Here is a 109,988-nt window from a genome sequence, read left to right as displayed (position 1 = left end):
TTGCCGCTGAGAGTCGCGAACCGGCGCAACACTTCTTCCGCCTGGCTGCGCATACCGCCGGGCAGCAGGTTGGCTGCTTCGGCCAGATCCAGCATGATCGGCCAGTTGTCGGCCTGAATGCTGACGGTGCCCGCGGGGATGCCTGCTGCGTCCACTTCAAGATCGGCGGCAAGGCGCAGGCGCAGATCACCCCAAGCAGCTTCGGCCAGATGCAGGGCGATCCAGCGCGGTTGCGGGCGGCGGTCTTCGAGCGCCCGAATGTCCCACGGACGGTCAAATGTGACGGTTGCCTCAAGCGCCAGTTGGTCAAAGGTCAGCGGCCATTCATCCGGTAGTCGCAAAGTGCGGCGTGGCACTGCTCCGGGCGCAAAGGCGGGGGCGCTGGCGGTGATGTCATAGGTGGCCCCGGTGGTGCGGATCGCCGCAAGGCTGAGGCCCTTTGCGCCAATCAGCGAACCCTCAGGCCCGTCCAGCTGCCAGCTCTGCGCGGCCCATTGCAACCGGTCGAGACCCAGCGCGCGTTCGCGACGCAGGTCGAGCGTCATCACGCTGTCTTGCATGGTCAAATCAGCGGCGCCTTCGGGTGTGGCGAATGTCATCGGGGTATCCGGCAAGCGCAGGGTTATGTTGCCGGGCCACAGCGCAGAAGCGGTGAACGTGATCTGCGGCGCACGGAACGCGACGCCGGTGTCAGGATCGGCCAATGCCAGATCCGCAATTCGGGTGCGCAGGTTCAACGGAAAGCCGCCCGGTTGCGGTCCATCCATATCGGCCTGCCAGCCTTCGGCGCGTCGGGCGTCGAACCACGACACCACGGCACTGTGCAGCGCATAGCTGGCAACCCCCCACCACACACACCACAGCGTGGCCAGCACCACGCACACCCGCAACAATCGCCGCATCTCGGCCCTTTCAAAATCAGCCCAAATCAGATTTACCCCGTGGGACAGGAATAAGGAACCGCGTGCAATGACGATGTGGGTTTTCGGCTATGGCAGCTTGCTTTGGAACCCCGGATTTCCGGTGGCAGACCGTGTTGTGGCACGGCTGAACGGGTATCAGCGGTCGTTTTGCATGCGCTCGATCCACCACCGTGGCACCGAAGAAGAACCGGGGCTGGTGCTGGCGCTGGACGCGGTCCCTCCGGCCTCTTGCGAAGGCATCGCAATGGCGGTGGCCCAAGGCGAGGAGGACGCGACGCTGCATTATCTGCGTGCCCGCGAGTTGATTTCGTCGGCCTATTACGAGGCCACTGTGCCCCTGCAACTTGTCGACGGGCGCGTGGTCGATGCGGTGGCCTATATCATCGACGCCAACCACACCCAGTATTGTGGCGGTCTGCCCTTGGAAGAACAGGCGCAGATTATCGCCAAGGCGGTGGGCGGGCGTGGCCCCAACACCGAGTATTTGTTCAATACTGCCGATCATTTGAACCAGATTGGCCTGCAAGACGCCGATTTGGACTGGCTGGCGGCACGCGTGCGGGCAATTTGTGGATAATCTCTTGGCCTTGATTGCAATTGTTCGTTATCGTTGCTGCAGAGCAGTATTTTAGGGCAAGGACCCGGGCGCATGTCGCAGATGGACCGCGAAGCGCGGCCACAATTTTCCCAACCGGTGCGGCAGATCGCGCTGATGCTAATGGTGATCGCCCTTAGCGCGGCGATGGTGTTTGTTGCAGCACCCAGCGTGTTGCCGGTGTTCGAAGCGAACCCCTATCTGAACGGGTTCATCTTTTTCGTTTTTCTGATCGGTGTGGTGGCGTGCTTCTGGCAGGTCTTGCAGCTGATCGGATCGGTGCGCTGGATCGAAAGTTTTGCCGCCGATACGCTGGAAAGTGACAACAATGCGCCGCAGCTTTTGGCGCCGCTCGCGTCGCTGTTGCGCACGCGGGGCGCGCGGATGCAGGTTTCGGCCACTTCGACGCGGTCTATTCTGGATTCGGTGGCTACACGGATAGACGAAGCGCGGGAAATCACACGATACATCGTTAACCTGCTGATTTTTCTTGGGCTTTTGGGCACGTTTTATGGTCTGGCAACCACTGTACCCGCGCTGGTCGACACGATCCGCAGTCTTGCGCCACAAGACGGCGACGCGGGTGTGGATGTGTTTGGCCGCCTGATGGACGGGCTGGATTCGCAGCTGAGCGGCATGGGTGTGGCGTTTGGGTCGTCCCTGCTGGGGCTGGCGGGATCGCTGATTGTGGGATTGTTGGAACTGTTCGCAGGCCACGGGCAGAACCGGTTTTACCGCGAGCTGGAAGAATGGCTGAGTTCGATCACACGGGTCAGCTTTGCTTCGGCTGACGATGGAACGGGCGATGCGCCGGCACTGGCCAGTGTGATGGACCATCTGGCCGAGCAGATGGAAGCGCTGCAACAGATGGTCACGCAATCGGACGTTTCGCGGACGATGGTGGATGAAAAGTTGGGCACGCTCGCTGATGCAATCCACGGCATGACGCGGCAGATGCAGCATGGCGACCCTGAAAATTCGGCGCTGGAACGTGTCGCGGCAGGGCAGGAACGGCTGATAGCGCATTTCGAATCCCAAGGTTCGGGGGACGGAATTGATGCAGAAAGCCGGATGCGGTTGCGGTCGATCGACGTGCAGATGCTGCGCATCCTCGAAGAGATTTCCGCAGGCCGTCAGGAAAGCATGGCCGAGTTACGCAGTGATCTTGCCGGACTGACCCAGGCGCTGTCACAACCGCGCGGGCCAAACCGGGGCAATCGCGGGCGTGGCCCCCAAGGTGGGACAGGAAACGTCAAGGGTGACGGCTGATGGCCCTGTCGCGTCGCACGGGGTCACGGTTTCAGGGGTCGATCTGGCCCGGCTTTGTCGATGCGATGACCGGTCTGCTGCTGGTGCTGATGTTTGTGCTGACCATTTTTATGGTGGTGCAATATGTGTTGCGCGAAACCATTTCGGGGCAGGAAAGCGAACTGGACCAACTGGCCGGGGAAGTTGCCGCTCTGGCGCAGGCTTTGGGGATGGAAGAGCAGCGTGGCAACCGGCTTGATGCACGGCTGTCGGCGCTGTCGGCGACGCTCAGCGATGCGCAGCAACAGGTGTCGGATCAGGCGGCATTAATCACCTCGCTGACGGAACAGCGCGACGCGCAGGCCAGCGAACTGGCAGCTGCGCAAACACGGATCACAAGTTTCGAAGCACAGGTTGCAGCGCTGTTGGCCGACCGCGATCAGGCGCAGGCCGCGGTTGCGGATTTACAGGCCGAGCAGGTCCGATTGCTGTCCGAGCAAGAGGCGCTGAATCTGGCACTGGCGCAGGCCCGCGAAGAAATTGATGCAGGCACCGAAGCGGCCCGTTTGGCGGCGGCGCGTCGCGAGGCGCTGGACGCGCTGGTGGCCGATTTGCGGGCAAGGAATGCCGAGGCCGAAGGGCAGTTGACGGCCTTGGATACGCAATTGAACGAGGCCCAAGACGCGCTGAGTGAGGAAGAAGCAGCAAGGCTGGCCGAAGCAGAGGCGGCAAAGCTGTTGCGCGAACGGCTTGAAGCGGCAGATGCCGAACTGACCTCGATGACGCTGGCACTGGAAGCGCAGCGTAAGGAAGCCGAGGAAACATTGACCTTGCTCGCAGCCGCGCGCGCCGCCGAAGCCGATCTGGACACGCAACTGGTCGCTGCCTTGTTGCAGGTCGAAACCCTGAAAGGGCAGGCCGAAGGCACCGACAGCACCGTGCAAGAACTGGCTGGCCAGACACAGGCGCTGACCGCGCAAAAAGACGCGCTGGAAGGACAGCTTGCTGCGTTGCAGGGGCAGCTGGACGTGGCCACAGCGACAATTGAAGCAGGCAGCGCCGAAACACAGGATCTGCGTGCGCGTCTTACGGCGGCACTGGCCGATGTCACGGCGCAAAAGGCGGCGGCGGAAACCGCAAAATCGCAAAACGCCGATTTGCGGACGCAATTGCAGGCCGCCTTGGCAGCGAAACTGGCCGCTGAAACAGATGCCGAAACCCTGACCGCAGACGCCGCCGAAGTGCGCGCGCAACTGGCCGCTGCACTGGCGGCGAAACTGGCCGCTGAAAATGCTATCGACGAGACGATGACCGACGCAGAACGCCGTGCCGCGCTGTTGCAGACCGAGCGCGACAAGCTGGCAGAGGAACAGGAAAAATCCACCGCCGCCCAACGCCAGACCGAGGTGCTGAACCAGCAGGTCGCGGCGTTGCGTTCGCAATTGGGACAGCTTCAGGCGCTGCTGGACGATGCCAAATCGCGCGACGAGGCTGCGCAAGTTGAACTGCTGTCGCTGGGGCAGGATCTGAACACTGCTCTGGCGCGGGTGGCAGCCGAAGAGCGCCGCCGCCGTGTGCTGGAAGAGCAAGAGCGCAAGCGACTGGAAGCAGCAGCACAGGATCTGGAAAAGTACCGTTCAGAATTCTTTGGCCGTTTGCGCGACGTTTTGGGCAACCAAGAGGGCGTGCGGATCGAGGGTGACCGGTTCGTGTTCTCTTCCGAAGTTCTGTTTCCGCCCGGTGCTGCGGAAATTTCGGCTGACGGGAAGCGCGAGATTGCCAAGATCGCAGCGATCCTGCGCAGCGTGGTCGCCGACATTCCGCCCGAGATCGACTGGGTGATCCGCGTCGACGGTCACACCGACAATGTGCCCCTGTCCGGTCTGGGAGAGTTTGCCGATAACTGGGAACTGAGTCAGGCGCGGGCGCTGTCGGTCGTGAAATATATGGTGAACTTCCTTGGCATTCCGCCGGACCGGCTGTCGGCCAACGGGTTCGGGCAGTACCAGCCAGTAGACATTGCAGACACGGACGAAGCCCGCGCGCAAAACCGTCGTATCGAGTTGAAATTTACCGAGAAATAGGGGCTCTGCCCCCGGCGCTGCGCGCCTCCCCCGGAGTTTACTGGCAAGATGAAGGGGCGCGTTAGCGCAGGGTGATGTTGGCGCTGCGGGTGTCGATCTGGCGGCCCTTGCGGGACAAAGTGGCAATGCCCGTGTAAGTGCCCGTGGGCCAGACGGCGCGCTTCAGACGCTTGCCGACGGCGCGAAAGAACTGCGCTTGGGTTTTTTCCAGCGCGATTGTCTGATCGACCACCGTGCCGTCAGGACCGGTCAGGACCAGGCGTAGTTTGTCGTCCTTCTGGCCACCGAAGGCGTAACCGTAAACCACCAGAGCGGGTGCATCCACAGGCAGGGACGGTTTGGCAGCGCTGCCTGATTTGACGTCGGCATAGTCGGGAATACCGTCGGAAAAGCCGACGTCAAGGAAGCCGCCCGCTCGGTATGGCGGCGGGTTTTGCCATAGGGTGTCTGGGTCGGGTGTGCCGCAGGTGATTTTGCCATCGGGATCAAACGGGTCGATGGTGGTGCCGTTGTGGCGCACGTTGAGGTGGATGTGAGGGAACTGGGCGAGGCCACTGACCCCCACCTGACCCAGCACGCTGCCGCGGCTGACCTGATCGCCCGAGTGGACTGCCAGGCTGTCTTTTTTCATGTGGCAATATTGCGTTTCCCAGCCATCTCCGTGGTCGATCACCAGCCCGTTGCCACATTCGCGGCCCTTAATTTCCTCGGCGTTCGAGGTCGTATAGATGCGGTCCTCCATGCCGTCGCGCACGCCCTTGACTGTACCGGGGGCGCTGGCCAGAACGTTCACACCCGCCTGCATCTGTTGCAAGGTACGCAGGCTAAAATCGGTGCCCTTGTGCGCATCATAGCTGAGCGGCGCGCACAAGTAATCGGACGCGCCCGCGCTGCTGTCGTGGTCAACATATTGCTGGATAAAGCAGTCGCGCCCCAGATCACAATCAATTGGTGGCGTCAAAACAGGATCGCCCGCCGCAGGCATCCCTGCGACGAGCGTAAGTGTCAGTGCGGTGCAAACCGCGCGGATCATTCAGCCGTCAGAAGCGGCGGCTTGTTGCCTGAAATCCTTGGTTTGTCCGGTCCTTCGATCTTCAGGTCCAGCACACCGTTTTTCATACCGACTTTGACAACTCCACCTTTGGCCAGCTTGCCAAAGAGCAACTCTTCGGCCAGCGGCTTTTTGATGTATTCCTGAATAACACGGCCCAAGGGACGCGCTCCCATCTTGCTGTCATAGCCTTTGTCGGCCAGCCATTCGGCGGCAGGTCGGGTCAGTTCGATCGTCACGCCACGGTCCATCAGCTGTGCTTCGAGTTGCAGCACGAACTTTTCGACCACTTGCATGATCACCGTTTTCGGCAGCGGCGCAAAGCTGATCACCGCGTCCAGACGGTTGCGGAATTCCGGCGTGAACGTCCGTTCGATGGCGGCTGTATCCTCGCCCTCGCGACGGTCGCGGCCAAAGCCGATTGCCTCTTTGGCCTGTTCAGCCGCACCGGCGTTCGAGGTCATGATCAGCACCACATTGCGGAAATCCACCGTGCGGCCGTTGTGGTCGGTCAGGCGGCCATGATCCATGACCTGCAACAGGATGTTGTAGACATCCGGGTGCGCCTTTTCCATCTCGTCCAGCAGCAGAACGCAGTGTGGGTGCTGATCGATTCCGTCGGTCAGCAAGCCGCCCTGATCAAAGCCGACATAGCCCGGAGGGGCACCGATCAATCGGCTGACCGCGTGTTTCTCCATGTATTCGGACATATCGAAACGCAGCAGTTGCACACCCAGCGTATCTGCCAGTTGTTTTGCCACTTCGGTTTTGCCCACGCCGGTCGGCCCTGCGAACAGGTAGTTGCCGATGGGTTTTTCCGGCTCGCGCAGGCCCGCACGCGACAGTTTGATGGCCGAGGCAAGTGCCTCGATTGCGTTATCCTGACCAAAGACGACGCGTTTCAGCGACCCTTCAAGATCCTTGAGCACCTCGGCGTCATCTTTCGACACGTTTTTCGGCGGGATGCGGGCGATCTTGGCCACGACGGCCTCGATCTCCTTGGTGCCGATGGTTTTGCGCCGCTTGTTGGCAACCACCAGATGCTGTGCGGCACCCGCCTCGTCGATGACGTCGATGGCGCTGTCGGGCAGCTTGCGGTCGTTGATGTACCGGCTGGCCAGTTCTACCGATGTCTTGATCGCATCCGAGGTGTATTTCACCGAATGGTGTTCCTCGAAATACGGCTTAAGACCGCGCAGGATTTTCACCGCATCTTCGACCGACGGTTCGCTGACGTCGATTTTCTGGAACCGGCGCGACAGGGCGCGGTCTTTTTCGAAGTGCTGGCGGAACTCTTTATACGTAGTCGAGCCCATGGTGCGCAGTTTGCCCCCCTGAAGCGCAGGCTTCAGCAGGTTCGATGCGTCCATTGCCCCACCCGAGGTGGCACCGGCACCGATCACGGTGTGAATCTCGTCGATGAACAGAACCGCATCCTTGTGCGCTTCCAGCTCGGTCACGACGGCTTTCAGGCGCTCTTCAAAGTCGCCACGATAGCGGGTGCCTGCCAGCAACGCGCCCATGTCCAGCGAATAGATCGTGGTGTTGGCCAGAACCTCGGGGGTTTCGCCCGATACGATCTTGCGCGCCAGACCTTCGGCGATGGCAGTTTTGCCCACACCGGGATCCCCCACCAGCAGCGGGTTGTTCTTGCGCCGGCGGCAGAGAACCTGAATGCAACGTTCCACTTCGCTGTCACGACCGATCAGCGGATCAATGTCGCCTTCGCGCGATTTTGCGTTCAGATCGACGCAGTATTTCTCAAGCGCCGAATCCTTTTTCTCGCCTTCGGTCACGCCTTGCGGCTCGTCTTCGTGCTCGGGCGCGCCGGAAACGGGGCGCGGATCGCCGAAAGCAGGGTCTTTGGCGACGCCGTGGGCGATAAAGTTGACCGCATCATAGCGGGTCATGTCCTGCTCCTGCAGGAAATAGGCCGCGTTGCTTTCGCGTTCGGCAAAGATCGCGACCAGAACGTTGGCACCGGTCACTTCGGTGCGGCCCGAAGACTGCACATGGATCGCCGCACGCTGGATTACGCGTTGGAAGGCCGCTGTTGGCACTGCTTCGCTGCCGTCGATATCTGTCACAAGGTTCGACAGATCCTCGTCGACAAATTCGTTCAGCGTGGTGCGCAGTTCGTCAACATCGACGCTGCATGCCTGCATGACACGTTTGGCGTCGGGTTCTTCGACCAACGCCAACAGCAAATGCTCCAGCGTTGCGAATTCGTGGCGACGCTCGTTTGCCAGCGCCAGCGCGGAATGGATTGCTTTTTCCAATGTCGTCGAGAATGAAGGCACGCTCGTGCTCCTTCTGATCTGGGTCGGTGGGGACATTTTGGCGTCCCTCCGCCAACCATGGCCTCATACTGTTAGAGTTTGGTTGATCGACGGCTGGCTTCAAGGGTTTTCTTTCATAAACCAGTCACAAAAGTGACAATACCCGATGAAACGCTATCGATTGTTGCGAATGGCGGGCGTCAGAACCGGTCGCGGCGGGCGCGGATTTCGGTAAAAACGTCCAGTGGCGTTGCGCCTGCCATGTCCAGATGGGCGGCAATGGCAGGGTCTGAGGCGCGCAGAAAAGGATTGGTGTCCAGTTCAAGCTGAAGCTTGGAAGGTACAGTGGGCATCCCGGCGGCGCGTTTCTCCGCGATGTCCTGTGTACGAGATATAAGTGCAGCGTTTTGCGGGTCAACCGTCGCGGCGAAATTTGCGTTTGTGGTGGTGTATTCATGTCCCGAACAAACCGTTGTGTCGCCGGGCAGGGCGGCCAGCTTGGTCATGCTGTCCAGCATCTGCGCGGGCGTGCCCTCGAACAGGCGGCCACAGCCCAGTGCCATCAGGCTGTCGGCGGTAAACACCAGTTTCGACGCGGGTGCGTAAAAGGCGATATGGCCGACGGTGTGGCCGCTCACGTCCAGAACCTCGAAGGAATCACTGCCCACGGTAAAGCTGTCACCTTCGGCCACAGCCAGATCCAGCGGCGGCAGACGGTGCGCATCTGCCGAAGCGCCCACAACCTTGGCTGGATGATCGGCCAGCAACTCGGGCAGACCATCGACATGGTCCCAGTGGTGGTGTGTAAGCAGCACATGGCTCAGCGTCCAGTCGCGCGCGGCCAGCGCTGCCTTGATCGGTCCGGCTTCGGGCACATCAATCACCGCGGTTTCGCCGCTGTCGGCGTCGTGGACCAAAAAGGCATAATTGTCTTCAAGGCAGGGCACAGTGACGAGTTCAAGAGGCATGGTCATTTCCTTCACGGTTGATAGGATCGGCGCAAGGGCCAGCTTGGCCGATCCGATGAAGGGCTGCAATGCACCTCGACGTACAGGACTTGCGCAATTTCTATTATCGCAGCGCGCTGGGGCGTGCCGCGCAGAAATCGCTGCGCGGGCGTATGCTGCAACTGTGGCCCGAGGCCAAGGGGCAAACTGTTGCGGGCTATGGCTTTGCGGTGCCGCTGTTGCGCCCCTATATGCCCGACGCGCGCCGGGTGATGGCATTGATGCCGGGGCCGCAGGGCGTGATGCCCTGGCCCGCAGGTCAGCCCAATGTGTCGGCGCTGATAGAAGAGACGATGTGGCCCGTCGAAACCGGCCATGTGGACAAGCTGGTGGTGTTGCACGGGTTGGAAACCTCGGACCGTCCGCAGGAGCTGCTGGAAGAATGCTGGCGGGTGCTGGGGCCGGGGGGCAAAGCGCTGTTCATCGTTCCCAACCGCGCAGGTCTGTGGTCGCGGCGCGACCGCACGCCGTTCGGATACGGGCGGCCCTATTCGGCGTCCCAACTGGAAACCCAGCTGCGCAAACACCAGTTTTTGCCTGAACGCCATGTGGGCGCGCTCTACCAGTTTCCGTCGGGCAAGCGGCTGTGGATGAAATCCGCAGGCATGTTCGAAGGCGTGGGCCGCTCGATGCCCGGCATGTTCGCAGGGGGCGCGTTCATGGTCGAGGCGTCCAAGCTGGTCTATCCACCCAAGGGCACGACCAGCCGGGTGCGTAAGCGGGTCGGCGTGCTGGACGGGTTGACCGAACCCAGCGCAAAACCGATCTGAGCGCGCAATCCACCTGCCGCGCGGCACCCTTGGCGCATCCAGACACAGCCGTTTCAACGTCTCGGCCCGATCACGCCGAAAAGCCGTTGCGTGGAACGCTGCGTCATTTCCTTTTGCGCGTGCGTTGGTCTAGGCTCGGGCCAACAAATTGCTCGTCTGGGAGGAGAGACCGATGAAAGATGCAGCCACCGCCATGCCCACGGCCATGGACATCAAGGACATGCCCGATCCGATGGAGATGCCCTCGCTCAAGGGCAAAGTTCCGGAACAGGAATGGGCCCTGCGCTGCCAACTGGCCGCCACCTACCGGCTGTGCGCGATGCATGGCTGGACCGATCTGGTCTTTACCCACATCTCGGCGCGTTTACCGGATGAGGACGGGTCCGAGCGGTTCTTGATCAATCCTTACGGCGTGATGTTCGACGAAATGACAGCGTCTTCGCTGGTCAAGATCGATCTCGAGGGCAATATTTGTCAGGACACGCCCTACAATATCAATCCTGCGGGCTTTACCATTCATTCGGCCATTCACGCCGCACGCCACGATGCGGGCTGTGTAATTCATGTACACACGCCCTATGGCGTGGCGGTGTCAGTGCAGAATGGCGGGCTGCGCCGCTATACCCAGTTCTCGATGATCGTGAACAACGATCTGGCCTATCACGACTATGAAGGCATCGCGCTGGAACTGGACGAGCGCGAGCGGATCGTGAACGATCTGGGTGACAAGTCGCTGCTGATGCTGCGCAACCACGGCACGCTGACGGTGGGGCCGAACTGTGCGATTGCCTTCCTGCGGATGTATTTCCTCGAGAACGCCTGCAAGACGCAAATCTTTGCGCAGGCCGCGGGCACCGAAAACCTGCACGAGGAAGACCAGGCAATGGCCGACACCGTGCAGGCACAGGCCAAGGGGGCGTTCACGCCGGGCTATGGTGACAACCTGATCTGGCCGGGGCTGATGCGCAAGCTGAAGCGGACCAATCCGGGTTACGATCACTAGTATTCGGCGCATGGGCAGGGGGCCAGCCCCCCGGCCTGCGGCCGTCCCCCGGAGTTTTTCCGGCAAGATGAAGGGCGGGTCTGTGCGATGAAGCAGCGGTGGTAAATTTGTGGTGAATGCCTCGGAATCGCTCAGTTGGGGCCCTCGATCGATACAGTTTTTTAACATTTTCGTCTGCGCAAAGCGTCGCACTTGGGGTAAGGGTTTGAAATTAAATAAAAACAGCCTTTTGCATCCGGTGCTCTCCACAGTTGCGGGGTGCGCGGGGGTCTGATACATCCCCCCTGATTTCAGCGGATTGATGCCCATCAGCCCGCGCCAACACCCTCGTTCTATCGGCGCTGATGCGGCGAAGACGAGGCCAGATATTGGAAGGGTGGACGTGTCCGAACCTGCTTCGATCTCCACAGGCATCGCCAAACGCTATGCGACTGCCGTCTACGACTTGGCTAAAGAGACCAACTCCGTAAAAGCCATTGAGACCGATATTGCTGTCCTGCAAGATGCCATGGCGCAGTCGGACGATTTCAATGCCATGATCCATTCGCCGATCTATACCCGCGACCAGCAAGGTGCAGCGGTGTCGGCGCTGGCGAAAAACATGGAATTGTCGGGTGTGATGTCCAACACGCTGGCACTGATGGCGCAAAAGCGCCGTCTGTTCGTGCTGCCGCAACTGGTACAGACCCTGCGCGACGTGATCGCCCAAGACAAAGGCGAAGTGACCGCCGATGTCACATCGGCCAAGGCGCTGACCAAGACGCAGTCTGACAAATTGGCCAAGACGCTGACGGCGTCGATGGGCAAAACCGTGACTATTAATGCGACCGTTGATGAAAGCCTCATCGGCGGTCTTGTCGTCAAAGTGGGCTCGAAGATGATCGATACGTCGATCCGCTCCAAGCTCAATTCCCTCCAGAACGTAATGAAAGAGGTCGGATAAATGGGTATCCAAGCAGCAGAAATTTCTGCGATCCTGAAAGACCAGATCAAGAACTTTGGTCAAGAAGCAGAAGTCGCCGAAGTCGGTCGCGTTCTGAGCGTCGGTGACGGTATCGCTCGTGTCTATGGTCTGGACAATGTTCAGGCAGGCGAGATGGTCGAATTCCCCGGTGGCATTCAGGGCATGGCCCTGAACCTCGAAAGCGACAACGTCGGCGTCGTGATCTTCGGGTCCGACCGCGACATCAAGGAAGGTGACGTTGTCAAACGCACCAACTCGATCGTGGACGTGCCCGTCGGTGACGAACTGCTGGGCCGCGTTCTGGACGGTCTGGGCAACCCGCTGGACGGCAAAGGCCCGCTGAACGCCAAAGAGCGTCGTGTTGCAGACGTCAAAGCGCCGGGCATCATCCCGCGTAAATCGGTTCACGAACCGATGGCAACCGGCCTGAAATCGGTCGACGCGATGATCCCGATTGGCCGTGGCCAGCGCGAACTGATCATTGGTGACCGTCAGACCGGCAAAACCGCCGTGGCTCTCGATGCGATCCTGAACCAGAAATCCTATAACGACGCTGCAGGCGACGATGAAAGCAAGAAGCTCTATTGCGTCTATGTTGCCATCGGTCAAAAGCGTTCGACCGTCGCCCAGCTGGTGAAAAAGCTCGAAGAGAGCGGTGCCATAGAATACACCACAGTGGTTGCCGCCACCGCGTCGGACCCCGCGCCGATGCAGTATCTGGCACCCTACACCGCGACAGCCATGGCGGAATTCTACCGCGACAACGGTCGTCACGCGCTGATCATCTATGATGATCTTTCCAAACAAGCGGTTTCCTATCGCCAGATGTCGCTGCTGCTCCGCCGTCCGCCCGGCCGTGAAGCTTACCCCGGCGACGTTTTCTATCTGCACTCGCGGCTGCTGGAGCGTTCGGCCAAGCTGAACGAAGACAACGGTTCGGGCTCGCTGACAGCGCTGCCGATCATCGAAACCCAAGGTGGTGACGTTTCCGCGTTTATTCCGACCAACGTGATTTCGATCACCGACGGCCAGATCTTTTTGGAAACCGAACTGTTCTACCAAGGTATCCGTCCTGCTGTGAACACCGGTCTGTCGGTGTCGCGGGTTGGCTCTTCGGCTCAAACCAGCGCAATGTCGAGCGTCGCGGGCCCTGTGAAACTGTCGCTGGCTCAGTACCGCGAAATGGCGGCCTTTGCCCAGTTCGGTTCGGACCTTGATGCCTCGACCCAGCAGTTGCTGAACCGTGGTGCGCGCCTGACCGAGCTGATGAAACAGCCCCAGTACTCGCCCCTGACCAATGCCGAAATCGTCTGCGTTATCTTCGCAGGCACCAACGGCTATCTGGACAAGGTCGCAGTCAAGGAAGTTGGCCGCTGGGAAGCGGGCATGCTGGCGCACATGCGTTCCAAGCATCAGGATGTTCTGGATTGGATCACAAACGAAGATCCCAAGATCAAGGGCGATGCCGCAGACAAGCTGCGTGCAGCTCTGGATACCTTCGCAACTGACTTCGCTTAAGGAGAGATAAGGCAATGCCAAGTCTCAAGGACCTTAAAAACCGGATCCAGAGTGTGAAGAACACTCGGAAGATCACAAAAGCCATGCAAATGGTGGCCGCGGCGAAACTTCGCCGCGCCCAGGAAGCTGCCGAACAGTCGCGGCCCTATACAGAGCGCTTCAATGCCGTGATGGCAGGGCTGGCGGGTTCTGTTGGCGGGTCTGACAGTGCACCCAAGCTGCTGAGCGGCACGGGCAACGACCAGACCCACCTGTTGGTCGTCATGACCGCAGAACGCGGTCTGTGCGGTGGTTTCAACTCGAACATCTCGAAAAAGGCCAAAGCAAAAGCGGCGGAACTGGAAGCGGCGGGCAAGACCGTCAAAATCCTGACCGTTGGCAAAAAAGGCCGTGACGCCCTGAAGCGGGATCTGGGATCGCGCTTTGTCGGTCATGTCGACCTGACAGAAGTCAAACGCGTGAGCTATGCCGACGCACAAGGCATTGCCAAGGACGTTCTTGGCCGCTTTGACGCAGGCGAATTTGATGTGGCCACGATCTTCTATGCGAAGTTCGTGAACGTCGTCAGCCAGACGCCGACGGCACAGCAGATCATCCCGTTCGAGGTGCCAAAAGAGGCGGTTGCCGATGTCGATGGCTCGACCGTCTATGATTACGAGCCCAGCGAAGAGGCCGTTCTGGCCGACTTGCTGCCACGTGCGATTGCAACGGCGATCTTCTCGGCTCTGCTGGAAAACGGGGCGTCCGAACAGGGCGCGCGGATGTCCGCTATGGACAACGCCACCCGAAACGCAGGCGACATGATCGAAAAGCTGACCATTCAGTACAACCGTTCGCGTCAGGCCGTGATCACCAACGAGCTGATTGAAATCATTTCGGGCGCCGAGGCGCTCTAAGATAAAACCGGAGTTATACGACATGGCAAAAGCAGTCGGAAAAATCACCCAAGTCATCGGGGCCGTCGTCGACGTGCACTTCGAAGACAATCTACCAGAGATTCTGAACGCTCTGACAACTGAAAACAACGGTCGCCCGCTGGTGCTGGAAGTTGCCCAGCACCTTGGCGAAAACACCGTGCGCGCCATTGCGATGGACGCCACCGAAGGTCTGGTCCGCGGCGCGCCCGTCACAGACACCGGTGCGCCCATTCAGGTGCCCGTCGGTCCCGGCACATTGGGCCGCATCCTGAACGTCACCGGCGACCCCGTTGATGAAAAAGGCCCCGTTGACGCGACAGAAACACGTTCGATCCACGGCGAAGCACCTGCGTTCGACCAACAATCGACAGCAACCGAGATCCTGACAACAGGCATCAAGGTGATCGACCTGCTGGCCCCCTACACCAAAGGTGGTAAAATTGGTCTGTTCGGCGGTGCCGGCGTTGGCAAAACCGTTCTGATCATGGAACTGATCAACAACATCGCCAAGGTGCACTCGGGTGTGTCCGTGTTCGCCGGTGTTGGCGAACGGACCCGTGAAGGCAACGACCTTTACTACGAAATGATCGAATCCGGCGTTATCGTTCCCGACAACCTGCCGGATTCGAAAATTGCGCTGGTCTACGGCCAGATGAACGAACCTCCCGGTGCGCGTATGCGGATCGCTCTGACCGGCCTGTCGCTGGCGGAACAGTTCCGTGATGACACAGGCTCTGACGTTCTGTTCTTCGTCGACAACATTTTCCGCTTTACCCAAGCGGGTTCGGAAGTGTCGGCTCTGCTGGGTCGTATTCCTTCGGCTGTGGGCTATCAGCCAACGCTGGCCACAGACATGGGCACGATGCAGGAACGCATCTCGTCGACCAAAAACGGTTCGATCACATCGGTTCAGGCCGTGTACGTTCCTGCGGATGACTTGACCGACCCTGCGCCTGCGACATCCTTTGCCCACCTCGACGCGACCACAGTTCTGGACCGCTCGATCTCGGAAAAGGGTATCTATCCTGCGGTTGACCCGCTGGGCTCGACCTCGCGTCTGCTTGATCCGCTGATCATTGGTGACGAACACTACAAAGTCGCCACCGACGTGCAGCAGGTTCTGCAACGCTACAAGTCGCTGCAAGACATCATTGCCATTCTGGGCATGGACGAACTGTCGGAAGAAGACAAACTTGCCGTTGCACGTGCACGCAAGATCGAACGCTTCCTGTCGCAGCCTTTCGACGTTGCGAAAGTGTTCACCGGCTCCGATGGTGTACAGGTTCCGCTGGAAGACACCATTTCGTCGTTCAAGGCGGTTGTGGCTGGTGAATACGACCACCTGCCCGAAGGTGCCTTCTACATGGTTGGCGGCATCGACGATGTGATCGCCAAAGCCGAAAAAATGGCAGCTGACGCGGCCTAAATCCCAATCACAAAGCCCGGACGGCAAATGCTGTTGTCCGGGCGATGTGCCTGATCCAAGGGGAACACAATGGCAGATATGCAATTCGATCTGGTTTCGCCCGCGCGCAGCCTTGCTTCGCACGCCGCGACCTCGGTTTCGATCCCCGGCGCCGATGGGGATCTGACCGTGATGGCAGGCCATGCGCCGACCATCACAACGCTGCGTCCCGGCCTGTTGCGGGTCGACGCAGATGGCAAGACAGCCGAATACGTTGTCACCGGCGGCTTTGCCGAGATCAACGCAGATGGCGTGACCGTTTTGGCCGAACGCGCGATGGCGCGGGGGGACATGACTCAGGAACATCTCGACGAGATGTACGAAGAAGCTGAGAATATGTACAAAACGGCCAAGGAAAACTTCCAGAACGAGCCGGGCCCTGTCGACGACGCGGCCAAGCTGCTGGGCGACATGGTCGCTATGGGCAGTGAAATCGGTCTGAGCACCAAACAGCCCAGCCTGTAAAGGTTAACGGCAAATCGTTGAAAAGGCCCCGAAACTTTCGGGGCCTTCTTGCATTCTCGCCCCATTGTTGCGCATTCTGCGTATCTGGCATGATGCTGACACATTTCAGCCATGATCCACGCAGACAAGGCGGACAATGAAGAAGCTACGCAACTACATGATCGGCATCGCGCAGGGAGACCCTGTGATGTTTTCGGATTTCGAAGACGGTGGCGAAATGTGGACAGGCCGTGGGCAACGCGAGCGGCGGCGGCGGATTTCATTCGAAGAACCCTTTCGCAGCCCGCCTGCTGTTCAGGCGTCGATCAGCCTGTGGGATATGGATGCAACAACAGTCATCCGCGCCGATATTTCGACCGAGACAATCACCCAGGACGGGTTCGATCTGGTGTTTCGCACATGGGGCGACACACGCGTGGCACGGGTACGGGTCAGCTGGACAGCCATCGGAGAGCTTGCGGACTCCGATGACTGGGAGCTTTACTGAAGCCGGGCAGGGGCTCTGCCCCCGCGCCTTTGGCGCGTCCCCGGAGTTTATCTGGCAAGATGAAGTGTCAGACGCGGACCTATTCGGCGGCGTACATCCCGTCATAGATCGGGCCCAGCGTGTCCTGCTCGAACAGCGAGCTGACCGAAGTGCCGTTCCAGATGTTCAGAATCGCCTGTGCAAAGATGGGTGCAGTGGGCACGACGCGGATGTTTGGCGCATCCAGAATGGCTTTGGTCGGGGCGATCGTGTCGGTGATCACCAATGATTTCATCACCGATTTGGTCACACGCTCCACCGCAGGCCCGCTCATCACGCCGTGGCTGATATAGCTGTGAACCTCTTTCGCCCCGTTTTCCATCAGGACTTCGGCGGCTTTGCACAGGGTGCCGGCGGTGTCGCACATGTCGTCGACGATCAGGGCAACCTTGCCTTTTACGTTGCCGATCACGGTCATTTCCGCAATCTCGCCGGGTTTTTCGCGGCGCTTGTCAACGATGGACAGCGGTGCGTTCAGACGCTTGGCCAGTTCGCGGGCACGGGCCACGCCCCCCACGTCGGGCGAGACGATCATCAGATCATCCAGACGGTCGCGAAACTGGTTGGCGATATCCAGTGCAAAGATCGGAGACGCATAGAGGTTGTCGACGGGGATGTCGAAGAACCCCTGAATTTGCGCTGCGTGCAGATCCATCGTCAGCACACGTTCGACACCGGCACTGACCAGCATGTTGGCAACAAGTTTGGCGCTGATGGGCGTGCGGGCCTTTGTCCGGCGATCCTGACGGGCATAGCCGAAGTAGGGAATCACAGCAGTGATGCGGGCCGCCGAGGAACGGCGCAGCGCGTCGCACATGATCAGCAATTCCATCAGGTTGTCATTGGCGGGGTTTGACGTGGGCTGGATGATATACATATCCTCGCCGCGGACGTTTTCGTAGACTTCGACGAAAATTTCGCCATCGTTGAACCGCTCTACACGGGCTTCTACCAGCCCCATCTTTTTCCCGCGGTGCATCGACATCCGGCGCGCGATGGCCTGTGCCAATGGCTGGTTGGCGTTTCCGGCGATCAGCTTGGGTTCCTGAACGTGTGGCATGTCTTGTGGCCCCCCAAGGCGCTTGTGACAGAATCGTGACGTTGACACCGCTTAGCATGGCCTTACGGTCCGGCAAAGCGGGACACCCCCCTATCGGAGAATAACATGCACCAGATCGACTATTTTTTTTCAGTGCTGTCGCCATACACCTATCTGGCGGGCACTCGGCTGGAAGAAATCGCGGCAAAACACGACGCCACCATCAATTACAAGCCCACGGATATCACGGCGTTGTTCGGGCGCACCGGTGGCACACCGCCCAAGGACCGTCACCCCAGCCGGCAGGAATACCGCGCGCAGGAATTGGTGCGGCAGGCGAAAAAGCTGGGCATGCCGTTTAACCTGCAACCGGCCCACTGGCCGACCAATGGCGCGCCTGCGTCTTATGCGATCATAGCGGCGATCCACGCAGGCGGCGGTGATGTGGGCAAGCTGGTCCATGCGTTCTTGCGCTCGGTTTGGGCGGACGAGAAAGACATTGCGGATGACGCTGTTGTGCGCGCCTGTCTGGAAGAGGCGGGGTTTTCACCGTCGCTGGCCGATAGCGGGCTGTTGCAGGGGGCAGAAACATACGCGACTAATCTGGAGGAAGCCGCCAACCGAGGCGTCTTTGGCGCGCCGTTTTATATTGCACAAGGCGACAACCGGTTCTGGGGTCAGGACCGTTTGGATGATCTGGATCTGCATCTGGCGGGCAAGCTCTGAATATGGATTACCATTCTCGACGTTATGGAACTGGCCCCAGACAGGTTCTGGCGGTTCACTGCACGCTTGCGCATTCCGGCGCGTGGCGCGGCATGGCCGACGCACTGGGGGACGGGCTGACGATCAACGCCTATGACATGCCCAGCCACGGCAAATCACCCGACTGGAACGGCAAGGGCGATCTGCACGATCTGGTGACGGCATGGGGCCATGACATGCTGTCCGAACCGATGGACCTGATCGGCCACAGCTTTGGCGCGATGGTGGCCCTGCGATTGGCGGCCGAGGCACCCGAACGGGTGCGCAGCCTGACGCTGATCGAACCGGTGGCCTTTGCCTTTGTCGCGGCGGATGATCCGGCCAAGGTCGAGGAATACCGTTTGCGCAATCTGGATTTTGATGCAGCGATGAAAGCTGGCGACAAGATGCAGGCGGCGCGGTCGTTCAATCGCGGTTGGGGCAACGGCACGCCGTGGGACGAGATTCCGCAACAGACGCGGCAGTATATGGCCGACCGCATCGACTTTGTCGCGGGATCAGCCCCCGCAGTGCAGCGCGACAGCATCGGCCTGCTGAAACCTGGGGCACTGGACGTGATCAAATGTCCGGTGCTGCTGATGGAAGGGGGCGATTCCGATGGCACCATCGCTGCGGCCAACACGGCGCTGATGCGCCGTATTCCACAGGCGCAGCGCGTTGTGTTGAAGGGGGCAGGGCACATGGCCCCGATCACCCACCCCAAGCGCGTCGCCGACGAAGTGCGGCGGTTTCTGGACGCGGCTTAGAGGTAACTTAGAAACTGGTCGATTTGCGCATCCGAGATCGACCAGTCACAAACCAGACGCGCGGCGATCATTTCGTCAGGATCGTCGCCTTCCATCTCGCCTTCCCAGATGTAATATTTTGCGCCCGCCGCGTGCAGCCGTTTGTGCGCGGCGCGGGGGAAGGCGGCAAAAATCATGTTGGCATCGGGCTGGTGTAAAAATTCGGCACCGTTGTCACGTAGGCCCGCGGCCAGACGCTGGGCATTGGCGTTCGCTGCGGCGGCCGTTTCCATCCACAATTCGCCGTCCAGATACGCCGCCATCTGTGACGACAAAAAGCGGTGTTTGGAAAACAGATGCGCCCCACGTTTGCGGCGCAATTCGAATTCCCATGCTTTTTCAGCGTCGAACATCACCACAGCTTCGACGCCCATGCAGCCGTTCTTGGTGCCACCAAAGCTGACGATATCCACGCCCGATTTCCACGTCATCTCTGCGGCGGTACAGTCCAATGTGTTGATTGCATTGGCGAAACGTGCGCCGTCCAGATGCACAGGCAGGTCAAAGTCCTTGGCGACTGCCGTCAGGGCGCGCAATTCGTCCAGCGTATAGACCTCGCCACGTTCGGTCACTTGGGTGATGCTGACAGGCCCGCGTTGCGGTCCGTGTACGCCGCGCACCTCTTCGCCTGCGATGGTGGCGTGCAGCGACTTGGGCGTCATCTTGTCCCCGCCTTGTACCAGCGTCAGTTTCGCTCCGCCTGCGTAGAACTCGGGGGCGTTGCATTCGTCCTCGTGGATGTGGGCGACGTTGCTGCAAAAGATGGTGTCGAATGGTTGGGTGTAGCAGGCCAGCGCAAGCGAGTTGGCGGCAGTGCCGGTGGCGACCAGGTACACTTCGGCTTCTGGTGCCTCGAAGGTGCGGCGGATCGCCTGTCGGACCTCGTCCATCACGGGATCGTTGCCATAGGGCATGGCATGGCCCGTGTTGTCCTGAAGGATACGATTCATGATTTGCGGGTGGACAGGGCCGGCGTTGTCAGAGGCGAAAAACATCTAGGTGGGTTCCTCGATTATGTAGTCTTCCCAGTCTTCTTCGGGAATGTCGAATTCGCTGAGCGTCCTGTTTTGTACGCTTACGCCCGCATCATGTACAGATTGTGCGGTGCCGGTCAGCAACGGGTGCCAGTCGGGCAGGGGCTTTCCCTCCCACAGCAGACGGTAGGCGCAGGTTTGCGGCATCCAATAGGCGTGGGTGTCAAGGTTTGACGGCTTCAGCACGATGCAGTCGGGTACGAACTGGTGGCGGTTTTCATAGTGCGCACAGCGGCAGGTGGCATCGTCCAGCAGACGGCAGGCAACGCGGGTCAGGGCGACGTCGCCGGTGTCTTCGTCTTCCAGTTTGTTCAGGCAGCATTTGCCGCAGCCGTCGCAAAGCGCCTCCCATTCGGGGGCGGTCATCTGGTCCAGCGCTTTGCGTTCCCAGAATTTGTGCCCCAGCTTTGCGCCGCTCATAATGCCGCCAGAATGTCGCGGGCGCGGGTGCAGTCGGCGTCCATCTGGGCAATCAGCGCATCAAGGCTGTCGAATTTTTCCTCGCCGCGGAGGAATTCGACCAGCGCGACCGAGACGTGGGTGCCATAGAGATCGCCGGAAAAATCGAAGATAAATGTTTCGAGGTTCGCGCGGTTTTCACCGAACATCGGGCGCACGCCAAGCGAGGCAGCACCCTGATAACGACCCTTGTGCAGCCCTTCCAGTACGTCGACCAGCACGGCATAGACGCCAAAGGCGGGCGGGTGCAGGCCGTCGATGGACATATTTGCAGTGGGAAAACCCAACTCGCGGCCACGTTGTTCGCCACTGATCACCGGTCCCTCGATCCGGTGCCAGTGGCCCAGCATTTCAGCGGCATCGCGCGGGCGGGCGTCAGTCAGAGCCTGACGGATCGCGGTGGACGACACTGTGGCGGCGTCGGTTTCCAGCAGCGGTGCGATTGTCACGCCAAAGCCCATCTCGGCTCCGAAAGCCTGCAAGGTGTCTACCGTGCCTGCGCGCCCTTTGCCAAAGCGGAAATCGGACCCCACAACCACATGACGCAGGCCCAGACCGTTGGCGATCACCGAGCGGGCAAAAGCTTCGGGTGTCAGACCGGCCAATTGGGCGTTGAAGTTCAGCTGATAAAGACGCTCGACCCCCAGCTTGGCCAGTTGCGAGGCTCGTGCCTCGGCGCCCATCAACCGGAAAGGCGGGGCGTCGGGGGCGAAAAATTCACGCGGGTGCGGCTCGAACGTCAACACGCCCAAGGGCGCACCGGGGGCAGCAGCGCGTGCCAGATCAATCACCGACTGGTGGCCCAGATGAACACCGTCAAAGTTTCCGATGGCGACAGAGGCTCCGCGATCCGCTGCCTCGACAAATTGGTAATCTCGAATGATCCGCATGGCCAATGCCTAGCCGCGCCCATTGCCAGAGGCAAGACACGTCCCGCCCTTTCGCACCGCAAATGCCGTGCAGCGCGATCCCGTCAGTCGAATTTGCGCGACGGGGCCAGAACCGATGCTTCGCCGATCAACACTTTTTTTCCCTCGACGCTGCAATGGCAATCCAGTTTGACGCGCCGTTTGGCCACATCGATGTCGATCACTTTGACCTCGGCATAGACCATATCGCCGGGGCGGACAGGGGCCAGAAACTTCAGGCTTTGGCCCATATAGACCGTGCCGTGTCCGGGAAGTTGTTCACCGATCACGGCGGAAATCAGACCGGCGGTCAGCATCCCGTGGGCGATGCGCCCCTCAAAGATGGTGTCGCGGGCATAGTCGTCGTCCAGATGGACAGGATTGCGGTCGGTGCTGACTTGGGCGAACATCTCGATGTCCTCGTCCGTCACCACTTTGCGCAGGTGACGGGTCATGCCCATTTCGATGTCTTCGATGCAGATCGTGCCGCGTGGCAGGTTGTCCAACATTCCCAGCTCCGGTTATTTTCTGACGCAATATGGCGGTTGTTGGTAATATTATTACTTTGCACGCGCAGAAAAGCCAAGGAGAAAGTTGCTATCGCAAAAAGCCGATTGTGTACGTGGGGTTGACCATTTCCCTGTCCAGATAGGCCTGGAGTGCATCAGAATCCGGTTGGGTGTCGGTTTTTGTCTCTTCCGCTGCCAGCCCGCCCGAAATGAACAGAGAATCGATATCCTCGCCCTGTGCGCCCTGAATATCGGTCAGAACACCGTCACCGATTGCCAGAATCGATGCGCTGTCAGCCTTGCGACCAATCTCGGCCAAACGCAAACGGGCCAGATCGTAGATCGGCGGATGCGGTTTGCCAGTGTACAGGCTTTCGCCGCCCATTTCGGTATAAAGCTTGGCCACTGCGCCCGCGCACCATTCGCGCACGTCGCCACGGTCCACGACAATGTCGGGGTTGGCGCAGAGCAGTTTCAGGCCCTTTTGTTTGGCGTACAGCAGTTGCGGGCGCAGCGTATCGACGTCGGCCATCGGGTCGAATGGACCGGTGCAGACGATGCCTTCGGCGTCTTCCAGCGGCACAATACTGATGTCGACCGGATCATCGACCACGCCAATGGGGTCGAAAAAGTTGGTGTCGCGGTTTTCACCGATGAAGAACACCTTTTGCCCGACCGCGCCGCGATACATCGCCGTGCGTGCGCTGTCGCCTGATGTGGCGATGGTGTCCCATGCGTCGTCGGGGATGCCAAAGCCCGCGATTTGCTTGGTCACGTTGGCGCGGGGGCGTGGCGCGTTGGTGACCAGAACCACCGTGCCGCCACGGGTGCGGTAGGCCTGCAATGCGGCCACTGCGTCGGGGAAGGCGTCGATGCCGTTGTGAACGCAACCCCACAGATCGACGAACAGGGCATCATAGCGATCGGAGACATCGGAAAGGGAGGAAATGATCTGGGTCATGGGGCAATCCTTTGGTCTGTGGTTGCTTAAGCTTCGAGCATGAAACGCAGGCAGGGCGCAAGGGCAGGGGCGTGCGGTGGCGTCAAGAAAAAAGCGGGCACTTGGCCCGCCTTTTTCGGGGTGCTGCCCCATATGTATGTCGCGCGAGAGAAATGTCGCGCTGTGACGCCGTCTCAGACCTTGAGGTTGGGGATAATCTGCTTTTTGCGGCTCATCACGCCGGGCAGCACCACGGTGTCGCCGGTCACGGTGACGCCAAAGCTGTTTTCGGCCACGGTTTTCACCAGATCGTTGGGCACCAGCAGAGTGGCCTCTTCGTTCAGGATGTCCACAACGAACAGCAAAACCTGATCGGCACCGTCTTCGGCAGCCACGGTCACCATCGAGGCCATCAGGCTGTCTTTGCGGTCCAGCACAATCTTGGGCGCTGTGGTTTCCAGAACGCTGACGCGGAAATCCTTGCCGTCGACGGTGTATTCCTTGCTGTCCATGCGCAGCAGTTCCGCATCGGAAAACGACGAAACGTCGGATTTCGCTTCGAACATTTCCGAGGCATAGGCGGGAATGCCGATGCCCAGCTGTTTGGCCAGATCATGTGCAATTGCGGTGTCTTCTTGCGTTGTGGTCGGGCTGCGGAATTCCAGCGTGTCGGACAGAATGCATGACAGCATGGCACCTTTGATGTTGTCGGGCATCTGCGCCATGTGCTTGCCGATGGATTTGAACATGATGGTTGCAGTGCAGGCCAGCGGTTCCATCACGATATGGATCGGACCGGCTGTTTCCAGGCCGCCTACCAGTTTGTGGTGGTCGATGATTGCCTTGATGTCGCAGTTGTTGATGTTCGCGGGCAGTTCGGCAGGGTTGTTGGTGTCGACGATCACAACGGGCGTGCCGTCGGCCACTTCGGTGACGATCTCGGGTTTGTCGAGGTTCCAGCGTTCCAGCATAAACGCCGCTTCGGTGTTTGGCTCGCCCAGCAACACGGGTTTGGCGTCTATGCCGTGGACGGTTTTCAGGTACCACGCCCAGATGATCGGGCTGCCAGTGCTGTCGGTGTCGGGGGATTTGTGGCCAAATACGAGCGTTGTCATGAGACGTCCTGAGGTTATGTGTGGTTTTGCGGCCTTATAGGGGGGCATCTGTGCCTTGTCACCTGCGGTATTTTGGCCGTTCGGGATATGGGAACGTGGCCCGCTGGCGCGGGGGATGACCGCTTTATTCAGGGGCTTTGCCCTGCCAGTACCACGGAATTTCTACACCAGAGCAAGGGGGGACTATTCCAACCCCAGAGCGGTGCGCGTCTTGCTGGGCAGTTTGGCGACGATCATGTCATATGAGGCGTCGATATGCTGCGTCAGTTCGGTGTCGTTCAGGCCGGGGGTGCCGTAATGCTGGATCCATTTCAGTCCCCGCGAGGCAAGGTAGGGCGCAGGGCGCAAGCCGGGCATATCGCCGAGGATTTCAAAGGCCATTTCGGTGACCTTGAAGGTAAAGGCCGGAGCGTCGTCAGCCCACCCGCAAATGGCAAAAACCTTGCCGCCAACTTTCCACACGTCCGCATTGCCCCACTGCACAACATGGGTGGCGGCTGCTTTGGCGGCGCAATAGGCGTTGAATTCTTCGCGGGTCATTCGGGCACTTTAGCGTCTTGGGGCGCGCCTGAAAATGGTGTTAGCTGCGGGGTATGAATGTGCCCCGCGAAACCGATCTTTATCCGCCCGTCAAAACCTTTCTCGAGGCGCAGGGCTATGTGGTGAAGGCCGAAGTTGGCGCTGCCGATGTGGTGGCAGTGCGCGGAGGCGAACCGCCGGTGATTGTCGAACTGAAACTGGGGTTCTCGTTGGCGTTGGTGCATCAGTGCGTGGCGCGGCTGGCGGTGTCGGATGATGTATATATGGCCGTGGCGCGCGGGCAAGGAAAGCGGTTTGCCAGAACGCTTAAGGAGATGACGACGCTGGCGCGGCGGTTGGGGCTGGGTCTGATGACAGTGCGGATCAGCGACGGGCTGGTCGAGGTGCAGTGCGATCCGGTGCCCTATACCCCGCGCAAGTCGAAGAAACGTCAGGGCAAGTTGCTGCGCGAATTTGCGCGGCGGCAGGGTGATCCGAACGACGGTGGCCAGACACGGGTGGGGCTGGTCACGGCCTATCGTCAGGACGCGGTCAAGTTGGCGATGTATTTATACGAGGCGGGCGCGTGTAAGGGCGCGGATGTGGCGCGCGAGACCGGAGTGGCGCGGGCAACGACAATGATGCGCGATGACCACTATGGCTGGTTCGAAAAGGTGGACAAAGGCATTTACGGCCTGACGCCAAAGGGCGCACAAGCAGTGGCAGCGGCAGGGGTTGCCTTGGGCAATTAGAACGGCTGGCGTCTGAGGGCAAAGCCTGCTGCGTCGAGCAATTGCAGCAACCCGCCTTCGCCGCCCAGATGGCCCGCGCCGACAGCAACGACCACGACCCCCTGCGCCGATGTAATTTTTGGCAGCCACATGGCGTTGCGCCGGATCAGCAACGTGTCCAGCGTCTCGTCAAAAAGCACGTCGAATTCGGCCTTCGGCAAGTCAATCCAGCTGCTTGCCATCACTCGGTTCAGGGGCATGATCGTGCCGTGACCTTCTTCGAAATACTGTTCGACCAGCGTTGCGGTCATATCTTCGGATTGCTGCACGGACATCAAGCCGAGACCCAGCATCTTGATTTGCTCGTCCAGCGGGGCCTCTGCCATCAGCGTAAAGAGCGTGTCAAAGGGTTCAATCGCGGTGGCGGGCACGCCGTTGTCTTCGGCGATTTGAAGCAGCGTCTTGTCCAGCCCGTGTGCGTCGTTCTTCACGCTGGAAAACACGCAGGGCGGCATTCCCAACACCAGCGACAGATACCACGGCTGGAATTTTGCGGCCATGAAAGACGGGATTCCCCGCTCGGATGCGGCTTGGGCCAGTTTTGCCCATGTTTCGGGCGGCATCAGGTCGATCAGCGTCGGACCGGAGGTCAGCGAAATCAGCTCGGGGCGGGTGGTCAAGGCTTGGAGCAGTTGACTTTCCTCGACCTCGGTGGCCTCGACCAGCATCATGTCGGCGGATGCAACAACTGGCGCAAGGCCTGCGGCAATGGCGGGCAGGCGGGGATCGGCCAGATGAAGCGTGCCGATCAGATGAATTGTCAGCGCCCCCTTGTGTGCGACCCAGTGGTTCCCATCTGGGTAGGGCATGTCGCGCATCAACGTGGCCAGTGCATCGGTCTGATCTGTGGTCAGACGGGTGCGCAAGTCGGTGCCGTTGCAGGTGGCCAAGGCCATCTGCGGCAGCATCAGGGCAAGGGCTAGAACGAGGGTGCGCAGTATCATAACGGGCCTTTTGGTCATTGCTTTCATCACGCTATGCGCTGAGGCTGGCAAGGCAAAGAGGCGACCATGAAATATCTCGGTAAAATTTGTAATCAGCGCAGTTGACAGCCCCTCCGGACATGCCTAGCTATGCGTCGTTATCACTCGGACGAGCTGAGTGCTAATACAGGGCGCCAAGGTGCCCTGCTAGGGAGTAACTTTGAGCCTTAAGGAGCTGCAAAGATGGCATTGAAACCGCTTCATGACCGCGTGCTGGTTCGCCGCACGGAAAGCGAAGAGAAAACTGCTGGCGGGTTGATTATTCCCGATAGCGCGAAGGAAAAGCCCTCGGAAGGCGAAGTTGTTTCGGTTGGCGAAGGCGCCCGCAAAGACAGCGGCGAGCTGATCGAAATGGCCGTCAAGCCAGGCGACAAAATTCTGTTCGGAAAATGGTCGGGCACCGAAGTCACCGTCGCAGGCGAAGAACTGCTGATGATGAAGGAATCCGACATCATGGGGATCATCGAGTAAGCACCCCGCTTGCTCTGACCCTGATGATCAACTCATTCTCAAAGGAGAAAACACATGGCTGCTAAGGACGTCAAATTCGACAGCGATGCCCGCAACAAGATCCTGAAAGGTGTCAACATTCTTGCTGACGCCGTAAAAGTCACGCTTGGCCCCAAAGGCCGCAACGTGGTTCTGGACAAATCCTTTGGCGCACCGCGTATTACCAAAGACGGTGTATCGGTTGCCAAGGAAATCGAACTGGAAGACAAGTTCGAAAACATGGGCGCACAAATGGTCAAGGAAGTTGCTTCCCGGACCAATGACGAAGCAGGCGACGGTACAACAACCGCGACTGTTCTGGCTCAGGCCATCGTCAAGGAAGGCATGAAATCGGTTGCCGCCGGCATGAACCCGATGGACCTGAAGCGCGGCATCGACCTGGCAACAACCAAAGTCGTTGAAGCGATCCGCAAAGCCGCACGTGACGTGACCGACAGCGACGAAGTTGCCCAAGTCGGCACCATCTCGGCGAACGGCGAAGCGGAAATCGGTCGTCAGATCGCTGACGCGATGCAAAAAGTCGGCAACGAGGGTGTTATCACCGTCGAAGAAAACAAAGGTCTGGAAACAGAAACCGTTGTTGTCGAAGGTATGCAATTCGACCGCGGCTACCTGTCGCCCTATTTTGTCACCAACGCTGACAAAATGACTGTCGAACTGGAAGACGTGATTATCCTGCTGCACGAGAAGAAACTCTCGAGCCTGCAGCCGATGGTTCCGCTGCTGGAGCAAGTCATCCAGTCGCAAAAACCGCTTCTGATCATCTCGGAAGACGTCGAAGGCGAAGCACTGGCGACACTGGTTGTCAACAAACTGCGCGGCGGCCTGAAAATTGCTGCTGTGAAAGCACCCGGTTTCGGCGATCGCCGCAAAGCGATGCTGCAAGACCTTGCTATCCTGACCGGCGGTCAAGTCATCTCGGAAGATCTGGGCATGAAGCTTGAGTCCGTGACAATGGACATGCTGGGTTCGGCTAAAAAGGTCACCATCACCAAAGACGAAACAACAATCGTCGATGGCGCTGGCGAAAAGGCCGAGATCGAAGCACGCGTTGCCCAGATCCGTAACCAGATCGAAGAAACCACATCCGATTACGACCGTGAAAAACTGCAAGAACGCGTTGCCAAACTGGCCGGCGGTGTTGCCGTGATCCGCGTCGGCGGCATGTCGGAAATCGAAGTCAAAGAACGCAAAGATCGCGTTGACGATGCTCTGAACGCGACACGTGCCGCTGTTCAGGAAGGTATCGTTGTCGGTGGTGGCGTGGCTCTGGTCCAAGCTGGCAAAGTGCTGGAAGGCCTGGAAGGCGCGAACAACGACCAGAACGTCGGCATCAGCATCGTGCGCAAGGCGCTGGAAGCACCGCTGCGTCAGATCGCTGAAAACGCAGGCGTTGACGGCGCGGTTGTCGCGGGCAAGATCCGCGAAAGCAGTGACCTGACATTCGGCTTTAACGCGCAGACCGAAGAATATGGCGACATGTTCAAATTCGGCGTTATCGACCCTGCCAAAGTGGTGCGCACCGCACTGCAAGACGCAGCATCGGTTGCAGCTTTGCTGATCACCACCGAAGCCATGGTTGCCGACAAGCCGTCGAAAGACAACGGCGGCGGCGGCGGTATGCCCGATATGGGTGGCATGGGCGGCATGGGCGGCATGATGTAATCTGCCGTTCCTTACCGAACGCTTTCATCTATAAGAAGGGGCTGCCTGCGGGCGGCCCCTTTTTTCATGCGCCACTAGGAGGGCCGCGCCCTATGATGATCGGACCGGATTTTTCCCGCGAACTGCGGCGGGGCGAAGAGGACGAAGCCGATGCACTGTTGCGCACAGCATTTGACGGTCCGGACGAGGCCGATCTGGTCAGGGCGCTGCGCAAGGCGGGGGCGATGGCGGGCGAGAGCGTCACAACGTGGGACGGCCGGATCGCGGGCTATTACGCGCTGTCTTACATGATCGCGCCCAAGGGATGGCTGTGTCTGGCCCCCGTCGCCGTGGTGCCCGACCGTCAACGCAGTGGATTGGGGCGCCAGATGATGGGAATGCTGGTTGAATGGGCGCGGCTGAGCGAAACCTATGTGGTGGTGCTGGGGCAGGTGGCGTTTTACGAAAAGGCAGGGTTTTCTCACGCGCGGGCGCAGGGTCTGACCTCGCCCTATCCGTTGGAACACACAATGATTGCGGGGCCGGGGCTGGATGTGCCTGTGGTCAACCTGACCTATCCCAAGCCGTTCGCGCGGCTGGGCTGACCTATGAAGCTGACCTTTCTGACTGCGCTGACGATGGTGGCATTTGCTGCCAATTCGGTGCTGAACCGTGCCGCTGTCAGCAGTGGCACCATTGATCCGGCCAGCTTTGCCTTGATCCGTGTCATCGCGGGCATCGTGATCCTGTGCATGGTGCTGAGCGTGCGGGGCACGCCGCTGCCGCTGTTTCGCCGTGCGCGGGTGCTGGGGGCGGTGTCTCTGGCGGCCTATATGGCGGGGTTTTCGCTGTCTTATGTGGCGCTGGACGCAGGTCTGGGCGCGCTGATCCTGTTCGGGGTGGTGCAGATAACGATGTTCGGTTGGGGCGCATATCGGGGTGTGGCCCCCACACGCAGGCAGATGGCGGGGGCGGGTGTGGCCTTTGCCGGATTGCTGCTTGTGTTGTGGCCGGGTCCGGGCAGTCAGACCGACCCTGCGGGGGCGGTGATGATGGTGATCGCGGGGATCGGCTGGGCCGCCTATACGATTTCGGGCAAATCCGAACCTGACCCGTTGCCCGCGACGGCGGCGAATTTTGTGCTGTGCCTGCCGGTGTTGGCGCTGTTTCTGATCGGTCCGGACATGACGGCGCGGCCCTTGGGCATCGGGCTGGCTGTGGTATCGGGGGCTGTGACATCGGGGTTGGGCTATGCGCTGTGGTATGCATTGCTGCCGCGTCTGGCGCAGGCTACGGCGGCTGTGGTGCAGTTAAGCGTGCCGATCATCGCGATTGTCGTGGGGGCTGTCGTGCTGGGCGAGCCGGTCAGCGCGCTGATGGTGATGGCCGCAGCACTGGTGTTGGGCGGCATCGGATGGGCAGTTACAGCACCAAAGGTTCCAGTGGATCATAGCTGATTGCATCGCCACCAAAGGCCACTGCGCCAAGGCTTGATGGCTTGTGGGGTACGTTTTCCAGCTCGGTTTGCGTCACCCAGCGGCGTTTGGTGACCACGGCTTCGGGGTCTTTCCAGCTGTCAGGTATGTCGGCACTGCCCTGAAGGGTGCAGCGAAAGAACACCTCGACCTGATGGAAGTCGCGGTTGCGGTCGTGAAATTCGTTGATCAGACAGGGCGCGCCCACAGAGATGCGCAGGCCGGTTTCCTCGTGAACCTCGCGGACCAGATTGGCGGGCAGGCTGCTGTGGGCCTCGACCCCGCCACCCGGCGCGCACATTAACGGGCTGCGGTTGCCCGCAAAGGCGTTCACCAGCAACAGCCGCCCCTCGTGAACAATGACCGCACGGGCAGCGATGCGGGGTGGACGCGGTTTGGGCATAAGCGGGTTTCCGTAAGTTGTCGCGCTTGGGCCATTCCATAAGTCGCGCCAAGGCACTATCTCACACCGCATGAGAGTTTGCATGTTGATCTTGCCCCTGTTGCTGCTGTCCGCGCCCGCGCGGGCGGATTGCGTCATCCTGTTGCACGGGCTGGCGCGCACCGAGACATCTTTTGCCCTGATGGAAGCCGCGCTGGAAGCGGACGGGTTTCAGGTGGTGCGTCCGGGCTATCCATCGACCCAAGCGCCGGTCGGATCGCTGGCCGCTGGGGTCATACCAGCAGCACTGGCCGAATGTGGTAACCAGAGTGTGAATTTTGTGACCCATTCAATGGGGGGTATTCTGGTGCGCGAATGGCTTCGGGACCATGATCTGCCCCAATTGGGCCGCGTGGTGATGCTGGCACCGCCCAATCAGGGCAGCGAAGTGGTGGACAAGCTGGGTGATCTGGCCGCTTTTGACTGGCTGAACGGCCCTGCGGGGGGGCAGATGGGCACCGGACCCGACAGTCTGCCGCGCAGCCTGCCACCCGTGACCTATCCGGTGGGGGTGATCGCGGGCGACCAGTCGCTGAACGCCTATTTCTCGACCCTTTTGCCGGGGCCGGATGACGGTAAGGTCAGTGTCGCCTCGACCCGGGTCGAAGGGATGGCTGCGCATATCGTTCTGCCAGTTACGCATACATTTATGATGAACAACCCGCGTGTGATCTCGCAGACGGTGCATTTTTTGCGCAGGGGAACCTTTGAAAAGGATGTTTCGTGGCTGGATGCTGTGCTGGAACAGTTGGATTGCCCCGAGGGCGATTGCGTCGCGCGTGGCGGATTGTGGAGTTCATCGCGCAATGCTGACAATTGATATCACCGGCGCCGAGGTGCTGGGACAGCAAGGCTTTCACCGCGACGGGCTGAGCCTGAGCGGTGGTTTGATCATGGACGCGCCCGTGGGCCGCGCTGTGGATCTGACGGGGTTTCGCGTTTTGCCCGGCATCGTCGACGTACATGGAGACGGGTTTGAACGACACCTTGCCCCGCGTCGCGGTGCGATGAAACAGATGGCCGAAGGGCTGGTCGCCGCCGAGGCGGAACTGGCCGCCAATGGCATCACCACGGGCGTTCTGGCCCAATTCGTCAGCTGGGAGGGTGGGCTGCGTGGCATGGACTTTGCCGATCAGGTCTTTGGTGCGATCCGCGACACGGCAGGCGGATTGGTCACCGATCTGCGCCCCCAATTGCGCTTCGAGACGCATTTGCTGGATGATTATGCTGGCCTGCCCGCGCGGATCGCGGAATGGGGTGTGTCCTATGTTGTGTTCAACGACCATCTGCCCCACGCGCGACTGGCCGAAGGGCGCAAACCGCCGCGTCTGGTGGGGCAGGCGTTGAAGGCGCAGCGCAATCCAGAGGTGCATTTCCAGATGCTTCTGGATTTGCACGCACGCCGCGCCGAGGTGCCAGCGGCATTGGACAGCCTGTGCGCCACACTGGCGGATATGGGTGTGCAGATGGGCAGCCATGACGACCACACCGCCGAAGCCCGCGCGGCATGGCGGGCACGGGGCGTGAAGGTGTCGGAGTTTCCTGAAACGCTTGAGGCTGCCGAGGCGGCAGATGCGGCGGGAGATGTGGTTATTCTGGGGGCTCCTAATCTGGTGCGGGGCGGATCACACAAGGGCAACGTGTCTGCGCTGGATGTGGTGTCGATGGGAATGGCCGACGCAGTGGCGTCGGATTACCATTACCCCAGCCCGCGCCGTGCGGCCCTGATGCTGGCGCGGTCGGGCGTGCTGGATTTTGCCGCCGCTTGGGCGCTGGTGTCTGCGGGACCGGCGCGGGCACTGGGGTTGCGGGACCGTGGCGTGTTGCAGGCAGGCAAGCGTGCCGATCTGGTCGCGCTGGATGCAGCCGACCGCGTGGCCATGACCGTTTCGGGCGGGCGTGTCAGCTATCTGTCTGGTGATATTGCGGCGCGGCTGGTGGCGTAAGTTTCAGCGCACGATGCGGTTGACGTGGCCCATTTTGCGGCCCGGTTTAACGTCGGCTTTTCCATAAAGATGCAATGCCGTGTCACGGGTCGCGGCAAGGTCAGGCACGCGGTCCATATCGTCGCCGATCAGGTTTTCCATTACCACGTCGCTGTGCCGCTGGCCGTCGCCCAAGGGCCAGCCGGCCACTGCGCGGATATGTTGTTCGAACTGATCCACGGCACAGCCGTTCTGGGTCCAGTGGCCCGAATTGTGCACGCGCGGAGCGACCTCGTTGACGATCAGCCCCGATGGCGTGACGAACAACTCGACCCCCATGACGCCCACATAGTCCAGCGCATTCAGGATGCGCGCCGCCAGCAGCACTGCATCGGTGCGCAGGCTGGCGGACAGGCGGGCGGGGACGGTTGTGGTGTGCAGGATACCGTCGCGGTGGATGTTTTCACCGGGGTCATAGCAGGCCACATCGCCCGAGGCGCTGCGCGCGGCGATCACCGACACTTCTATCGAGAAATCTACGAACCCTTCGAGCAGGGCAGGTGCGCCTGCCATATCGGTGATGGCCTGGGGTGCGTCCGCGTCGGACATCAGCCGCGCCTGCCCCTTGCCGTCATAGCCGAAACGACGGGTTTTCAGGATCGCGGGCGTGCCGATCGTGCCCAGTGCGGCGGTCAACGCGTCGGCGTCGGGAATGTCAGCATAGGGGGCAGTTTGCAGGCCCAGACCGGTCAGAAAGTCCTTTTCGGTCAGGCGGTCCTGACTGATGCGCAAAGCTTCGCGGTTGGGATGGATGGGTTTGAGCGCTTCGAGGATGTCCAGCGCTGCGGTCGGGATGTTTTCGAATTCATAGGTGATCACATTAACCGACTGCGCAAAGGCGGTCAGGGCGGCGGCATCGTCATAGGCCGCCGTGGTGCAAGCATGGGCCACGTCTGCGGCGGGCGGGTTTGCACCCGGCTCATAGATGTGGGTTTTGAAACCCAGACGGGCCGCTGCGACCGACAGCATACGGCCCAACTGGCCGCCGCCAAGAATGCCGATGGTGGCGCCTGTGGGCAAAGGATCAGTCATCGCTGGGTTCTTCCGGGATTGAGGCCGACAGATCGCCGCGCCATTGGTCCAGACGCTGCGCCAGAGCGGGGTCGTTCAGGGCAAGAATACCCGCCGCCATCAGCCCCGCATTGGCGGCACCCGCAGCCCCGATGGCCATCGTCGCCACGGGAAAGCCGCGCGGCATCTGCAGGATGGAATAAAGCGAATCAACCCCCGACAGCGCCTTGGTCAGAACCGGCACGCCAATCACCGGTACACGGGTTTTTGATGCCATCATGCCGGGCAAGTGGGCGGCACCGCCCGCGCCCGCGATAATCACCTGCAAACCGCGATCGACAGCCGTCTTGCCGTAGTCCCACAGCCGGTCGGGCGTGCGGTGCGCAGACACGATGCGCGTCTCGAAGGGCACGCCCAGATCATCCAGCATTTGTGCCGCTTCGCACATGGTGGGCCAGTCGGACTGGCTACCCATGATAATGCCGACTTTGGGGGATTGGTCCGTCATCCTGCGCCCTCGCGTATTATCGTTCAGTCAGGGACTTATACGGGCCTGATCCGGCGGGGCAAGGCTCAGGCGATGATGTCGGGGGTCAGGCGGTCTTCGAGGGTGGCAATGATGTCTTTCAGCCGCAATTTGCGTTTTTTCAGACGTTGCAGCGTCAGCGGGTCGGATGTGGCGCGCTGGTTCATGGCGGCAATCGCCTCATCCAGATCGCGATGTTCGCGCCGGAACACTTCCAGCTCGACGCGCAGCACATCGTCGTTCTTCATCGAAAGGTCAGATGGCGCATTCATGGATTGTTGATTCCCGCACAGTGAGGAATTGTATACATAAGCGATGACACCCGCTGCGCATAGAGTGCGTGCAGCGCAAATGCCGCGATTGATCACTTAAAATCACCGATTTTTGTCAAAGGGGCCTGTCCTTGGCTGCCCGACCTCTTGTCTGGGGGCGCAAATCTTCCCATATTCTGAGCAAGCGGTTGCCAAAAGGGACCGTACATGACTGTCGCTTGATATGATAAGGACGTGTCGCAATGACGAAAATGACACTCGGCTCGCACCCGCATATGTTGGGGTTTGAGCAACTGGAACGCCTGCTGGAACGCACGGCAAAATCCGGCAACGAAGGCTATCCGCCTTTTAACATCGAACAAACTTCCGATTTTTCTTACCGCATCACGCTTGCTGTGGCCGGCTTTGCCGAAGAAGATCTGCAAATCACGGTCGAGGATCGCACGTTGGTGATCCGTGGACGGCAATCCGACGACGGCGACGGGCGCGTGTTCTTGCACCGTGGCATCGCGGCGCGACAATTCCAACGGACCTTTGTGCTGGCTGACAGCGTTGAGGTTGGAGAGGCGATCATCGAAAACGGTCTGCTGCATGTCGATCTGACACGGGCCAAACCTGAAACAGTCGTCCAGACCATCAGCATCCGGAGAGGGTAACCACATGGAAACGCCATTTAACTCAGAACCTAAAAGCAACATCGTTTATGTCAAAACCATTGATGTAAGCGACCTGCCGCAAGACGTGCAGGAGCAAGCTGAGGGGCTTGAACATCTTTATGCTGTGCACGACGCGCAGGGCACCCAGATCGCGTTGGTCGCAGACCGCAAGATGGCCTTTGTGCTGGCGCGGCAGAATGATCTGGCGCCCCAAGCGGTGCACTGAATTCAGGTGCTGCTGGTCCTTCGGGCTGGCAGCCTCGGGGCCGTTGCTGCGTGCAGGGCCCGAAACTCTTATCGCATATCCCAAGTCAAGGTGGCCCCGCAGTACGCGCTGGTCGAACACCAGATCAACATCCGGCCTTTCTCGCAGCCTTCGGGGTGACTATGGTCGCCGCCAAGCCGGGACCGAGGCGGTGCGCCGCGATCCCGGTACGTCCAGGGTCTTTGTAGGGGTGTCTGATGTATGAATTTGACTGGGTAGATGCGTTTACTAATCGTGCCTTTGGTGGCAATGGCTGCGCCGTGGTGCATCAGGGTGCCGGTCTGAGCCACGAGACCTGCATGGCCTATGTGCGCGAGACCTCACTGGTGGAATGTACCTTCACGGGCCCGTCGGATGTGGCCGATATGCGGGTGCGCTATTTTCTGGCCAGCCGCGAGATTCCCTTTGCGGGGCATCCCACCATTGCCACGGTGGCTGCGATGCGGGCGCGCGGGTTGATCGGTGACGGGCCACTGGTTCTGGAAACCGGTGCGGGGCTGGTGCCGGTCACGGTACAGGGCAGCCGCGTGACGATGACCCAAGTTGCCCCGCAGTTCGGCACGCTGGTGGAACCAGCGCAGGTGGCGGCGGTGGGCGGCCTGAGCGCAGATGACATCATCAGCCCGCCGCAACTGGTCAGTACCGGACTGCCCTTTGTCATCACCGTTCTGAAAGATCGCGCCACGCTGGAGCGGGTGCAACTGAACATGCAGGGGCTGGCCGATCTGGCCGCGGCGCTGGGCACTGACACCGACCTGATGGAGCCATTCTGGTGCACGCTTGAAGGGTTCACCGATGCTGGCGACACAGCCGCGCGGTTGCTGCTGGCCCCGCCCAGCCCGCCCGAAGACCCGTTCACAGGCTCGGCCACTGGTGCGATGGCGGCCTATCTATGGGCGCAAGGTCTGATTGACGCGCCCGACTTTACTGCAGAGCAAGGGCATGGGCTGGGCCGCCCCGGACAGGCGCAGGTGCGCGTGCTGGGCCCCCGCGATGCGATCACGGGTGTCGAGGTTGCAGGCGACGGTTTTGTCCTGATGTCGGGGACTGTGAACCTGCCTCATGACTGAACGCGCGATTGCAGTTTTGCCCTATGGCAACGGGATTGGCAGGCGCGTGGCCGATTTGCCGTTGAATATGCTGCATTGGCCCGTCGGTCGCCCCGCGCGGCTGAGCAGCGGAACATTGGCCGATCTGGGGGCGGAGGATCACTTGCTGGTCTATCCCAAAACATCAATGCATCTGCGCCCTTTTGGAGTGACCGCAAAAGTCAGCGTGATGGTGGTCGAGCCGCGCACCCTTCACGAACGCCACCTGCGGTTGCTGCGCTGGACGCACGGACGCTATCACCGGATTTTTACGCATGACCCCAAGCTGCTGCGCAGCGCACCGAATGCGCGGTTTTTGACGGCTGCGCGGACTTGGGTGCCTGAATGGGATACTTTGGACCTGAGCAAAACCGACAACGTGTCACTGATTGCGTCGAACCGGCGCGATCTGGAAGGGCACAAGCTGCGCCACGCGGTGGCCGAGGCGGCAACGGGGGTGGCACTGATGGGGCGCGGCTATGCGCCATTTGAACACAAGCATGAAGGGCTGGCACCCTTCCGCTTTTCCGTGGTGATCGAGAATGTGCGGGCAGGAGGGTATTTTAGCGAAAAGCTGGTCGATGCCCTGCTGTGCGAGACGGTGCCGATCTATTGGGGCGCGCCCGATGTCACCGAGTATTTTAACGCTGACGCGATGATCATATGCACCAGCAAAGACGAGATTTTGGCGGCCATCGCACGGGCCGACGCCGAACTTTATGATGCGATGCGGCCTGCGTTGCTGCGGGCCAAGGTGCAGGCGGTGGGCTGGTCAGACTATGAACACAGCGCTGCCGAAATGCTGCGCGACGGGGTCTGATCCGGACCGGCAGGCGCATGGTCACATACCGGGGATGCGCAAACGATAAGGCCCCGCTGGGAACAGCGGGGCCTTATCGTTTTCGTCAGATCATCTGCGCCTTATTCGGCAGCGATCAGACCCATGCTTTCCAGTTTCAGCAGAACCTGATGGGCACAGTTGTCCACCTCGATATTCTCGGTTTGCAGGCGGATTTCCGGGTCTTCCGGAACATCATAGGGGTCGGAAATGCCGGTGAATTCCTTGATCTTGCCTTCGCGTGCCAGTTTATACAGACCCTTGCGGTCGCGGCGTTCGCATTCTTCGATCGAGGTAGCGACGTGCACTTCGACAAAAGCACCAAAAGATTCGATGTCTTCGCGCACGGCACGACGGGTTGTGGCATAGGGCGCGATGGGCGCACAAATGGCGATGCCGCCGTTCTTGGTGATTTCCGACGCCACATAGCCGATGCGACGGATGTTCAGGTCGCGGTGCTCTTTCGAAAAGCCCAGTTCGGAGCTGAGGTTCTTGCGTACCAGATCGCCGTCCAGCAATGTTACGGGACGGCCACCCATTTCCATCAGCTTAACCATCAGGGCGTTGGCGATGGTGGATTTGCCCGAACCGGAGAAGCCGGTGAAGAACACGGTAAACCCCTGCTTGGAGCGCGGGGGCTTGGTGCGGCGCAATTCCTTGACCACTTCGGGGAAGGAGAACCACTCGGGGATTTCCAGACCTTCGGCCAGACGACGGCGCAGTTCGGTGCCCGAGATGTTCAGGATGGTGATGTTATCCTTGTCTTCGATCTCGTCGATGGCCTCGTATTGGGCGCGTTCCTGCACCCAGACCATGTGTTTGAAATCGACCATTTCGATGCCCATTTCCTCTTGATGCTCGCGGAACAAGTCCTGAGCGTCGTAGGGGCCATAGAAATCTTCACCCTTGGAATTTGTACCGGGGCCCGCGTGGTCGCGACCGACGATAAAGTGGGTGCAGCCGTGGTTTTTGCGGATCAGACCGTGCCACACGGCCTCGCGCGGGCCTGCCATACGCATGGCAAGGTTCAGTAACGACATTGAGGTGGTGGCCGATGGATATTTGTCCAGCACAGCCTCGTAGCAGCGCACGCGGGTAAAGTGATCGACGTCACCCGGTTTGGTCAACCCGACGACGGGGTGGATCAGCAGGTTGGCTTGTGCTTCGCGCGCGGCGCGGAACGTCAGTTCCTGATGGGCGCGGTGCAGCGGGTTGCGGGTTTGGAACGCCACCACTTTGCGCCAGCCCATCTTGCGGAAATAGCTGCGCAATTCGTTGGGCGTGTCGCGGCGGGCGCGGAAATCGTAGTGAACGGGCTGCTGTATGCCGGTGATCGGACCGCCCAGATAGATCTTGCCCGCCTGATTGTGCAGGTAGTTCACTGCCGGATGTTTGTCGTCGTCGGCGCCAAAGACTTTTTTCGCCTCGTTCGCCTTGTTCGGCTCCCAGCGGTCGGTGACAGTCATGGTTGCCAGGATCACGCCTTCCTGATCGCGCAGGGCAATGTCCTGTCCGATTTCCAGCTTTTCGGCAAAGCCTTCGCTGACATCAAGCGTGATGGGCATTGGCCACAGGCTGCCATCGGCAAGGCGCATGTTTTCCACAACGCCGTTGTAATCTGCCTCGGACAAAAAGCCTTTGAGCGGGTTGAACCCGCCGTTCATCAGCAGTTCCAAATCGCAAATCTGGCGTGGGGTCAGGTCGTGGCTGATCAGATCGGCCGCTTCGAGTTTGAGCTTTTGGGCTGAATCGTAAGAAACAAAAAGTTCGGGAATAGGGGCGAGGTTATTTGGCATCGACATGAAGATTACTTTCGTTCAACGGGTGGCGGTACCCAGCGGGCAACTCTTGACGCGCAATAACGGGCTGGGCGAAGGGCGTCCAGATGCACTGCTTGCACTACGCCCCATATGACGCAACTTCGGCACAAATTCCCCATTCGCATGGCAATTTTGGGTCATTTTGCCCGATTTTAGGCTGTTTCGCGGGCTGTCGTTTAGCGGGTTTGTGCCGGTAACCGACCCGAACCGTCACAACTGTGGCATTTGGGGCGCATCAGCGGCTTTGGGCACCGGCAAAGCGTCGATTTCCGTCGAAACACCGCGCAGCGTCAGCGACACCAAGCCCTCGGGGCGTGCAAGACCTGCCGCATCTAGAACAGCGGTGCTGATCAGCAATTCGACTTTCATGGGTTTGGTTTGCGCCTCAAGACGGCTGGCGGCATTGACCGCATCACCAATCAGCGTGCGCGGGGCGTGTCCGGCGGCGCCGATTTCACCCAGCACGACATTGCCCAGATGCAGGCCAATTCCGATGCCCACAGGCGGCGCGCCTTCGGTTTCCAGCCCTGCGTTGAACGCATCCAGCGCCCGCCCGATTCCGGCAGCCGCGGTCAGGCCCGCCTGTGCCGACGAGGCCGTATCAGGTGTCTCGAACAGCGCCAGAAAGCCGTCGCCCAGATATTTGTCGATCTTGCCGCCCGCCGCAGTCACCGCAGGCACCACCGCATCAAAGAACCGGTTGAGCAAAAACACCACGTCATAGGGCAGTTGCCCCGCCGTGCGCGCGGTGAAGCCGCGCATATCCAGAAACAGGATGGCCAGCGGACGTTCCTGCCCCTGACTGGCGGCTCCGCGCGCGGTCATAGCGCCACTGGCGAAAACCCGGCGTACTGTCATTGGCTGCTCTGGCCTGATTTGACAGGCCAGCCGTGCGCCGGGCGGGGCACCCACAGCGTTCAGGCTGCGCGCTTCGGCGTCCGATGGGGGCGGCAGGTGTTCGGCGCCTGCCTCGACCATCACGCGGCATGTGGTGCAGCGGCCCTTGCCTCCGCACAGGGATGTGTGCGGCACGTTCGCCCCGCGCGACATTTCCAGCAACGTTTGGCCGCGTGGTGCGGTGATCGTGGGCCCGTCGGCATAGGTGATGCGCACGCTGGTGCGGCGTGCGTTCAGGCGTAATGCAAAGTGGAATGTCAGGGCAAGGCCGAGCACCACGACAAACCCCCAATAAAGTGCGGTGTCGATCTGGATCAGGCCTTGGAATTCGCGCGGACCGGGGAAATTATAGGCATCCAACATATCCAGACGCGTGTCTTCGTCCAAGGCGGCGTCGTGCAAACGACGGCTTTCGGCCACGAAACCGGCCAGCGCAAAGGCAGGCACGAACACGGCCAGCCCCGTCAACAGGTGCGTGTTGCGCCGCCACCACGCCCGCCCGCGCAACCACAAATGCAAGCCGATGCAGCCATGAATCCATACAATCAGCAACAGCACGGTCTGGGACAGCGCCGATACGGTGCCCCAGATCAGAAACATCAGGTATCCCATCTGGTCATCCACTGCATAGACCTCGTGGGCGACGCGCGTGTATGTGATATGCCTCAGCAGCAGCAGGGGAATGGCAAAACCAAAGGCGTATTGCACGGCTTCGGCGCGGGGCATCCGCAAGCTGCGGCGTTCGATCAGACGCGCCATCGCAAAACCCGCGTGCACTGCAAGGGCTGCATAGAGCAGAACTTCGCCCACCGCATTTCGGGTCACGATCTGGCGCAGATCCTGCCCCTTCTCCAGCCACTCGGACGAGAATAGGCCAAGCCCGATATTCAGGAAATGCAGCAAGGCATAGAACATAAGTGCCAGCCCACTGACAATGCGGGCGCGGGTCGCCCAGTTGCCGCGCCAGAGTTCTGACATCCACTGCTCCTTGATTTTGGGCAGAATGGCCTGCTGGCACGGGCGGCGTCAACGGGCCTATGGCACAGTTGCCTGCTCGACAGGTGACAGGGCCTGTGCGAAAAGCGGACCAACGCGACAGGTGGAGCCCGGATGACCAATCCCTATGACAAGACTGCGCCGCGTGGCTTCTGGAAAACCGGCGTCGAAGCCGGTGATCCGGATGCACTCTACGATATTCACACGCCCAAATGGCCGATCCGGCGTGATATGCGCGTGGCCACGGCGGGCAGTTGCTTTGCCCGCAATTTGGCGGGGTTTCTGGTGCAAAACGGGTTTAATGTGATCGACGCTGAACCAGCGCCCGACGGCCTGACACCACAAGAGGCCGAGCAGGGCGGGTATGGCCAGTTCTCGGCCCGCTACGGCAACATCTACACCGCACCACAACTGGCGCAGTTGTTGCGCGAAGTGCTAGGGGGCAAACCGTCCAAAGGGATCATCTGGAAGCGTGGCGGCCGCGTGATCGATGCCCTGCGCCCGCGCGTTCCCGCACAGGGATTTGACACGGCGGCCGAGACGCTGGAGGCGCGGACACAGCATCTGGCAGCAGTGCGCGAGATGATCGAGGGGCTTGACCTGTTTGTCTTTACGCTGGGTCTGACCGAGGCTTGGGAGCACCGGCAACTCGGCACGGTCTATCCCGCCCCGCCCGGTGCCGTGGGAGGTGCGTTTGATTCCCAAACATTTGCCCTTCGCAATTTCGGCTTTGCCGACACGATGGCAGCGCTGGAAGACAGCTTTGGCCTTATCCGCGACATCCGTGGTGGGCGGGCGTTTCGCGTTTTGCTGACGGTTTCGCCGGTGCCGCCGAGCGCAACCGCGACCGACGGGCACGTGCTGCCCGCGACGGTCTATTCCAAATCGGTGCTGCGCGCCGTGGCGGGCGAATGTGCCGCGCGGCACGATTTTGTCGACTACTTTCCATCCTATGAGATCATAACCAACCCCGCTGCCCGCTCGCGCTACTATGATGCTAACCTGCGCACTGTCACCCAAGAGGGCGTGCGGGCCGTAATGGGCGTGTTCTTTCACCATCACGGGGCGGGGGACGCTGGCGACAAGCACTTGACCCATGCCGACAACGCATTGGCTGGCGACAACCGTAAAAAGGCGCTGCTAGAAGGTTTTGCGCCCGACGTTCCGCCTCGGTCAGCGCCAGCTGCGCCGCGTCTGAACATGGGGGCGACGCTGCAAGATCCCATCCTTTTTGCCGGAAACAGCCATCTGGGCAGCTTTAAGGATGCGGTGATGGCCGCAGCCCCCGATCTGGACCCGGCGGGGCATTGGTTTGTGCCGATCAACTGGACCACGGCCATTCAGGGCGGCGGGCGCTGGCCGCGTTTGCGGCGACGCAGCACCTATGAACAAATCGTGTTCCGCCCCGAATATCGCAACCGGATGCAGGATATCGACCTGTCCATGCACCGTGGGCGGGTGACCTTGTGTCTGGTGGGGTGCAATTTCATCGGTGATCAGGTGTTGCGCGCCCATGGTGATCTGGCTACGGGCCAGCCGGGCCTGCGTGGTGGCAATAAGGCAATGCCGCAACTGCCGCTGGTGGCCCGCGATGATGCTACGCTTGAGGATTTTTATCGCGGCGCGTTGCAGCCCAAAGTGGCCTGGGCATTGCAGATATTAATGGATCCGATGTTCAAGCGAGCGTTCTGGGTGGCCTCGCCCGATCTGCCGGAACATGCCGCACGGGTGCGTCTGGGCGATGCTTTTGTCGACAGCGGCAGCTACCGCCATCATCAGGCGGCGGCGCTGCGTGCGACATTGTCGATGATGCCCGAACAAGACGACCGCCTGCGCCTGATCCAGCACGATCCGGCCCAGCGCACCGAAAGCGGATTTATCCGCGAGGCATACGCAGCGCACCCGGCCACAATGGACATCCACGCAAGTGCCGCGTTCTACCGTGGCGCATTGGATCAGATGTTCGGTGAGACCGGGGGCACAGCCCGCGATCAGGCGCGTTCTTTGACTTCCGTGCCATAGCCCAGCGGCAGGGAGGTGTCTTTTTCCACGTCGGTATCGGTGTTTTCTGCCAGCCAGCGTTCGGCCTCGAGGGCGGCCATGCAGCCCATACCCGCCGAGGTGACGGCCTGACGGTATTTGTGGTCGGTCAGGTCACCGGCAGCAAAAACACCCGGAACAGAGGTTTCGGTGCTGTCGGATTTGGTCACGACATAGCCGCCCATGTGGGTTTCCAGCACGTCCTTGACCAGTTCGTTCGACGGAGCGTGACCGATCGCGACAAAAACGCCTTTGGCGGGGATGTCGGTGATTTCGCCTGTGTTCACGTTCTTGACCTTTACGCCCTCGACGCCCAGCGGGCTGTCGGTGCCATAGACCTCTTCCAACTGGTGGAACCACAGGGTCTCGATCTTGGGGTTTTTCAACAGGCGGTCTTGCAGGATCATTTCTGCGCGCAATTCGTCGCGGCGGTGGATCAGCGTGACCTTGGAGGCGAAGTTGGTCAGGAACAGCGCCTCTTCCACGGCGGTGTTACCACCACCGATCACCACGATTTCCTGCCCGCGGTAAAAGAAGCCGTCGCAGGTGGCGCAGGCCGAAACACCGAAACCTTTGAATTTCTCTTCCGATGCCATGCCCAGCCATTTGGCGCGCGCACCCGTGGCAAGAATAATCGCATCCGCTATATAGACCGTGCCGCTGTCGGATTGCGCCACGAACGGGCGTTTCGAAAAGTCGACCGACGAGATGATGTCGCCGATGACTTCGCAGCCCATCGCCTTAGCATGTGCTTCCATACGGACCATCAGGTCGGGGCCTTGCACTTCGGTGTCGCCGGGCCAGTTTTCGACCTCGGTTGTGGTGGTCAATTGACCGCCCGGTTCGATCCCCTGAACAAGGATCGGCTCCAGCATGGCGCGGCTGGCATAGATGCCTGCGGTATAGCCCGCAGGGCCCGATCCGATGATCAGAACCTTGGTTTTGCGTGTCTCGCCCATGATGATCCCCTTAGGTCGGTCTGTCGGCGTCCGGTGTTGATGCCGGCGCGGTGTGGAACGTGGTGCTACGTCTTTTTTGGCTTCTTGGATATAGTCATCTGCGCTTTGTGATTGAACCCCGCAATTGCATGACCGATATGCAGCGCTAACAGGCACTTTTTATCCACGTGGCTGCAAGATTCTTGCGGCTGAGTGAAACAATATTGCGCACAACGCGGTCGGTGTTATAACAACCGCAAAATCCGGGGGCAAAATGGCGAATACGCGGCTTGATCCAATTGATCGCAAGATTCTCGCAGAACTGCAGGCAGATGGACGCATGACCAACGTCGAGTTGGCAAAGCGGGTGGGCATTTCCGCACCGCCTTGTCTGCGTCGTGTGCGCACACTGGAAGAGGCCGGGTACATCCGTGGGTTTCACGCGGATGTAGATGCACATGTTCTGGGCTTTGAGGTGCAGGTGTTTGCGATGGTCGGTCTGGCCAGTCAGGCCGAAAGCGACCTGAGCGCCTTTGAAGACCGGTGTCGTGCGTGGCCTTTGGTGCGCGAGTGCCACATGCTGAACGGCGAAGTGGATTTTATCCTGAAATGTGTGGCCCCCGATCTGTCGGGGTTCCAGAGCTTTCTGACCGGCCAGTTGCTGACAACGCCCAATGTGGCCAGCGTCAAGACGTCGCTGGTGATCCGTCAGGCCAAGGATGAGGCCGGCGTGCCCTTTGATGTTCTGGAAGACCGGTTGAGCAGAACCGCCTGATGGCTGCGACCCGCGCGGTTTGCGCGGGCCGGATTTCTGTCAGGCCGCATTCTCGGCATGGTCGGGCGCGCGCGGATGCGCCAGCGGGCCGAAATCTGTCACATGCGAAATGCGCGGGAACAACGCAAGGAACATGTCGCGCATGGCCGGGCTGACGGCGCGGGTGGCTTGGGTTCCGGGATGAAAGGTTTCCATCTGCATACCGCCCGCATAGATCGCGGCATGGCGGGTCAGGCAGATGTGGAATAGCCGCACCGATGTGGGCGGCGTCACTTCGATTACATTTACACCATCCACAAAATCCCGCGCCGGTGTCAGCATTTGTGCGCCAGACGCCAGCGTTCCGCGCATATTGTGCGGCGTTTGCAGCAGGCGGGCGGCGGGACCGACTGTCAGGAAACTTTCGGGGCGCGCAGGGCCAAAGCTGTCAGCCATGATGCGGATCAACGGCGTGCGGCGCCCAGTGTCGGCAGGCACAAAATTGGTGGACCCGATCCACACAACCTGTTCCGCATCACCGTTCGAGGTGCGCAACCAGTCACCGGGTTGCAGGTCTTCGATGGCGACGGGACCATTGCGCCCTTCCAGTACCGTGCCGCGGGCAAAGGCGGAAAATGCGGATTCGATCAGTGGCAGGGCTGGTGCCTTGGTCTGGCTGACCATACGGCTGCCATCCGCACGCAGGGCGGCGATTTCGTAAGTGCGCGTGGCTGGCAGGCTGACACCGCGAGAGATCGGGGCGGCATAGGACGGGCGGCGCGGTTGCCCTGTCAGGGCGATGGTGCTGGTCATGCGATTAACCTTAATCTGGTTGGTCACATCTGATGCCGGCCCCCACCGACGACGACAGATGAACTGAGGTTCACGTGTCTGATGTGACTTTAATCGCTGAACATTAGCTTAACTGTCAAAATTTTGGAGACTTTTAAGCCCCAAAACGGATCAATCCGCCCCGAAAAGGACGGATTGTTTGATGCGGTAGATATCTGTCGCCACATTTGCCCTAATTTCGGCCAATTGTAGCGCGGGCAGTGATTCGACCCGTTTGGGCCGGATCAGGCCGCTTTGCGGTCCAGATCGGCTTTGCGCTTGGCGATGAAAGCGGCGCGGCGTGCGCCCCGGGCCCAAGGCATCACCGTCTTGTCATCAGCGGCTGTTGCGACCACGGATTTGATGAAGCGTGTGTTGGTTTTCATGTCGGTGCCCTTTGCTCTGTCATCTCTGCGGCGTTGGTGCCGCTGTTGAGAGCTTTTTTGACAGCGATTTCAGGCGCGGTTGGGACCAGTTTCGGTCAATTCAAAGAAAGATTGAGGCGAAATTGGAACAATTAAGGCCGTCGTGCCGCAATTGTCTCCTGTTTTTAACGCTCACAGCCGGATCGCGGCGAGCATGCGGCCATAATCGGCAGCCCGTTCATGGACCGACCGGCGGTACGAGAAAAACTGCACCGGATCGGAATAGGTGCAATGGCGCGTCCACTCAGCCGACGCCACACCACGGCTGCGCAAACGGTGCAGGCCATATCCAGGCAGATCGTACATCATCTTGTCGCCCGTTCCGTTGGCGAAATAGCGGGCGCTGGCGTCGTCCTCGGCCAGATGGGTTTCAAAAAACTCTGGTCCCACCTCATAGGCGCGCTGGCTGATTGACGGGCCGATCACCACGTGGATGTTGTCCGCTTTGGCGCCCAAGGCCTCCATCGCGTCCACCGTCGCCTCAAGCACACCGTCCAGCGTGCCGCGCCAGCCTGCGTGGGCGGCACCGATCACCTTTGCCTTGTGGTCGGCAAACAGTACCGGCTGGCAATCGGCCGACAGAACCGACAGGGCCAGCCCCGGCGTGGCGGTGACCATTGCGTCAGCTTTGGGTTTGTTGGCCATCGGGCCGGTGACGGGGATCGCCGTGGCCGAGTGTACCTGATGCACGCCCAGCAGGTGCTCTGGGGGCACATCCAATCTGTCTGCAACGCGGGCGCGGTTGATCGCGACGATCTCGCTTTGGTCGGTGCTTCCGCTGCCGCAATTCAACCCTGCGAACACGCCTGACGAGGCCCCGCCCGCACGGGTGAAGAACCCGTGGCGCAGCGGGTCCAATGTGTCATGTGTCAGCAGCTTGAGCGTCATGGTTCCAGACCCGGTGGTGGCGTGGCCCCTTCGGGATAGAGACCCAGCACTTTGAACAGGTTTCCCATTTCTGCGGGATGCGTCAACCGGCGATGTGCGGCGATGTGCGCCTCTAGCGGAGCATCGCGCAGGGTTTGCGCCAAAGTTTGGGCACGTTGGGTGATGCCCAGACGTTCCAGAAACACACCCTGCGGGGTGATGCGGGTGAAAGGGCAGCGCGCGGCTTGGGTCAGCACCTCGAAGTCCACATGGGTTGTCAAATCGGCGGTGCCGGGGGCCGCCAGCGGGTCAGTGGCCGCGTGGTCCTTGATCGCCTGCAAAGTATCACCCAACGAGCGCCAGTCACCATAGTCGATGATCAGCGCCGCTCCGCCATGATCGCGGATGCGGGTGCTGATGGTGTCAATGATGGGGGGGGCTGTGGGGCAAACCTCGACGATGTCATCTTGGCGTGTGTCTTCTAGCCGGTGCGCCAGCGCGGGTTGCAGGGTGGCTGGGCCCAGCCCCATCTGAAGCCGGTCGCCGTCGATCCCGACCATTCGTTCGCGCCAGCGGTCGCCGTCGCGCTGGTATTGGTGAACTGGCAGCGCATCGAAGAATTCGTTGGCGACCAGAAACAGCGGTTGCTCGGACAGGTCGTGTATATTGTCCTGCCATTGCGGCGTATGGCCTTGCAATGTGCGGGCCTGGATGTCGCACAGGGCGGGAGACACCTCGACCAGAGTGATCCGCATGGCATTATGAAACCCAGTTACACGGGCTGTGGCACGCAGGATATCGGCCATCAACGTTCCGCGTCCGGGGCCAAGTTCCGCCAGCGTAAACGCAGCAGGCGCGCCTTGATCCAGCCAGCTTTGCGCCAGCGAAAGGCCGATCAGTTCGCCGAACATCTGGCTGATTTCGGGGGCGGTGGTGAAATCGCCCGCAGTGCCCAGCGGATCGCGGGTGGTATAATAGCCGTGGACCGGATGCAGCAGCGCCTCGAACATGTAATCAGCCACGGTGATCGGACCTGTGGCCGCGATCCGGTCGGTCAGTATCCGCAGCAGCGTCATGGGGCTGGGGTGATCCTGCGGGCGCGGACAATCAGCCACAGCCCCAGCGCGATCATCGGCAGCGACAGGATCTGCCCCATCGTCAGCCCCCAGCCGCCCACATGCCACGCCAGCCCCAGCGGGTTGCCTTGGGAAATGAACTGCGCGTCGGGTTGGCGCACGAATTCGACCAGAAACCGCGAGAGACCGTAGCCTGCGAAAAATGTGCCCGCCACCTGTCCGGGACGTTTCAGCGCACCGCGTCGCCACACAAGGATCAGCAAGACCGTCCCGAGAATCAGCCCCTCTAGCAGCGCTTCATAAAGCTGGCTGGGATGGCGTGCGCACAGGTCCGCCACGTCGGGGCAATACTGCGCGGCATCGCCGGGAAAGGCGACGCCCCAGGGCAAGTCGGTGGGGCGGCCCCACAGCTCGGCGTTGATGAAATTGGCGATCCGACCCAGCAACAGACCGGGCGGTACACCCAAAGCGATGGCGTCGGCGGCAGAGGTTTTGGGGATGCCCTGCCGCGAAGTATATACAAATGCCGCCACGATTACGCCCAATAGCCCGCCGTGGAACGACATGCCTCCCTGCCAGATCGCAAGAATTTGCATCGGATTGGCAAAGTAATAGGCCGGCTGGTAAAACAGCACATACCCCAGCCGCCCGCCCAGAATGACCCCGACAATGATCCACGTCAGCAGTTCCTCGATTTGCGCGCGTGTCATCGGGGGCGTATCGTCGCGCCAGAGCGGTGCGCGGTTGATGGCCATCACCACCATGCGCCAGCCTGCAAGGATGCCCACGATATAGGCCAGCGCATACCACCGCAGGGCGATGGTCATGCCAAAAATCGACACCGAAAAGATGTCGGGAGAGATATCGGGGAAGGGGATCAAACCGGTCATGGATGCGACATGCATGTGCCGCGCGGGGGAAGTCAACCTTGCGGGCGCGGGCGCATCACCCCATATAGGTAACAAGCCAGTTATAGGAGTACGCACATGCAAGCGCGTGGCAAGATTTTCGACGATATTTCGCAACTGATGACCAATGCGATGGGCGTGGCGCAGGGTGCCAAAGGCGAAGCCGAAACCGCGATGAAGTCGCTGATGGATCGCTGGCTGGCGGACCGTGATTTTGTCACCCGCGAGGAATTCGACGCGGTGCGCGCAATGGCGCAAAAGGCCCGCGAAGAGAACGAGGCGCTGAAAGCGCGTCTTGATGCGTTGGAAAGCAAATAAACACGTCTTTTTGGGCGTGACGGGCGGGTGCCGCATATGTGGCGGTGCCAAAATTTGTGAGTCATTCGGGAACGTCTGCCTTTTGGGGCAGACGTTTTGCGTTGGGCAGATGGCATAATCTGACAATCAGCACCCGTCAGAACCCCGATTCCAAGCGTCCATTTTGTGCGCCCCAGAGCCTTTTCCACAACTTATTGAACTTATCCCCAAATAAAGGGTTGCCACAGGGCCGCCCCGCCTGCACCATATTTGGTAGAGACACGGGGGATGACCCCCGATACTCAGAGCAGGCACCTAGCGCTTGGGGGCGCGACACGGCCCCGTCGCTAGAGCGAGAAAATGAGGTAGCGACATGGCCCTTTCCGAGCATTACCTGGAAGACGAGATTCACCCCATTGATATAGTCGAGAACATCGCGGCGCATCATGACTGGGATTTCGACCGCATCGCGGACGACCAGATCGCGATGGCCGTCGAAGGCCAGTGGCGGACATATTCCCTGACGCTGGCATGGTCGGGCTATGACGAAACCCTGCGTCTGGTGTGTACCTTTGAAATGGAACCACCCGCCGAAAAGCTGGGTGATCTTTATGCTTTGCTGAACCTGATCAACGACCAATGCTGGGCTGGTGCCTTCACATATTGGGAAGAGCAAAAGCTGATGGTGTACCGCTATGGCTTGGTGCTGGCCGGTGGTCAGGTCGCAGGCCCCGAGCAGGTCGACACCATGATCAGCGCTGCCGTGATGAGCGCCGAGCGCTATTATCCCGCGCTGCAATTGCTGACGTGGGGCGATCGCACACCCAAAGAAGCGTTGGATGTGGCCATTGCAGAGGCCTATGGCCGCGCGTAAACCTTTGCCCTGAACCACATAAGGGGAAGGGCAAACCATGACAAATGATGTGATCGCGCAGCGAGGTCTAGTGCTGCTGGGCTGTGGCAAGATGGGCTCGGCAATGCTGGCAGGCTGGCTGAAACGCGGTCTGCCCGCAGCCTCGGTCTGGGTGCAAGACCCGCAGCCGTCGGACTGGCTGAAAGCCAGCGGCGTGCATATCAATGCCGACCTGCCTGCGCATCCGGCGATTGTTCTGGTGGCCGTCAAGCCGCAGATGATGGGCGACGCGGTGCCCAATATGGCACATATGGGTGGCGGACAGACGACATTTGTCAGTGTCGCGGCTGGCACGCCGATTTCCTATTTCGAAAAGACGCTGGGCGCGGCCACGCCGGTTGTGCGGGCCATGCCGAACACGCCTGCCGCCGTGGGGCGCGGGATCACCGCCATTGTCGCCAATGCTGCGGGGGCCGGATCGCTGGACGTGGCCGAAGACCTGCTGAGCGCAGTGGGGCAGGTGGTGCGGCTGGAAACGGAATCGCAGATCGATGCGGTGACGGGGGTCAGCGGCTCTGGTCCGGCTTATGTCTTTCACATGATCGAAACGATGGCGGCAGGTGGTGTGGCCCAAGGACTCTCGCCGGAACTGGCGATGCAACTGGCCAAGGCGACAGTGGCGGGCGCCGGCGCGCTGGCCGAGGATTCCGACGAAGACCCGACGCAGTTGCGCATCAACGTGACCTCGCCCAATGGCACGACGCAGGCGGCGCTGGAGGTGCTGATGGACCCCGAGACCGGCTTTCCGTCCTTGCTGCCCCGTGCGGTGGCGGCTGCAACACAGCGCGCAAAGGAACTGGCTGATGGCTGACAATCTGGATTTCGACACTTTTCTGAAGGTGGACATTCGCGTCGGCACCGTCGTCCGCGCCGAACCCTTCCCCGAGGCGCGCAAGCCTGCGATCAAGTTGTGGATCGACTTTGGCGGTGACATCGGAGAACGCAAGACCAGCGCACAGATCACCGCGCATTACACGCCCGAGATGCTGGTGGGCAGACAGGTGACGGCGGTGGTGAACTTTCCGCCGCGCCAGATCGGGCCGTTCATGTCCGAGGTGCTGGTGCTGGGCCTGCCCGATGCGACCGGCGAAATCGTTCTTCTGCGCCCCGACCAGGTGGTGCCGAACGGGGGGCGGATGCAGTGAAGACGGTTTTTATCTCTCGGCCCATGCCTGCCGACGTCGAAACCGAGGCGCGTCAGCATTTCGACGTCACCATGCGCGCCAGCAATGCGCCGTTGTCACAGACTGAAATGGTCGAAGCGCTCGAGGGATATGACGCCGTTCTGCCGACGCTGGGCGACAGGTTCAGCGCCGAGGTGTTTGCCAAGGCAACGCCACGCGCGGTGATGCTGGCCAACTTTGGTGTCGGCTATAATCACATCGACGTGGACGCGGCCAAGGCCAAGGGGCTGATCGTCAGCAACACACCCGGTGCTGTCACCGATGCGACAGCCGACACCGCCATGACCTTGATGTTGATGAGCGCCCGCCGCGCAGGCGAAGGCGAACGGATGGTGCGTGCAGGACGGTGGGACGGCTGGCACCCGACGCAAATGCTGGGAATGCACCTGTCGGGTAAGACGGTGGGCATTGTCGGTATGGGCCGGATCGGTCAGGCGATTGCGCGGCGGTGTCATTTCGGCTTTGGAATGAAAGTGGCCTATTTTACCCGCTCGCCCAAGGATCTGGATTTTGACGCAACGCCCTTTGACGATCTGCCAAAGCTGGCCGCAGCGGTGGATGTGCTGGTGCTGGCGGTGCCGGGCGGGGCCGGAACGCGGCATCTGGTCGACGCCGACGTGCTGGCCGCGATGCAGCCCCACGCGCATCTGATCAACATCGCCCGCGGCGATGTGGTGGACGAAGAGGCGCTGATTTCAGCCTTGCAGAACGGGTCCATCGGTGGTGCAGGTCTGGATGTTTATGCGCAGGAACCGGACGTGCCCGCGGCGCTGGTCGCTTTGGAAAACGTGGTGCTGCTGCCGCATCTGGGCACGGCCGCGCTTGAGGTCCGTACGGACATGGGGCTGATGGCGCTGCGCAACCTCAGGGCGGTGCTGATCGACGGGCAGGACGCGCCGAACGCGGTGTGGTTCTAGGCAATGTCGCCCGTCGCCTTGCGCCAGTGGCGGCGACACAGGCTGACGTAAGTCTCGTTGCCGCCGATCTGCACCTGTGCGCCGTCCTTGACCACGTTGCCCTGCGCGTCTTGCCGGACGACCATCGACGCCTTCTTGCCGCAATGGCAGATGGTGCGCACTTCGCGCATTTCGTCCGCCAGTGCCAACAGAGTGGCCGAGCCGGGAAACAGCTTGCCCTGAAAATCCACCCGCAGCCCGTAGCACATGATTGGAACCTTCAGATCATCCACTGCACGTGCCAGTTGCCACACTTGCGCATCGCTTAGAAACTGGGCCTCGTCGATGAAAATACAGGCAATCTGGGCTGTGGCCAGTTGCGTCTGTATCTTGGCAAAGAGGTCTTCGCCGGGGCCGAATGTGTCTGCATCCTGACCAATGCCGATCCGGCTGGCGATACGGCCCTGACCTGCGCGGTTGTCGAATTGCGCGGTCAGCAGGTAGCATTGCATTCCCCGTTCACGATAGTTGTGCGCGGCCTGCAAAAGCACTGTCGATTTGCCTGCGTTCATTGTCGAGTAGTGGAAATAGAGCTTTGCCATAGGCCCAAGAGGTACGCCAAGGCGTTAGGGCAGGCAAGGCAGTCCAAGATAGCCTGTGCCAGTTTATCGCACGCCGTCATGTGCTGAAACAGGCCCGCAGGACAGACGCCTGATACATTGAATTGTAAGGCCCGTTGCGCCGACTGCCGGACAAACCGGCCCGCCATTCCCAGGCGGCGAAAGCACAACGGACTTCACTCTTTCCCGTGTCTGGGGAAACGGGACACTCGGAAAATCCCGAAACTCAGGGGACGATTAAGAAATGACATTTCCACGCCATTGAATTAATGGGAAAAGACAGAACGGTTTCCCCCGGCGTTCGGGGACAAGCCGCACGAAAGCTGATGGGGGACGTATGGCGGGTATTGGCAGCTATTTGAAAAAGCACACCGAAGCTTTAGTCAAGGATGTGGGTATTGAGCCTGCGTGCGCTTTAACGGGAAAATCCAAAGCCACCTTGGGGCGATATTATTCGGACAACCCCGAACATGCCGACCGGTTCATGCCGGTCGACGCGGTGGTGCTTCTTGAAAAAGAGGCGTCATTTCCTTTTGTCACCACTGCGCTGGCAGAATTGCAGGGGGGCAGTCTGTCGTTTGAAGATCGTCGCCAGAACACGCCAATGAAGGGCGGTGTAAATGCGGATGTGATCGCGCTGAGCCAGCGTTTTGCCATGTTGATGAGCGAATACCAGCAGTCCATCGAGGACGGCATCATCACCGTCAACGAAGCCAAACGCCTGCTGCGCGAGACGTCTTTGTTGCAGCGTGTCCTGATCGACATGAAACTGCATCTGGAAGAAGAAAGTGCCTGAAGACACCGGCGCGCTTTTTGTTGGTGAACTGCCCGACATAGATGTGGACGCGCTGGCGTCTGCGGATGATCCGCGCCACCCGCCGCGTATCCTGCTGTTGTACGGATCGTTGCGCGATGTCAGCTATTCGCGGCGCGCGGCCGAAGAATCCGCGCGGGTGCTGCACCATCTGGGTTGTGAAACGCGGATGTTCGACCCTGCAGGGTTGCCGCTGGTGGATGATGCGTCGGAGGATCACCCCAAGGTGATCGAACTGCGTGATCTAGCCGTCTGGGCCGAGGGCATGGTCTGGTCGTCGCCCGAACGTCACGGGGCCATGACCGGGTTGATGAAAACCCAAATTGACTGGCTTCCCCTGTCGATGAAGGGCGGCATCCGCCCCACGCAGGGCAAGACGCTGGCGGTGATGCAGGTCTCGGGTGGGTCGCAGTCGTTCAATGCGGTCAACCAGATGCGTATTCTTGGCCGCTGGATGCGCATGATTACCATTCCCAACCAGTCGTCGATCCCCAAAGCGTGGCTGGAGTTTCACGAAGGGCGTCTACCCGAGGGGCCATTCTATCGCCGGATCGTCGATGTGATGGAAGAGTTGGTAAAATTCACATGGCTGGTGCGCGGGCGGGCCGATTATCTAGTGGACCGGTACTCCGAGCGGGTGGAAACGGTCGAAGCGGTGCACGAGCGGGTGTCAAAGAAGTAACTGTCGGGGCCGGACTGTTTCGATGATGCGAAATGTGCCCACCCTGCCGACCCGCAGTTTTGGGGGCGCTGCCCCCTGACCCCCCGGGATACTTTTGGCCAAAAGAAGCGTTAGCCGTGTTTTTCCAGCAGGACGCTGCCAACCGAGTAGCCCGCACCGAAAGAGCAGATCAGGCCAAAGTCGCCGTCCTTGAGGTCGGCGGAATGTTTGGCAAAGGTGATGATTGACCCCGCAGAGGACGTGTTGGCGTAGTCTTGCAGGATATTGGGTTGTTCCGCGGGTTCGGGCGTGCGGCCCAGAACCTTTTTGCCGATAAAGTCGTTCATGCTTTTGTTGGCCTGATGCAGCCACAGGCGTTTGATGTCGCCCGCGCCAAGGTTTTCATCCGAAATGTGGTTGCTGATATGTTCCGAAACCATCGGGACGACTTCTTTGAACACCTTGCGTCCGTTTTGCATGAACTGCATGTCGCGGCGATCTTTCATGCCATCGGGGCGCGAGCGGCGCAGGAAGCCGTTGTTGTTGCGGATGTTGTTCGAATAGCTGGTGGCGCAGCGGGTGGATTTGACGGCGAAATAGGGGCCTTTGGCGTCTTCTTCACGCTCGAGCAGGGTGGCGGTGGCCACATCGCCAAAGATGAAGTGGCAGTCGCGGTCGCGCCATTCGATATGGGCCGAGCAGATCTCGGGGTTGATAACCAACGCAGAGCGGATCGAACCTGCGCGGATCATGTCGGCGGCGGCCTGAATGCCGAAGGTGGCGGACGAACAGGCCACGTTCATATCAAAGGCAAAGCCCTGAATCCCCAGCAAATCTTGAATTTCGATGGCCACTGCCGGATAGGCCCGTTCAAGGTTCGAGGCGGCACAGATCACCGCGCCTACGTCGGCGGCGGTTTTGCCTGCGTTCTCCAGCGCGATCTTTGCGGCTTTCAGCGCCATTTCGGCCATGATCGACGGTTCGTCATCACTGCGCTGGCGCATCTTGGGGTACATCACGGTCGGGTCCAGAATGCCGTCTTTGACCATCACATAACGCTGTTCGATGCCAGAGGCCTTGAAGATGAATTCCTCGGAAGAGTGTTCCTTGGCTTCGAGCGTGCCTGCGGCGATTTCGGCGGCGTGGTTGGCATTGAACAGATCGGCGTAGGCGTTGAAGGCCGTCACCAGTTCCGCATTTGTGATTGTCTCGGAGGGTGTGAAGACACCTGTGCCTGTGATCGCCGGCGTATACATGATCTGCCCCTTTTTTCAGCGTTCCGTATGAAGACGTGTTAGCGCTGGAAGGTCAAGACGGGGCGGCGGGTCACCGCCCCGATTTTCAGGCCCGCTTCACGATTGGATGGCCGTCATGAAACGGTCGCGGATCACCACGGGATCTTTGGTGATCACCGGCACCTTGATGTTGCCGCTGGCACATTTCGCAACGATCACCGTCATGCGTTCGGCGGCCAGCGCGTCGGTCAGCGCTTGGGCGGTGTCTTTGGCCGTAACCTCGACGACGTTGTCACAACCGCACGCGCGCGCGACCTCGGCAAGCGATGTTTTCTTGCCCGCATAGGTCGGCTGGTCACCCGTCGATCCGTAGCTGCCGTTGTCGATGATCAGCAGGATGTAATTGTCGGCCACGTTGTTGGCGATGGTGGGCAGGGTGCCCAGATTGGTCAGCACCGAGCCATCGCCGTCGATGGCAATGACCTGTTTGGTTTGCGACAGTGCCAGCCCCAGACCGATGGACGACGCCAGCCCCATCGTGCCCAGCATGTAGAAATTGGTGGGTTGGTCGTCGATCATGTGCAGCTCTTGGCTGGGCAGGCCGATGTTACACACCACCAGATGATCACGGGTCACGGGTGCGATGTCGCGCAGGATGTCGGAGCGGTTCATCAGTAGCCCCCCCAGAAGGTTGCGTCGGTCAGGATTGCGACGGGTTTGTTGCACATGAAGGTGTATTTCAGGATCGCGTCCAGTTCATCCGCATCCGACTTTCTGTGAAAGTGGTAGGTGGGTATGTTCAGCTGGGCTAGCAGCGCCTTGGTGTGGACGGCCATTTCGGCCTGACAGGCGACGGGTTCCTTCAGTTCGCCCCGGTAGGAGATCAGCATCGGCAGCGGCATCCGGTAGAATTGCGTCAACGTCACCAATGTGTTGATCGTGACCCCGATGGCGGTGTTCTGCATGATGATCATCGGGCGTTTGCCGCCCATCCACGCACCTGCGCACAGGCCCATGCCTTCGTCTTCCTTGTTGGCGGGGACATGCATGATGTCGGGGTGTGCCTCGACGGCGTCAATCACGCCGCCCAGTTGTTTGCACGGCACGGTGGTGACAAAGGCGATGTCATTGGCCACCAGATCACCGACGATCTGTTCTGATATGCTCATGGGTTTCTTTCTGTTCGGTCAGAGTTGTGCGGCAAGGTCGAAGGTTTCATCAGGGAAATATTTGGCAAGACGCACATCGGCGCTGCGGGCGTGGCCCTCCATGCCTTCGACTCGGCTGATGCGGGCGGTGGCGATGGCCACGGATTTCGATCCGGCGCGGGTTGCGCGCTGCCATGTGACGACTTTCATGTATTTGTGAACGCTCAGGCCACCAGTATACTTTGCCGCGCCCGAGGTCGGCAACACATGGTTGGTGCCCGTGGCCTTGTCGCCATAGGACACGGTGGTCTCTTCGCCCAGAAACAGCGAACCATAGCAGGTCAGGCGGTCCAGCCACCAATCAAGATCGGCGGCCTGTACAGTCAGGTGTTCCGGCGCATAGGCGTCGGAACAGGCCACCATCTCTTCGCGGTCGTCGCACAGCACGATTTCGGCATAGTCGCGCCATGCCGCTTCGGCGCTTTCGCGGTTCAGAGTCGGCAGGGCCGCGATCAGGGCAGGCACGCGGGCGGCGACGTCCATTGCCAGCGCGCGGTTATCGGTGACCAGCCAGACCGGCGAGTTGTAACCATGTTCGGCCTGACTGACCAAATCCGTGGCCACGATATGCGGGTCGGCGGATACGTCGGCAAGGATCAGGCTGTCGGTGGGCCCTGCGACCATGTCGATGCCGACGCGACCATACAGGATGCGTTTGGCTTCGGCGACATACTGGTTGCCGGGACCGGCAAGGATGTCGGCGCGGGGCAGTCCGAACAGGCCGAATGTCATTGCGGCAATCCCTTGCACCCCGCCCATCGCCAGAATGCTGTCAGCACCGCACAGATGCGCGGCAAAAATGATTGCAGGCGGCAACCCGACACCGGGGTGCGGAGGCGAGCAGGCGGCGATATGGCTGACACCGGCGACTTTGGCGGTGGTTACAGTCATGATCGCCGATGCGACGTGCGCATATCGTCCGCCGGGGATATAGCAACCGGCGGCGTTGCAGGGGATGGTTTTTTGCCCCGCGATCAGGCCGGGAAGGACTTCGGTTTGCACGTCTTGTACAGATTGCTTTTGCGTCTCGGCAAATCGGCGGACGTTGTCATGGGCAAAGGCGATGTCGTCGCGCAGCGATTGCGGCACACGCGCGCAAGCCTCTGCGATGGCATTGGCGTCAAGCAGCACAGGGCCGTCATAGCCGTCAAACTGCGCGGCGTATTTACGGGCGGCATCTTCGCCACCCTGTTCGATGTCAACCAGGATGTCCGAGACGGTTTGATGCACGTCCGACGCGCCGGTCTGGGCGGTTTTGATCGCTTTTTTCAGGTATTCGCGGGGCACTGGCGTCGCTCCATGTCTTGGACAAGGGAACGCTAGTGCAGCAGGGGGGGCGGGGTCACCCTTGGGTTGGCGACTTTGGGAAGATCACCGTGGCGATTTCAAGAATGTGATAAAAGGCTGCCAAGGCCATCGCCGCGCAGCAATGGCCTTGGTCTGCATCACCCTTGCAGCGGTTTTACACCTACATCATCGGCGGCCTGCGCCTTGATCGCCAGCGCGGCAGCATAGGACGCCGCTGCGGTGGTGAAATAGGGGATCTTGTCGTAAAGCGCGATCGAGCGGATCGATTTGCTGTCCTCGACCGCTTGGGTGCCTTCGGTCGAGTTCATGACCATCTGCACGCCACCGTTTTTCATCAGGTCGGTCACGTCGGGGCGGCCTTCGTAGACCTTGTTGACGATCCCGCAGGTGTGGCCGTTGTCATTCAGCCACTTGGCGGTGCCATTGGTGCCAACAAGGGTAAAGCCCAGTTCCAGCAGGATTTTAGCCGCTTCCAGCATATCGGCTGATTTGTCATCGTCTTTGATCGACACGAACACGCAGCCCTCGCGCGGCAGCGGGTTGCCTGCGCCCATCTGCGCCTTGAGGAAAGCACGCGGGAAATCGCGGTCCCAGCCCATGACTTCGCCGGTCGAACGCATCTCGGGGCCGAGGATCGTATCGACACCGGGGAAGCGGGCAAAGGGCAGGACGGCCTCTTTCACCGAATACCACGGCATGTTGGGGTCGGCCAATGTCATCGGGTCGCCCAGCGGCAGCACGTCGGAATATTTGGCGCTTGCATCGTAGGGCGCGCGCATCGGGAAGTTGGACAGCGGTTCCCCCGCCATGACTCGTGCGGCAATCGACGCAATCGCGCTGTCGGTGGCCTTGGCCACAAAGGGCACGGTACGCGAGGCGCGCGGGTTAACCTCGATCAGGTAGATCTCGCCATCCTTGACCGCGAACTGGATGTTCATCAGGCCGACCACATGCAGCGCCTTGGCCAATGCGTGTGTCTGAACCTTGACCTGTTCGATGATTTCGTCGGACAGCGAATAGGGGGGCAGCGAACAGGCACTGTCGCCCGAGTGTACGCCCGCCTCTTCGATGTGCTGCATGATGCCCGCAACATGCACGTCGGTGCCGTCACAGATCGCATCGACGTCCAGCTCGACCGCGCCGGACAGATAGCTGTCCAGCAGTACGGGACTGTCGCCCGACACCACAACCGCCTCGCTGATATAGCGTTCAAGCTGGGCCTGATCGCGCACGATTTCCATTGCGCGACCGCCAAGGACATACGAGGGGCGGATCACCAACGGAAAGCCGATGTCGGCAGCGATGGAGATCGCTTCGGCGTCGGAATGGGCGATGCCGTTGTGCGGCTGTTTCAGGCCAAGACCCTGCACCAGTTGCTGGAACCGTTCGCGATCTTCCGCCAGATCAATGGCGTCGGGCGTGGTGCCAAGGATCGGAATGCCTTCGGCGTGCAGAGCGGCGGCGATTTTCAGCGGGGTTTGCCCGCCGAATTGCACGATCACACCGTGCAACGTGCCGTTTTCCTGCTCGACCCGTAGTATTTCCATGACGTGTTCAAAGGTCAGCGGCTCGAAATACAGCCGGTCCGAGGTGTCATAGTCGGTCGAAACCGTCTCGGGGTTGCAGTTGACCATGATAGTTTCATAGCCCGTCGAGGTCAGCGCATAGCATGCGTGGCAGCAGCAATAATCGAATTCGATGCCCTGACCGATGCGGTTCGGACCGCCGCCCAGAATAACAACCTTTTTGCGGTTTGACGGGCGGGCTTCGCATTCGACCTCGCCAAAGACGGGGGTTTCATAGGTCGAGTACATATAGGGCGTTTGCGCCTCGAACTCTGCGGCACAGGTGTCGATGCGTTTGAACACGGCTACGACGCCCGCGTTGCGGCGCGCGGTGCGCACCTGATCTTCGGTCAGGCCGGTCAGCTTGCCCAGACGCGCATCGGTAAAGCCCATCATCTTGAGGTGACGCAGACCCTTTTCATCCTCGGGCAGACCACTGGCGCGCACCTCTTCTTCGGTGTCCACAATCTCGCGGATACGGGCCAGAAACCACGGGTCGAACATTGTGATGCCGTGAATGTCCACGTCGCTGATTCCATGACGCATGGCTTGGGCGATCACCCGGATACGGTCGGGTGTCTGCTGCGCCAGCGCCTTGGTGATTGCGGCGCGATCCGGCGCTCCGGGGATGCGGATTTCGTCAAAGCCGGTCAGACCGGTTTCCAGCGAGGCCAACGCCTTTTGCATCGATTCGTGGATGGTGCGGCCAACGGCCATTGCCTCGCCCACAGATTTCATCGCTGTGGTCAGGTTCGGTTCCGAGCCGGGGAATTTTTCGAACGCAAAGCGTGGGATCTTGGTGACGACATAATCAATCGTCGGCTCGAAGCTGGCGGGCGTCACCTTGGTGATGTCGTTGTCCAACTCGTCCAGCGTATAGCCGACGGCCAGTTTTGCGGCGATCTTGGCAATCGGGAAACCCGTCGCCTTGGACGCCAGCGCGGATGAGCGCGACACGCGCGGGTTCATTTCGATCACGACCATGCGGCCATCGGCGGGGTTCACTGCCCATTGCACGTTCGATCCACCGGTTTCCACGCCGATCTCGCGCAGCACGGCGATCGAGTGGTTGCGCATGATCTGGTATTCTTTGTCGGTCAGCGTCAGGGCAGGGGCCACGGTGATGCTGTCGCCGGTGTGTACGCCCATCGGGTCGATGTTTTCGATGGAACAGACGATAATGGCATTGTCGGCGGTGTCGCGCACCACTTCCATTTCGTATTCTTTCCAGCCCAGCAGGCTTTCATCGACCAGAATTTGGCCAACGGGCGACGCATCCATACCGGTGCGGCAAAAGTGTTCGTAATCTTCGCGGTTATAGGCGACGCCACCGCCGGTGCCGCCCATGGTAAAGGCGGGGCGGATGATCGCGGGCAGACCCACGTAATCCAGCGTCTCGAACGCCAGCGCGACACCGGCGGCCAGATCTTTCTTGCCGTCCGGTCCCTTGGGCGCGGTCACAATCGTGGCTTTGGGGTTCTCGATGCCCAAACGGTCCATCGCTTCGCGGAACAATTTGCGGTCTTCGGCCATCTCGATGGCTTCGCGCTTGGCACCGATCATCTCGACGCCGTATTTTTTCAGCACGCCCATCTCTTCCAGCGCCAGCGAGGTGTTCAGGCCGGTCTGCCCGCCCATTGTCGGCAACAGCGCGTCGGGGCGTTCCTTTTCGATGATCTTGGCGACCATCTCGGGTGTAATCGGTTCGATATAGGTGGCATCGGCCATGCCCGGATCGGTCATAATGGTGGCAGGGTTCGAATTGACCAGAATGATCCGGTAACCTTCCTCGCGCAGGGCCTTGCAGGCCTGAGCGCCGGAGTAATCGAATTCGCAAGCCTGCCCGATAACAATGGGGCCAGCTCCGATGATCATGATGGACTTGATATCGGTTCTTTTTGGCATGGCGCGGCCCCTTCAGTTTCCGGGCACCCCCTGCGCCCAAATTGTCCTGCGTTATAGGCAACAAGGCGTCGGGCGCAAGGGCCGTCACCTTGCCATCGGCCAATCAGACAGGGGTATTGGCAAAAATCTTTGCCTCTGCTGGCCTGTCAGAAGGAACCACAGGCCCGCAGGTGCGTTAACGTGGTATCTTCGGGGGAATCTGTCTTGCGTTATTCTGCACTGCTTTTAGGCTCGATCGGGGTGTTGGTCGATACTTTTGATCTGCAACGCCGCGCGTTCAACGCAGCCTTTGCCGCCAATGATCTGGACTGGGCATGGAGCACCGAAGAATACGCCGAACTGTCACGCGTGATCGGAGGGCATGCGCGTATCCAGCATTACGCCGACAGTATGGACCACGAGGTGGACGCCAGTGCGATCTACGATTCCAAGATCGACGCCTTTGGTACGGCGCTGGAAGGCGGCGTGAGTTTGCGTCCCGGCATTTCCGATCTGATCGCAGAAGCCCGCCGGTGCGATGTGAAAATCGCCTGCGTCAGCGCCGAGGACAAACGTCAGGTTGCACTGATCTTGCGTGCCTTGGGCCGCGATCTGGACCCGTCAGTTTTCGATTATATCGGTGATGGATCAAAGGCGGCCCGCCCCAAACCGGAACCCGCAATCTACCGCGATGCGCTGCGCGCTTTGAATGTGGACGCCGGGGCCGCACTGGCCATAGAAGACACGCCCGAAGGGGCCGCATCGGCGGTGGACGCGGGGATTGACACTTTCGCTTACCCCGGACCCGGCATGGAGGATCGCACCTTTGAGGGGGTAATCGGAGTAGGTACACCGTCGCTGGATCTGCTGCACAGCGCAGAACCGACCGCCTGAGGGCAGCGCCTCACGCGGCGTCAAAATCCATTGTCAGAAACGTCCGCACCGCCGCCTCGAAGTCGCGCGGCTTTTCGGCGTGCAGCCAATGGCCGGTGTCGGGAATCTTTGCAAAATGCACCTGCGAGAACAGCTCTTTGATCCGCGGGCGGTGTTTAGATGTGACATATTGTGATGTGCCCCCCGTAAGAAACAGCGTCGGCCCGTCAAAGCAACCCTCCAGATCGGGAAAGGACATGATGTCGGGCATATTCGCCTCAAGCGCATCAAGGTTCAAAAGCCAGCGTTTCTCTGCCACGTCCAGCGATTGGGTAAAGAACGACTGCAAGGCCGGTTCGACCCCAAGTGCTGCCAACTGTTCGGCGGCTTCAGATCTGCGGGTGACCGTGTCTAGATCAACGCCGCGCATGGCGGTGATGAATTCGGATTGGCTGTGCGTGTAGGACACCGGTGCAATATCGGCGATAACCAGCCGCCGCACCAGATCGGGCCGTGTCAGGGCCAGCGTCATCGCCGCTTTGCCGCCCATCGAATGGCCCAGCACATCCATTGGCCCGCCAAGCTGCGTAATCACCTCGGCCAAATCGTCTGCCATATCGGTATAGCTGTTGGTATCAGCACGCGGGCTTTGCCCGTGGTTGCGCATGTCCACCGCGATCACACGCCGTTGGTCGGACAGACGTTTGGCAATGACTCCCCAGTTGCGACCCGATCCGAACAGGCCGTGGGCAATCAGCAGCGGCGTGCTGGCGATGTCGGGGGCATAATCGGTATAATTCAGCATAGCGCTAGGGCTAGCGCGTTTCGACAAGGTGCGCTAGGCCTTGCGCTATGGCAACGCAGATCAATATCGACGCCCGCACCCAACGGCTGCGCGACGCATTGGAAAAGGCGCTGGGCGTGAAAGCCCGCAGTTTTGACGCGGCATTGCGCAAAGCGGGCAGACGCCTGCCGAAAGCAGTGCGGCGTCAGGCAGAGGTGGTTGCACGTGCGCAAGCCATAGATGGCCACCCCAAATTGCGGCACACTATCGACACGGACGCCGTTGTCCGTGTCGAAACCGAGATTCTGGCACATTTGAAAACCATTGATCCAGCCGACCAGCGCCGTGGGCGGCGGCTGGGTCTTGCGGGCGTGATCGTGTTCAACATGCTGGTGGTTGTGACGCTGTTTATCGTTTGGCTGGTCTGGTCGGGGCACTTGTAATCCGCCCGCAGCGCAGCTGATCCGGTTTAGTCGGTCGCCGCATCAATGGCGGTCGGAGCAGAATCCACCGGTTGTTCTTGCCTGCCGGTCGCCATCAATTCGCCTCGGGAAAACAGCGCGACCGCTGCAATCAGCGCAGCAATCCCCACCAACGCGATAGATTCCTTGCGCCGAAAGCGCCACGTTGTGGCGGGTTCTTGCGGTTCGGGAGACGACACGGGCTGCGCCGGTCTGCTGGTCATCGCTCGTGGCCGGATCGGCGGTGCCGACAGCCGTTTGACCTTCGAGGGTGGCACATCGGCAGAAAAGGCCACGGCGGTGCTGTCGCAGCAGAACTCGAACACGCGCGCGCGCTTGCGAAAAATCTGGCCGGGACGGACCAGAACCCTGGTCACCTGTCCGGGGTGATCAAAGCTGACGGTGTGCTGCGCGCCTGCGCCATCCATCAAGGTATAGACGGGATGGGTGTCAGGTTTCACATAGTCCCCAGCATGCACATAGATGGCCTGCACCCGCAATGGATAGGGTATGGTCAGTTCGTCAGGCAAGGCAAGGCCGTCCGTAGATGGGCCGATGTCCTCTTTTATGCGGTTCTTTACCACGCGTCAGCCTCCGTTCTGGTCTCGGGCCTGAGCAAAATATGTAATACAATCAAACGAAATTCAAAGAAAATAAGTTGATGCAACAACGTAAAACACCCGCAGCGGGAATCTGCGGGTGTTACCTTACGTCATGGATGCGTTAAAGATCGGGGTACAACGGAAAGCGTGCACACAACTCTGCAACTTCTGCGCGTACGGCTGCCTCGACCTCGGCGTTGCCGTCTTCGCCGTTTGCGGCCAGCCCGTCGACGACTTGAATGATCCAGTCACCGATCTGGCGGAACTCGGCCTCGCCAAAGCCGCGCGTCGTGCCTGCGGGGCTGCCCAGACGGATGCCGCTGGTGATCGTCGGCTTTTCGTCGTCAAAGGGCACGCCGTTCTTGTTGCAAGTGATGTGCGCGCGGCCCAGTGCCTTTTCGGTGGCATTGCCTTTGACGCCCTTGGGGCGCAGATCAACCAGCATCACGTGGGTGTCGGTGCCGCCCGTGACGGTATCAAGCCCGCCCTTCATCAACTGGTCTGCCAGCGCTTGGGCGTTCTTGATCACCTGCTGCTGGTAGGTCTTGAACGACGGGTCCAGCGCCTCGCCAAAGGCAACGGCCTTGGCTGCGATAACGTGCATCAGCGGCCCACCCTGAATACCGGGGAAAATGGCGCTGTTTATCTTTTTGGCGATCGCTTCGTCGTTGGTCATGATCATGCCGCCGCGCGGGCCGCGCAGGGTCTTGTGCGTGGTGGTGGTGGCCACATGCACATGCGGGAACGGCGAGGGGTATTCACCCGCGGCGATCAGACCGGCAAAATGCGCCACATCGGCCAGCACATAGGCACCCACCTTGTCGGCAATCTCGCGGATGCGGGCAAAGTCGATCTGGCGCGGAATGGCCGAACCGCCAGCGATAATCATCGCCGGTTTATGCTCCAGAGCCAGCTCTTCCATCTGGTCATAGTCGATGTTCAGTGTGTCGCGTTTCACACCGTATTGAACAGCGTTGAACCATTTGCCCGACTGGTTCGGGGCCGCGCCGTGGGTCAGGTGGCCGCCTGCGTCCAGACTCATGCCCAGAATGGTTGCACCGGGCGTCAGCAATGCCTGAAACACACCTTGGTTTGCCTGCGAACCCGAATTCGGTTGCACGTTCACATAGTCACAGTCGAACAACTGTTTGGCACGGTCGATGGCCAGATTTTCCGCCACGTCCACAAATTGGCACCCGCCATAATAGCGGCGCCCGGGATAACCTTCTGCGTATTTGTTGGTCAGCACCGAGCCTTGCGCCTCCAGCACTGCTGCCGATACGATGTTCTCTGATGCGATCAGTTCGATCTCGTCGCGCTGGCGCCCCAACTCGTCGGTGACGGCTGTGAAAAGCTCGGGATCGCGTTCGGCAAGGCTTTGGGTGAAAAAACCGGGTGTGGTGGCGGACATGTGCAGGTCTCCATGCGTGGCGTGATGTATTGCGCCGCTACGTAACTTAAACCGCTGGTCGGGCAAAGCATGTAATACGACGTAAAGACCAAAGATTGCGGCTGTGCTGGTGCCTGAGGGAATAATATGTTTCAAATCGGGCAGCTTCGTGCCGATAGGAAACCCACATGCCGCTGAAAATTGCCTTTGCTGCCAGTGCGGCACCTGTCGCCCAGACCGCCCTTGCGGCGCTGGTAAAGCGCTATGGCGACGCACCACAGGACAGCGCGGACGTTATCGTGGCCTTGGGCGGTGACGGATTCATGCTGCACACGCTGCATACCACTCAGGAATTGCCCGCGCCGGTCTATGGCATGAATCGTGGCACCATCGGGTTTTTGATGAATGAATACGCCGAGGATGACCTTGTCGAGCGGCTGGAGGCGGCTGAACAGGCCGAGGTCAATCCGCTCAAGATGATTGCCACCTGTGGTGACGGGTCAGAACACCACGCGCTGGCAATCAACGAGGTTTCACTTTTGCGCGCGGGCCCGCAAGCTGCCAAATTGCGCATCACCGTCGATGGCCGTTTGCGTCTGGACGCGCTCAGCTGTGATGGCGCATTGGTCGCCACGCCCGCAGGCTCCACTGCCTATAACTATTCCGCCCACGGGCCGATCCTGCCGATCGGGGCCGATGTGTTGGCGTTGACCGCTGTCGCGGCCTTTCGCCCGCGCCGCTGGCGTGGTGCGTTGCTGCCCAAAACCGCCGAAGTGCGCTTTGACGTGCTCGAAGCAGAAAGGCGCCCCGTAATGGCCGATGCAGACAGCCGTTCTGTGCCGGACGTGCGCACGGTGATCATCCGCTCCGAGCCCAGCATTGTGCACCACATCCTGTTCGATCCCGGTCACGGGCTGGAAGAGCGGCTGATCTCGGAACAGTTCAACTGAACCACTTTTCTCTTGCCGGATGGTCCCCGCAGGGTCGTTTCCCGTTCGTTGGCTGAAACACGCGCATGTGTTCGCGGAATTGCTGTCTTTTCGTGGAACGGCTGCCGGTCTTGCGCGTTGGGTCTGCAGAGAAATTAGAAAAGGAGATACATCATGAACTGGGATAAAATTCAAGGCAACTGGAAGCAGATGACAGGCTCGGTCCAGTCAAAATGGGGCGAGCTGACTGATGACGAAGTTCATCAGGCGCAAGGCGACCGCGAGGTTCTGATCGGCAAGATTCAGGAACGCTATGGCGTGGCACGCGACGAAGCCGAACGTCAGGTTGATGAATGGGCCGATAGCGCCAAAGCTAAATTCTAAGTCGTCCGTTATACGCATCAAAAGCCCGCAACGCATCGCGCGTTGCGGGCTTTTGTCGTTCTGCGTTTGCCAGTTCAGCCGCCCGCGTAACCGATGGTTTTCAGCGCGTCCCTGATTTCATCCAGAATGGCGGGATCGTCGATGGTTGCGGGCATCTTGAAGGTCTCGCCATCCGCGATCTTCACCATCGTCGCGCGCAGGATCTTGCCCGAGCGTGTTTTGGGCAACCTGTCCACAACTACGCATTTTTTGAACGCCGCCACAGGGCCGATCTGGTCGCGGATGCGCTGCACACATTCTGCGGTGATTTCTGAATGGGGGCGGTCAACTCCCTTGGTCAGACAGACAAAGCCCACGGCGTTCTGCCCCTTCAGCGGGTCCGCCACACCGACCACTGCGCATTCGGCCACATCGGGATGGCCCGCCAGCACTTCTTCCATGCCGCCCGTCGACAGACGGTGACCCGCCACGTTGATCACGTCATCGGTGCGCGCCATGATGTACAGATAGCCGTCGGTGTCGATCATCCCCGCATCGCCGGTCTCGTAGTAACCGGGAAAAGTGTTCAGATAGCTTTTGTGAAACCGGTCGTTGGCTTGCCACAGTGTCGGCAGGGTGCCGGGGGGCAGGGGCAGTTTGATCGCAATCGCGCCCAACTCGCCTGCGGGCAGAATACGTCCACCTTCGTCCAGAATATGTACATCATATCCGGGCATCGGAACGGTGGGTGACCCGATCTTGACCGGCAGCGCCTCAAGCCCCGCAGGATTGCCCGCGATTGTCCAGCCGGTTTCGGTCTGCCACCAGTGGTCATAGACCGGCACGCCCAGCAGGTCTTGGGCCCATTCGATAGTGTCGGGATCGGCGCGTTCGCCCGCCAGATACAGCGCGCGCAGGCAGCTTAGATCATAGTCCTTGCGGAATTCGCCATTGGGGTCTTCACGCTTGATCGCCCGAAAGGCAGTGGGGGCGGTGAAAAAACTGCGCACGTTATGTTCCGAGATCACCCGCCAGAAGGTGCCCGCGTCGGGGGTGCCTACGGGTTTGCCCTCGAACACCACGGTGGTGTTGCCGTGGATCAGCGGCGCATAGCAGATGTACGAATGTCCCACGACCCAGCCGACATCGGACGCGGCCCAGAACACATCGCCCGGATCGACGTTATAGATGTTTTTCATTGTCCAGTTCAGGGCCACCAGATGCCCCGCCGTGGGGCGCACAACGCCCTTGGGCGCGCCGGTGGTGCCCGAGGTATAGAGGATATAGGCAGGGTGGGTGCCCTCGACGGGCACACAATCTGCGGGCGAGGTGCCGTGTTGGAAGTCGAACCAGTCCAGATCGCGACCTTCGGTCAGCGGGGCCACTTCTTCTTCGCGCTGCAAGACCACGCAAAAGTCGGGCTTGTGTGCTGCCTGTTCGATGGCACCGTCCAGCAGCGGTTTGTATTTCACAACGCGGTTCGGTTCCAACCCGCAAGAGGCCGCGATGATCGCCTTGGGTGTGCAATCGTCGATGCGCACAGCCAGTTCGTGGGCGGCGAACCCGCCGAACACCACCGAATGGATTGCGCCCAGCCGCGCACAGGCCAGCATTGCCACCAGCGCTTCGGGCACCATTGGCATATAGATGATGACGCGGTCGCCCTTGGTGATACCTTGGGCCGCCAGCCCGCCAGCAAAACCTGCAACTTGTTGCTGCAATTCGGCAAAGCTGGTTTTGGATTTGCGGCCGGTGATCGGGCTGTCATAGATGATCGCGGTACGCGCGCCATTGCCAGCGTTTACGTGTCTGTCGACTGCGTTATAGCAGGTGTTGACCTGCGCATCGGCAAACCATTCGTATGAATTGTTGCCACGGTCAAACAGCGCCTGCGTCGGTGCCACGTCCCAATCAATGGCTTGCGCCGCCTCCAGCCAATAGGCATCGGGGTCGTTTTGCCAGCGCGTATATGCTGCGCGATATCCCATAATAAGTCCTCCCTGTCTTAGGGTCACTCATAGGCTGCGGAATATGCGCTTGTCCAACGCAACAGAAGGCGGACAGTGCGGTATTTCGGCGCGGAAGCGTCTTGAGCGGGGATCGGGCAGGGTAGTCATGACGCCGCGCAGCCAAATTCGCGCAAAAGCAACACGCGCCAACGTGCCGCCCTGAGAGCGGTGGGGCGGCGCTGTAAATGCTCTTGCGAATTAGCCGTATTGCGTGACCGGAGTGCCCGCGATGGCCGACATGTTCAGCAATCCGCGCGCGGTGATCGAGGGGCTGACGATATGGGCGCGGTTGCCCATTCCCATCAGGATCGGCCCGACCTCAAGCCCGCCGCCCTTCATTTTCAGGATATTGCGCACGCCGGATGCTGCATCCGCATTGGCAAAGACCAGCGCGTTGGCCGCACCCTTCATCCGCCCGCCGGGCAAAAGCCGTTCGCGCAGTTCGGGATCAAGCGCCGCGTCGATGTTCATCTCGCCTTCGTAGCAGAAATCACGCGGTTCGGAATCGAGGATATCCAGAGCGGCCCGCATGTGCACGCCCGACCCGCTGCTTTGGCTGCCGAACTGCGATTGCGAGCACAGCGCGATCCGTGGCTCGATGCCAAAGCGGCGCATGTGTCGTGCGGCTCCGATCACGATATGTGCAATGTCCTGCGGTGATGGGGCCAAGTGGACGTGCGGGTCGGTGATGAACAGCGGCCCGTCTTCCAGAATCATCAGCGACAGCGCACCCACGGGGTGCAGATCCTTGGTGCCCAGAACCTGATCGATATAGTTCAGATGCCATCTGAATTCGCCGAACGTGCCGCAAATCAGGCTGTCAGCCTCGCCGCGATGAACCATGACAGCACCGATGGCGGTGGTGTTGGTGCGCATGATGGCGCGGGCCAGATCGGGCGTGACGCCTTTGCGTGCCATGATCTCGTGGTAGGTGCCCCAATAATCGCGATAGCGCGGGTCGTGTTCGGGGTTCACCAGATCAAAGTGTTCGCCCAGCTTGATTGTCATACCGGCGCGGGCGATCCGCGCCTCGATGACCTCGGGGCGGCCAATCAGAATGGGGCGTTCCGTGGTCTCTTCGACCATCGCCTGAGCTGCGCGTAACACGCGCTCGTCCTCGCCTTCGGCAAAAACGATGCGGCGCGACACGCTGCGGGCGGCCTCGAACACGGGGCGCATCAACAGGGCGGATTTGAACACCGAGCCGTCAAGCTTGGTCTTGTAGGCCTCAAGGTCGTCGATCGGGCGCATGGCCACGCCGCTGTCCATAGCGGCCCGTGCCACGGCGCTGGAGACGATGCCCACAAGGCGCGGGTCAAAGGGTTTGGGGATCAGATAGTCGGGGCCAAAGGTCATCTGTTCGCCCTGATAGGCCGCCGCCGCCTCGGCGCTGGTGGTGGCGCGGGCAAGGGCCGCGATGCCGTCGATGCAGGCCAGCTGCATTTCGTCGTTGATCGTGGTCGCCCCCACATCCAGCGCGCCGCGGAAGATGAACGGAAAACACAGTACGTTGTTGACCTGATTTGGAAAATCGCTACGACCAGTGGCGATGATCGCATCGGGGGCCACCTCGCGGGCCAGATCGGGCAGGATTTCTGGCGTCGGATTGGCCAGCGCAAAGATGATGGGCCGTTTCGCCATTCTGGCGACGTGATCCTGGGTCATCACGCCGGGGCCGGACAGGCCCAGAAACAGATCGGCCCCGTCTATTACGTCATCCAGCGTGCGCAGGTCGGACTTTTGCGCATAGGCGGCCTTGGCCGGATTCATGTCTTCGGTGCGACCTTCGTAAACCAGCCCGTGAATATCGCACAGCCAGATGTTTTCGCGCTTTACCCCCAGCTTCAGCAGCATGTTCAGGCAGGCAATGCCCGCAGCGCCGCCCCCCGTGGACACGATCTTGATGTCCTCGAACGCCTTGCCCGCCACGTATAGCGCGTTGGTGGCCGCCGCCCCCACAACAATGGCGGTGCCGTGCTGGTCGTCGTGAAAGACAGGAATGTTCATCCGCTCGCGGCAGATGCGCTCTACGGTAAAGCAGTCGGGAGCTTTGATATCCTCAAGGTTGATCGCGCCGAATGTCGGTTCCAGCGCGCAGACGATTTCGGCCAGCTTTTCGGGGTCGGTCTCGTTCACCTCGATGTCGAAACAGTCGATGCCAGCAAATTTTTTGAACAGGACGGCTTTGCCCTCCATCACCGGCTTGGATGCCAGCGCGCCGATGTTGCCCAAGCCCAGAACGGCGGTGCCGTTGGTGACCACGGCGACCAGATTGCCGCGCGCAGTATAGCGCGCAGCGGTGGCAGGGTCGGCCTTGATCTCAAGGCAGGCATCGGCGACGCCGGGTGAATAGGCACGGCTGAGATCGCGGCCATTGGCCAGCGGCTTTGTGGCGCGGATTTCCAGTTTTCCCGGCTTGGGGAATTCATGATAATCAAGTGCGGCCTGACGCAACGAAGGGGTATCGGACATCGTGGTGGCTCCGGTTTGGATCGATTTAGTTTAGCGTTAAACTATTTCTTCGGGCGCGCCAACCGGTGCTGATGCAGGCTGTGCGAGGCTCTGCCTCGCGCTCCGAGATATTTGGGGCCAAAAGAAAGCGGTCTCTTGTCAATTCCGTGCGGCGGAGACAGTTTGGAGCGTGAAGAGGGGCGTATGAGTGACACACAGGCAGAAGTGATATTGCCGACGCAGGATTTGCGTGGCGACATCGGGTTTTTCACCAAGCAGTTGGGAATGCGGATGGACATGATCTATCCCGCAGACGATCCTGCGGTGGCAGTGTTTTCGGGGCATGGGCTGGCGGTGCGGCTGGACGCGGGGCTGGACGCAGCCGCGGGGCGGGTGCTGATCCGGTGTGACAATCCTGAGGAATTTGCGGCTGGCGCGCTGGAGTTGACGGCTCCGGGCGGGACGCAGGTGGCGATCGAGGCGTTGCAGCAGCCTGTTGTGATGCCCGAGACCGTGCATTCTTTCGTGGTGCGGCGGCTGAAGGATCAGGCCCCGTGGGTGATTGGCCGCGCGGGCATGCATTACCGCGATCTGATTCCCGACCGGTTGGGCGGGTCGATCATTGCCAGCCACATCCGTATTCCCGACGGCGGGCCGGTTCCGGATATGGTGCATTATCACACGGTTGGGTTTCAATTGATCTTTTGCTATCGGGGCTGGGTCGATCTGGTTTATGAAGATCAGGGGGAACCGTTCAGGTTGCACGCAGGCAACTGCGTAATCCAGCCGCCCGAGATCCGGCATCGTGTGCTGTTTGCCAGCGACAACATCGAAGTGATCGAGATCGGCGTGCCGGCCGAGCATGTGACCACCATCGACCACACTATGGAACTGCCAAACGGCCCCGCCAATCCTGCCCGCGTGTTTCAAGGCCAGCGGTTTGTGCATCACAAGGCGGACGAGGCGGTTTGGCAACCGTTTCGCATCGGCGGCTTTCAGTCGCGCGACACCACGATTGCGGCGCATACCGACAATGTGGCCGGGGTGCATGTGGTGCGGCGTGGCACTGGTGCGCCGGAATGGACATCGCATAACAGCGACATTCTGTTCACCTTTGTGATGGATGGAACAATGACGCTGGAGGGCGAAGGCCGCGAACCGTACAATCTGGAGGCGGGTGACGCTTTTGTTGTGCCGCCTGCCATGCAGGTGCGGTATCGCGACCCTTCGGACGATCTGGAACTGCTTGAAGTGTCCTTGCCGGGGGCGTTCACCACACAAACAGGAGAAAGTTAATGAGTTTGAAAGAAGCCGCGACTGCCGTGCGCGAAAAAGCCTATGCGCCTTATTCACAGTTCAAGGTAGGCGCGGCGATCACCGGTGCGTCCGGCACTGTCTATTCCGGCTGCAACGTGGAAAACGTGGCCTATCCCGAAGGCACCTGTGCCGAAGCGGGCGCGATTGCCGCGATGGTGGCGGCGGGCGAGACCAGGCTGACCGAGGTCTTTGTGATCGCGGGCAGCCCGATGCCGGTGACGCCGTGCGGCGGCTGCCGACAGAAGCTGGCCGAATTTGGCGAGGGCGATGTGCGCGTGACGATGGCGACCACGGGCGGGGCCGAACAGGTGATGACGCTGGCCGAATTGCTGCCCGGCGCCTTTACGCCCGGCCACATGAAATGAGCGACTTCTCGGCCCGTGATATCATTGCCACCCTGCGCGCGGGTGACACCCCGTCGCGCGATGCTTTGGCGTGGTTTGCCCATGGGCTGGCCGATGGCGCGGTCAGTGACGCGCAGGCGGGGGCTTTTGCGATGGCCGTTTGCCTGAACGGGTTGACCGACGAGGGCCGCGTGGCGTTGACGCTGGGCATGCGCGACAGCGGGCAGGTGCTGGGTTGGGATCTGGACGGCCCGGTGCTGGACAAGCATTCGACCGGTGGTATAGGCGATTGCGTGTCGCTGGTGCTGGCCCCTGCGCTGGCGGCTTGCGGGGCCTATGTGCCGATGATTTCGGGGCGGGGTCTGGGGCATACAGGCGGCACGCTGGACAAGCTCGAGGCGATCCCCGGCGTCAACGTCAATCTGGATGCGGCGCAATTTCATGATGTGGTGGCCAGCACCGGCTGTGCCATTGTCAGTGCAACGGGCAATATCGCTCCTGCGGACAAGCGGCTGTATGCGATCCGCGATGTGACAGCGACGGTCGAAAGTCTGGACTTGATCACGGCGTCGATCCTGTCGAAAAAGCTGGCGGGTGGGCTTGAGGGGCTGGTGTTGGACGTCAAGGTGGGGTCGGGCGCGTTCATGAAGGATATGGATGCGGCGCGGGCCTTGGCCGAGGCTCTGACCGGAACCGCCAATGCTGCCGGATGCCGGACCTCGGCGCTGATTACGGATATGAACCAGCCGTTGGCCCCGTCGCTGGGCAATGCGCTGGAGGTGGCGCAGGTGATGGCTGTGCTGACCGCAGGTGACAGGGATGCGCCGCTGTCGCAGATCAGTGCGGCGCTGGGCGGGGTGCTGTTAGCGGGGGCCGGTCTGGCTGTGGACGCGGATGCGGGGGCTACACTGATTGCGCAGGCGATCCACAGCGGGGCGGCTGCCGAACGCTTTGGCAAGATGATTGCCGCGATGGGGGGGCCGGTGCATTTCGTCGAGAACCACGAACGGTTCTTGCCTGAGGCGACGGTGATCCGCGAGGTTGTGGCCCAAGGTGCGGGTCGGGTGCAGGCCATCGACGGCGAAGCCTTGGGGCGGATTGTCGTCGCTTTGGGCGGCGGCCGTGCGGTTGAAAGCGATGTGGTTGATCCGGCGGTGGGCCTGTCGGGCGTGCTGCGTCTGGGCGACGCGGTGGCCAAGGGCCAGCCGCTGGCGGTGATCCACGCATCGCGCCCCGATCAGGCCGACCGCGCCGAGGCCGCTGTGCGGGCGGCGTTCACATTGCGCGACGGGGCGGTAAAAGCCCCCGCGCTGATCCACGCGCAGGTGTCGTAATGGCACGCGCGTTTCTGGTGGTCATCGACAGCGTCGGCATTGGCGGCGCGCCCGATGCCGGTACGTTTTTCAATGGCGATGTTCCCGACACAGGCGCCAACACGCTGGGCCATATCATCACCGCCTGCGCTGCGGGACAGGCCGAAGACGGGCGATCCGGCCCCTTGCAGGTGCCGCACATGATGGCGCTGGGGCTGGGAGCGGCAGTGACACTGGCCAGCGGGCAGGTGGTCGATGCGCCCGCGCCGACGGGCATGTGGGGGGCCGCCACCGAGATTTCACGCGGCAAGGACACGCCGTCAGGGCATTGGGAACTGGCAGGGCTGCCGGTGCCGTGGGAATGGCATTACTTTCCCGACGAAACCCCGACCTTTCCCGACGATGTGGTGGCAGCTGTCTGCAAGGCGGCAGGCACGACGGGCATCTTGGGCAACTGCCATGCCTCGGGGACGACGGTGATCGCCGATCTGGGGGCTGAGCATCTGCGCACCGGCTGGCCGATTTGTTACACCAGCGCCGACAGCGTGTTCCAGATTGCGGCGCATGAAGAACACTTTGGTCTGGAGCGGTTGCTGCGCCTGTGTGCCGACGTCGCACCGCTGTTGCACCAGATGAAGGTGGGGCGGGTGATTGCGCGGCCCTTTACGGGCGAGGTCGGGCATTTCCAGCGCACCGGCAATCGCAAGGACTTTGCCATTTTGCCACCCGCGCCGGTGCTGACCAACCGGGTGCAGGACGCAGGCCGCGCGGTCTATGCCGTAGGCAAGATCGGTGACATCTTTTCGATGCAGGGCATAGACGAGGTGCGCAAAGGCGATGACCGTGCCCTGATGCGACATTTACACGATCTGGTGTGTGACGCGCAGGACGGATCGCTGACCTTTGCCAACTTCGTCGAGTTCGACAGCCTCTATGGCCACCGCCGCGATGTGTCGGGCTATGCCCGCCATCTGGAGTGGTTTGACGTCGAACTGGGCACGTTGCTGGGGCAATTGCGCACGGGCGATATGCTGGTGATCACCGCCGATCACGGCAATGATCCCACATGGACCGGCACCGATCACACCCGTGAACGGGTGCCGGTTCTTGTTGCGGGCATCGGTGCGGGCACGTTGGGGCAAATCGGCTTTACCGATGTGGCGGCGCTGGTTTTGCGGCACCTCGGGGTGGCCGGTTAAGCACGACACAGGTTGTCTCTGGCCCCCGTGCTTGGCACATAGGGGAAAGCAAATTTGGAGAGCGCCATGAGCGAGCATGTCACCGTCGTCGATCATCCCCTTGTCCAGCACAAGCTGACCATCATGCGCGACCGCGACACGCCGACGGCGGTGTTCCGGCAATTGCTGCGCGAAATCAGCCAGTTGCTGGCCTATGAGGTGACGCGCGGCCTGCCGATGACAACCAAGCGGATCGACACGCCGATGCAGCCGATGGATGCGCCCACGCTGGATGGCAAAAAGCTGGCGCTGATTTCGATTCTGCGGGCAGGCAACGGATTGTTGGACGGTGTGCTGGAACTGATCCCCTCGGCGCGGATCGGATTTGTCGGGCTGTATCGCGACGAAGAAACGCTGAAGCCTGTGCAATATTACTTCAAGGTGCCCGAAGGTTTGGATGACCGTCTGGTGATTGCCGTCGATCCGATGCTGGCAACCGGCAACTCTTCCGTGGCAGCGATTGATTTGCTGAAACAGGCGGGGGCCACCAACATCCGCTTTTTGTGTCTGCTGGCCGCACCAGAGGGCATTGCCACCATGCGCGCGGCCCACCCTGATGTGCCGATTGTCACAGCGGCGATTGACGAAAAGCTGAACGAACAGGGATATATCGTTCCGGGTCTGGGCGACGCGGGCGACCGCATGTTCGGCACGAAATAGCCGCACGCGCCCTTTCTGAACGCTTGCCTCGTCTCTAGTTCTCGGGCATCGTTGTGGACACTATATATAGTAACGACCAAACCTGTGGGGGCGCAGATGAAAGTTACCAAAGCAATTGCCATTGCTGTGATCGCGATGTCGGCAAATGTCGGTACGGTGGGCGCGCAAAGCCTGTCGCGTGGCGAAATTACACCGGCTGAATTTCCCTCTGCCAGCTACAAGGGCAAACAGTATGTCGACAGCAAAGGCTGTGTGTTTATCCGCGCGGGTATTGACGGCAACGTCACATGGGTGCCGCGCGTCAACCGCTCGCGCAAGATAATCTGCGGCCAGACCCCGACCCAAGGTGTGCAGACGGCTGCAAGCGCGCCTTCCGCACCACGGGCACCGGAACAGATCAAGATGGCGCCTGCGCCCAAACCTGCAACCCGTAAAGTGGCCAATGCGCCCGCGCCAAAGCCTGCGCCGCAAGCTGTTGTGCGCCGTGCGCCTGCCGCAACACCCGCGCCCCGGCGGGTTGTGGTCGCAGCGCCGACACCTGCACCGCGTGCAGCGGCCCCAAAAACCGTTTACAAAACCAAACCGGCTGCCAAACCCGCAGCGCCTGCGCCGCGTGTCGCCGCCGCCACGCCACGCCAGCCTGCCTGTCAGGACGCGTCCCCGATCAGCGCACGTTATATCAACGCGGGCGAGCGCGGTGCGGTCCGTTGCGGACCGCAGGCCGAGCCGATCATTGGCAACAATGGCCCCGTCGCCGTAACCGGTGTGGTACAGGGGGCACCCATCACCGGCCAGACCCGCGTGGTGCCCAAGCATGTCTACACCAACCGTTTGAACACCACCAATGCAGTGGTGCCCGCAGGTTATCGCCACGCATGGGAAGACGACCGCCTGAACCCCTACCGCGCCGAACAGACGTTGAACGGCCATGCGCGGATGCTGCTGGTCTGGACATCGACTGTGCCCCGCCGTCTGATCAATCAAACCAACGGTGCCGACCTGACTGCGAAAGTGCCGCTGGTCTATCCCTACACCGACATCGCCACACAACAGCGCGAATTGGGCACTGTGACGTTTGAGCGTCGTGAGGGTGTGTTGGTCAAACGCATCAAGCGCAATCCCGGCACCTACCGCGCGCCAACCGTTTCGAGCCGTTCTGCCGCTGCGCCGGTGCCCGCCACGCCCAAAGCACAACAGGCCAAAGGCGAACAGATCACCGGCAAGGGCTATGTGCAACTGGGGTACTACCCCGGTGCCGACAGCGCCCAACAAGCGGCCCAACGCGCCATGCGTATGGGGCTGCCCGCGCGGATCGGCAAGTTTACCCGCAGCGGCCAACAAATGCGTATGGTGCTGGTCGGACCGTTCAGCACACCTGCAGCCCAGAAAATCGCGCTGGCCAAGATGCGCGGCGCCGGATTCCCGGGGGCTGTGCTGCGTTGATCTGATCGCGGCGGCTTGACGAAAGCCCTAGCCGCCGCAGATCGCCTGAAGCCGCAACCAATCAGCATCTTTCAGGACCGGCGCAGGGCTTTGTCCCGCCATCGGATCCCCTTCGATCAATGCCAGTGTGCTTTCACCCGAAATATCCTGCGCATAGGCATAGGGCGTGCTGCGCACCTGAGCGGCGGCAAAGGCGGCCAGCAATTCCTGATCCGACACATCGGGGCGCGTGCCTGCCACAACGGTTTCGGCATAGCGGTCCAAGGCACGTTCGGGCATCTCGCCTGTGGTCAACAGGGTGATGCTGGCGCGCAGACCTGCCGTCGACAGCAGATCGCGCATGGCAGACTGGTTGGCGCGGCGCACCTCTTCGGCCAGAATGTAACCTGCCACCACGTCCGGCTCTTCAAAGTCCTCGACCAGCGCACGGTTCAACAGCACCTTGCCACCCGGCAACGCAAGGCTGGTGCGCACGCCGTCACGCAGTACCGCGATGCCGCCTGTGGCGCCCGTGCGCGCCGCCAGTTGCGCCAGCGGGCGCACGGTCTCGGCGGTCTGGCAGGGCGGTCCTGCGACCCGCTCGATGCGTGTCAGAAGCTCGCGACCGATTTCGGTGCGTGTGACAGAGGGCACGACCTTCATTGCGTGGTTGATCAACGCACCGGGCAGCCAGAAGATCAGCAAGGCCGCCACCGCCGTGGTCGACAGCGTCGCCCCCAGCCAGCGCAGCCTGCCGGGGCGCGGGCGCGATCTGGTCACGGCACGGCGCAGCGTTTCGATGGCCTCGATCATCTGGACTTCGTCGGCTTGCAGTTGCAGCGTCTCGCCCGGATCGCCGTCGGGGTGGAAGGTGGCCGGATCATCGCCGGCGCCTGCGCGCTCGATGGCGGCCAGCGACCAGTGGGTCAGGGCAGTGTCATTCAGATTGGAGATGACAAGCGTCGCATCGCCGATCGAAACAACCACCTCGCGGCGTTGCTCGTCCGGCGTCTGGCGCCAAAGGCCCGTCGCTTCGAGACGGGCGTATTTCTTAAGGGCGGTCATGGTCTGCTCGGACGGCCTTGTGTATTTGTGGCAGCCTAGCACGTTGAAATGCGGGCGCAAAGCGACAGGAGAGGTGTGGAACCGGGGCCAGCCCCGGACCCCGGAGTTTTACGGGCAAGATGAAGGGGATCAATCGAGAGAGGCTGCCTGTGCGCGTAATTCGAATTTCTGGATTTTGCCTGTGGATGTTTTCGGCAACTCGCAAAACACGACACGTTTAGGGGTTTTGAAACCGGCCAGCTTGTCGCGGGCAAAGGCGATCATATCTTCGGCGGTGGGGTTGGCACCGGATTTCAGCTCGACAAAGGCGCAAGGCACCTCGCCCCATTTTTCGTCCGGTTTTGCCACCACGGCGGCAAGGTTCACATCCGGATGCGCCATCAGCACGCCCTCGACCTCGACCGACGAGATGTTTTCGCCACCCGATATGATGATATCCTTGGCGCGGTCGGCAATCTGGATATAGCCGTCGGGGTGCTGCACAGCCAGATCGCCCGAGTGGAAATAGCCGCCCTCGAACGCCTCTTGCGTGGCTTGGGGGTTTTTGAAGTACCCCTTCATTACCGAATTGCCGCGGATCATGATCTCGCCCTGCTGGGTGCCGTCCAGTGACACCTGCACCATCCGATCGGTCATCACCGTGATGTCCTCCATCATCGGCATGGCGATGCCCTGACGCGCCTTGATGGCAGAGCGCGCGTTCTGGTCCAGTGCGTCCCAATCTTCGGCACGCCACAGGCATTCGGTGACATGGCCATAGGTTTCGGTCAGCCCGTAGACCTGTGTGACGTTGAAGCCAAGCGTTTCCATCTTGGCAAGGGTGGTGGGGGCAGGGGGCGCGCCTGCAGTGAAAACCTGCACCTGATGGTCAAAGGCGCGCCGTTCGTCGGGGCCTGCGTTGACCATCATGTTCAGCACAATGGGTGCGCCGCCGAAATAGGTGACCTTTTCGTCGGCAATTGCGTCATAGATCGCCGCCGCTGTGATGTCACGACAGCACACCAGCGTGCCGCCCAGCAGGGGCATCATCCACGTGTGGTTCCAGCCGTTGCAGTGAAACAACGGAACAATGGCCATGAACACCGGCTGTAGGGTCATTTGCCAGCTGACCGGCGTGCCCATTGTCATCAGGTAAGCGCCGCGGTGATGGCACACAACGCCCTTGGGGCGGCCGGTGGTGCCCGAAGTATAGTTCAGCGCAAGGCTTTCCCATTCGTCCAGTGGCATGTGCCAGTCAAAGGCCGGATCGGCGCCTGCGAGCACGTCTTCGTACACCGGATGCCGCCCCGAGGCAGGCCAGCCGTGAGCGGCATCGGGCACTTCGATGATTTGCAAGTCCGAGCCGGACTGCGCCTTGGCCGCTTCGGCCAGTTCTATGAACTGGCTGTCAGCCAGAACCGCCCGCGCGCCGCCGTGATCAAAGATATAGGCAACCGTGTCCACATCCAGCCGCGTGTTGATGGTGTTCAGCACAGCGCCGCAGGCGGGTACACCGAAATGCGCTTCGGCCTGTGCGGGCAGGTTGGGGATCAGCGTGGCGACCACATCACCCGAAGCCACGCCCATCGCCGCCAAAGCCGAGGCCAGTCGCGTGCAGCGGTCGTGGTATTCGGCATAAGTCACGCGGTGATTGTCGTAGACCACAGCAGTGCGTCCGGCAAAGGCAGTGCGGGCGCGGCGCAAATGCGACAGCGGGGTCAGCGGCACATGGTTGGCGGCACATTTGTCCAGACCGGTTTCATCGCTCAGCCAACCCATTTCGCTATCTCCCTATTGCTGCGACCCACGCATTTGTGCGTTGTATGAAATCAACTATGGCAGAGGGCAGAGCGTTGCAAAAGAAAGATAACCGGGTAAAGGCAACCGCACCTCGTACCCTTCCTGCTGCAGGTGCGTCTGCCGGTCCGGTGACGCGCCCGTGGATGGCCGCCAGTTCCATGCTGATCGCAATGGTGTTGCTGGGGTTTGTCGACAATTTTGTTGCGCACATCGCCACCGAAATCAGCATCTGGCAATTCCTTGCCGTGCGATCGGTGATGGCGCTTGCGTTGGTGGCAGGATTGTCGATGGCGGGTCTTGGCACGCTCAGGCCGCAACGCCTGTGGGCCGTGGCGTTGCGCAGCCTGCTGATTGCGATCGGGATGATGTGCTACTTTGGCTCGCTTGCTTTCATGCCCATCGCGCAATCGTTGGCGGGGCTGTTTACCTCGCCGATCTTTGTGCTGCTGATGACGGTTCTGGTGCTGCGCCAGAAGATCGGCCCGTGGCGGGTGATCGCGGTGGTTGTGGGCTTTTCCGGTATTCTTGTTGTGCTGGGCGTGCAGGACGGGCTGCCTGGCTCCATTCTGCTGCTGCCGGTTGCAGGCGGGTTCTTTTATGCGATGGGGTCGCTGGTCACGCGCATTCTTTGCGCCGAGGAAAGCACCGTTTCGATGCTTGCGGGTATCATGGGCCTGCAGGGACTGATCGGGGTATGTGTCCTGACTGGTCTTGCCCTGATCGCCCCAACGGTCCCCGACGGTGCCGCAGGCTTTTTGCTGCGCGGCTGGGTCTGGCCGATCCCCACGATCTTTCCGCTGATCGTGTTGCAGGCTGTCGTATCTGTGGCGGGTGTGTTCTTTCTGATCCGCGCTTATCAATGGGGCGAAGCCAGTCAGGTCAGCGTGCTGGAATATACGATCATGATCTTCGGTCCGTTCTTCGGCTGGTTGCTGTTGGGGCAGGTGGTGACGTCGTCGATGATCGTTGGCATCGTGCTGATCATGATTGCGGGCCTTATCATCGCGGTCCGCTCGAAATAGGCGCGCATTCTTTTGGCATAAAATATCCCCGCCGGAGGCATAAAATCTTATGCTCATCGGCCCGATCCGATAGATACCGCATATGATCCTGTCCACCGGTCGCCAATATCTGTTCATCCATGCCCCCAAGACGGGCGGCACCTCTATGGCGCTGGCGCTGGAGGCGCGGGCGATGAAGGATGACGTGATGCTGGGCGACACCCCAAAGGCGGTCCGGCGCCGCCATCGGCTGAAAGACGTGCAAACGCGCGGGCGGCTGTGGAAACACGCGACGTTGGCCGATCTGGACGGGTTGGTCACGCCGCAGATGCTGGCGGAGTTGTTCGTCTTTACGCTGGTGCGCAATCCGTGGGACCGTGTGGTCAGCTATTACCACTGGCTGCGCGCGCAAAGCTTTGACCACACTGCTGTGCAACTGGCGCAAAATCTGAGCTTTCATGACTTTGTCCTGCACCCGCAGACCCGCGCCAGCCTGCGCGGCAGTCAGGCCCGCCATTACATCACCGATGCCTCGGGGGGCGAGCGTTGCAATCTGTTCATCCGGCTGGAGCATCTCGCCACCGACATCGCCCCGCTTGAGGCGCACTTGGGCTTTGCACTTGATCTGCCCCATGCGAACCGGTCCTCGCGCGATGTGGGTTATCGGGGATACTATACGCCAGACAGTCAAGCGGCAGTAGCCGAGGCTTGTACGGATGACATTGAACGGTTCCGCTACAGCTTCGATCCGGCCTGAAACGCCTCTTTTGCTCCCAGCACGCGGAAAAAAGCCTTCATGCTCGGGAACTTGCCGAAATTCGACACGCGATTGGCGAAATCGCGCAGCTTGTGACAGGCGCAGTTGAAAGCGGTGCTGACGGGTACACATATCAAGTGCCGGACCGCACAGCAGTTTCAGGCACGTGTTTCAAGGAGCGCACATTCCATGACCGATGTCATAACGGCAAACGCGCCAGTGATCGCGATTGTCATTCTTATCGGCCTGTTCATCGCCTTTGCGTTGGAAAAGTATCCCCCGGAGGTCACCGCCACGATCGCCGCCGCACTTTTTGTTGTGTTGGGGCTGGTGCCAGGTGATCAGGTGATGGCGGCCTTTTCCAACTCCGCCCCTATCACTATCGGCGCGATGTTCATTATTTCGGGAGCATTGGTGCGTACCGGTGTGCTGGATGCGATGGCCAGTCTGGTCATCGGTCGCGCTCAAAGCAGACCGATCCTTGCCATCGCGATCTTTATTGTGGCCACCGTCGCGGCCTCGGCCTTTATGAATAACACGCCCGTGGTGCTGGTGCTGATCCCCGTGGTGATCCGGCTGGCACACAGCTTGGGCTTTGCGCCGACGCGGCTGCTGATCCCGTTGTCTTACGCGGCCATTCTGGGCGGCACCTGTACGCTGATTGGCACCTCGACCAACATTCTGGTGGATGGCATCGCACGCGAAGGCGGGCTGGAACCTTTCTCGATTTTCGAGATCGCCCCCGTCGGCATTGCTGCGGCCATCGTTGGCGGTGTCGCGATGCTGTTTCTGGGGCGGTTCCTGCTGCCCGAACGCGGCCAGAAGGGCATCGAGGCCGAAAGCAGCGAAACTGTTTTCCTGTCGGAAATCACCGTTTTGCCCCATTTTCACGGTGTTGACGAAACAGTGGGTGAACTGGTCGAATTTCAACGTCCTGGTGTGCGGATCACCGGCGTGCGCAAGGCGGGTATCATTAGCCGCAACAATCTGGACGGGCATGTCTTGCAGAAAGGCGAGGTGGTGATTGTGCAGGCCACCACGTCCGAATTGCTGACGCTGGCCGAAATCAAGGGTCTGCGCGTGGGTCTGCGCCGTTCGGTCGAACTTGAACCGGACGCGGAAGTGCAGATTGTCGAGGCCATTCTGGCACCCTCACGCTGGCACACTGGTGTGCGAATCTCGGATCTGGCGCTTGGCCGTCGGGCAGGTGTGCGGGTGCTGGGCGCGTTTCGGCACGGCCATATCCCGGGCTCTGACCTGAGCAGCGTGCGTCTGCGCCCTTCGGATAAGTTGCTGCTGGAAGGCAACGCCGACGGTTTTGCCGAACTGGCGCGTTCGGGGGATGCGGTGTCGATCACCGAACCCAGCGCACGCGCATTCCGGCGCAGACAAGCGCCCGTTGCCATTGCAGCACTGGTGGCGATTGTGGCGCTTGCGGCGCTGGATGTGATGCCCATTGGCCTGCTGGCTCTGGTCGGGGTTGCAGGTATTCTGGCCTTGCGTTGCATTGACGGCGACGAGGCATGGGCGTCGATAGACGGTTCGATCCTTGTGCTGATTTTTGCGATGCTGATTATCGGGGCGGGTCTGGAATCGACAGGTGCGGTCGAGTTGATCGTATCGGTTCTGGAACCCTTCCTGTCCGGCTTGCCGCCACTGGCGACGCTATTTGCTGTTTATTTCATTGCCTCGATCCTGACCGAGACGGTGACGAACAACGCGGTGGCGGTGGTGTTCACCCCCATCGTGATCCCGCTGGCCACGCAACTGGGCATTGATCCTCGCCCCTTTGTCGTGGCCGTGATGTTCGCCGCCAGCGCCAGCTTTGCCACACCTATCGGCTATCAGACCAACACGCTGGTTTACGGGGCGGGCAATTACAAGTTCGTGGACTTTTTGAAGATTGGCGTGCCGATGAACCTGATCGTGGGCACCACATCGGTCATGGCCATCAGCGTTTTCTTCCCGCTTTAGGACCGTTTCGGGGCGCTGGCACCGGCGCGCCCCGAAATAGGGCTGATTTACACCCGTTTTCCGCTGGTTTGGGCCAAGCTTCGTTTGCAATTCGGCGGCGATGCTCTATGCAGGCAACCAACAATAAAAAGCAGGCACATGCCCGAACATTCAGATTTTTCTCAGCACCAAATTGAGCCACGCGCCGCACGGGAGTGGGTGAAAATCCTGTCCACCTACCGCGAACCCAGCGTCATGCGCAGCGTCTTCGAACTTGTCGTGACGGTGGGGCCGTTCCTGACTCTATGGGTTATGGCATGGTGGGCGATGTCGGTCAGCTATTGGCTGACGCTGACATTGTCATTGTGCAACGCGGCGTTCATATTGCGCCTGTTCGCTATCCAGCACGATTGCGGTCACGGCGCGTTCTTCAACAACCGCACGGCCAGCGACTGGCTGGGTCGTGTGCTGGGGGTGTTGACGCTCACGCCTTATGACGTCTGGCGGCGGACGCATTCCATTCACCACAGCTCGTCGGGCAATCTTGGCCGTCGCGGGATCGGTGATGTTCATACACTGACCGTGGAAGAATACGGCGCGCTCGGGCCGCTCATGCGCCTTCATTACCGTGTGTACCGGCACCCTGTGGTGCTGTTCGGTCTTGGGCCGGGATATCTGTTTTTCCTGCAGAACCGGCTGCCCTTGGGTCTGATGAACAAGGCGCGGTACTGGTTCAGCGCCATGTGCACCAATGCGGTGATCCTGATTGCCCTTGGCCTGATGCTGTATTTTGGCGGGCTGATGCCGATCCTGCTGATTTTCCTGCCCTCGACGCTGCTGGCGGCGACGGCGGGCGTGTGGCTGTTTTATGTACAGCACCAGTTCGAAACGACCCATTGGGCCGCCGAGGAAGATTGGCAATTGCATGACGCGGCGCTGCACGGCAGTTCGCATTATGTGCTGCCCGGCTGGTTGCAATGGCTGAGCGCCAATATCGGTATTCACCACGTCCACCACGTTCACAGTCGCATCCCGTTCTACCGATTGCCAGAGGTGCTGCGCGATCATGTGGAACTGGCGATCAGCAACCGCATGACCATCGGTGAAAGCTTCCGAAACGCGCGGTTGCACCTGTGGGACGAGCAAAGCAAACGCCTGCTGTCATTTGCGCAGTTCAGGGCATTGAAGCGGTAGCAAGCGCCTTTGCCATTGTTCGCAATCCGCGGGACAATATCCACGATCTGAAGGTGCTTTGCGTCACCATTGCGTGTTCTGCCGGTTTTGATAGGGCCATGAACGAAAAAGGGCACCCCGAGAGGTGCCCTTTGTTGTGTTATGCCAAGCTGGCCGTCAGGCCGCTGCGGCCTCTGCCTTGGGGCCAAAACGGCCATAGAACGACTGGTTCTTTTCGGCCATTTCGCGCAGCAGGGCAGGGCATTCGAACCGGTCGCCGAATTTTGCCTGCAACGTGTCGCAGCGCTCTGCCGCATAGGGCGTGCCGAGGATGTCGAGCCAGCTGAACGGGCCACCCGACCACGGCGCAAAGCCCCAACCCAGGATCGCGCCCACATCGCCCTCGCGGATGTCTTCCAGCACGCCCTCTTCCAGCGCACGGACCGCTTCGAGCACTTGCGCGAACATCAGACGTTCCTGCACTTCGATCAGGTCGGGCTGTTCTTCGGCCAGCGGATATTTGTCGTGGATGCCTTTCCAGTATCCCAGACGTTTTCCGTTTTCGTCATAGTTGAAATAGCCTGCCTTGGACTTGCGGCCCAGGCGGCCCTCTTCTTCCATCCACACGATCAGGTTGTCGGCTTCGGACCCCGGATAGGCATTGCCCATCGCGGCCTTGGTCGCTTTCATGATGCGTACCGCCAGATCGACAGAGGTTTCATCGCCCAACTGGATCGGTCCCACGGGGAACCCCAGCTGTTGGGCGGCGTGGTCGATCAGGACGGGGGCCACGCCCTCGGTGACCATCCGCGTGGCTTCGTTGCCATAGGGGATGATGCAGCGGTTGGCATAGAAGAACCGCGCGTCGTTGACGACGATGGGCGTCTTGCGGATCTGACGCACATAGTCCAGCGATTTGGCCACGGCACGGTCACCGGTTTCGGCACCTTTGATGATCTCGACCAGCGCCATGCGCTCGACGGGCGAGAAGAAGTGGATGCCGATGAACTGCTCGGGACGCACCGACGCCTTGGCCAGATCCGAGATCGGCAAGGTCGAGGTGTTCGAGGCAAAGATGCAATCCTCGGGAATGATCGCCTCGACCTTCTTGGTCATCTCGGCCTTGACGCCGGGGTCTTCGAATACGGCTTCGATGATCAGATCACAGCCCTTGAGCTGCTCCAGGTCGGCGGTGGCCGTGATTTTCGATAGCAGCGCCTCTTTCTTCTCTTCGGTGGCTTTCTTGCGCGCGATGCCCTTGTCCATATAGCTGGCGGAATAGGCTTTGCCCTTGTCCGCAGCCGCCTGGTCGCGGTCGATCAGCACCACTTCGATGCCCGCCTGCGCCGACACCAGTGCGATGCCCGCACCCATCATGCCGGCACCCAGAACGCCCAGTTTCCTGACCCGTTGGTCGGGCACGTCTTTGGGCCGCACAGCGCCTTTTTCCAATGCTTCCTTGTTCAGGAACAGCGACCGGATCATCGCGCCCGACGAGGGGTTCATCAGGATGTTGGTGAACCAGCGTGCCTCGATCTTCAGCGCGGTGTCAAAGGGCACCAGCGCGCCCTCGTAGACAGCCGACAGCATCGCCTTAGCCGCAGGGAATGCACCCTTGGTCTTGCCATGTACCATCGCGTTGGCGCCGACAAAGTTCATAAAGCCCGCAGGGTGATAGGGGGCACCACCGGGCATTTTATATCCCTTTGCGTCCCACGGTTTTACCAGATCCGGGTCCTTGGCGTTCAGCACCCAGTCGCGGGCGGCAGCGATCGGGTCGTCGACAACCTCGTCGATCACGCCCGCGCCCTTGGCCTTGTCGGGGCTCAGCATCTTGCCTTCCAGCAGCAGCGAAGATGCACCCATCAGCCCCAGTTTGCGTACCAGACGGGTGGTGCCACCCGCGCCGGGAAAGATACCGACGAGAATTTCGGGCAAACCGATCTTGGCCTTGGGGTTGTTGGCGACAAAAATGCGGTGCGTGGCCAGCGGCAGTTCCAGACCGATGCCTGCGGCGGTGCCGGGCACTGCGGCGGCGATGGGCTTGCCGCCCTTGTTGGTTTTGGCATCCATGCCCGCGCGTTCGATCTTGCGCAGCAGACCGTGCATTTGCATCGTGCCCTCGAACAGCCCCTTGGCAGGATCGTCGCCCGCGCTTTCTTTCATCTTGGCCAGCAGGTTCAGGTCCATGCCTCCTGCGAACGTGTCCTTGCCTGATGTGATCACGATGCCTTTGACCGCGTCATCTGCCAGCGCGTCGTCGACCAGATCGTTCAACTGGCCAAGACCTTCGATCGACATGACGTTCATCGTCTTGTCGGCCACGTCCCACGTGATGATCGCAACGCCGTCGGCGTCTTTTTTCATGGTGAAATCTGTCATTTCTGATCTCCCTTTTCTGGAGTGTAGTCCGGTGTGTTTTCCATGTCGGCGGGGCTGAGCGCCGACCAGTTCAAATGTCCCATGGCCCGCATCACCGTGGTGACGCGCCACAGGCCGTTTTCATTGCGCAGGGTCATCGAGGCGTCCCAAGGAGGCACCACATGGTTGGTGCCACGCATCATATGCATACGGTAGGTTCCGGTCATCTGGTCGCCGTCGATGATCTCGGCGGTTTTGGCCTGACGGATGATTGCGGTGACCCCATGTGTTTTAAAGTCCTGTTGATAGGCGTTGAAGTCCGCGACCACCTGCGCGCGGGTTTCAAAGGTTTCGACCCCCTGACGTGTGACCAGATGAAAGGGCAGGGATACGCAATTCAGCCAACCTTCGATGTCATTGCCGATAAAGGCGGCGCTGATCCGGTCAAGCATGGTCTGAAAGTTTTTCAGACGGTGTTCGGAATCGCGTTTTTCCTGTGCAGGGGCTTCAAATTCCTCCTGCCGTAAAAGTGGCCAGTCAACGGTGTGCAACGAGGAATCCGAAATGCCGACCTTCCATTTGGTGCCTTCACGAAACAGCAGCATATTGGTCAGATAGGGCGCTGCCACATCAACATTGTTCCGGCAAAGCCGTGTGGTGTGATAGCCGGAAATCTGCTGTTGCGAGACGAACTTTGCCGTGTCGCAACTGCGCAGGTAACCGTCGATCCCCTGTTCGGCCAGCAGGTCGCTGTATGCGGTCACGCGGTCGATGATCGAACGGGTGGAGCGGTGCGTGGTGCTGCCGTCCATCGTTTTCATAACAAACGGCAGGCGCGTAAGTGCGGCAAACCCTGCCGCATCCCTGTCGGTCACGGCTTGGGTAAGCTGTGCCAGCAGGTCTTGGTATATCTCACGCGCCGAAGCCATGCGTCAGACCCGTTCGATAATTGTGGCGGCACCCATACCGGACGCAACACACAGCGTTGCCAGACCGATCTGTTTGTCCTGGCGCTCAAGCTCGTCCAGCAGTGTGCCGATGATCATCGCACCCGTGGCACCCAGCGGGTGACCCATCGCGATAGAGCCGCCGTTTACGTTGACCTTTTCATGTTCGACGTTGAACGCTTCCATGAACAACATCACAACCGAGGCAAAGGCTTCGTTCACTTCGAACAGGTCGATGTCGCTGATCGACATGCCGCTTTCGGCAAGGATCTTCTTGGTGGCAGGCACAGGGCCGGTCAGCATGATGGTCGGATCGGTGCCGATCTTGGTGGTGGCACGGATGCGGGCGCGCGGTTTCAGGCCGTATTTCTCACCGAACTCCTTATTGCCGATCAACACAGCGGCCGAGCCGTCCACGATACCGGACGAGTTGCCCGCGTGGTGGATGTGGTTGATTTTTTCCAGATGCGGATATTTCAGCAACGCGACAGCATCGAAACCGGGCATGACCTCGCCCATCGCCTGAAACGCGGGGTTCAGCGCACCAAGGCTTTGCATGTCGGTCTGCGGGCGCATGTATTCATCGTAATCCAGAATGGCCAGACCGTTCTGGTCGCGCACGGTGATCACCGATTTGGCAAACCGCTTTTCGTCCCACGCCTGTTTGGCCCGCTGCTGCGAGGCCACGGCCAATGCGTCGGCATCGTCACGGCTGTGACCGTATTGGGTGGCGATGATGTCGGCGCTGATGCCTTGGGGCACGAAATAGGTGTCCATCGCAACCGAAGGGTCTGCGGCAATCGCGGCACCGTCGCTGCCCATCGGCACGCGGCCCATCATTTCCACGCCACCGGCGATATAGGCCATGCCGGCCCCGCCTTTGACTTGATTGGCCGCAAGGTTCACGGCCTCCATGCCGCTGGCACAGAACCGGTTGATCGCCAGACCGGGGATCGACTGGTCAAGATCGGACGCCAGTACGGCAGAGCGGGCAAGGCAGCCGCCCTGTTCCATCACTTGGGTCACATTGCCCCATATCACATCCTCGACGGCGTGCCCGTCCAGATTGTTACGCTCTTTCAGCGCGTTCAGCGTCAGCGCGGACAGGCGCAGCGCGGTGACTTCGTGCAATGCGCCGTCCTTGCGGCCTTTGCCGCGCGGGGTGCGCAGGGCGTCGTAGATATAAGCTTCGGTCATCAAGATGTCCTTTCGAGTTCAGGATCGGTCAGGCGCGGTCAGCAGGGCTGCCGGGCATCAGGTCATAGGGATGTTTCCAGCCGGGCAAGCTTTCGATGTTGGCCAGCCAGCGGTTGATGTTGTCATGGGCCTTGCGGTTGAAACCGAAGGGCTCGGGGTAAAACAGGTAGCCGCAGCAAGAAAAGTCGGCGTTGGTCACACCGTCGCCCACGATCCAGTCGCGCGTGGCCAGATGATCGTCGAGCGTTTTGTAAGCAGCCTGCAAACGACCGAGGTTGAAATCGATCACCACTTGGGGGCGTTTGTCCTCGGGCAGGAAGTTCATCAGAAAACGGGTCATACCCGCCATCGAACTGAGCTTGTGGTTGTCGAACAGCACCCAGCGTAGCACGTCATATTTATCGGCCTCTGTGCCGCCGAACTTGCCGGTTTTGTCGGTGATGTACTGCTGGATCGCACCGGATTGGCTGATGTGCATGTCGCCGTCGATCAGCAGCGGTGCTTCGCCCATCGGGTTCAGGCTGCGAAATTCCTGTCCGCGGGTGGCACCGCCGAAAAAGTCGACCTTCACCGGTGTCCAGTCCAGACCGGACAGTTCCAGCGGCAACGCGGCCTTGTAGGAATTGCCGGATTCGCCAAAGCAATGAAGTTGCATCGTCATGTATTCAGGCCCCTCCCAAGGCGCGTACGTCCAAAGTCGGACCGGGGGGTTCACACCCCCGGACCCCCGTGGAGTTTGATCTGCAAGATGAAGATGGGAACGATTCAGACATTGTTAACCCCGATGGCCGCAAAGTGATCCCGCGCGGCAGACTGGAGAGTTGCGCCGCGCGCAAGGTGAAGCCCCGCTGGCCGGCCGCATGGGTCAATCCCGAATTGGTCCCGGGCGGCGGGGTGATCCCAAGATGTGGCAGCGTCTTCATCTTGCCCGATAAACTCCCGCCGGAGGCTCCCGCAGGAACCGCGCAGTGCAAGTGGTTTTGTGTCATGCCTTCCTCCCCAAGAATTCCGCTCTAGCGCTTGCGCGTGTCGAGGTCGGCATTGAACAGGCGCAGCCGATGGCCCAGATTTTCCTGATCCGTGACGCTGTCGAAATTCTCGAAAAGAAATGACAGCGCCTCGCCCTCGTCCAACCCCGCCTCGGCGGCGAACTTCTTGAGGCGGCGATAGCCGTCTTCTGTCATGGCGACAGGAAAGCGGCGGGTCAGGCGAAAGCGTTTGGGCATTTGGGCTCCGGTGACAGACCGGACGCACCGTGGCGCATCCGGCGGGTGTTTTTCGCAGGGTTAAAAGTTGGCCGCATCCAGTGCCATGACCGTGTCCGCACCGGATTGGATGCGTGTCAGGTGCAAGGCGGTCGCGGGCAACTGGCGTGCCATATAGTAGCGACCGGTGGCCAACTTCGTCTCGTAGAATGCGGCGTCGGATGCGCCTTCGGTCAGTGCGTCCATCGACGCCTTGCCCATGCGGGCCCACATCAGGCCAAGGCAGACGTGCCCGAACATGTGCATGAAGTCGTTGGAACCCGACAGCGCGTGGTTGGGGTTTTTCATGCCGTTTTGCATGAAGTACATGCCTGCGGCCTGCAAATCCTTGGACGCAGCCTTCAACGGGTCGAGGAAATCCTTGTCAAAGGCTTCATCTTGCCCTGCATTATCCTTGATGAAGTTTTTCACCATCTCGAAGAAGGCCATGACGTGTTTGCCGCCGTCTTGCGCCAGCTTGCGACCGACCAGATCCAGCGCCTGCACGCCGTTCGCACCCTCGTAAATCTGGGCGATGCGGGCATCTCGGGTGAACTGGGACATGCCCCATTCCTCGATATAGCCGTGGCCGCCATAGACCTGTTGGGCCTTGATCGTCATGTCATAGCCCTGATCGGTCAGAAAGCCTTTGATCACCGGGGTCAGCAGCGACACCAGCCCATCGGCTGCCTTGTCGTCTGCGCGGTGCGCCGCATCAATCAGCGAAGCCCCCCAAAGGATGAAGGCACGCGCCCCTTCGACAAAGCTCTTCTGGTCCATCAGGCTGCGACGGATGTCGGGGTGTACGATCAGTGGATCGGCGGGGCCATCGGGGTTTTCGGCACCTGTGACGGCACGTCCTTGTAGGCGGTCCTTGGCATAGTCCAGCGCGTTCTGATAGGCGACATCGGCCTGTGCAAGACCCTGCATGCCGACGCCGAGGCGCGCTTCGTTCATCATGGTGAACATGGCGCGCATGCCCTTGTGCTCTTCGCCCAACAAAAAGCCGGTCGCACCGTCATAGTTCATCACGCAGGTCGAGTTTCCGTGAATGCCCATCTTTTCTTCGATCTTTCCAACGGTGACGCCGTTGCGGTCGCCAAGGCTGCCGTCGTCATTGACCAAGAATTTGGGCACGATGAACAACGACACGCCTTTGATACCTTCCGGTCCGCCGGTGATTTTGGCCAGCACCAGATGGATGATGTTGCCGGCCATGTCGTGTTCGCCCGACGAGATAAAGATTTTCTGGCCGGTGATTTTATAGCTGCCGTCATCTTGCGGTTCGGCTTTTGTACGCATCATGCCCAAATCTGTACCACAATGCGGTTCGGTCAGGTTCATGGTGCCGGTCCACTCGCAGCTGACCATGTTGGGCAGATAGGTATCTTTTTGCGCATCGGTACCGTGCGCCAGAATGGCCGAGGCCGCGCCGTGGGTCAGACCCTGATACATGGTGAACGCTTGGTTCGAGGCAGAGAACATTTCGCCTACAGCCGACCCCATGACGGCGGGCATATTCTGGCCACCGTATTGTTCGGGCATGTCCAGACCGGTCCAACCACCCTCTTTGACCTGTTCAAAGGCCTCTTTGAAACCTGTGGGCGTATAGACAACGCCGTTTTCCAGACGGCACCCTTCCTTGTCGCCCACGGCATTCAGCGGCGCCAGAACCGACGAGGTCAGCTTGCCAGCTTCTTCCAGAATTGCGGATGTGAAATCGGGTTCAAGCTCATCATATCCCGGAATGTCGCTTTTGGTGACGTTCAGCAGGTTGTGCAGGACAAATTGCAGATCCTTGGTGGGGGCGGTGTAGCTGGGCATATCTGGTCTCTCTACTTGTCTTTACTGGGCGGCTTTTGGGGCGCTGTTCATCGAGGCAAGCATTTTCTCGCCCCATTTGATCTGGCTTTTCAGGTCTTCGATTGCTTCGTTCAGTTCGTCGCGTTGCGCGACCATGTCGGCCAGACGCTGCTTGGCAATCTCGTAGGTGCTGGCCAGTTGCGTGTGCTGCTGGTCGCCCATGTCATAAAGGTCGAGAAGCTGGCGAATCTCTTCAAGGCTGAAGCCAAAGCGCTTGCCGCGCAGGATCAGCTTCAAACGGGCGCGGTCGCGTTTGGTGAACAGCCGCTTCTGGCCTTCACGGATCGGGAACAACAGTTCCTTGGCTTCGTAGAATCGCAGAGTGCGCGGGGTCACCTCATAGGTGTCGCACATCTCGCGGATGGTCATTGTTTTATGGTCCATTACATCATCTCGCATCAGTTTTTGTCTGTCATATCTTGACAGCAAATGGGCCGGTCTTGCGGATCATACAATGGTGGTTGACGTTTACGTAAGCTGGACGTTGCGTCACAAAATGGCTTTACGCAGGTTGATGTTGCGTCAACCTGTTGGCCTGCGGCCAAAATTCGCTTTTCAGCTGAATTTCAGTGATTTTAGTGATATTTGACGCGGTCAGGCGTCGCTGGTTCGTGTGGCCGGGCGGCCCAGCTCTTGGCCGATGTCGCGGCGCAACTGCTTCAGCTCGGTCAGCGCGTCGTCAAGTTGCGCGCGCTGTTCGGTCAGTTCCTTGATCTGCCCGTCTGCCATATCGATCCACTTGTTCCATTGGGCGTGGGTGCCCTCGCGTTCATAGATCAGCAGCCATTGGCGGATCTCTTCCAATTGGAAGCCGAATTTGCGTCCCTTGAGAATCAGCTTCATCCGGGCGCGTTCGCGCGGACCGTAGTAGCGCGCGCGCCCTTCGCGGTCGGGTTGAAGCAATTCGATATATTCGTAGTAACGCAACGTGCGAGGGGTTACGTCGAATTCGGCACACATCTGCTTGAATGTCAGGCGGTCGTCACTCATTTGGGGTCTTCCTCGCGCGTCGGAATTGCAAATTAAGACGGGGAATCAAGAAGCGCAACAGGCTGTCTTGTGGTTTGACGCATGGGGCGCGCTAACCTTATGAAGTCCCAATGATAGCGGAGAGCATATAATGGACAAGGTCAAGATCGCGCGGCAATTCATCGAAGCGATACCCCATGCCCGCGATCTGGGCATGAAGCTGCTCAAGCTGGAAGGCGGTGTCGCGGTGATTTCGATGCCCTATGATAAAAAGCTGGCGGGGAATCCGGTGACTGGGGTGATTCACGGCGGTGCTGTCTCGGCGCTGATGGACACTTGCAGCGGGGCGGCGGTGATGAGCCATCCCAGCGCGCCAGCGGGCACCGCAACGATTGACCTGCGCATCGACTATATGCGCTCGGCCAAGCCGGGCGATACGATTACGGCAACCGCCACCTGCTATCACATCACCCGCTCGGTGGCCTTTGTGCGTGTTACGGCCATCGATAGCGATGTCGACAATCCGGTTGCCGCGGCCACTGGCACATTTACTGTAGAGGACTGCAGATGACCGACACAGAACCAAAGACCCCGGCCAGGTCCAAGCTATCGGTCAAGGAGAAACAGGCTCTGCACAAACGATGGGACGCGGCACTGGGCGCGCTGACCCAAAGCGTGCCCTACAATGTCTATCTGGGGGTGGAGTTCGACCGTCGCGGAGACGAGCTGACTGCAATCCTGCCCTTTCAGGACAAGCTGATCGGCAACCCGTTTTTACCCGCAATCCACGGTGGCGTCACGGCGGCCTTTCTGGAGATCACTGCCGTTACGACCCTGTCGCGGCTTTATATTTGGGAACGGCTGGCCTCGGGTCAGATTGATCTGGAGCGGTTGGAAAGGGGCGAAGTGCCAAGCCTGCCCAAGACCATCGACTTTACCGTCGATTACCTGCGTTCGGGTTTGCCGCGCGAATCCTATGCGCGGGCGCGGATCAGCAGGGCAGGGCGGCGTTATGCCTCGGTTCATGTCGAGGCATGGCAGGACGACCACACGCGGCTGTTTGCCCAAGCCACCGGGCATTTTCTGATGCCGCAAAAACGTGACTGACACCGCGCTCAGGACCGATGTTGCGGATGTGCCTCAGGCACCGATCACGCACCGTCGCGTACTGGCTGTGGCCCTTCCCATCGTTCTGAGCAATTCTACCGTGCCGATCCTGGGCGCGGTGGACGTGGGCGTTGTGGGGCAACTGGGCGAAGCGGCCCCGATTGGCGCCGTGGCGCTGGGCGCGGTTATTATAACCACACTTTACTGGGTGTTCGGATTTCTGCGCATGGGCACCGTCGGCATGGTGGGCCAAGCCGAAGGGGCGGGCGACAGCGCCGAAGTTTCGGCGCTGCTGACCCGTGCGTTGATGATTGCAGGCGCTGGCGGGTTGGTGTTGATCCTGCTTCAACCGTTGCTGTTCTGGGGGGCCTTTGCACTGGCCCCCGCCTCGGACGAGGTGGAGGGGCTGACACGAACCTATATGACCATCCGGATCTGGTCGGCACCCTGCGCAATTGCGGTCTTTGCGATCACCGGCTGGCTGGTGGCGATGGAGCGCACAGCAGGTGTGTTCTGGATCCAGCTGGTGATGAATGGCGTAAACATTCTGCTGGACCTGTGGTTTGTGCTGGGGCTTGGCTGGGGCGTCGGGGGGGTGGCCTTTGCCACAGTAATCGCCGAAACGCTGGGCGTGGGTATGGGACTTTATCTATGCCGAGATGCGTTTATGCGACCCGACTGGCGGGACTGGCCACGGATCTTTAACCGCGTCGTGCTGATCCGCATGGCGTTGATCAATACCGACATTCTGATCCGCTCGGCGTTGCTGATGACGATCTTTACCTCTTTCGTGTTTATGGGGGCGGGGTTTGGCGATGTGACGCTGGCCGCAAACGAGGTGCTGGTGCAATTCATGTATGTCACGGCGCACGCAATGGACGGCTTTGCCTTTGCTGCTGAAACGCTGATTGCACGCGCTTACGGACGGCGCGCACCAGAGCGCGTGCGCCGCTCGGCGTTGCTGACGTCGGGCTGGGGGGCCGGGTCGTGTATCGTGCTGGCGCTGGGCTTTGCGCTGGCGGGGCCGTGGCTGATCGACGTGATGGCCAAGGATGAAGCGGTGCGCGAGGTGGCGCGCATTTATTTGCCGTGGATGGTGGCGGCACCCGTGGTGGGCTGTGCGGCGTGGATGCTGGATGGCATTTTCATCGGAGCCACGCGCGGCGCGGATATGCGCAACATGATGTTGGTCAGCTTTGCGGTATACGTGGCCTGCGCTGCGGTTGCCGTTCCGCTTTTGGGCAATCACGGGCTGTGGTTGTCGCTGCTGGTCAGCTTTGCGGCGCGTGGGGTGACGCTGGGCCTGCGGTATCCGGCGTTGGAGCGCGGCGCGGCCTGAGGCATCGGCGGGGGGCAGCCCCCGGGATATTTACCGCCAAAAGAAGCGGTCTGTCAGAGCCAGTCTTTGGTGTTGGTGCCCACTGCGTCCGCGACCGAGCCAAAGCCGTCTTGTTGCAGCAACACGTCCAGCCCCTGCGCGATGCGCGCAGCAAGGCTGAGGCCGCCATAGACAAGGCCGGTGTAAAGTTGCACCGCCGAGGCACCTGCGCGGATCTTGGAATAAGCGTCGCGGGCCGAGCCGATGCCGCCAACACCGATCAGAGGTATGTCGGTCAAGCTGTGCAATTTGGCCAGCGTGCGGGTTGATTTTTCGAACAGGGGCGCGCCGGACAGCCCGCCTGCCTCGCCCGCATGGATGCTGCGCAACCCGATGCGGTCAAGCGTGGTATTGGTCGCGATGATGGCAGCGACACGGGCATCTTCGGCGACTTTGGCGATGTCGGCCAGATCCTGATCGGTCAGGTCGGGTGCGATTTTCAGGAACACCGGCACGCTGCCGCGCACCTGCATTACCCCGTCCAAAAGGGCCGCCAATGCCATCGGCCCTTGCAGGTCGCGCAGCTTTTCGGTGTTGGGTGACGACACGTTGACGGTGGCAAAGTCGATGTGGTCTCTGGCGGCTTGCAGCACGCGGGCGAAATCTTCGGCGCGGTTGGCGCTGTCCTTGTTGGCACCCAGATTCAGGCCCACGGGTATTGTCCGGTGGGCACGGGCCAGCCGCGCCACGATGGCGTCGGCCCCGTCGTTGTTAAAGCCGAAACGGTTGATCGCGGCGGCGTCTTCCGTCAGCCGGAACAGACGCGGTTTAGTGTTGCCCGACTGCGGCAGGGGCGTGGCGGCGCCCACCTCGATAAAGCCGAAACCTGCGCGGATCAGCGGACGGATGGCCGTGGCGTTCTTGTCAAAGCCCGCCGCCAGCCCCACGGGGTTGGCCAGCGTCATCCCTGCAATGCGGGTGGTCAGTCGCGCCGATTTCACTGGCCCGGGCAGCGCAACCAAGGGCGAATGCAGCGCCTTGAGCGCCAGACCATGCGCCAGTTCCGGATCGATCCGGCGCAGAGCCACAAGCCCCAGTTTTTCGATGCCGCGTCTCATCCGAAGGTTGCGCCCCCTTCGGCGGGCGACGTGCGGATCAAACGCGACGTCAGCACCGCAGCTTGGCGGTGGATCACCGCCTTTTTGTAGTCGGGGTCGGTGACCATTGCCAGAAACGCCTTGGCGTCGGGATAGCGCGCGATAAAGCAGGCGTCCCAAATCTCGTCCTTGGGGCCGATCAGCGTGGCCTGAAACGTGCCGCGCCACAGGATGCTGCCGCCCAGACGTGTCACCACGGGCCCGGAATCACGCCCGTAGTTGGCATAGGCCTGTGCGCCGGTCAGGTTCCGGGCCGCCAGCGGGTGATCGTCCGGATAGACGGCCTTTTCACGAAAACGCACAAGGTTCAGCATTTCGATCGGGCGATCGCGCGGCAGATCCTTGAAGGCGTCGAACTGCGCGCGCTCGGGGTCGATGTATGTATCTGTCATAGGACACCTGCGGGAAATTGATGGGTGCCGTTTTGCACCGGCAGTGGTTGCGCCCATGCCACGTCTTCCAGCCGGAGCGGGCGGTAGAGATGGGGGAACAACGCACCACCGCGCGACGGCTCCCACACCAGTTCGTCGCCCAGATCATCGGCTTCAAGGCCCAACAACCACAGGTTTTCTTCGCCAGCGAAATGTTTGGCCGCAGTCTCGGCGGCCTGCTCGGGCGTCGAAAAATGTACATAACCATCGGTCACGTCGATGGGCGCGCCCAACGTCTCGCCTTTGGCGCGCAGGTCTTGCCATTCATCGGCACGGAATATTTTCAAAATCAGCATGGGTCACTGATGCCGTGTGCCCAAGGTATGGTCAAGCGGACATGGGTGCCGATACGTCAAATCGCCTGCCGCGCACAACGCTTTTGACTCTTAATCAGAGCAGCGCCAGAGTGTTCTCAATGCCAACACACCTTTTGGGGGGACACCTGACATGCTTTTGCGTCTGACACAGACAGCGGCGGCCATTGCGCTGACCGCAGGTACGGCGATGGCCGATTATTCGCTGACCATTCTGCACACCAACGATTTCCATGCGCGGTTTGAACCAATCAGCAAATACGACAGCGGTTGCAGCGCCGAAGACAACACAGCGGGCGAATGCTTTGGCGGCACCGCGCGGCTGGTGAATGCGATCAAGGATGCCAAGGCGCGATCGAACAACGCGATCCTTGTGGATGGCGGCGACCAGTTTCAGGGCACGTTGTTCTACACCTATTACAAAGGCAAGCTGGCCGCCGAGATGATGAACAAGCTGGGCTATGACGCGATGACCGTGGGTAACCACGAATTCGACGATGGCCCGGAAGTGCTGGCTGGCTTTATCGACGCGATCAACTTTCCGATCCTGATGTCCAATGCGGACGTCTCGGGTGAACCGCTGCTGGCCGACAAGCTGGCAAAGTCCACTGTGATCGAACGCGGTGGCGAAAAGATCGGGCTGATCGGTTTGACGCCGCAGGACACGCATGAACTGGCCAGCCCTGGCAAGAATATCATCTTCACCGACCCGTCCGACGCGGTGCAGGGCGAAGTCGACAAGCTGACCGAAGCAGGGGTGACCAAGATCATCGTGCTGTCGCATTCGGGCTATGGGGTCGACCAGCGCGTTGCGGAAAACACCACCGGTGTTGACGTGATCGTGGGCGGCCACTCGAACACATTGCTCAGCAACACTGACGAGCGGGCTGAAGGGCCATATCCCACGATGGTTGGCAGCACGGCGATCGTGCAGGCCTATGCCTATGGCAAGTATCTGGGCGAGCTGAACGTGACATTTGACGACGCGGGCAACGTCACCGAAGCCACAGGCGATCCGATCCTGATCGATGCCTCGGTGGCCGAAGATGAAGAAACCGTGGCCCGCATCGCCGAAGCCGCTGCACCACTTGAGGAAATCCGCAACCGTGTTGTGGCCGAGACGTCCGCGCCCATCGGTGGGGATCGTGACGTCTGCCGTGCGATGGAATGTTCGATGGGCTCGCTGATCGCTGATGCGATGCTGGCGCGGGTCAAGGATCAGGGTGTGCAAATCGCCATCCAGAACGGCGGCGGTATTCGCGCGTCGATCGACGCAGGCCCCATCACAATGGGCGAGGTGCTGACCGTGCTGCCGTTCCAGAACACACTGTCTACGTTTCAGGTGACCGGCGCCACCGTTGTCGAAGCGCTGGAAAACGGTGTCAGTCAGGTGGAAGAGGGCGCAGGCCGTTTCGCCCAGGTGGCGGGCATGACCTATGCCTTTGACGCATCCAAGCCAGCGGGCGAAAGGGTGTCCGACGTGATGGTCGATGGTGCGCCGATTGATCTGGAAAAGACCTATGGCGTCGTGTCCAACAACTACGTCCGCAACGGTGGTGACGGCTACAAGATGTTCATCAACGCCGAGAATGCTTATGATTTCGGGCCAGATGTGGCGGATGTGACAGCCGAGTATCTCGCGGCCCAAGGGCCGTTCACTCCGGTCACGGACGGACGTATCACCGTCAAGTAACGCCAGTTACTGCTGAACGAACAAGGGCGCGCAAATATCGGTTTGCGCGCCCTTGTTCGTGGCCCGGATGGGGTGGATGCTAAAGGTTGGCGGCGGTGTCGGCTTCGGCCTGCACTTCGGCATCCGACGCGCCAAGCGCTGCGGTTTGGGGCGTGCTGCTGCGCCCGCCCGGTGCCGCTTGGAATGCGGTCTTGTCGGCATCGTCCACAGCTTCACGGCGAGAGATACGCCAAAGCGTGTAGACAATCACCAACACGTGCGCCCCTGCCGTGACCATGAACAAAGCGCGGTCGGCAAAGGCGGTCATCGCCCAGCCCGCCATCAGCGGTCCGATGATCCCGCCCGCACCGTAGAGCAGAAGCAAACCGCCCGAAATCTGGATCGACGTGCCGGGGGCTGCGTGGTCGTTGGCGTGGGCAACGATCACCGGATACATGGCAAAGATCGACCCGCCAAGGATCGCGGCAAGGACAAAGTTGGGGATGCGCCCTTCAGGGGCAAGGGTGATGAACAGAGCATCGGCGATCAGAGCGGCCAGTGCGATGCCGACCAAAACCTTGCGTCGGTCCATCCGGTCGCTGAGGATACCCACAGGGATCTGCGCCAGTGCCCCCGCAAGGATCGGCAGCGACGTAAAGAACGCAATCGCGGCCAGCACCAGCCCGGTACGCTCGGCATAGACCGGCGCCAGTGTGCCAAAGGCCGAATTGCTGACGCCCACCCAGAATACCGCAAAAACCGCCACGGGCGAATTACGCCACAGGGCCTTCATGTCCAGCCGCGCAGCCACCAGCGGCGCGGGGTTGGAACTGGATGACAGCGCCGTGGGGACCAGTGCGAGACAGTAGAAAATTGCCCCCACTGCAAAGAACAAAAAGCCGGAGGTGTCGCCCAGCGTCAGGGTCATCTGGCCTGCGGTCACAGCCCCAAGGTTCACCATCGTATAGACGCCAAAGATGCGTCCGCGCTGATCGGGTGCAGCCTGATCGCTCAGCCAGCTTTCGACGATCATGGCCGCTCCGGCAAAGCAAAACCCGCACACCCCACGCAGCGCGATCCACGCCCATGGCGTCAATATGATTGCCGACCCCAGCATTGACACCGCCGCAATCGCCGCCATTGCCCCAAAGGCCCGCACATGGCCCACATTCGCCACCAGACGCGGCGTTAGCACGCAACCTGCCATATAGCCAATGGCCCAGCCGGTTCCGAGCAGACCCAGCGAAAACGCCGAGAACCCTTCCGCGCTGCCCCGCACAGGCAAGATCAGCCCGTTGATTCCCCCCGCAAACAGCAGAAACGAAGACCCCAGCAACAAGGCAAAGACGGGCAGGAAATGACGGATCATGAGAGCAGATTCCAATGGGTCAGGGCTGGCAACAGTCTGCGCAGCTTTCGGTCAGGTTGCAAACGGGTGCCTGCGCAAAGCCGGGCAAAAGATCGCAGGGCAGGGACTCCTGGCAGGTCGATTGTGCGGGCAAGGGGCTATGGTGCGGGTAGGTCCGTCGCCTGCGCATTCTGCCGTTTGGCGCGCAGACTGCCGCCGGCCAATACTGGCAGGTCAGAATTTGGATCGGGGATCATTTCAAGGGCTTGGTCATGTGCGTCAGGTGGCCTTGGTTGCGCACCGTGTGTGGACGTTTGGCCGTGACCTTTCCAACTGATGCGATCGCGATGCGTTGGGGGTTCATTCCGCATTGGTATAAAAACCCCACCACGGCCCGCTTTTGATCAATGCGCGCGCCGAAACTATTGCCGACAAACCCGCCTTTCGCTGAGTCTGTCGTGGTACATCACCCGACAGGATGGCACACCGCTGACCTTTGCCGCGATCTGACAGGATTGGGACTGGGGCGAGACGTAGCGCACTTGTGCCATCGTCATCACGGGGGCGAATGACGCTATGTCGACCATCCACCACAGGATGCCCGTGGTGTTGGAGCCGCAATGGCTGTGGCTGGGCGAAGAAGACAAGGGCGCGGCGCGTCTGAGGCAACCCGCACCCGAAGATACCCTGCAAATGCACCGCTTAAACACCGCGGTGAATTCCAACCGCGCCGCTGGGCCCGAGTTGATCGCCCCCTATGACTGAAACGCCGAACGGCCCGCTTGCGCAGGTGGCAAGCAGGCCGGAAACCGCGCCGCACTTGGCGCAGATCAATTGCTGAGAGGAGGTTCGCTAAAGCTGATGGCACCTGCCGGGTTCACGACTTCCTCAGTTTCCTCTGCGCCTTCGACAGCTTCACCCGTTTCCGGGCTGAGGATCAGGTAAAAGTCGTTCTTCATTCCGGCAAAAACAGTAAAGACCTGTTCGCCTTGCGCCGCGATCGGACCAACGGACCAGTTGTCGTCTTTCGCAACGATCGACTGCTCCGAGTCGGATGCGTTGACAAAACGGACAGTATCACCGGGTGCGGCATAGGTTACTTTGGGAAAGAAAGACTCTTCCAGAACCATAACGGTATGTTCGTGGGCGGAATCGCCATCTGCAAAGGCAGCAGGGGCTAGTACCGTGCCAAAAGCAGCGGCGATGGCCAGTTTTTGAATTGAATGCAGCATAAATGCTCCTGTTTGGTCCGGCCCCACCCGAAAACACTGTCGCAGCCATAATGAGGGAATACGGCGAAAATGCGACCGGCCTGCATCATGCCCGGGGCATTGGTTCAGGGCTGTTGCGGGTCTGTTCGGTCAGCCAGCTTCGAAACGAGCGCAGGGGCGCTTGGGTGGCACGCTCGGACGGCCAGACAAGATAATAGGTGCCGATACTTTCGGAGGTCTGCACCGAGGCCAGCGCCAGCTGCCCGCTGTCCAGATAGGGCTGCGCCACAAAGGTCGGCAACAGCGCCACGCCCATGCCGTGGATTGCCGCCTGTGCCATGGTCGAAAACTGGTCGAACTGCATCCCCGGTGGCAGATCACCCGTCCAGCCCTGCGCCGCCAGCCAGCGGGCCCACCCCTTGGGCCGCGTTTCCAGATGCAACAGCGGTTGGGCCGCAATCTGCGCGGTTGACGCCTGTTGCAACAGGTCCGGCGCGCAGACCGGAACCACGGTTTCGGGCATCAACGACAGGTGGTCGGCGCCCGGCCAGTCCTCGCGGCCAAAGTGGATGGCGGCGTCAAAGCGGCTGGCGCGAAAATCGAATGGGGCCAGACGGGTGGACAGGTTCACGGTAACTTCGGGGTGGGTGCGTGCAAAATCCTGCAAGCGCGGGGCCAGCCAGTGCATCCCGAAAGCGGGCAGAATTGCAAGGTTCAGCGTGCCACCATCCGGATTGGTGCGCGCCGCCACCGACGCTGCCGCCAGCCGGTGCAGGATTTCGCGCACCGAACGGGCGTATTCGCGTCCCACCGGCGTCAGCACCAATGCGCGCCCCTCGCGCTGGACCAAAGCCGCCCCGATCTGCGTCTCAAGGCTGCGCAACTGGCGGCTGACCCCGCTTTGGGTCAACGATAGCTCTTGCGCGGCAGCCGTGGCCGACCCCAGCCGTGCGACGGCTTCAAAGGCCATCAGCGCACCGGTCGAGGGCAGGAAACGGCGGGGGGCGATCATCTATGACTAATCCTCATGTATCACAGGACGGATGATTGTTAGAACTTGCCGCGTTTCTTTGCAATACTGGGCGAAATTCAACAGATTCGAGAAAGAGGCCCTTCATGAATGCAGAAACCCCGATCCTGAAAGCCAAAGACGCCCCCGATCTGGGCAGCTTTGACTGGGCCGACCCCTTCCGGTTGTCGCAACAGCTGACAGAAGATGAACGCATGATTCAGGACAGCGCTGCGGCCTATGCCCGCGAAAAGCTGGCCCCGCGCATCATCGACGCTTTTGCCAACGAGACTGCGGATAAATCCATCTTTGCCGAAATGGGCGACATGGGCCTGCTGGGCGTGACCCTGCCTGAGGAATATGGCGGCTTGGGCGGCTCGTACGTGTCTTACGGTCTGGTCGCCCGCGAAGTCGAGCGGATCGACAGCGGCTATCGGTCAATGATGTCGGTGCAATCCAGCCTGGTGATCTACCCCATCTACGCCTACGGCTCGGAAGAGCAGCGCAAGAAATACCTGCCCAAACTCGCAAGCGGCGAATGGGTCGGCTGCTTTGGCCTGACCGAGCCCGATGCGGGTTCCGATCCCGCAGGCATGAAAACCCGCGCGGTGAAAACCGCCAATGGGTACAAGATTTCCGGCTCGAAGATGTGGATCTCGAACGCGCCCTTCGCGGATGTCTTCGTGGTCTGGGCCAAGTCGGACGAGCACGACGGCAAGATCCGCGGCTTTGTCCTTGAAAAGGGCATGAAGGGTCTGAGCGCCCCCAAGATCGAAAACAAGCTGTCCCTGCGGGCCTCGATCACAGGCGAGATCGTCATGGACGGTGTCGAAGTGGGCGATGACGCGCTGTTGCCAAACGTCCAGGGACTGAAAGGTCCGTTCGGCTGTTTGAACCGCGCCCGCTACGGCATCAGCTGGGGTGCGCTGGGCGCTGCCGAGTTCTGCTGGCACGCCGCACGTCAGTACGGTCTGGACCGCAAACAGTTCAACAAGCCGCTGGCCGGCACGCAGTTGTTTCAGAAGAAACTGGCCGACATGCAGACCGAAATTGCACTGGGCTTGCAGGCCTCGCTGCAAGTGGGTCGGCTGATGGACGCCGCCCAAGCTGCGCCTGAAATGATTTCAATCGTCAAACGCAACAACTGCGGCAAGGCGCTGGATATCGCGCGCATCTCGCGCGATATGCACGGCGGCAACGGCATCTCGGGCGAATTTCAGGTCATGCGCCATGTGATGAACCTTGAGACGGTGAACACCTACGAGGGCACCCACGACGTTCACGCACTGATCTTGGGCCGTGCCCAGACCGGCATTCAGGCGTTCTTTTAAACCCGGCTGTCGTCACAGCAAAAATCACCGGATGCGGGGGCCACTGTGCCCCCGCTTCTTTTGGCTATAAATATCCATGCCGACGCTTTCAGATAACCGCTGGCTCTGGTGAAACGCGCGTCATCCGCTAAGCTGCCCCCGCAACAAGCGAGGCGACAGATGGCGATAACATACCTCAAACGCGGCAAGGCAGAGACCGAGCGCGCCGCAGACGATGCCAAGACAAGGGCGATCGTCGAAGACACGCTGGCCCAGATCACCGCTGAGGGCGACGCGGCGGTGCGCCGTCTGTCGCAGCAGTTCGACAGCTACACCCCCGATAGCTTTCGGTTGAGCGCGGACGACATCGACGCGCTGATTGCGCAACTAGACCCGCAAGAACTGGCCGACATCGAATTTGCGCAGGCACAGGTTGTGGCCTTTGCCCGCGCGCAGCGCGCCTCGATGACCGACATCGAGATCGAAACGATGCCGGGGGTGATCCTTGGCCACAAGAATATTCCGGTGCAATCGGTGGGCTGCTATGTTCCGGGCGGGAAATTTCCGATGGTCGCCTCGGCCCATATGTCTGTGGCGACAGCGGCAGTGGCGGGCGTGCCGCGCATCATCGCATGCACCCCGCCGTTCAGGGGAAAACCCAATCCGGCCGTGATCGCCGCCATGCATCTGGGCGGCGCGCATGAAATTTATGTGCTGGGTGGCATTCAGGCCGTGGGCGCAATGGCGTTAGGCACCCAGAGCATTGACCCCGTTCACATGCTTGTGGGGCCCGGTAACGCCTTTGTCGCCGAGGCCAAGCGCCAGTTGTTCGGGCGCGTGGGCATCGACCTGTTCGCAGGCCCGACCGAGACGATGGTGATTGCCGACGATACGGTGGACGCCGAGTTGTGCGCCACTGATCTGCTAGGACAGGCCGAGCATGGCTATAACTCGCCCGCCGTTCTGCTGACCAACAGCAGGAAACTGGCCGAGGCTACGCTGGCCCAGATCGACCGATTGTTGAAGATATTGCCCACTGCCGATACGGCAGGGGTCAGTTGGGAGGACTACGGTGAGGTGATCTTGTGCGACACTCATGACGAGATGCTGGCAATTGCGGACGAGATTGCGTCCGAGCATGTGCAGGTGATGACAGACCGCGATGACTGGTATCTGGAGAACATGACCTGCTATGGCGCGCTGTTTCTGGGCCCGCGCACCAATGTGGCCAATGGCGACAAGGTGATAGGGACGAACCACACCCTGCCCACCCGTAAGGCGGGGCGCTATACTGGCGGGCTTTGGATAGGCAAGTTTCTCAAGACGCACAGCTATCAAAAGATCACCACCGATGCGGCGGCGGCGCAGGTCGGTGCCTATGGGTCGCGGTTGTGCATGCTTGAGGGTTTTGTTGGCCACGCCGAGCAATGCAACCTGCGGGTCAGGCGGTATGGCGGGGTGAATGTGCCATATGGGGCTGCGGCCCCGGTGGTGCAGGACTAGGTTTCGTTGCCCACGGGTTTTGCAGATGCTGGAAATGGAATAATAGGGGAGATGCCGCGATGATGGATTTGCCGCGAACGCCGTCGTTTGGATTGTCGGGCCGCCGCGCCTTGGTCACGGGGGCATCTTCGGGGATCGGTCTGGGCTGCGCCGTGGCGCTGGCCGAGGCAGGCGCCCATGTGGTCTGTGCCGCGCGGCGTGCCGATGTGCTGGAAAGCAGCGTCGCCGCGATGCGCCACGCAGGCTATTCCGCCGAGGTGCTGGTGTTGGATCAATCCGACCTCATTGCCTTGGCCGGTGCGTTTTCCGAACCTTTTGACGTGGTTTTGAACTCTGCCGGTCTGGCGCGACATTCGGCGGCGGTGGACACTGATGCGTCAGATTACGACGCGGTGATGGATGTGAACGTGAAGGGCGCCTATTTCCTGTCATCCTTTGCCGCCAAGGCGCTGATGGAGGCGGGGCGCACGGGGTCGATCATTCACATCAGCAGCCAGATGGGCCATGTCGGCGGTCCTGAACGCGCGGTCTATTGCGCGTCGAAACACGCAGTCGAAGGCATGGTCAAAGCGATGGCCATCGAATGGGGCAAGGCGGGCATCCGCATCAACACGATCTGTCCTACTTTCATCCGTACCCCGCTGACCGAGCCCACGTTCAGCGATCCCGACAAGAGAGAGTGGATTATGGACAAGATCAAACTGCCCCGCGTGGGCGAGGTGGGCGATATCATGGGCGCGGCGCTGTATCTGGCGTCAGATGCGTCGGCGATGGTCACCGGCACCGCGATGATGGTGGATGGCGGATGGACGGCAGATTGATGGCAGAGCACATGATATTCGACGGTCACAATGATGTCTTGTCCCGCTTGTGGAAGCATCCAGGCGATCCCGTGGCGCATTTTGCCAGTGATGCGGGGCACGTGAACGCAGCCGCCTGTCGCGCGGGTGGTATGGCGGGCGGGTTCTTTGCGATTTATTGTCCGGCCAGCCGCACGCCGCCGCCGCGCGATGCGTTCGCGCGTGGCATTGAGTTCGAACCGCTGGCCGAACCCTTGGACCAAGGCTGGGCCTTGCAGGCGGCGATGGGACAGGCAGGGATTGTCCTGCAACTGGCCGCAGCGGGCCAGATCGAGATTGTCACGCAGGCCAGCCAGTTGGCCCGCGCTTTCATGGGCGATGCGGTGGCTTGTGTCTTGCATCTGGAGGGAGCCGAGTGCCTTGACGCCGACCTGTTGGCGCTGGACGTGTTGCACGGCGTCGGGCTGCGGTCCTTGGGGCCGGTCTGGTCGCGCAACACTATATTTGGTCACGGCGTGCCCTTTGCCCATTTCCGCGATCCCGATCTGGGGCCGGGTTTGACGGCAGACGGCAAGCGGTTGGCCACACGGTGTACCGAGTTGGGCATTATGCTGGACGTCAGTCACATCACCCTTAAGGGGTTCGAGGACATCGCCGACATGGGCCAGCCTGTCGTGGCCACCCACTCCAACGCGTGGTCGCTTTGCCCGTCGTCGCGCAACCTGACCGATGCCCAACTGCAGGTGATCGCCCAAAGTGGCGGCATCGCGGGTTTGAACTTTGCCCCCGATTTTCTAAGCGATGCGGGCTGGAAAACGGGACGGGTGGGGCTGGATGCCTGCATCCGCCAATTGGACTATCTGCTCGAAAAGCTAGGCGAAGACCAAGTTGCATTGGGCAGCGATTTCGACGGTGCGGGGATGCCTGATGGCATCGCTTCGGCGGCTGATCTGCCCACGCTGGTTCATGCTATGCAGGACGCCGGATACGGCGCGCATCTAATTGCCAAGATCTGCCATGAAAACTGGCTGGATTTCCTTGGCCGGCATCTGGAACAGGGCGCGGGATGAAGCTGGACCCGAAATGGGAGTATGTCGCAGACAGCGTCATGGGTGGCGTGTCGCGCGGTCAGGTCGAACAGGCACAGGTGGCCGGTCGTGCAGCGATGCGTTTGACCGGGGCAGTCAGCACCGACAACGGTGGCGGCTTTATCCAGATGGCCTTTGACCTGACCCAAGACGCTGGTGGAAAGACGGGCATCGCATTTGACGTTTGCGGCAATGGCGAGCGGTACGATTTGCGCCTGCGCACCACGCGGCTGACCCGTGCGTGGCAATCGTTTCGTATCGGGTTCGTGGCCCCGTCAGACTGGACCACGGTTCAGGTGCCCTTCGCTGCGCTCGAAGCCTACCGTACCGATGCAACCTTCGCCCCGTCCGAGCTGCGCCGCGTCGGGGTTGTCGCTGTGGGCCGCGAGTTTGCGGTCGATGTGGCGGTCAGTGACGTGCGGTTGTTCTAACCCTTCGGCGCAGGCGCGCCGCCCTCGAACGCGTTGCCGTTCACATAGTCGCAGGGCGCTTCCTGCATCTCCAGATGCAGACCCGTGCCCGTATAGGGATTGGCCCGCGCCAGTGCCTCGTCCACTTCGATCCCCAGTCCGGGGGCGTCTGTTGGCGTGACAAAACCGTCCTCGACGCGGATGCTGCCCTTGATCAGTGCATCATGAAACGGTGTCTCGATGGTCTCGCACATCAGCAGGTTGGGGACAGAGGCTGCAAGCTGGATGTTCGCGGCCCACTCGATTGGCCCTGCATAGAGATGCGGTGCGATCTGCGCGTTGTAAACTTCGGCCATTGCCGCGATCTTCTTGACCTCCCAGATGCCGCCGGCACGCCCCAAGGCCGGCTGCAGGATGCTGGCCGCACCGCTGCGCAGGATCGGTGCAAACTCGGCCTTGGTGGTCAACCGCTCGCCGGTGGCGACGGGTATACCCACGGCGCTGGCCACAGCGGCCATCTGCGCGGGGTTGTCCGGCGGGATCGGCTCTTCGTACCACAGCGGATCATAGGGTGCGATTGCGCGGCCCAGCCGGATCGCACCTGCGGTGGTGAACTGCCCGTGGGTGCCAAACAGCAGATCGGCGCGGTCGCCGACCGCTTCGCGGATCGCTTTGCAGAACGCGACCGACTGGCTGATGTCGCTCATCGCGGGCATGTGGCCCCCGCGCAGGGTATAGGGGCCAGCGGGATCAAACTTTACCGCCGTATAGCCCCGCGCCACGCAATCGGCCGCCGCCTCGGCTGCCATTTCGGGCGATGTCCAGAAGGCCGGAAGATCATGTCGGGGCAGGGGGTACAGATAGGTATAGGCGCGAATGCGGTCGTTCATCCGCCCGCCGATCAGCGCGTGCACAGGGCGGTCGCGGTCCTTGCCCAGAATGTCCCAGCAGGCGATCTCCAGCCCCGAAAACGCCCCCATGACCGTCAGATCAGGCCGCTGGGTGAAACCGGCGGAATAGGCGCGGCGGAACATCAGCTCGATATTCTCGGGGTTCTCGCCCTGCATGTGACGCGCGAACACATCCTCGATCACCGCCTGCATCGCTTTCGGCCCGACCGACGCGGCATAGCACTCGCCCCAGCCCACCAGCCCTGTGTCCGTTGTCAGTTTGACCAGAATCCAGTACCGCCCGCCCCAGCCGGGTGCTGGCGGCGCAGTGATGATAATATCGAGGTCTTGCAGTTTCATGCGGGTTGCACCTTTATCTTGCCAAGTAAACTCCGGGGGCGAAGTATAAGTCATGGGACAACGCCCCGGCGGTCAGTGCTCAAA

110 protein-coding genes and 1 pseudogene (2 of these 111 running past the window's edge) are annotated in these 109,988 nt (G+C 60.6%); 57 read left to right on the top strand and 54 right to left on the bottom strand.

The window, feature by feature from the left end:
• On the bottom strand, window positions 1-902 hold the 5' portion of the coding sequence (locus SULPSESMR1_RS11995) for a DUF2125 domain-containing protein (protein WP_089421038.1). The gene continues 97 nt to the left of window position 1, outside the view; the window shows 902 of its 999 coding nt (coding positions 1-902); it begins with the start codon at window positions 900-902; its stop codon lies off the left edge, out of view.
• Between the two features lie 67 nt (window positions 903-969).
• Here SULPSESMR1_RS11995 and SULPSESMR1_RS11990 point away from each other — a divergent pair, with 67 nt between their 5' ends.
• The 3 genes from SULPSESMR1_RS11990 to SULPSESMR1_RS11980 all read left to right on the top strand — a co-directional run bounded on the left by SULPSESMR1_RS11990 (window position 970) and on the right by SULPSESMR1_RS11980 (window position 4,850).
• On the top strand, window positions 970-1,500 hold the full coding sequence (locus SULPSESMR1_RS11990) for a gamma-glutamylcyclotransferase (protein ID WP_089421037.1): 531 nt from the start codon (window positions 970-972) through the stop codon (window positions 1,498-1,500).
• 72 nt (window positions 1,501-1,572) lie between these two features.
• Window positions 1,573-2,787 (top strand): biopolymer transporter ExbB, encoded by a 1,215-nt coding sequence (locus tag SULPSESMR1_RS11985; protein ID WP_089421036.1) that lies wholly within the window; start codon window positions 1,573-1,575, stop codon window positions 2,785-2,787.
• Window positions 2,787-4,850, top strand: a complete 2,064-nt coding sequence (locus SULPSESMR1_RS11980) for a peptidoglycan -binding protein (RefSeq protein WP_089421035.1) — start codon at window positions 2,787-2,789, stop codon at window positions 4,848-4,850. The genes SULPSESMR1_RS11985 and SULPSESMR1_RS11980 overlap by 1 nt, the downstream gene beginning before the upstream one ends.
• Window positions 4,851-4,911: 61 nt before the next feature.
• Here the strand turns inward: SULPSESMR1_RS11980 and SULPSESMR1_RS11975 are convergent, their stop codons facing one another.
• The 3 genes from SULPSESMR1_RS11975 to gloB form a co-directional block, all read right to left on the bottom strand.
• Window positions 4,912-5,883, bottom strand: coding sequence for a M23 family metallopeptidase (locus SULPSESMR1_RS11975; RefSeq protein ID WP_089421034.1), 972 nt, complete (start codon window positions 5,881-5,883; stop codon window positions 4,912-4,914).
• On the bottom strand, window positions 5,880-8,201 hold the full coding sequence (clpA, locus tag SULPSESMR1_RS11970; protein ID WP_089421033.1) for an ATP-dependent Clp protease ATP-binding subunit ClpA: 2,322 nt from the start codon (window positions 8,199-8,201) through the stop codon (window positions 5,880-5,882). Before clpA ends, SULPSESMR1_RS11975 begins: the two co-directional genes overlap by 4 nt.
• A gap of 179 nt (window positions 8,202-8,380) precedes the next feature.
• Window positions 8,381-9,148 carry a hydroxyacylglutathione hydrolase gene (gloB, locus tag SULPSESMR1_RS11965; RefSeq protein ID WP_198362793.1) on the bottom strand — a complete coding sequence of 256 codons (768 nt, stop codon included), beginning with the start codon at window positions 9,146-9,148 and terminating at the stop codon, window positions 8,381-8,383.
• Window positions 9,149-9,216: 68 nt separating this feature from the next.
• Between gloB and SULPSESMR1_RS11960 the strand changes: the two genes are divergently transcribed.
• The 8 genes from SULPSESMR1_RS11960 (at window position 9,217) to SULPSESMR1_RS11925 (ending at window position 16,776) form a co-directional block, all read left to right on the top strand.
• Complete coding sequence (locus SULPSESMR1_RS11960) at window positions 9,217-9,957, top strand: methyltransferase domain-containing protein (protein ID WP_089421032.1); 741 nt, start codon at window positions 9,217-9,219, stop codon at window positions 9,955-9,957.
• A 172-nt stretch (window positions 9,958-10,129) separates the two neighbouring features.
• The gene (locus SULPSESMR1_RS11955) at window positions 10,130-10,960 is read left to right on the top strand and encodes a class II aldolase/adducin family protein (protein ID WP_240311464.1); all 831 of its coding nucleotides are present in this window, start codon (window positions 10,130-10,132) and stop codon (window positions 10,958-10,960) included.
• A gap of 382 nt (window positions 10,961-11,342) precedes the next feature.
• Window positions 11,343-11,903 carry a F0F1 ATP synthase subunit delta gene (locus tag SULPSESMR1_RS11950; RefSeq protein WP_089422298.1) on the top strand — a complete coding sequence of 187 codons (561 nt, stop codon included), beginning with the start codon at window positions 11,343-11,345 and terminating at the stop codon, window positions 11,901-11,903.
• On the top strand, window positions 11,904-13,442 hold the full coding sequence (gene atpA, locus SULPSESMR1_RS11945) for a F0F1 ATP synthase subunit alpha (protein ID WP_089421031.1): 1,539 nt from the start codon (window positions 11,904-11,906) through the stop codon (window positions 13,440-13,442).
• 14 nt (window positions 13,443-13,456) lie between these two features.
• Window positions 13,457-14,338 carry a F0F1 ATP synthase subunit gamma gene (locus SULPSESMR1_RS11940; RefSeq protein WP_089421030.1) on the top strand — a complete coding sequence of 294 codons (882 nt, stop codon included), beginning with the start codon at window positions 13,457-13,459 and terminating at the stop codon, window positions 14,336-14,338.
• Window positions 14,339-14,360: 22 nt separating this feature from the next.
• The gene (gene atpD / locus SULPSESMR1_RS11935; protein ID WP_089421029.1) at window positions 14,361-15,785 is read left to right on the top strand and encodes a F0F1 ATP synthase subunit beta; all 1,425 of its coding nucleotides are present in this window, start codon (window positions 14,361-14,363) and stop codon (window positions 15,783-15,785) included.
• A 69-nt stretch (window positions 15,786-15,854) separates the two neighbouring features.
• The gene (locus tag SULPSESMR1_RS11930) at window positions 15,855-16,289 is read left to right on the top strand and encodes a F0F1 ATP synthase subunit epsilon (protein WP_089421028.1); all 435 of its coding nucleotides are present in this window, start codon (window positions 15,855-15,857) and stop codon (window positions 16,287-16,289) included.
• 136 nt (window positions 16,290-16,425) lie between these two features.
• On the top strand, window positions 16,426-16,776 hold the full coding sequence (locus SULPSESMR1_RS11925; protein WP_089421027.1) for an H-type lectin domain-containing protein: 351 nt from the start codon (window positions 16,426-16,428) through the stop codon (window positions 16,774-16,776).
• Window positions 16,777-16,855: 79 nt separating this feature from the next.
• Here SULPSESMR1_RS11925 and SULPSESMR1_RS11920 read toward each other — a convergent pair whose 3' ends face one another.
• A complete protein-coding gene (locus tag SULPSESMR1_RS11920) occupies window positions 16,856-17,875 on the bottom strand; it encodes a ribose-phosphate pyrophosphokinase (RefSeq protein WP_089421026.1) in 1,020 nt (339 codons plus the stop codon).
• 105 nt (window positions 17,876-17,980) lie between these two features.
• Between SULPSESMR1_RS11920 and SULPSESMR1_RS11915 the strand changes: the two genes are divergently transcribed.
• Both SULPSESMR1_RS11915 and SULPSESMR1_RS11910 read left to right on the top strand, forming a co-directional pair.
• Window positions 17,981-18,580, top strand: a complete 600-nt coding sequence (locus SULPSESMR1_RS11915) for a 2-hydroxychromene-2-carboxylate isomerase (protein ID WP_089421025.1) — start codon at window positions 17,981-17,983, stop codon at window positions 18,578-18,580.
• Between the two features lie 2 nt (window positions 18,581-18,582).
• On the top strand, window positions 18,583-19,365 hold the full coding sequence (locus SULPSESMR1_RS11910) for an alpha/beta fold hydrolase (protein ID WP_240311465.1): 783 nt from the start codon (window positions 18,583-18,585) through the stop codon (window positions 19,363-19,365).
• On the opposite strand, the gene SULPSESMR1_RS11905 is transcribed toward SULPSESMR1_RS11910, so the two are convergent.
• The 7 genes from SULPSESMR1_RS11905 to SULPSESMR1_RS11875 form a co-directional block, all read right to left on the bottom strand.
• A complete protein-coding gene (locus SULPSESMR1_RS11905) occupies window positions 19,362-20,399 on the bottom strand; it encodes a threonine aldolase family protein (RefSeq protein WP_089421023.1) in 1,038 nt (345 codons plus the stop codon). The genes SULPSESMR1_RS11910 and SULPSESMR1_RS11905 overlap by 4 nt on opposite strands.
• Window positions 20,400-20,858, bottom strand: a complete 459-nt coding sequence (locus tag SULPSESMR1_RS11900) for a YcgN family cysteine cluster protein (protein WP_089421022.1) — start codon at window positions 20,856-20,858, stop codon at window positions 20,400-20,402. It lies immediately after the preceding gene.
• A complete protein-coding gene (locus tag SULPSESMR1_RS11895; protein WP_089421021.1) occupies window positions 20,855-21,787 on the bottom strand; it encodes a bifunctional riboflavin kinase/FAD synthetase in 933 nt (310 codons plus the stop codon). The genes SULPSESMR1_RS11900 and SULPSESMR1_RS11895 overlap by 4 nt, the downstream gene beginning before the upstream one ends.
• Before the next feature lie 83 nt (window positions 21,788-21,870).
• Entirely contained in the window at window positions 21,871-22,314 is a 444-nt protein-coding gene (locus tag SULPSESMR1_RS11890; protein WP_089421020.1) for a MaoC family dehydratase, read from the bottom strand.
• Between the two features lie 88 nt (window positions 22,315-22,402).
• Window positions 22,403-23,275 (bottom strand): TIGR01459 family HAD-type hydrolase, encoded by an 873-nt coding sequence (locus tag SULPSESMR1_RS11885; RefSeq protein WP_089421019.1) that lies wholly within the window; start codon window positions 23,273-23,275, stop codon window positions 22,403-22,405.
• 173 nt (window positions 23,276-23,448) lie between these two features.
• Window positions 23,449-24,369 carry a manganese-dependent inorganic pyrophosphatase gene (locus tag SULPSESMR1_RS11880; protein WP_089421018.1) on the bottom strand — a complete coding sequence of 307 codons (921 nt, stop codon included), beginning with the start codon at window positions 24,367-24,369 and terminating at the stop codon, window positions 23,449-23,451.
• A 183-nt stretch (window positions 24,370-24,552) separates the two neighbouring features.
• Complete coding sequence (locus SULPSESMR1_RS11875; protein WP_089421017.1) at window positions 24,553-24,909, bottom strand: MmcQ/YjbR family DNA-binding protein; 357 nt, start codon at window positions 24,907-24,909, stop codon at window positions 24,553-24,555.
• 53 nt (window positions 24,910-24,962) lie between these two features.
• On the opposite strand from SULPSESMR1_RS11875, the gene SULPSESMR1_RS11870 reads away from it, so the two are divergent.
• Complete coding sequence (locus SULPSESMR1_RS11870; RefSeq protein WP_089421016.1) at window positions 24,963-25,640, top strand: DUF2161 domain-containing phosphodiesterase; 678 nt, start codon at window positions 24,963-24,965, stop codon at window positions 25,638-25,640.
• Here SULPSESMR1_RS11870 and SULPSESMR1_RS11865 read toward each other — a convergent pair.
• A complete protein-coding gene (locus SULPSESMR1_RS11865; protein ID WP_157729010.1) occupies window positions 25,637-26,623 on the bottom strand; it encodes a TraB/GumN family protein in 987 nt (328 codons plus the stop codon). The two genes, SULPSESMR1_RS11870 and SULPSESMR1_RS11865, sit on opposite strands and share 4 nt — an antisense overlap.
• Window positions 26,624-26,845: 222 nt before the next feature.
• Here SULPSESMR1_RS11865 and SULPSESMR1_RS11860 point away from each other — a divergent pair, with 222 nt between their 5' ends.
• The 4 genes from SULPSESMR1_RS11860 (at window position 26,846) to SULPSESMR1_RS11845 (ending at window position 30,273) form a co-directional block, all read left to right on the top strand.
• Window positions 26,846-27,133, top strand: a complete 288-nt coding sequence (locus tag SULPSESMR1_RS11860; protein WP_089421014.1) for a co-chaperone GroES — start codon at window positions 26,846-26,848, stop codon at window positions 27,131-27,133.
• A gap of 54 nt (window positions 27,134-27,187) precedes the next feature.
• Window positions 27,188-28,837, top strand: coding sequence for a chaperonin GroEL (groL, locus tag SULPSESMR1_RS11855; protein ID WP_089421013.1), 1,650 nt, complete (start codon window positions 27,188-27,190; stop codon window positions 28,835-28,837).
• Window positions 28,838-28,929: 92 nt separating this feature from the next.
• Window positions 28,930-29,421, top strand: coding sequence for a GNAT family N-acetyltransferase (locus tag SULPSESMR1_RS11850; RefSeq protein WP_240311466.1), 492 nt, complete (start codon window positions 28,930-28,932; stop codon window positions 29,419-29,421).
• Window positions 29,422-29,424: 3 nt separating this feature from the next.
• Entirely contained in the window at window positions 29,425-30,273 is an 849-nt protein-coding gene (locus SULPSESMR1_RS11845; RefSeq protein WP_089421012.1) for a DMT family transporter, read from the top strand.
• Here the strand turns inward: SULPSESMR1_RS11845 and SULPSESMR1_RS11840 are convergent.
• Window positions 30,239-30,694: an NUDIX domain-containing protein gene (locus SULPSESMR1_RS11840; RefSeq protein ID WP_089421011.1), complete on the bottom strand. Its 456-nt coding sequence runs from the start codon at window positions 30,692-30,694 to the stop codon at window positions 30,239-30,241. The genes SULPSESMR1_RS11845 and SULPSESMR1_RS11840 overlap by 35 nt on opposite strands.
• A gap of 82 nt (window positions 30,695-30,776) precedes the next feature.
• Here SULPSESMR1_RS11840 and SULPSESMR1_RS11835 point away from each other — a divergent pair, with 82 nt between their 5' ends.
• The gene (locus SULPSESMR1_RS11835) at window positions 30,777-31,553 is read left to right on the top strand and encodes an esterase/lipase family protein (protein WP_421086485.1); all 777 of its coding nucleotides are present in this window, start codon (window positions 30,777-30,779) and stop codon (window positions 31,551-31,553) included.
• Window positions 31,540-32,679: an alpha-D-ribose 1-methylphosphonate 5-triphosphate diphosphatase gene (locus SULPSESMR1_RS11830; protein ID WP_089421009.1), complete on the top strand. Its 1,140-nt coding sequence runs from the start codon at window positions 31,540-31,542 to the stop codon at window positions 32,677-32,679. Before SULPSESMR1_RS11835 ends, SULPSESMR1_RS11830 begins: the two co-directional genes overlap by 14 nt.
• 3 nt (window positions 32,680-32,682) lie before the next feature.
• On the opposite strand, the gene SULPSESMR1_RS11825 is transcribed toward SULPSESMR1_RS11830, so the two are convergent.
• The 3 genes from SULPSESMR1_RS11825 to SULPSESMR1_RS11815 all read right to left on the bottom strand — a co-directional run bounded on the left by SULPSESMR1_RS11825 (window position 32,683) and on the right by SULPSESMR1_RS11815 (window position 34,527).
• Window positions 32,683-33,750, bottom strand: coding sequence for a 5-(carboxyamino)imidazole ribonucleotide synthase (locus SULPSESMR1_RS11825; RefSeq protein ID WP_089421008.1), 1,068 nt, complete (start codon window positions 33,748-33,750; stop codon window positions 32,683-32,685).
• On the bottom strand, window positions 33,743-34,237 hold the full coding sequence (gene purE, locus SULPSESMR1_RS11820; RefSeq protein ID WP_089421007.1) for a 5-(carboxyamino)imidazole ribonucleotide mutase: 495 nt from the start codon (window positions 34,235-34,237) through the stop codon (window positions 33,743-33,745). The genes SULPSESMR1_RS11825 and purE overlap by 8 nt, the downstream gene beginning before the upstream one ends.
• Before the next feature lie 65 nt (window positions 34,238-34,302).
• The gene (locus SULPSESMR1_RS11815; RefSeq protein WP_089421006.1) at window positions 34,303-34,527 is read right to left on the bottom strand and encodes a YdcH family protein; all 225 of its coding nucleotides are present in this window, start codon (window positions 34,525-34,527) and stop codon (window positions 34,303-34,305) included.
• A gap of 242 nt (window positions 34,528-34,769) precedes the next feature.
• On the opposite strand from SULPSESMR1_RS11815, the gene SULPSESMR1_RS11810 reads away from it, so the two are divergent.
• The 4 genes from SULPSESMR1_RS11810 (at window position 34,770) to SULPSESMR1_RS11795 (ending at window position 37,356) form a co-directional block, all read left to right on the top strand.
• Entirely contained in the window at window positions 34,770-35,183 is a 414-nt protein-coding gene (locus SULPSESMR1_RS11810; protein WP_089421005.1) for an Hsp20 family protein, read from the top strand.
• 4 nt (window positions 35,184-35,187) lie between these two features.
• Window positions 35,188-35,409 carry a DUF1150 family protein gene (locus SULPSESMR1_RS11805; protein WP_089421004.1) on the top strand — a complete coding sequence of 74 codons (222 nt, stop codon included), beginning with the start codon at window positions 35,188-35,190 and terminating at the stop codon, window positions 35,407-35,409.
• Between the two features lie 236 nt (window positions 35,410-35,645).
• Window positions 35,646-36,518, top strand: coding sequence for a PhzF family phenazine biosynthesis protein (locus SULPSESMR1_RS11800; protein ID WP_198362792.1), 873 nt, complete (start codon window positions 35,646-35,648; stop codon window positions 36,516-36,518).
• Window positions 36,511-37,356, top strand: coding sequence for a hypothetical protein (locus tag SULPSESMR1_RS11795; protein WP_089421002.1), 846 nt, complete (start codon window positions 36,511-36,513; stop codon window positions 37,354-37,356). The genes SULPSESMR1_RS11800 and SULPSESMR1_RS11795 overlap by 8 nt, the downstream gene beginning before the upstream one ends.
• 101 nt (window positions 37,357-37,457) lie before the next feature.
• Here SULPSESMR1_RS11795 and SULPSESMR1_RS11790 read toward each other — a convergent pair whose 3' ends face one another.
• Complete coding sequence (locus SULPSESMR1_RS11790; protein WP_089421001.1) at window positions 37,458-39,176, bottom strand: bifunctional sulfate adenylyltransferase/adenylylsulfate kinase; 1,719 nt, start codon at window positions 39,174-39,176, stop codon at window positions 37,458-37,460.
• 228 nt (window positions 39,177-39,404) lie between these two features.
• Window positions 39,405-41,069: an adenylate/guanylate cyclase domain-containing protein gene (locus SULPSESMR1_RS11785; RefSeq protein ID WP_089421000.1), complete on the bottom strand. Its 1,665-nt coding sequence runs from the start codon at window positions 41,067-41,069 to the stop codon at window positions 39,405-39,407.
• A 132-nt stretch (window positions 41,070-41,201) separates the two neighbouring features.
• Here SULPSESMR1_RS11785 and SULPSESMR1_RS11780 point away from each other — a divergent pair, with 132 nt between their 5' ends.
• Window positions 41,202-43,109, top strand: a complete 1,908-nt coding sequence (locus SULPSESMR1_RS11780; RefSeq protein ID WP_089420999.1) for a GSCFA domain-containing protein — start codon at window positions 41,202-41,204, stop codon at window positions 43,107-43,109.
• Here SULPSESMR1_RS11780 and trxB read toward each other — a convergent pair.
• Window positions 43,079-44,086: a thioredoxin-disulfide reductase gene (trxB, locus tag SULPSESMR1_RS11775; RefSeq protein WP_089420998.1), complete on the bottom strand. Its 1,008-nt coding sequence runs from the start codon at window positions 44,084-44,086 to the stop codon at window positions 43,079-43,081. The genes SULPSESMR1_RS11780 and trxB overlap by 31 nt on opposite strands.
• 253 nt (window positions 44,087-44,339) lie before the next feature.
• Between trxB and SULPSESMR1_RS11770 the strand changes: the two genes are divergently transcribed.
• Entirely contained in the window at window positions 44,340-44,840 is a 501-nt protein-coding gene (locus SULPSESMR1_RS11770; RefSeq protein ID WP_089420997.1) for an Lrp/AsnC family transcriptional regulator, read from the top strand.
• 39 nt (window positions 44,841-44,879) lie between these two features.
• On the opposite strand, the gene SULPSESMR1_RS11765 is transcribed toward SULPSESMR1_RS11770, so the two are convergent.
• From SULPSESMR1_RS11765 to lgt, 5 genes are all read right to left on the bottom strand, one after another.
• On the bottom strand, window positions 44,880-45,632 hold the full coding sequence (locus tag SULPSESMR1_RS11765; RefSeq protein ID WP_089420996.1) for a Hint domain-containing protein: 753 nt from the start codon (window positions 45,630-45,632) through the stop codon (window positions 44,880-44,882).
• 263 nt (window positions 45,633-45,895) lie between these two features.
• Entirely contained in the window at window positions 45,896-46,036 is a 141-nt protein-coding gene (locus SULPSESMR1_RS25240; RefSeq protein ID WP_198362791.1) for a hypothetical protein, read from the bottom strand.
• A 171-nt stretch (window positions 46,037-46,207) separates the two neighbouring features.
• Window positions 46,208-46,963: a peptidoglycan editing factor PgeF gene (pgeF, locus tag SULPSESMR1_RS11760; protein ID WP_089420995.1), complete on the bottom strand. Its 756-nt coding sequence runs from the start codon at window positions 46,961-46,963 to the stop codon at window positions 46,208-46,210.
• Complete coding sequence (locus SULPSESMR1_RS11755; RefSeq protein WP_089420994.1) at window positions 46,960-48,018, bottom strand: class I SAM-dependent methyltransferase; 1,059 nt, start codon at window positions 48,016-48,018, stop codon at window positions 46,960-46,962. Before SULPSESMR1_RS11755 ends, pgeF begins: the two co-directional genes overlap by 4 nt.
• The gene (lgt, locus tag SULPSESMR1_RS11750; protein ID WP_089422296.1) at window positions 48,015-48,908 is read right to left on the bottom strand and encodes a prolipoprotein diacylglyceryl transferase; all 894 of its coding nucleotides are present in this window, start codon (window positions 48,906-48,908) and stop codon (window positions 48,015-48,017) included. Before lgt ends, SULPSESMR1_RS11755 begins: the two co-directional genes overlap by 4 nt.
• A 96-nt stretch (window positions 48,909-49,004) precedes the next feature.
• Here lgt and SULPSESMR1_RS11745 point away from each other — a divergent pair, with 96 nt between their 5' ends.
• From SULPSESMR1_RS11745 to SULPSESMR1_RS11725, 5 genes are all read left to right on the top strand, one after another.
• The gene (locus SULPSESMR1_RS11745) at window positions 49,005-49,244 is read left to right on the top strand and encodes an accessory factor UbiK family protein (protein ID WP_089420993.1); all 240 of its coding nucleotides are present in this window, start codon (window positions 49,005-49,007) and stop codon (window positions 49,242-49,244) included.
• 352 nt (window positions 49,245-49,596) lie between these two features.
• Window positions 49,597-50,097, top strand: a complete 501-nt coding sequence (locus SULPSESMR1_RS11740; RefSeq protein ID WP_089420992.1) for a YbjN domain-containing protein — start codon at window positions 49,597-49,599, stop codon at window positions 50,095-50,097.
• Window positions 50,098-50,134: 37 nt separating this feature from the next.
• Window positions 50,135-50,947 carry a pyrroline-5-carboxylate reductase gene (proC, locus tag SULPSESMR1_RS11735; RefSeq protein ID WP_089420991.1) on the top strand — a complete coding sequence of 271 codons (813 nt, stop codon included), beginning with the start codon at window positions 50,135-50,137 and terminating at the stop codon, window positions 50,945-50,947.
• Window positions 50,940-51,281, top strand: coding sequence for a tRNA-binding protein (locus tag SULPSESMR1_RS11730; RefSeq protein WP_089420990.1), 342 nt, complete (start codon window positions 50,940-50,942; stop codon window positions 51,279-51,281). The genes proC and SULPSESMR1_RS11730 overlap by 8 nt, the downstream gene beginning before the upstream one ends.
• Window positions 51,278-52,237, top strand: coding sequence for a 2-hydroxyacid dehydrogenase (locus SULPSESMR1_RS11725; RefSeq protein ID WP_240311467.1), 960 nt, complete (start codon window positions 51,278-51,280; stop codon window positions 52,235-52,237). The genes SULPSESMR1_RS11730 and SULPSESMR1_RS11725 overlap by 4 nt, the downstream gene beginning before the upstream one ends.
• Here SULPSESMR1_RS11725 and SULPSESMR1_RS11720 read toward each other — a convergent pair.
• Window positions 52,234-52,818, bottom strand: a complete 585-nt coding sequence (locus tag SULPSESMR1_RS11720; protein WP_089420988.1) for a thymidine kinase — start codon at window positions 52,816-52,818, stop codon at window positions 52,234-52,236. The genes SULPSESMR1_RS11725 and SULPSESMR1_RS11720 overlap by 4 nt on opposite strands.
• A 355-nt stretch (window positions 52,819-53,173) precedes the next feature.
• Here SULPSESMR1_RS11720 and SULPSESMR1_RS11715 point away from each other — a divergent pair, with 355 nt between their 5' ends.
• Together SULPSESMR1_RS11715 and arsH are read left to right on the top strand one after the other, a co-directional pair.
• Window positions 53,174-53,632 carry a hypothetical protein gene (locus tag SULPSESMR1_RS11715; RefSeq protein ID WP_089420987.1) on the top strand — a complete coding sequence of 153 codons (459 nt, stop codon included), beginning with the start codon at window positions 53,174-53,176 and terminating at the stop codon, window positions 53,630-53,632.
• Window positions 53,625-54,332, top strand: coding sequence for an arsenical resistance protein ArsH (gene arsH / locus SULPSESMR1_RS11710; RefSeq protein WP_275888374.1), 708 nt, complete (start codon window positions 53,625-53,627; stop codon window positions 54,330-54,332). The genes SULPSESMR1_RS11715 and arsH overlap by 8 nt, the downstream gene beginning before the upstream one ends.
• A gap of 110 nt (window positions 54,333-54,442) precedes the next feature.
• Here arsH and SULPSESMR1_RS11705 read toward each other — a convergent pair whose 3' ends face one another.
• The 5 genes from SULPSESMR1_RS11705 to carB form a co-directional block, all read right to left on the bottom strand.
• On the bottom strand, window positions 54,443-55,567 hold the full coding sequence (locus tag SULPSESMR1_RS11705) for a beta-ketoacyl-ACP synthase III (protein ID WP_089420985.1): 1,125 nt from the start codon (window positions 55,565-55,567) through the stop codon (window positions 54,443-54,445).
• Between the two features lie 96 nt (window positions 55,568-55,663).
• Window positions 55,664-56,218, bottom strand: coding sequence for a sulfopyruvate decarboxylase subunit beta (gene comE, locus SULPSESMR1_RS11700; RefSeq protein ID WP_089420984.1), 555 nt, complete (start codon window positions 56,216-56,218; stop codon window positions 55,664-55,666).
• Window positions 56,218-56,715 (bottom strand): sulfopyruvate decarboxylase subunit alpha, encoded by a 498-nt coding sequence (comD, locus tag SULPSESMR1_RS11695; protein WP_089420983.1) that lies wholly within the window; start codon window positions 56,713-56,715, stop codon window positions 56,218-56,220. The genes comE and comD overlap by 1 nt, the downstream gene beginning before the upstream one ends.
• Window positions 56,716-56,733: 18 nt before the next feature.
• A complete protein-coding gene (gene hisD, locus SULPSESMR1_RS11690; RefSeq protein ID WP_089420982.1) occupies window positions 56,734-58,041 on the bottom strand; it encodes a histidinol dehydrogenase in 1,308 nt (435 codons plus the stop codon).
• A 158-nt stretch (window positions 58,042-58,199) separates the two neighbouring features.
• On the bottom strand, window positions 58,200-61,532 hold the full coding sequence (carB, locus tag SULPSESMR1_RS11685; protein ID WP_089420981.1) for a carbamoyl-phosphate synthase large subunit: 3,333 nt from the start codon (window positions 61,530-61,532) through the stop codon (window positions 58,200-58,202).
• A gap of 204 nt (window positions 61,533-61,736) precedes the next feature.
• Here carB and SULPSESMR1_RS11680 point away from each other — a divergent pair, with 204 nt between their 5' ends.
• On the top strand, window positions 61,737-62,405 hold the full coding sequence (locus SULPSESMR1_RS11680) for an HAD family hydrolase (protein ID WP_157729009.1): 669 nt from the start codon (window positions 61,737-61,739) through the stop codon (window positions 62,403-62,405).
• A gap of 10 nt (window positions 62,406-62,415) precedes the next feature.
• Here the strand turns inward: SULPSESMR1_RS11680 and SULPSESMR1_RS11675 are convergent, their stop codons facing one another.
• Window positions 62,416-63,189: an alpha/beta fold hydrolase gene (locus SULPSESMR1_RS11675; RefSeq protein ID WP_089420979.1), complete on the bottom strand. Its 774-nt coding sequence runs from the start codon at window positions 63,187-63,189 to the stop codon at window positions 62,416-62,418.
• Window positions 63,190-63,236: 47 nt separating this feature from the next.
• On the opposite strand from SULPSESMR1_RS11675, the gene SULPSESMR1_RS11670 reads away from it, so the two are divergent.
• On the top strand, window positions 63,237-63,611 hold the full coding sequence (locus tag SULPSESMR1_RS11670) for a hypothetical protein (RefSeq protein ID WP_089420978.1): 375 nt from the start codon (window positions 63,237-63,239) through the stop codon (window positions 63,609-63,611).
• A 26-nt stretch (window positions 63,612-63,637) separates the two neighbouring features.
• Here SULPSESMR1_RS11670 and SULPSESMR1_RS11665 read toward each other — a convergent pair whose 3' ends face one another.
• Both SULPSESMR1_RS11665 and glyA read right to left on the bottom strand, forming a co-directional pair.
• The gene (locus SULPSESMR1_RS11665) at window positions 63,638-64,213 is read right to left on the bottom strand and encodes a hypothetical protein (protein WP_114284846.1); all 576 of its coding nucleotides are present in this window, start codon (window positions 64,211-64,213) and stop codon (window positions 63,638-63,640) included.
• A 139-nt stretch (window positions 64,214-64,352) separates the two neighbouring features.
• Complete coding sequence (gene glyA / locus SULPSESMR1_RS11660) at window positions 64,353-65,642, bottom strand: serine hydroxymethyltransferase (RefSeq protein WP_089420976.1); 1,290 nt, start codon at window positions 65,640-65,642, stop codon at window positions 64,353-64,355.
• Between the two features lie 167 nt (window positions 65,643-65,809).
• Here glyA and SULPSESMR1_RS11655 point away from each other — a divergent pair, with 167 nt between their 5' ends.
• Together SULPSESMR1_RS11655 and SULPSESMR1_RS11650 are read left to right on the top strand one after the other, a co-directional pair.
• On the top strand, window positions 65,810-66,571 hold the full coding sequence (locus SULPSESMR1_RS11655) for an NAD kinase (protein WP_089420975.1): 762 nt from the start codon (window positions 65,810-65,812) through the stop codon (window positions 66,569-66,571).
• Between the two features lie 153 nt (window positions 66,572-66,724).
• Window positions 66,725-66,934 carry a CsbD family protein gene (locus SULPSESMR1_RS11650; RefSeq protein ID WP_089420974.1) on the top strand — a complete coding sequence of 70 codons (210 nt, stop codon included), beginning with the start codon at window positions 66,725-66,727 and terminating at the stop codon, window positions 66,932-66,934.
• A 74-nt stretch (window positions 66,935-67,008) separates the two neighbouring features.
• On the opposite strand, the gene SULPSESMR1_RS11645 is transcribed toward SULPSESMR1_RS11650, so the two are convergent.
• Both SULPSESMR1_RS11645 and SULPSESMR1_RS11640 read right to left on the bottom strand, forming a co-directional pair.
• On the bottom strand, window positions 67,009-68,901 hold the full coding sequence (locus SULPSESMR1_RS11645; RefSeq protein WP_089420973.1) for a propionyl-CoA synthetase: 1,893 nt from the start codon (window positions 68,899-68,901) through the stop codon (window positions 67,009-67,011).
• A 219-nt stretch (window positions 68,902-69,120) separates the two neighbouring features.
• Complete coding sequence (locus SULPSESMR1_RS11640) at window positions 69,121-71,394, bottom strand: NADP-dependent malic enzyme (RefSeq protein WP_089420972.1); 2,274 nt, start codon at window positions 71,392-71,394, stop codon at window positions 69,121-69,123.
• A 183-nt stretch (window positions 71,395-71,577) separates the two neighbouring features.
• On the opposite strand from SULPSESMR1_RS11640, the gene SULPSESMR1_RS11635 reads away from it, so the two are divergent.
• The 6 genes from SULPSESMR1_RS11635 (at window position 71,578) to SULPSESMR1_RS11610 (ending at window position 77,688) form a co-directional block, all read left to right on the top strand.
• Window positions 71,578-72,669 (top strand): cupin domain-containing protein, encoded by a 1,092-nt coding sequence (locus tag SULPSESMR1_RS11635; RefSeq protein ID WP_089420971.1) that lies wholly within the window; start codon window positions 71,578-71,580, stop codon window positions 72,667-72,669.
• Window positions 72,669-73,055 (top strand): cytidine deaminase, encoded by a 387-nt coding sequence (locus tag SULPSESMR1_RS11630; RefSeq protein ID WP_089420970.1) that lies wholly within the window; start codon window positions 72,669-72,671, stop codon window positions 73,053-73,055. The genes SULPSESMR1_RS11635 and SULPSESMR1_RS11630 overlap by 1 nt, the downstream gene beginning before the upstream one ends.
• Window positions 73,052-74,368: a thymidine phosphorylase gene (locus SULPSESMR1_RS11625; RefSeq protein ID WP_089420969.1), complete on the top strand. Its 1,317-nt coding sequence runs from the start codon at window positions 73,052-73,054 to the stop codon at window positions 74,366-74,368. The genes SULPSESMR1_RS11630 and SULPSESMR1_RS11625 overlap by 4 nt, the downstream gene beginning before the upstream one ends.
• Entirely contained in the window at window positions 74,368-75,546 is a 1,179-nt protein-coding gene (locus SULPSESMR1_RS11620) for a phosphopentomutase (protein WP_089420968.1), read from the top strand. The genes SULPSESMR1_RS11625 and SULPSESMR1_RS11620 overlap by 1 nt, the downstream gene beginning before the upstream one ends.
• A gap of 66 nt (window positions 75,547-75,612) precedes the next feature.
• Window positions 75,613-76,245 carry a uracil phosphoribosyltransferase gene (gene upp / locus SULPSESMR1_RS11615; protein ID WP_089420967.1) on the top strand — a complete coding sequence of 211 codons (633 nt, stop codon included), beginning with the start codon at window positions 75,613-75,615 and terminating at the stop codon, window positions 76,243-76,245.
• A gap of 96 nt (window positions 76,246-76,341) precedes the next feature.
• Window positions 76,342-77,688 (top strand): SPOR domain-containing protein, encoded by a 1,347-nt coding sequence (locus tag SULPSESMR1_RS11610; protein WP_089422295.1) that lies wholly within the window; start codon window positions 76,342-76,344, stop codon window positions 77,686-77,688.
• Window positions 77,689-77,715: 27 nt separating this feature from the next.
• Here SULPSESMR1_RS11610 and SULPSESMR1_RS11605 read toward each other — a convergent pair whose 3' ends face one another.
• Both SULPSESMR1_RS11605 and SULPSESMR1_RS11600 read right to left on the bottom strand, forming a co-directional pair.
• Window positions 77,716-78,732: a hypothetical protein gene (locus tag SULPSESMR1_RS11605; protein WP_089420966.1), complete on the bottom strand. Its 1,017-nt coding sequence runs from the start codon at window positions 78,730-78,732 to the stop codon at window positions 77,716-77,718.
• Between the two features lie 129 nt (window positions 78,733-78,861).
• Entirely contained in the window at window positions 78,862-80,490 is a 1,629-nt protein-coding gene (locus SULPSESMR1_RS11600; protein ID WP_089420965.1) for an AMP-binding protein, read from the bottom strand.
• A gap of 56 nt (window positions 80,491-80,546) precedes the next feature.
• On the opposite strand from SULPSESMR1_RS11600, the gene SULPSESMR1_RS11595 reads away from it, so the two are divergent.
• The 4 genes from SULPSESMR1_RS11595 to SULPSESMR1_RS11580 all read left to right on the top strand — a co-directional run bounded on the left by SULPSESMR1_RS11595 (window position 80,547) and on the right by SULPSESMR1_RS11580 (window position 85,416).
• Window positions 80,547-81,533, top strand: a complete 987-nt coding sequence (locus SULPSESMR1_RS11595) for a DMT family transporter (protein ID WP_240311468.1) — start codon at window positions 80,547-80,549, stop codon at window positions 81,531-81,533.
• 82 nt (window positions 81,534-81,615) lie between these two features.
• On the top strand, window positions 81,616-82,269 hold the full coding sequence (locus SULPSESMR1_RS11590; protein WP_089420964.1) for a sulfotransferase family 2 domain-containing protein: 654 nt from the start codon (window positions 81,616-81,618) through the stop codon (window positions 82,267-82,269).
• 189 nt (window positions 82,270-82,458) lie between these two features.
• Entirely contained in the window at window positions 82,459-84,243 is a 1,785-nt protein-coding gene (locus SULPSESMR1_RS11585; RefSeq protein WP_089420963.1) for an SLC13 family permease, read from the top strand.
• Between the two features lie 138 nt (window positions 84,244-84,381).
• Window positions 84,382-85,416 (top strand): fatty acid desaturase, encoded by a 1,035-nt coding sequence (locus SULPSESMR1_RS11580; RefSeq protein ID WP_089420962.1) that lies wholly within the window; start codon window positions 84,382-84,384, stop codon window positions 85,414-85,416.
• A 156-nt stretch (window positions 85,417-85,572) separates the two neighbouring features.
• On the opposite strand, the gene SULPSESMR1_RS11575 is transcribed toward SULPSESMR1_RS11580, so the two are convergent.
• The 8 genes from SULPSESMR1_RS11575 to SULPSESMR1_RS11540 form a co-directional block, all read right to left on the bottom strand.
• On the bottom strand, window positions 85,573-87,777 hold the full coding sequence (locus tag SULPSESMR1_RS11575; RefSeq protein ID WP_089420961.1) for a 3-hydroxyacyl-CoA dehydrogenase NAD-binding domain-containing protein: 2,205 nt from the start codon (window positions 87,775-87,777) through the stop codon (window positions 85,573-85,575).
• On the bottom strand, window positions 87,774-88,685 hold the full coding sequence (locus SULPSESMR1_RS11570) for a hypothetical protein (RefSeq protein WP_089420960.1): 912 nt from the start codon (window positions 88,683-88,685) through the stop codon (window positions 87,774-87,776). The genes SULPSESMR1_RS11575 and SULPSESMR1_RS11570 overlap by 4 nt, the downstream gene beginning before the upstream one ends.
• Before the next feature lie 3 nt (window positions 88,686-88,688).
• Entirely contained in the window at window positions 88,689-89,900 is a 1,212-nt protein-coding gene (locus SULPSESMR1_RS11565) for an acetyl-CoA C-acetyltransferase (protein WP_089420959.1), read from the bottom strand.
• 28 nt (window positions 89,901-89,928) lie between these two features.
• Window positions 89,929-90,561 (bottom strand): glutathione S-transferase family protein, encoded by a 633-nt coding sequence (locus tag SULPSESMR1_RS11560; RefSeq protein WP_089420958.1) that lies wholly within the window; start codon window positions 90,559-90,561, stop codon window positions 89,929-89,931.
• A gap of 352 nt (window positions 90,562-90,913) precedes the next feature.
• Window positions 90,914-91,126: a hypothetical protein gene (locus SULPSESMR1_RS11555; protein WP_089420957.1), complete on the bottom strand. Its 213-nt coding sequence runs from the start codon at window positions 91,124-91,126 to the stop codon at window positions 90,914-90,916.
• 60 nt (window positions 91,127-91,186) lie between these two features.
• Window positions 91,187-92,968: an acyl-CoA dehydrogenase C-terminal domain-containing protein gene (locus SULPSESMR1_RS11550; RefSeq protein ID WP_089420956.1), complete on the bottom strand. Its 1,782-nt coding sequence runs from the start codon at window positions 92,966-92,968 to the stop codon at window positions 91,187-91,189.
• Between the two features lie 21 nt (window positions 92,969-92,989).
• Complete coding sequence (locus SULPSESMR1_RS11545; protein WP_198362790.1) at window positions 92,990-93,391, bottom strand: MerR family transcriptional regulator; 402 nt, start codon at window positions 93,389-93,391, stop codon at window positions 92,990-92,992.
• Window positions 93,392-93,601: 210 nt separating this feature from the next.
• Window positions 93,602-93,997 (bottom strand): MerR family transcriptional regulator, encoded by a 396-nt coding sequence (locus SULPSESMR1_RS11540; RefSeq protein ID WP_089420955.1) that lies wholly within the window; start codon window positions 93,995-93,997, stop codon window positions 93,602-93,604.
• A 130-nt stretch (window positions 93,998-94,127) separates the two neighbouring features.
• On the opposite strand from SULPSESMR1_RS11540, the gene SULPSESMR1_RS11535 reads away from it, so the two are divergent.
• The 3 genes from SULPSESMR1_RS11535 to SULPSESMR1_RS11525 are packed head-to-tail and all read left to right on the top strand — an operon-like array spanning window position 94,128 to window position 96,422.
• Window positions 94,128-94,547 carry a PaaI family thioesterase gene (locus SULPSESMR1_RS11535; protein WP_421086486.1) on the top strand — a complete coding sequence of 140 codons (420 nt, stop codon included), beginning with the start codon at window positions 94,128-94,130 and terminating at the stop codon, window positions 94,545-94,547.
• Window positions 94,544-95,083, top strand: a complete 540-nt coding sequence (locus tag SULPSESMR1_RS11530) for a PaaI family thioesterase (protein ID WP_089420953.1) — start codon at window positions 94,544-94,546, stop codon at window positions 95,081-95,083. Before SULPSESMR1_RS11535 ends, SULPSESMR1_RS11530 begins: the two co-directional genes overlap by 4 nt.
• Window positions 95,076-96,422 (top strand): MATE family efflux transporter, encoded by a 1,347-nt coding sequence (locus tag SULPSESMR1_RS11525; protein ID WP_089420952.1) that lies wholly within the window; start codon window positions 95,076-95,078, stop codon window positions 96,420-96,422. Before SULPSESMR1_RS11530 ends, SULPSESMR1_RS11525 begins: the two co-directional genes overlap by 8 nt.
• A gap of 53 nt (window positions 96,423-96,475) precedes the next feature.
• Here SULPSESMR1_RS11525 and SULPSESMR1_RS11520 read toward each other — a convergent pair whose 3' ends face one another.
• From SULPSESMR1_RS11520 to SULPSESMR1_RS11510, 3 genes are read right to left on the bottom strand one after another with little or no spacing between them, the layout of a single operon-like run.
• Window positions 96,476-97,519, bottom strand: coding sequence for a quinone-dependent dihydroorotate dehydrogenase (locus SULPSESMR1_RS11520; RefSeq protein ID WP_089420951.1), 1,044 nt, complete (start codon window positions 97,517-97,519; stop codon window positions 96,476-96,478).
• On the bottom strand, window positions 97,516-97,950 hold the full coding sequence (locus SULPSESMR1_RS11515) for a DUF1330 domain-containing protein (RefSeq protein ID WP_089420950.1): 435 nt from the start codon (window positions 97,948-97,950) through the stop codon (window positions 97,516-97,518). Before SULPSESMR1_RS11515 ends, SULPSESMR1_RS11520 begins: the two co-directional genes overlap by 4 nt.
• On the bottom strand, window positions 97,947-98,285 hold the full coding sequence (locus SULPSESMR1_RS11510) for a DUF952 domain-containing protein (protein ID WP_089420949.1): 339 nt from the start codon (window positions 98,283-98,285) through the stop codon (window positions 97,947-97,949). Before SULPSESMR1_RS11510 ends, SULPSESMR1_RS11515 begins: the two co-directional genes overlap by 4 nt.
• 151 nt (window positions 98,286-98,436) lie before the next feature.
• Between SULPSESMR1_RS11510 and SULPSESMR1_RS11505 the strand changes: the two genes are divergently transcribed.
• Complete coding sequence (locus SULPSESMR1_RS11505) at window positions 98,437-99,996, top strand: bifunctional metallophosphatase/5'-nucleotidase (protein ID WP_089420948.1); 1,560 nt, start codon at window positions 98,437-98,439, stop codon at window positions 99,994-99,996.
• 79 nt (window positions 99,997-100,075) lie between these two features.
• Here the strand turns inward: SULPSESMR1_RS11505 and SULPSESMR1_RS11500 are convergent, their stop codons facing one another.
• The gene (locus tag SULPSESMR1_RS11500; protein WP_089420947.1) at window positions 100,076-101,344 is read right to left on the bottom strand and encodes an MFS transporter; all 1,269 of its coding nucleotides are present in this window, start codon (window positions 101,342-101,344) and stop codon (window positions 100,076-100,078) included.
• Window positions 101,345-101,625: 281 nt separating this feature from the next.
• On the opposite strand from SULPSESMR1_RS11500, the pseudogene SULPSESMR1_RS11495 reads away from it, so the two are divergent.
• Window positions 101,626-102,088: pseudogene (locus tag SULPSESMR1_RS11495) on the top strand (SOS response-associated peptidase).
• A 65-nt stretch (window positions 102,089-102,153) separates the two neighbouring features.
• On the opposite strand, the gene SULPSESMR1_RS11490 reads toward SULPSESMR1_RS11495, so the two are convergent.
• Both SULPSESMR1_RS11490 and SULPSESMR1_RS11485 read right to left on the bottom strand, forming a co-directional pair.
• The gene (locus SULPSESMR1_RS11490; RefSeq protein WP_089420946.1) at window positions 102,154-102,555 is read right to left on the bottom strand and encodes a hypothetical protein; all 402 of its coding nucleotides are present in this window, start codon (window positions 102,553-102,555) and stop codon (window positions 102,154-102,156) included.
• Window positions 102,556-102,640: 85 nt separating this feature from the next.
• Window positions 102,641-103,546, bottom strand: coding sequence for a LysR substrate-binding domain-containing protein (locus tag SULPSESMR1_RS11485; RefSeq protein WP_089420945.1), 906 nt, complete (start codon window positions 103,544-103,546; stop codon window positions 102,641-102,643).
• 104 nt (window positions 103,547-103,650) lie between these two features.
• Between SULPSESMR1_RS11485 and SULPSESMR1_RS11480 the strand changes: the two genes are divergently transcribed.
• The 5 genes from SULPSESMR1_RS11480 (at window position 103,651) to SULPSESMR1_RS11460 (ending at window position 108,675) form a co-directional block, all read left to right on the top strand.
• Complete coding sequence (locus tag SULPSESMR1_RS11480; protein ID WP_089420944.1) at window positions 103,651-104,874, top strand: acyl-CoA dehydrogenase; 1,224 nt, start codon at window positions 103,651-103,653, stop codon at window positions 104,872-104,874.
• A 159-nt stretch (window positions 104,875-105,033) separates the two neighbouring features.
• Window positions 105,034-106,356: a histidinol dehydrogenase gene (hisD, locus tag SULPSESMR1_RS11475; protein WP_089420943.1), complete on the top strand. Its 1,323-nt coding sequence runs from the start codon at window positions 105,034-105,036 to the stop codon at window positions 106,354-106,356.
• A gap of 59 nt (window positions 106,357-106,415) precedes the next feature.
• Window positions 106,416-107,177 carry an SDR family NAD(P)-dependent oxidoreductase gene (locus SULPSESMR1_RS11470; RefSeq protein WP_089420942.1) on the top strand — a complete coding sequence of 254 codons (762 nt, stop codon included), beginning with the start codon at window positions 106,416-106,418 and terminating at the stop codon, window positions 107,175-107,177.
• A complete protein-coding gene (locus tag SULPSESMR1_RS11465; RefSeq protein WP_162791912.1) occupies window positions 107,162-108,226 on the top strand; it encodes a dipeptidase in 1,065 nt (354 codons plus the stop codon). Before SULPSESMR1_RS11470 ends, SULPSESMR1_RS11465 begins: the two co-directional genes overlap by 16 nt.
• A complete protein-coding gene (locus SULPSESMR1_RS11460) occupies window positions 108,223-108,675 on the top strand; it encodes a CIA30 family protein (protein ID WP_089420940.1) in 453 nt (150 codons plus the stop codon). Before SULPSESMR1_RS11465 ends, SULPSESMR1_RS11460 begins: the two co-directional genes overlap by 4 nt.
• Here the strand turns inward: SULPSESMR1_RS11460 and SULPSESMR1_RS11455 are convergent.
• Window positions 108,672-109,904 (bottom strand): mandelate racemase/muconate lactonizing enzyme family protein, encoded by a 1,233-nt coding sequence (locus SULPSESMR1_RS11455; protein WP_089420939.1) that lies wholly within the window; start codon window positions 109,902-109,904, stop codon window positions 108,672-108,674. The two genes, SULPSESMR1_RS11460 and SULPSESMR1_RS11455, sit on opposite strands and share 4 nt — an antisense overlap.
• Window positions 109,905-109,976: 72 nt before the next feature.
• Window positions 109,977-109,988 carry the 3' portion of a zinc-binding dehydrogenase gene (locus SULPSESMR1_RS11450; protein WP_089420938.1) on the bottom strand. 1,080 nt of this gene lie beyond the right edge of the window, so only the last 12 of its 1,092 coding nucleotides appear in the window; the start codon falls outside the window, past its right edge — the gene reads right to left on this strand; it ends in the stop codon at window positions 109,977-109,979.

Source organism: Pseudosulfitobacter pseudonitzschiae (assembly GCF_002222635.1).
GTDB lineage: Bacteria > Pseudomonadota > Alphaproteobacteria > Rhodobacterales > Rhodobacteraceae > Pseudosulfitobacter > Pseudosulfitobacter pseudonitzschiae_A.
The sequence above is the reverse complement of the archived record's forward strand: the minus strand, read 5'-3'. Positions and strand labels throughout refer to the sequence as shown.

What these genes read in the sequence shown, in the direction of transcription:
- SULPSESMR1_RS11545 (WP_198362790.1), bottom strand. Translation starts at nt 93,391, where the DNA reads ATGGACCATAAAACAATGACCATCCGCGAGATGTGCGACACCTATGAG.
- SULPSESMR1_RS11705 (WP_089420985.1), bottom strand. Translation starts at nt 55,567, where the DNA reads ATGTATACGCCGGCGATCACAGGCACAGGTGTCTTCACACCCTCCGAG.
- SULPSESMR1_RS11670 (WP_089420978.1), top strand. Translation starts at nt 63,237, where the DNA reads ATGGCAACGCAGATCAATATCGACGCCCGCACCCAACGGCTGCGCGAC.
- SULPSESMR1_RS11755 (WP_089420994.1), bottom strand. Translation starts at nt 48,018, where the DNA reads ATGACGCTGCTGCGGATACTGACCGACCGGATCGCGGCCACAGGTCCG.
- SULPSESMR1_RS11485 (WP_089420945.1), bottom strand. Translation starts at nt 103,546, where the DNA reads ATGATCGCCCCCCGCCGTTTCCTGCCCTCGACCGGTGCGCTGATGGCC.
- SULPSESMR1_RS11555 (WP_089420957.1), bottom strand. Translation starts at nt 91,126, where the DNA reads ATGCCCAAACGCTTTCGCCTGACCCGCCGCTTTCCTGTCGCCATGACA.
- SULPSESMR1_RS11960 (WP_089421032.1), top strand. Translation starts at nt 9,217, where the DNA reads ATGCACCTCGACGTACAGGACTTGCGCAATTTCTATTATCGCAGCGCG.
- SULPSESMR1_RS11575 (WP_089420961.1), bottom strand. Translation starts at nt 87,777, where the DNA reads ATGACAGATTTCACCATGAAAAAAGACGCCGACGGCGTTGCGATCATC.
- SULPSESMR1_RS11880 (WP_089421018.1), bottom strand. Translation starts at nt 24,369, where the DNA reads ATGACAACGCTCGTATTTGGCCACAAATCCCCCGACACCGACAGCACT.
- SULPSESMR1_RS11560 (WP_089420958.1), bottom strand. Translation starts at nt 90,561, where the DNA reads ATGACGATGCAACTTCATTGCTTTGGCGAATCCGGCAATTCCTACAAG.
- SULPSESMR1_RS11940 (WP_089421030.1), top strand. Translation starts at nt 13,457, where the DNA reads ATGCCAAGTCTCAAGGACCTTAAAAACCGGATCCAGAGTGTGAAGAAC.
- SULPSESMR1_RS11585 (WP_089420963.1), top strand. Translation starts at nt 82,459, where the DNA reads ATGACCGATGTCATAACGGCAAACGCGCCAGTGATCGCGATTGTCATT.
- SULPSESMR1_RS11570 (WP_089420960.1), bottom strand. Translation starts at nt 88,685, where the DNA reads ATGGCTTCGGCGCGTGAGATATACCAAGACCTGCTGGCACAGCTTACC.
- SULPSESMR1_RS11925 (WP_089421027.1), top strand. Translation starts at nt 16,426, where the DNA reads ATGAAGAAGCTACGCAACTACATGATCGGCATCGCGCAGGGAGACCCT.
- SULPSESMR1_RS11860 (WP_089421014.1), top strand. Translation starts at nt 26,846, where the DNA reads ATGGCATTGAAACCGCTTCATGACCGCGTGCTGGTTCGCCGCACGGAA.
- SULPSESMR1_RS11745 (WP_089420993.1), top strand. Translation starts at nt 49,005, where the DNA reads ATGCAAGCGCGTGGCAAGATTTTCGACGATATTTCGCAACTGATGACC.
- SULPSESMR1_RS11580 (WP_089420962.1), top strand. Translation starts at nt 84,382, where the DNA reads ATGCCCGAACATTCAGATTTTTCTCAGCACCAAATTGAGCCACGCGCC.
- SULPSESMR1_RS11990 (WP_089421037.1), top strand. Translation starts at nt 970, where the DNA reads ATGACGATGTGGGTTTTCGGCTATGGCAGCTTGCTTTGGAACCCCGGA.
- SULPSESMR1_RS11530 (WP_089420953.1), top strand. Translation starts at nt 94,544, where the DNA reads ATGACCGACACAGAACCAAAGACCCCGGCCAGGTCCAAGCTATCGGTC.
- SULPSESMR1_RS11895 (WP_089421021.1), bottom strand. Translation starts at nt 21,787, where the DNA reads ATGCGGATCATTCGAGATTACCAATTTGTCGAGGCAGCGGATCGCGGA.
- SULPSESMR1_RS11825 (WP_089421008.1), bottom strand. Translation starts at nt 33,750, where the DNA reads ATGACTGATCCTTTGCCCACAGGCGCCACCATCGGCATTCTTGGCGGC.
- SULPSESMR1_RS11765 (WP_089420996.1), bottom strand. Translation starts at nt 45,632, where the DNA reads ATGACCAGCACCATCGCCCTGACAGGGCAACCGCGCCGCCCGTCCTAT.
- SULPSESMR1_RS11770 (WP_089420997.1), top strand. Translation starts at nt 44,340, where the DNA reads ATGGCGAATACGCGGCTTGATCCAATTGATCGCAAGATTCTCGCAGAA.
- carB (WP_089420981.1), bottom strand. Translation starts at nt 61,532, where the DNA reads ATGCCAAAAAGAACCGATATCAAGTCCATCATGATCATCGGAGCTGGC.
- SULPSESMR1_RS11740 (WP_089420992.1), top strand. Translation starts at nt 49,597, where the DNA reads ATGGCCCTTTCCGAGCATTACCTGGAAGACGAGATTCACCCCATTGAT.
- SULPSESMR1_RS11675 (WP_089420979.1), bottom strand. Translation starts at nt 63,189, where the DNA reads ATGCTGAATTATACCGATTATGCCCCCGACATCGCCAGCACGCCGCTG.
- SULPSESMR1_RS11930 (WP_089421028.1), top strand. Translation starts at nt 15,855, where the DNA reads ATGGCAGATATGCAATTCGATCTGGTTTCGCCCGCGCGCAGCCTTGCT.
- SULPSESMR1_RS11645 (WP_089420973.1), bottom strand. Translation starts at nt 68,901, where the DNA reads ATGGGATATCGCGCAGCATATACGCGCTGGCAAAACGACCCCGATGCC.
- SULPSESMR1_RS11830 (WP_089421009.1), top strand. Translation starts at nt 31,540, where the DNA reads ATGCTGACAATTGATATCACCGGCGCCGAGGTGCTGGGACAGCAAGGC.
- SULPSESMR1_RS11510 (WP_089420949.1), bottom strand. Translation starts at nt 98,285, where the DNA reads ATGCTGATTTTGAAAATATTCCGTGCCGATGAATGGCAAGACCTGCGC.
- SULPSESMR1_RS25240 (WP_198362791.1), bottom strand. Translation starts at nt 46,036, where the DNA reads ATGAAAACCAACACACGCTTCATCAAATCCGTGGTCGCAACAGCCGCT.
- trxB (WP_089420998.1), bottom strand. Translation starts at nt 44,086, where the DNA reads ATGGGCGAGACACGCAAAACCAAGGTTCTGATCATCGGATCGGGCCCT.
- SULPSESMR1_RS11790 (WP_089421001.1), bottom strand. Translation starts at nt 39,176, where the DNA reads ATGTCGATGCCAAATAACCTCGCCCCTATTCCCGAACTTTTTGTTTCT.
- SULPSESMR1_RS11610 (WP_089422295.1), top strand. Translation starts at nt 76,342, where the DNA reads ATGAAAGTTACCAAAGCAATTGCCATTGCTGTGATCGCGATGTCGGCA.
- SULPSESMR1_RS11915 (WP_089421025.1), top strand. Translation starts at nt 17,981, where the DNA reads ATGCACCAGATCGACTATTTTTTTTCAGTGCTGTCGCCATACACCTAT.
- SULPSESMR1_RS11910 (WP_240311465.1), top strand. Translation starts at nt 18,583, where the DNA reads ATGGATTACCATTCTCGACGTTATGGAACTGGCCCCAGACAGGTTCTG.
- SULPSESMR1_RS11590 (WP_089420964.1), top strand. Translation starts at nt 81,616, where the DNA reads ATGATCCTGTCCACCGGTCGCCAATATCTGTTCATCCATGCCCCCAAG.
- SULPSESMR1_RS11905 (WP_089421023.1), bottom strand. Translation starts at nt 20,399, where the DNA reads ATGTTTTTCGCCTCTGACAACGCCGGCCCTGTCCACCCGCAAATCATG.
- SULPSESMR1_RS11500 (WP_089420947.1), bottom strand. Translation starts at nt 101,344, where the DNA reads ATGATCCGTCATTTCCTGCCCGTCTTTGCCTTGTTGCTGGGGTCTTCG.
- SULPSESMR1_RS11515 (WP_089420950.1), bottom strand. Translation starts at nt 97,950, where the DNA reads ATGACAGATACATACATCGACCCCGAGCGCGCGCAGTTCGACGCCTTC.
- SULPSESMR1_RS11900 (WP_089421022.1), bottom strand. Translation starts at nt 20,858, where the DNA reads ATGAGCGGCGCAAAGCTGGGGCACAAATTCTGGGAACGCAAAGCGCTG.
- SULPSESMR1_RS11810 (WP_089421005.1), top strand. Translation starts at nt 34,770, where the DNA reads ATGACGAAAATGACACTCGGCTCGCACCCGCATATGTTGGGGTTTGAG.
- SULPSESMR1_RS11605 (WP_089420966.1), bottom strand. Translation starts at nt 78,732, where the DNA reads ATGACCGCCCTTAAGAAATACGCCCGTCTCGAAGCGACGGGCCTTTGG.
- SULPSESMR1_RS11785 (WP_089421000.1), bottom strand. Translation starts at nt 41,069, where the DNA reads ATGTCAGAACTCTGGCGCGGCAACTGGGCGACCCGCGCCCGCATTGTC.
- SULPSESMR1_RS11625 (WP_089420969.1), top strand. Translation starts at nt 73,052, where the DNA reads ATGAGCGACTTCTCGGCCCGTGATATCATTGCCACCCTGCGCGCGGGT.
- proC (WP_089420991.1), top strand. Translation starts at nt 50,135, where the DNA reads ATGACAAATGATGTGATCGCGCAGCGAGGTCTAGTGCTGCTGGGCTGT.
- SULPSESMR1_RS11640 (WP_089420972.1), bottom strand. Translation starts at nt 71,394, where the DNA reads ATGTCCGATACCCCTTCGTTGCGTCAGGCCGCACTTGATTATCATGAA.
- SULPSESMR1_RS11535 (WP_421086486.1), top strand. Translation starts at nt 94,128, where the DNA reads ATGGACAAGGTCAAGATCGCGCGGCAATTCATCGAAGCGATACCCCAT.
- SULPSESMR1_RS11565 (WP_089420959.1), bottom strand. Translation starts at nt 89,900, where the DNA reads ATGACCGAAGCTTATATCTACGACGCCCTGCGCACCCCGCGCGGCAAA.
- SULPSESMR1_RS11655 (WP_089420975.1), top strand. Translation starts at nt 65,810, where the DNA reads ATGCCGCTGAAAATTGCCTTTGCTGCCAGTGCGGCACCTGTCGCCCAG.
- purE (WP_089421007.1), bottom strand. Translation starts at nt 34,237, where the DNA reads ATGACGGACCAATCCCCCAAAGTCGGCATTATCATGGGTAGCCAGTCC.
- SULPSESMR1_RS11460 (WP_089420940.1), top strand. Translation starts at nt 108,223, where the DNA reads ATGAAGCTGGACCCGAAATGGGAGTATGTCGCAGACAGCGTCATGGGT.
- atpA (WP_089421031.1), top strand. Translation starts at nt 11,904, where the DNA reads ATGGGTATCCAAGCAGCAGAAATTTCTGCGATCCTGAAAGACCAGATC.
- upp (WP_089420967.1), top strand. Translation starts at nt 75,613, where the DNA reads ATGAGCGAGCATGTCACCGTCGTCGATCATCCCCTTGTCCAGCACAAG.
- SULPSESMR1_RS11975 (WP_089421034.1), bottom strand. Translation starts at nt 5,883, where the DNA reads ATGATCCGCGCGGTTTGCACCGCACTGACACTTACGCTCGTCGCAGGG.
- SULPSESMR1_RS11715 (WP_089420987.1), top strand. Translation starts at nt 53,174, where the DNA reads ATGGCGGGTATTGGCAGCTATTTGAAAAAGCACACCGAAGCTTTAGTC.
- SULPSESMR1_RS11550 (WP_089420956.1), bottom strand. Translation starts at nt 92,968, where the DNA reads ATGCCCAGCTACACCGCCCCCACCAAGGATCTGCAATTTGTCCTGCAC.
- SULPSESMR1_RS11800 (WP_198362792.1), top strand. Translation starts at nt 35,646, where the DNA reads ATGTATGAATTTGACTGGGTAGATGCGTTTACTAATCGTGCCTTTGGT.
- SULPSESMR1_RS11870 (WP_089421016.1), top strand. Translation starts at nt 24,963, where the DNA reads ATGAATGTGCCCCGCGAAACCGATCTTTATCCGCCCGTCAAAACCTTT.
- comE (WP_089420984.1), bottom strand. Translation starts at nt 56,218, where the DNA reads ATGAACCGCTCCGACATCCTGCGCGACATCGCACCCGTGACCCGTGAT.
- SULPSESMR1_RS11595 (WP_240311468.1), top strand. Translation starts at nt 80,547, where the DNA reads ATGGCAGAGGGCAGAGCGTTGCAAAAGAAAGATAACCGGGTAAAGGCA.
- glyA (WP_089420976.1), bottom strand. Translation starts at nt 65,642, where the DNA reads ATGTCCGCCACCACACCCGGTTTTTTCACCCAAAGCCTTGCCGAACGC.
- SULPSESMR1_RS11795 (WP_089421002.1), top strand. Translation starts at nt 36,511, where the DNA reads ATGACTGAACGCGCGATTGCAGTTTTGCCCTATGGCAACGGGATTGGC.
- SULPSESMR1_RS11630 (WP_089420970.1), top strand. Translation starts at nt 72,669, where the DNA reads ATGAGTTTGAAAGAAGCCGCGACTGCCGTGCGCGAAAAAGCCTATGCG.
- SULPSESMR1_RS11875 (WP_089421017.1), bottom strand. Translation starts at nt 24,909, where the DNA reads ATGACCCGCGAAGAATTCAACGCCTATTGCGCCGCCAAAGCAGCCGCC.
- SULPSESMR1_RS11890 (WP_089421020.1), bottom strand. Translation starts at nt 22,314, where the DNA reads ATGTTGGACAACCTGCCACGCGGCACGATCTGCATCGAAGACATCGAA.
- lgt (WP_089422296.1), bottom strand. Translation starts at nt 48,908, where the DNA reads ATGACCGGTTTGATCCCCTTCCCCGATATCTCTCCCGACATCTTTTCG.
- SULPSESMR1_RS11885 (WP_089421019.1), bottom strand. Translation starts at nt 23,275, where the DNA reads ATGACCCAGATCATTTCCTCCCTTTCCGATGTCTCCGATCGCTATGAT.
- SULPSESMR1_RS11465 (WP_162791912.1), top strand. Translation starts at nt 107,162, where the DNA reads ATGGACGGCAGATTGATGGCAGAGCACATGATATTCGACGGTCACAAT.
- atpD (WP_089421029.1), top strand. Translation starts at nt 14,361, where the DNA reads ATGGCAAAAGCAGTCGGAAAAATCACCCAAGTCATCGGGGCCGTCGTC.
- SULPSESMR1_RS11840 (WP_089421011.1), bottom strand. Translation starts at nt 30,694, where the DNA reads ATGCCCAAACCGCGTCCACCCCGCATCGCTGCCCGTGCGGTCATTGTT.
- SULPSESMR1_RS11470 (WP_089420942.1), top strand. Translation starts at nt 106,416, where the DNA reads ATGATGGATTTGCCGCGAACGCCGTCGTTTGGATTGTCGGGCCGCCGC.
- SULPSESMR1_RS11480 (WP_089420944.1), top strand. Translation starts at nt 103,651, where the DNA reads ATGAATGCAGAAACCCCGATCCTGAAAGCCAAAGACGCCCCCGATCTG.
- SULPSESMR1_RS11845 (WP_089421012.1), top strand. Translation starts at nt 29,425, where the DNA reads ATGAAGCTGACCTTTCTGACTGCGCTGACGATGGTGGCATTTGCTGCC.
- SULPSESMR1_RS11505 (WP_089420948.1), top strand. Translation starts at nt 98,437, where the DNA reads ATGCTTTTGCGTCTGACACAGACAGCGGCGGCCATTGCGCTGACCGCA.
- comD (WP_089420983.1), bottom strand. Translation starts at nt 56,715, where the DNA reads ATGAGCATATCAGAACAGATCGTCGGTGATCTGGTGGCCAATGACATC.
- SULPSESMR1_RS11720 (WP_089420988.1), bottom strand. Translation starts at nt 52,818, where the DNA reads ATGGCAAAGCTCTATTTCCACTACTCGACAATGAACGCAGGCAAATCG.
- SULPSESMR1_RS11850 (WP_240311466.1), top strand. Translation starts at nt 28,930, where the DNA reads ATGATGATCGGACCGGATTTTTCCCGCGAACTGCGGCGGGGCGAAGAG.
- SULPSESMR1_RS11730 (WP_089420990.1), top strand. Translation starts at nt 50,940, where the DNA reads ATGGCTGACAATCTGGATTTCGACACTTTTCTGAAGGTGGACATTCGC.
- SULPSESMR1_RS11985 (WP_089421036.1), top strand. Translation starts at nt 1,573, where the DNA reads ATGTCGCAGATGGACCGCGAAGCGCGGCCACAATTTTCCCAACCGGTG.
- SULPSESMR1_RS11540 (WP_089420955.1), bottom strand. Translation starts at nt 93,997, where the DNA reads ATGAGTGACGACCGCCTGACATTCAAGCAGATGTGTGCCGAATTCGAC.
- SULPSESMR1_RS11835 (WP_421086485.1), top strand. Translation starts at nt 30,777, where the DNA reads ATGTTGATCTTGCCCCTGTTGCTGCTGTCCGCGCCCGCGCGGGCGGAT.
- SULPSESMR1_RS11955 (WP_240311464.1), top strand. Translation starts at nt 10,130, where the DNA reads ATGAAAGATGCAGCCACCGCCATGCCCACGGCCATGGACATCAAGGAC.
- hisD (WP_089420943.1), top strand. Translation starts at nt 105,034, where the DNA reads ATGGCGATAACATACCTCAAACGCGGCAAGGCAGAGACCGAGCGCGCC.
- SULPSESMR1_RS11805 (WP_089421004.1), top strand. Translation starts at nt 35,188, where the DNA reads ATGGAAACGCCATTTAACTCAGAACCTAAAAGCAACATCGTTTATGTC.
- pgeF (WP_089420995.1), bottom strand. Translation starts at nt 46,963, where the DNA reads ATGACGCTCAAGCTGCTGACACATGACACATTGGACCCGCTGCGCCAC.
- SULPSESMR1_RS11865 (WP_157729010.1), bottom strand. Translation starts at nt 26,623, where the DNA reads ATGATACTGCGCACCCTCGTTCTAGCCCTTGCCCTGATGCTGCCGCAG.
- SULPSESMR1_RS11920 (WP_089421026.1), bottom strand. Translation starts at nt 17,875, where the DNA reads ATGCCACACGTTCAGGAACCCAAGCTGATCGCCGGAAACGCCAACCAG.
- SULPSESMR1_RS11455 (WP_089420939.1), bottom strand. Translation starts at nt 109,904, where the DNA reads ATGAAACTGCAAGACCTCGATATTATCATCACTGCGCCGCCAGCACCC.
- SULPSESMR1_RS11980 (WP_089421035.1), top strand. Translation starts at nt 2,787, where the DNA reads ATGGCCCTGTCGCGTCGCACGGGGTCACGGTTTCAGGGGTCGATCTGG.
- SULPSESMR1_RS11780 (WP_089420999.1), top strand. Translation starts at nt 41,202, where the DNA reads ATGACCAATCCCTATGACAAGACTGCGCCGCGTGGCTTCTGGAAAACC.
- groL (WP_089421013.1), top strand. Translation starts at nt 27,188, where the DNA reads ATGGCTGCTAAGGACGTCAAATTCGACAGCGATGCCCGCAACAAGATC.
- SULPSESMR1_RS11635 (WP_089420971.1), top strand. Translation starts at nt 71,578, where the DNA reads ATGAGTGACACACAGGCAGAAGTGATATTGCCGACGCAGGATTTGCGT.
- SULPSESMR1_RS11600 (WP_089420965.1), bottom strand. Translation starts at nt 80,490, where the DNA reads ATGGGTTGGCTGAGCGATGAAACCGGTCTGGACAAATGTGCCGCCAAC.
- SULPSESMR1_RS11520 (WP_089420951.1), bottom strand. Translation starts at nt 97,519, where the DNA reads ATGAGACGCGGCATCGAAAAACTGGGGCTTGTGGCTCTGCGCCGGATC.
- SULPSESMR1_RS11490 (WP_089420946.1), bottom strand. Translation starts at nt 102,555, where the DNA reads ATGCTGCATTCAATTCAAAAACTGGCCATCGCCGCTGCTTTTGGCACG.
- SULPSESMR1_RS11620 (WP_089420968.1), top strand. Translation starts at nt 74,368, where the DNA reads ATGGCACGCGCGTTTCTGGTGGTCATCGACAGCGTCGGCATTGGCGGC.
- SULPSESMR1_RS11815 (WP_089421006.1), bottom strand. Translation starts at nt 34,527, where the DNA reads ATGAATGCGCCATCTGACCTTTCGATGAAGAACGACGATGTGCTGCGC.
- gloB (WP_198362793.1), bottom strand. Translation starts at nt 9,148, where the DNA reads ATGCCTCTTGAACTCGTCACTGTGCCCTGCCTTGAAGACAATTATGCC.
- SULPSESMR1_RS11650 (WP_089420974.1), top strand. Translation starts at nt 66,725, where the DNA reads ATGAACTGGGATAAAATTCAAGGCAACTGGAAGCAGATGACAGGCTCG.